90 protein-coding genes, 2 pseudogenes and 2 riboswitches (1 of these 94 cut by a window edge) are annotated in these 115,343 nt (G+C 72.5%); of the genes and pseudogenes, 47 read left to right on the top strand and 45 right to left on the bottom strand.

What is annotated here, in order from left to right; translation table 11 throughout:
* Nucleotides 1-920 carry the 5' portion of a lactonase family protein gene (locus tag MQV74_RS36750; RefSeq protein WP_242727754.1) on the bottom strand. The gene continues 148 nt to the left of window position 1, outside the view, so the window shows 920 of its 1,068 coding nt (coding positions 1-920); its start codon is at nt 918-920; its stop codon lies off the left edge, out of view.
* 279 nt (nt 921-1,199) lie between these two features.
* Between MQV74_RS36750 and MQV74_RS36745 the strand changes: the two genes are divergently transcribed.
* Complete coding sequence (locus MQV74_RS36745) at nt 1,200-1,838, top strand: HAD family acid phosphatase (protein ID WP_242727752.1); 639 nt, start codon at nt 1,200-1,202, stop codon at nt 1,836-1,838.
* A gap of 64 nt (nt 1,839-1,902) precedes the next feature.
* A complete protein-coding gene (locus MQV74_RS36740) occupies nt 1,903-3,201 on the top strand; it encodes a phytase (protein WP_374120820.1) in 1,299 nt (432 codons plus the stop codon).
* Nucleotides 3,202-3,250: 49 nt separating this feature from the next.
* Here the strand turns inward: MQV74_RS36740 and MQV74_RS36735 are convergent, their stop codons facing one another.
* Together MQV74_RS36735 and MQV74_RS36730 are read right to left on the bottom strand one after the other, a co-directional pair.
* Nucleotides 3,251-4,756: an FUSC family protein gene (locus tag MQV74_RS36735; protein ID WP_242727750.1), complete on the bottom strand. Its 1,506-nt coding sequence runs from the start codon at nt 4,754-4,756 to the stop codon at nt 3,251-3,253.
* 212 nt (nt 4,757-4,968) lie between these two features.
* On the bottom strand, nt 4,969-6,924 hold the full coding sequence (locus MQV74_RS36730) for an APC family permease (protein ID WP_242727746.1): 1,956 nt from the start codon (nt 6,922-6,924) through the stop codon (nt 4,969-4,971).
* Between the two features lie 178 nt (nt 6,925-7,102).
* On the opposite strand from MQV74_RS36730, the gene MQV74_RS36725 reads away from it, so the two are divergent.
* Both MQV74_RS36725 and MQV74_RS36720 read left to right on the top strand, forming a co-directional pair.
* A complete protein-coding gene (locus tag MQV74_RS36725; RefSeq protein ID WP_242727743.1) occupies nt 7,103-7,612 on the top strand; it encodes an Lrp/AsnC family transcriptional regulator in 510 nt (169 codons plus the stop codon).
* A 44-nt stretch (nt 7,613-7,656) separates the two neighbouring features.
* On the top strand, nt 7,657-8,340 hold the full coding sequence (locus MQV74_RS36720) for an HAD family hydrolase (RefSeq protein ID WP_242727741.1): 684 nt from the start codon (nt 7,657-7,659) through the stop codon (nt 8,338-8,340).
* Between the two features lie 59 nt (nt 8,341-8,399).
* Here the strand turns inward: MQV74_RS36720 and MQV74_RS36715 are convergent, their stop codons facing one another.
* The 8 genes from MQV74_RS36715 to tsaD form a co-directional block, all read right to left on the bottom strand.
* Nucleotides 8,400-9,206, bottom strand: coding sequence for an enoyl-CoA hydratase (locus tag MQV74_RS36715; RefSeq protein ID WP_242727738.1), 807 nt, complete (start codon nt 9,204-9,206; stop codon nt 8,400-8,402).
* Nucleotides 9,199-10,155, bottom strand: a complete 957-nt coding sequence (gene mmsB, locus MQV74_RS36710) for a 3-hydroxyisobutyrate dehydrogenase (protein ID WP_308402351.1) — start codon at nt 10,153-10,155, stop codon at nt 9,199-9,201. The genes MQV74_RS36715 and mmsB overlap by 8 nt, the downstream gene beginning before the upstream one ends.
* On the bottom strand, nt 10,152-11,219 hold the full coding sequence (locus MQV74_RS36705) for an enoyl-CoA hydratase/isomerase family protein (protein ID WP_242727736.1): 1,068 nt from the start codon (nt 11,217-11,219) through the stop codon (nt 10,152-10,154). The genes mmsB and MQV74_RS36705 overlap by 4 nt, the downstream gene beginning before the upstream one ends.
* On the bottom strand, nt 11,216-12,373 hold the full coding sequence (locus MQV74_RS36700) for an acyl-CoA dehydrogenase family protein (RefSeq protein ID WP_242727734.1): 1,158 nt from the start codon (nt 12,371-12,373) through the stop codon (nt 11,216-11,218). Before MQV74_RS36700 ends, MQV74_RS36705 begins: the two co-directional genes overlap by 4 nt.
* An 8-nt stretch (nt 12,374-12,381) precedes the next feature.
* Nucleotides 12,382-13,881 (bottom strand): CoA-acylating methylmalonate-semialdehyde dehydrogenase, encoded by a 1,500-nt coding sequence (locus MQV74_RS36695; RefSeq protein ID WP_242727732.1) that lies wholly within the window; start codon nt 13,879-13,881, stop codon nt 12,382-12,384.
* 172 nt (nt 13,882-14,053) lie between these two features.
* Nucleotides 14,054-14,233: riboswitch (cobalamin riboswitch) on the bottom strand.
* A 143-nt stretch (nt 14,234-14,376) separates the two neighbouring features.
* A complete protein-coding gene (gene alaS / locus MQV74_RS36690) occupies nt 14,377-17,037 on the bottom strand; it encodes an alanine--tRNA ligase (protein ID WP_242727730.1) in 2,661 nt (886 codons plus the stop codon).
* A 27-nt stretch (nt 17,038-17,064) separates the two neighbouring features.
* Entirely contained in the window at nt 17,065-17,637 is a 573-nt protein-coding gene (locus tag MQV74_RS36685) for a GNAT family N-acetyltransferase (protein ID WP_242727722.1), read from the bottom strand.
* A complete protein-coding gene (tsaD, locus tag MQV74_RS36680; RefSeq protein WP_242727721.1) occupies nt 17,637-18,701 on the bottom strand; it encodes a tRNA (adenosine(37)-N6)-threonylcarbamoyltransferase complex transferase subunit TsaD in 1,065 nt (354 codons plus the stop codon). Before tsaD ends, MQV74_RS36685 begins: the two co-directional genes overlap by 1 nt.
* 126 nt (nt 18,702-18,827) lie before the next feature.
* A riboswitch (cobalamin riboswitch) is annotated at nt 18,828-19,044 on the top strand.
* A 162-nt stretch (nt 19,045-19,206) separates the two neighbouring features.
* Between tsaD and metE the strand changes: the two genes are divergently transcribed.
* On the top strand, nt 19,207-21,531 hold the full coding sequence (gene metE, locus MQV74_RS36675) for a 5-methyltetrahydropteroyltriglutamate--homocysteine S-methyltransferase (protein ID WP_242727719.1): 2,325 nt from the start codon (nt 19,207-19,209) through the stop codon (nt 21,529-21,531).
* A gap of 46 nt (nt 21,532-21,577) precedes the next feature.
* Here metE and MQV74_RS36670 read toward each other — a convergent pair whose 3' ends face one another.
* The 3 genes from MQV74_RS36670 to MQV74_RS36660 form a co-directional block, all read right to left on the bottom strand.
* Nucleotides 21,578-22,147: a TetR/AcrR family transcriptional regulator gene (locus tag MQV74_RS36670; protein WP_242727717.1), complete on the bottom strand. Its 570-nt coding sequence runs from the start codon at nt 22,145-22,147 to the stop codon at nt 21,578-21,580.
* Nucleotides 22,148-22,209: 62 nt separating this feature from the next.
* Complete coding sequence (locus tag MQV74_RS36665) at nt 22,210-23,613, bottom strand: amidase (RefSeq protein WP_242727715.1); 1,404 nt, start codon at nt 23,611-23,613, stop codon at nt 22,210-22,212.
* Nucleotides 23,600-23,800: a hypothetical protein gene (locus tag MQV74_RS36660; RefSeq protein ID WP_242727713.1), complete on the bottom strand. Its 201-nt coding sequence runs from the start codon at nt 23,798-23,800 to the stop codon at nt 23,600-23,602. The genes MQV74_RS36665 and MQV74_RS36660 overlap by 14 nt, the downstream gene beginning before the upstream one ends.
* A gap of 179 nt (nt 23,801-23,979) precedes the next feature.
* Between MQV74_RS36660 and MQV74_RS36655 the strand changes: the two genes are divergently transcribed.
* The 4 genes from MQV74_RS36655 (at nt 23,980) to MQV74_RS36640 (ending at nt 30,057) form a co-directional block, all read left to right on the top strand.
* Nucleotides 23,980-24,858, top strand: coding sequence for an MBL fold metallo-hydrolase (locus MQV74_RS36655; protein ID WP_242727711.1), 879 nt, complete (start codon nt 23,980-23,982; stop codon nt 24,856-24,858).
* Between the two features lie 111 nt (nt 24,859-24,969).
* Nucleotides 24,970-26,031: a chitinase gene (locus MQV74_RS36650; RefSeq protein ID WP_242727709.1), complete on the top strand. Its 1,062-nt coding sequence runs from the start codon at nt 24,970-24,972 to the stop codon at nt 26,029-26,031.
* Nucleotides 26,032-26,214: 183 nt separating this feature from the next.
* Nucleotides 26,215-28,737, top strand: a complete 2,523-nt coding sequence (locus MQV74_RS36645) for a polysaccharide lyase family 8 super-sandwich domain-containing protein (RefSeq protein WP_242727707.1) — start codon at nt 26,215-26,217, stop codon at nt 28,735-28,737.
* 87 nt (nt 28,738-28,824) lie between these two features.
* Complete coding sequence (locus MQV74_RS36640) at nt 28,825-30,057, top strand: MFS transporter (protein ID WP_242727705.1); 1,233 nt, start codon at nt 28,825-28,827, stop codon at nt 30,055-30,057.
* A gap of 78 nt (nt 30,058-30,135) precedes the next feature.
* Here the strand turns inward: MQV74_RS36640 and MQV74_RS36635 are convergent, their stop codons facing one another.
* From MQV74_RS36635 to MQV74_RS36620, 4 genes are read right to left on the bottom strand one after another with little or no spacing between them, the layout of a single operon-like run.
* Nucleotides 30,136-31,278 (bottom strand): XdhC family protein, encoded by a 1,143-nt coding sequence (locus MQV74_RS36635; RefSeq protein ID WP_242727703.1) that lies wholly within the window; start codon nt 31,276-31,278, stop codon nt 30,136-30,138.
* Nucleotides 31,271-33,475, bottom strand: coding sequence for a xanthine dehydrogenase family protein molybdopterin-binding subunit (locus MQV74_RS36630; protein WP_242727701.1), 2,205 nt, complete (start codon nt 33,473-33,475; stop codon nt 31,271-31,273). The genes MQV74_RS36635 and MQV74_RS36630 overlap by 8 nt, the downstream gene beginning before the upstream one ends.
* A complete protein-coding gene (locus tag MQV74_RS36625) occupies nt 33,472-34,464 on the bottom strand; it encodes an FAD binding domain-containing protein (protein WP_242727699.1) in 993 nt (330 codons plus the stop codon). Before MQV74_RS36625 ends, MQV74_RS36630 begins: the two co-directional genes overlap by 4 nt.
* Nucleotides 34,461-35,060: a 2Fe-2S iron-sulfur cluster-binding protein gene (locus tag MQV74_RS36620; RefSeq protein WP_242727697.1), complete on the bottom strand. Its 600-nt coding sequence runs from the start codon at nt 35,058-35,060 to the stop codon at nt 34,461-34,463. Before MQV74_RS36620 ends, MQV74_RS36625 begins: the two co-directional genes overlap by 4 nt.
* Before the next feature lie 318 nt (nt 35,061-35,378).
* On the opposite strand from MQV74_RS36620, the gene MQV74_RS36615 reads away from it, so the two are divergent.
* Complete coding sequence (locus MQV74_RS36615; RefSeq protein WP_308402349.1) at nt 35,379-35,954, top strand: TetR/AcrR family transcriptional regulator; 576 nt, start codon at nt 35,379-35,381, stop codon at nt 35,952-35,954.
* Between the two features lie 19 nt (nt 35,955-35,973).
* On the opposite strand, the gene MQV74_RS36610 is transcribed toward MQV74_RS36615, so the two are convergent.
* Nucleotides 35,974-36,396, bottom strand: coding sequence for a secondary thiamine-phosphate synthase enzyme YjbQ (locus MQV74_RS36610; RefSeq protein WP_242727695.1), 423 nt, complete (start codon nt 36,394-36,396; stop codon nt 35,974-35,976).
* A 133-nt stretch (nt 36,397-36,529) separates the two neighbouring features.
* On the opposite strand from MQV74_RS36610, the gene MQV74_RS41490 reads away from it, so the two are divergent.
* The 6 genes from MQV74_RS41490 (at nt 36,530) to MQV74_RS36585 (ending at nt 42,000) form a co-directional block, all read left to right on the top strand.
* Complete coding sequence (locus tag MQV74_RS41490) at nt 36,530-36,613, top strand: putative leader peptide (RefSeq protein ID WP_346347462.1); 84 nt, start codon at nt 36,530-36,532, stop codon at nt 36,611-36,613.
* A 197-nt stretch (nt 36,614-36,810) separates the two neighbouring features.
* Nucleotides 36,811-37,704: an ABC transporter permease gene (locus MQV74_RS36605; RefSeq protein WP_242727693.1), complete on the top strand. Its 894-nt coding sequence runs from the start codon at nt 36,811-36,813 to the stop codon at nt 37,702-37,704.
* Nucleotides 37,677-38,429: an ABC transporter ATP-binding protein gene (locus MQV74_RS36600; protein WP_242727691.1), complete on the top strand. Its 753-nt coding sequence runs from the start codon at nt 37,677-37,679 to the stop codon at nt 38,427-38,429. Before MQV74_RS36605 ends, MQV74_RS36600 begins: the two co-directional genes overlap by 28 nt.
* An 89-nt stretch (nt 38,430-38,518) precedes the next feature.
* Entirely contained in the window at nt 38,519-39,556 is a 1,038-nt protein-coding gene (locus MQV74_RS36595; protein ID WP_242727689.1) for an ABC transporter substrate-binding protein, read from the top strand.
* A gap of 2 nt (nt 39,557-39,558) precedes the next feature.
* Nucleotides 39,559-40,767: an LLM class flavin-dependent oxidoreductase gene (locus MQV74_RS36590; RefSeq protein ID WP_242727687.1), complete on the top strand. Its 1,209-nt coding sequence runs from the start codon at nt 39,559-39,561 to the stop codon at nt 40,765-40,767.
* 129 nt (nt 40,768-40,896) lie between these two features.
* Nucleotides 40,897-42,000 carry an NAD(P)-binding domain-containing protein gene (locus MQV74_RS36585; RefSeq protein WP_242727678.1) on the top strand — a complete coding sequence of 368 codons (1,104 nt, stop codon included), beginning with the start codon at nt 40,897-40,899 and terminating at the stop codon, nt 41,998-42,000.
* 39 nt (nt 42,001-42,039) lie between these two features.
* Here MQV74_RS36585 and MQV74_RS36580 read toward each other — a convergent pair whose 3' ends face one another.
* Nucleotides 42,040-42,438: an STAS domain-containing protein gene (locus MQV74_RS36580; RefSeq protein ID WP_242727676.1), complete on the bottom strand. Its 399-nt coding sequence runs from the start codon at nt 42,436-42,438 to the stop codon at nt 42,040-42,042.
* Between the two features lie 335 nt (nt 42,439-42,773).
* Nucleotides 42,774-44,303, bottom strand: a complete 1,530-nt coding sequence (locus MQV74_RS36575) for an MFS transporter (RefSeq protein WP_374120748.1) — start codon at nt 44,301-44,303, stop codon at nt 42,774-42,776.
* Nucleotides 44,304-44,599: 296 nt separating this feature from the next.
* Here MQV74_RS36575 and MQV74_RS36570 point away from each other — a divergent pair, with 296 nt between their 5' ends.
* Entirely contained in the window at nt 44,600-45,790 is a 1,191-nt protein-coding gene (locus MQV74_RS36570; RefSeq protein WP_242727674.1) for an FAD-dependent monooxygenase, read from the top strand.
* On the opposite strand, the gene MQV74_RS36565 is transcribed toward MQV74_RS36570, so the two are convergent.
* From MQV74_RS36565 to MQV74_RS36545, 5 genes are all read right to left on the bottom strand, one after another.
* Nucleotides 45,780-46,733 carry a serine hydrolase gene (locus MQV74_RS36565; RefSeq protein ID WP_242727672.1) on the bottom strand — a complete coding sequence of 318 codons (954 nt, stop codon included), beginning with the start codon at nt 46,731-46,733 and terminating at the stop codon, nt 45,780-45,782. The two genes, MQV74_RS36570 and MQV74_RS36565, sit on opposite strands and share 11 nt — an antisense overlap.
* A gap of 155 nt (nt 46,734-46,888) precedes the next feature.
* A complete protein-coding gene (locus MQV74_RS36560) occupies nt 46,889-48,133 on the bottom strand; it encodes a S8 family peptidase (RefSeq protein WP_242727670.1) in 1,245 nt (414 codons plus the stop codon).
* Nucleotides 48,134-48,213: 80 nt separating this feature from the next.
* Nucleotides 48,214-50,874, bottom strand: a complete 2,661-nt coding sequence (locus MQV74_RS36555) for a M4 family metallopeptidase (RefSeq protein ID WP_242727668.1) — start codon at nt 50,872-50,874, stop codon at nt 48,214-48,216.
* Between the two features lie 362 nt (nt 50,875-51,236).
* Entirely contained in the window at nt 51,237-52,067 is an 831-nt protein-coding gene (gene mltG, locus MQV74_RS36550; protein ID WP_242727659.1) for an endolytic transglycosylase MltG, read from the bottom strand.
* A gap of 43 nt (nt 52,068-52,110) precedes the next feature.
* Nucleotides 52,111-53,910, bottom strand: coding sequence for an ABC transporter ATP-binding protein (locus MQV74_RS36545; protein ID WP_242727657.1), 1,800 nt, complete (start codon nt 53,908-53,910; stop codon nt 52,111-52,113).
* A gap of 470 nt (nt 53,911-54,380) precedes the next feature.
* Here MQV74_RS36545 and MQV74_RS36540 point away from each other — a divergent pair, with 470 nt between their 5' ends.
* The 3 genes from MQV74_RS36540 (at nt 54,381) to MQV74_RS36530 (ending at nt 59,455) form a co-directional block, all read left to right on the top strand.
* Nucleotides 54,381-54,824 (top strand): MarR family winged helix-turn-helix transcriptional regulator, encoded by a 444-nt coding sequence (locus MQV74_RS36540; protein WP_242727649.1) that lies wholly within the window; start codon nt 54,381-54,383, stop codon nt 54,822-54,824.
* A gap of 71 nt (nt 54,825-54,895) precedes the next feature.
* Nucleotides 54,896-57,838: an FAD-binding and (Fe-S)-binding domain-containing protein gene (locus MQV74_RS36535; protein WP_242727640.1), complete on the top strand. Its 2,943-nt coding sequence runs from the start codon at nt 54,896-54,898 to the stop codon at nt 57,836-57,838.
* Between the two features lie 171 nt (nt 57,839-58,009).
* The gene (locus MQV74_RS36530; RefSeq protein ID WP_242727638.1) at nt 58,010-59,455 is read left to right on the top strand and encodes a Gfo/Idh/MocA family protein; all 1,446 of its coding nucleotides are present in this window, start codon (nt 58,010-58,012) and stop codon (nt 59,453-59,455) included.
* Nucleotides 59,456-59,492: 37 nt separating this feature from the next.
* Here the strand turns inward: MQV74_RS36530 and MQV74_RS36525 are convergent, their stop codons facing one another.
* Nucleotides 59,493-60,227: a L,D-transpeptidase family protein gene (locus MQV74_RS36525; RefSeq protein WP_242727636.1), complete on the bottom strand. Its 735-nt coding sequence runs from the start codon at nt 60,225-60,227 to the stop codon at nt 59,493-59,495.
* A 318-nt stretch (nt 60,228-60,545) separates the two neighbouring features.
* On the opposite strand from MQV74_RS36525, the gene MQV74_RS36520 reads away from it, so the two are divergent.
* The 3 genes from MQV74_RS36520 (at nt 60,546) to MQV74_RS36510 (ending at nt 66,833) form a co-directional block, all read left to right on the top strand.
* Nucleotides 60,546-62,483: an ABC transporter transmembrane domain-containing protein gene (locus MQV74_RS36520; RefSeq protein ID WP_242727634.1), complete on the top strand. Its 1,938-nt coding sequence runs from the start codon at nt 60,546-60,548 to the stop codon at nt 62,481-62,483.
* Nucleotides 62,480-64,261, top strand: a complete 1,782-nt coding sequence (locus tag MQV74_RS36515) for an ABC transporter ATP-binding protein (RefSeq protein WP_242727632.1) — start codon at nt 62,480-62,482, stop codon at nt 64,259-64,261. The genes MQV74_RS36520 and MQV74_RS36515 overlap by 4 nt, the downstream gene beginning before the upstream one ends.
* Nucleotides 64,262-65,345: 1,084 nt before the next feature.
* Entirely contained in the window at nt 65,346-66,833 is a 1,488-nt protein-coding gene (locus MQV74_RS36510) for an MFS transporter (RefSeq protein ID WP_242727630.1), read from the top strand.
* A 376-nt stretch (nt 66,834-67,209) separates the two neighbouring features.
* Here the strand turns inward: MQV74_RS36510 and MQV74_RS36505 are convergent, their stop codons facing one another.
* Nucleotides 67,210-68,004 carry a metal-dependent hydrolase gene (locus tag MQV74_RS36505; RefSeq protein WP_172381561.1) on the bottom strand — a complete coding sequence of 265 codons (795 nt, stop codon included), beginning with the start codon at nt 68,002-68,004 and terminating at the stop codon, nt 67,210-67,212.
* 61 nt (nt 68,005-68,065) lie between these two features.
* Here MQV74_RS36505 and MQV74_RS36500 point away from each other — a divergent pair, with 61 nt between their 5' ends.
* The 3 genes from MQV74_RS36500 to MQV74_RS36490 all read left to right on the top strand — a co-directional run bounded on the left by MQV74_RS36500 (nt 68,066) and on the right by MQV74_RS36490 (nt 72,246).
* Entirely contained in the window at nt 68,066-70,639 is a 2,574-nt protein-coding gene (locus tag MQV74_RS36500; protein WP_242727628.1) for a DEAD/DEAH box helicase, read from the top strand.
* A 37-nt stretch (nt 70,640-70,676) separates the two neighbouring features.
* Nucleotides 70,677-71,576 carry an acyl-CoA thioesterase gene (locus MQV74_RS36495; RefSeq protein WP_242727627.1) on the top strand — a complete coding sequence of 300 codons (900 nt, stop codon included), beginning with the start codon at nt 70,677-70,679 and terminating at the stop codon, nt 71,574-71,576.
* 103 nt (nt 71,577-71,679) lie between these two features.
* A complete protein-coding gene (locus MQV74_RS36490; RefSeq protein ID WP_242727625.1) occupies nt 71,680-72,246 on the top strand; it encodes a tetratricopeptide repeat protein in 567 nt (188 codons plus the stop codon).
* Between the two features lie 67 nt (nt 72,247-72,313).
* On the opposite strand, the gene MQV74_RS36485 is transcribed toward MQV74_RS36490, so the two are convergent.
* Nucleotides 72,314-73,417, bottom strand: a complete 1,104-nt coding sequence (locus MQV74_RS36485) for a DUF6397 family protein (protein ID WP_242727616.1) — start codon at nt 73,415-73,417, stop codon at nt 72,314-72,316.
* Nucleotides 73,418-73,549: 132 nt separating this feature from the next.
* Nucleotides 73,550-73,963 (bottom strand): roadblock/LC7 domain-containing protein, encoded by a 414-nt coding sequence (locus tag MQV74_RS36480; protein ID WP_242727614.1) that lies wholly within the window; start codon nt 73,961-73,963, stop codon nt 73,550-73,552.
* Nucleotides 73,964-74,056: 93 nt separating this feature from the next.
* Between MQV74_RS36480 and MQV74_RS36475 the strand changes: the two genes are divergently transcribed.
* A complete protein-coding gene (locus MQV74_RS36475) occupies nt 74,057-74,485 on the top strand; it encodes a PPOX class F420-dependent oxidoreductase (RefSeq protein ID WP_242727612.1) in 429 nt (142 codons plus the stop codon).
* Nucleotides 74,486-74,584: 99 nt separating this feature from the next.
* Here MQV74_RS36475 and MQV74_RS36470 read toward each other — a convergent pair whose 3' ends face one another.
* The 5 genes from MQV74_RS36470 to MQV74_RS36450 all read right to left on the bottom strand — a co-directional run bounded on the left by MQV74_RS36470 (nt 74,585) and on the right by MQV74_RS36450 (nt 79,384).
* Entirely contained in the window at nt 74,585-75,199 is a 615-nt protein-coding gene (locus MQV74_RS36470; protein WP_242727610.1) for a GTP-binding protein, read from the bottom strand.
* Nucleotides 75,180-75,593, bottom strand: a complete 414-nt coding sequence (locus MQV74_RS36465) for a DUF742 domain-containing protein (RefSeq protein ID WP_242727608.1) — start codon at nt 75,591-75,593, stop codon at nt 75,180-75,182. Before MQV74_RS36465 ends, MQV74_RS36470 begins: the two co-directional genes overlap by 20 nt.
* An 18-nt stretch (nt 75,594-75,611) precedes the next feature.
* The gene (locus tag MQV74_RS36460; protein WP_242727606.1) at nt 75,612-76,046 is read right to left on the bottom strand and encodes a roadblock/LC7 domain-containing protein; all 435 of its coding nucleotides are present in this window, start codon (nt 76,044-76,046) and stop codon (nt 75,612-75,614) included.
* Complete coding sequence (locus MQV74_RS36455; protein WP_242727604.1) at nt 76,043-78,547, bottom strand: sensor histidine kinase; 2,505 nt, start codon at nt 78,545-78,547, stop codon at nt 76,043-76,045. Before MQV74_RS36455 ends, MQV74_RS36460 begins: the two co-directional genes overlap by 4 nt.
* A 63-nt stretch (nt 78,548-78,610) precedes the next feature.
* Nucleotides 78,611-79,384 carry an MHYT domain-containing protein gene (locus tag MQV74_RS36450; RefSeq protein WP_242727601.1) on the bottom strand — a complete coding sequence of 258 codons (774 nt, stop codon included), beginning with the start codon at nt 79,382-79,384 and terminating at the stop codon, nt 78,611-78,613.
* 585 nt (nt 79,385-79,969) lie between these two features.
* Between MQV74_RS36450 and MQV74_RS36445 the strand changes: the two genes are divergently transcribed.
* The 5 genes and pseudogenes from MQV74_RS36445 (at nt 79,970) to MQV74_RS36425 (ending at nt 82,742) form a co-directional block, all read left to right on the top strand.
* A complete protein-coding gene (locus tag MQV74_RS36445) occupies nt 79,970-80,764 on the top strand; it encodes an SDR family oxidoreductase (protein WP_242727599.1) in 795 nt (264 codons plus the stop codon).
* A gap of 208 nt (nt 80,765-80,972) precedes the next feature.
* Entirely contained in the window at nt 80,973-81,242 is a 270-nt protein-coding gene (locus tag MQV74_RS36440) for a transposase (protein WP_242727597.1), read from the top strand.
* A 54-nt stretch (nt 81,243-81,296) separates the two neighbouring features.
* A complete protein-coding gene (locus tag MQV74_RS36435) occupies nt 81,297-81,665 on the top strand; it encodes a transposase (RefSeq protein ID WP_308402348.1) in 369 nt (122 codons plus the stop codon).
* Nucleotides 81,548-81,866, top strand: a pseudogene (locus MQV74_RS36430) (pyridoxal-phosphate dependent enzyme); the annotation flags it as partial. The gene MQV74_RS36435 and the pseudogene MQV74_RS36430, both read left to right, overlap by 118 nt.
* A gap of 276 nt (nt 81,867-82,142) precedes the next feature.
* Complete coding sequence (locus MQV74_RS36425; protein WP_242727595.1) at nt 82,143-82,742, top strand: class I SAM-dependent methyltransferase; 600 nt, start codon at nt 82,143-82,145, stop codon at nt 82,740-82,742.
* Nucleotides 82,743-82,783: 41 nt separating this feature from the next.
* Here MQV74_RS36425 and MQV74_RS36420 read toward each other — a convergent pair whose 3' ends face one another.
* Entirely contained in the window at nt 82,784-83,539 is a 756-nt protein-coding gene (locus MQV74_RS36420) for an alpha/beta fold hydrolase (RefSeq protein WP_242729332.1), read from the bottom strand.
* 160 nt (nt 83,540-83,699) lie between these two features.
* On the opposite strand from MQV74_RS36420, the gene MQV74_RS36415 reads away from it, so the two are divergent.
* The gene (locus tag MQV74_RS36415) at nt 83,700-84,221 is read left to right on the top strand and encodes a PadR family transcriptional regulator (RefSeq protein ID WP_242727593.1); all 522 of its coding nucleotides are present in this window, start codon (nt 83,700-83,702) and stop codon (nt 84,219-84,221) included.
* On the opposite strand, the gene MQV74_RS36410 is transcribed toward MQV74_RS36415, so the two are convergent.
* Nucleotides 84,210-85,115, bottom strand: coding sequence for an oxygenase MpaB family protein (locus tag MQV74_RS36410; RefSeq protein WP_242727592.1), 906 nt, complete (start codon nt 85,113-85,115; stop codon nt 84,210-84,212). The two genes, MQV74_RS36415 and MQV74_RS36410, sit on opposite strands and share 12 nt — an antisense overlap.
* Before the next feature lie 97 nt (nt 85,116-85,212).
* Here MQV74_RS36410 and MQV74_RS36405 point away from each other — a divergent pair, with 97 nt between their 5' ends.
* Entirely contained in the window at nt 85,213-85,488 is a 276-nt protein-coding gene (locus tag MQV74_RS36405; protein WP_242727591.1) for a hypothetical protein, read from the top strand.
* A 479-nt stretch (nt 85,489-85,967) separates the two neighbouring features.
* The gene (locus MQV74_RS36400; protein WP_242727589.1) at nt 85,968-86,822 is read left to right on the top strand and encodes a hypothetical protein; all 855 of its coding nucleotides are present in this window, start codon (nt 85,968-85,970) and stop codon (nt 86,820-86,822) included.
* Between the two features lie 43 nt (nt 86,823-86,865).
* On the opposite strand, the gene MQV74_RS36395 is transcribed toward MQV74_RS36400, so the two are convergent.
* Nucleotides 86,866-87,048 (bottom strand): hypothetical protein, encoded by a 183-nt coding sequence (locus MQV74_RS36395; RefSeq protein ID WP_242727587.1) that lies wholly within the window; start codon nt 87,046-87,048, stop codon nt 86,866-86,868.
* A 155-nt stretch (nt 87,049-87,203) separates the two neighbouring features.
* Nucleotides 87,204-88,259 (bottom strand): fatty acid desaturase family protein, encoded by a 1,056-nt coding sequence (locus tag MQV74_RS36390; protein ID WP_242727585.1) that lies wholly within the window; start codon nt 88,257-88,259, stop codon nt 87,204-87,206.
* Between the two features lie 250 nt (nt 88,260-88,509).
* Here MQV74_RS36390 and MQV74_RS36385 point away from each other — a divergent pair, with 250 nt between their 5' ends.
* The 3 genes from MQV74_RS36385 (at nt 88,510) to MQV74_RS36375 (ending at nt 94,586) form a co-directional block, all read left to right on the top strand.
* On the top strand, nt 88,510-91,374 hold the full coding sequence (locus MQV74_RS36385) for a DEAD/DEAH box helicase (RefSeq protein ID WP_242727583.1): 2,865 nt from the start codon (nt 88,510-88,512) through the stop codon (nt 91,372-91,374).
* Entirely contained in the window at nt 91,371-92,738 is a 1,368-nt protein-coding gene (locus MQV74_RS36380) for an SWIM zinc finger family protein (protein WP_374120746.1), read from the top strand. The genes MQV74_RS36385 and MQV74_RS36380 overlap by 4 nt, the downstream gene beginning before the upstream one ends.
* Nucleotides 92,739-93,227: 489 nt before the next feature.
* Entirely contained in the window at nt 93,228-94,586 is a 1,359-nt protein-coding gene (locus MQV74_RS36375; RefSeq protein ID WP_242727581.1) for an esterase-like activity of phytase family protein, read from the top strand.
* A gap of 28 nt (nt 94,587-94,614) precedes the next feature.
* Here the strand turns inward: MQV74_RS36375 and MQV74_RS36370 are convergent, their stop codons facing one another.
* Both MQV74_RS36370 and xylA read right to left on the bottom strand, forming a co-directional pair.
* Entirely contained in the window at nt 94,615-94,917 is a 303-nt protein-coding gene (locus MQV74_RS36370) for a hypothetical protein (RefSeq protein WP_242727579.1), read from the bottom strand.
* Nucleotides 94,918-95,243: 326 nt separating this feature from the next.
* Nucleotides 95,244-96,410: a xylose isomerase gene (gene xylA, locus MQV74_RS36365; RefSeq protein WP_242727577.1), complete on the bottom strand. Its 1,167-nt coding sequence runs from the start codon at nt 96,408-96,410 to the stop codon at nt 95,244-95,246.
* A gap of 256 nt (nt 96,411-96,666) precedes the next feature.
* Here xylA and xylB point away from each other — a divergent pair, with 256 nt between their 5' ends.
* The 6 genes from xylB to MQV74_RS36335 all read left to right on the top strand — a co-directional run bounded on the left by xylB (nt 96,667) and on the right by MQV74_RS36335 (nt 105,949).
* The gene (gene xylB / locus MQV74_RS36360) at nt 96,667-98,118 is read left to right on the top strand and encodes a xylulokinase (RefSeq protein ID WP_242727575.1); all 1,452 of its coding nucleotides are present in this window, start codon (nt 96,667-96,669) and stop codon (nt 98,116-98,118) included.
* Complete coding sequence (locus MQV74_RS36355; RefSeq protein ID WP_242727573.1) at nt 98,115-99,314, top strand: ROK family transcriptional regulator; 1,200 nt, start codon at nt 98,115-98,117, stop codon at nt 99,312-99,314. Before xylB ends, MQV74_RS36355 begins: the two co-directional genes overlap by 4 nt.
* A 1,059-nt stretch (nt 99,315-100,373) precedes the next feature.
* Nucleotides 100,374-101,048 carry an N-acetylmuramoyl-L-alanine amidase gene (locus tag MQV74_RS36350; protein ID WP_374120745.1) on the top strand — a complete coding sequence of 225 codons (675 nt, stop codon included), beginning with the start codon at nt 100,374-100,376 and terminating at the stop codon, nt 101,046-101,048.
* Nucleotides 101,049-101,175: 127 nt separating this feature from the next.
* Nucleotides 101,176-102,465 (top strand): GAF domain-containing protein, encoded by a 1,290-nt coding sequence (locus MQV74_RS36345; RefSeq protein ID WP_242727571.1) that lies wholly within the window; start codon nt 101,176-101,178, stop codon nt 102,463-102,465.
* Between the two features lie 138 nt (nt 102,466-102,603).
* Nucleotides 102,604-104,127 (top strand): acetaldehyde dehydrogenase ExaC, encoded by a 1,524-nt coding sequence (gene exaC / locus MQV74_RS36340; RefSeq protein ID WP_242727569.1) that lies wholly within the window; start codon nt 102,604-102,606, stop codon nt 104,125-104,127.
* A gap of 412 nt (nt 104,128-104,539) precedes the next feature.
* The gene (locus MQV74_RS36335; RefSeq protein WP_242727567.1) at nt 104,540-105,949 is read left to right on the top strand and encodes an acyltransferase; all 1,410 of its coding nucleotides are present in this window, start codon (nt 104,540-104,542) and stop codon (nt 105,947-105,949) included.
* 140 nt (nt 105,950-106,089) lie between these two features.
* Here MQV74_RS36335 and MQV74_RS41480 read toward each other — a convergent pair.
* Nucleotides 106,090-106,311 (bottom strand): annotated as a pseudogene (locus MQV74_RS41480) (transposase); the annotation flags it as partial.
* Nucleotides 106,312-108,559: 2,248 nt separating this feature from the next.
* Here MQV74_RS41480 and MQV74_RS36325 point away from each other — a divergent pair.
* A complete protein-coding gene (locus MQV74_RS36325; protein WP_242727565.1) occupies nt 108,560-109,243 on the top strand; it encodes a helix-turn-helix transcriptional regulator in 684 nt (227 codons plus the stop codon).
* 64 nt (nt 109,244-109,307) lie between these two features.
* Here MQV74_RS36325 and MQV74_RS36320 read toward each other — a convergent pair whose 3' ends face one another.
* Nucleotides 109,308-109,619, bottom strand: coding sequence for a hypothetical protein (locus MQV74_RS36320; RefSeq protein ID WP_242727563.1), 312 nt, complete (start codon nt 109,617-109,619; stop codon nt 109,308-109,310).
* Nucleotides 109,620-110,208: 589 nt separating this feature from the next.
* On the bottom strand, nt 110,209-110,982 hold the full coding sequence (locus tag MQV74_RS36315; RefSeq protein ID WP_242727561.1) for a thioesterase II family protein: 774 nt from the start codon (nt 110,980-110,982) through the stop codon (nt 110,209-110,211).
* Between the two features lie 248 nt (nt 110,983-111,230).
* On the opposite strand from MQV74_RS36315, the gene MQV74_RS36310 reads away from it, so the two are divergent.
* Together MQV74_RS36310 and MQV74_RS36305 are read left to right on the top strand one after the other, a co-directional pair.
* Nucleotides 111,231-111,689 carry a metallophosphoesterase family protein gene (locus tag MQV74_RS36310; RefSeq protein WP_242727559.1) on the top strand — a complete coding sequence of 153 codons (459 nt, stop codon included), beginning with the start codon at nt 111,231-111,233 and terminating at the stop codon, nt 111,687-111,689.
* Nucleotides 111,686-112,411, top strand: coding sequence for a 4'-phosphopantetheinyl transferase family protein (locus tag MQV74_RS36305; RefSeq protein WP_242727557.1), 726 nt, complete (start codon nt 111,686-111,688; stop codon nt 112,409-112,411). The genes MQV74_RS36310 and MQV74_RS36305 overlap by 4 nt, the downstream gene beginning before the upstream one ends.
* 666 nt (nt 112,412-113,077) lie before the next feature.
* On the opposite strand, the gene MQV74_RS36300 is transcribed toward MQV74_RS36305, so the two are convergent.
* Nucleotides 113,078-114,706 (bottom strand): flavin monoamine oxidase family protein, encoded by a 1,629-nt coding sequence (locus MQV74_RS36300; protein ID WP_242727555.1) that lies wholly within the window; start codon nt 114,704-114,706, stop codon nt 113,078-113,080.
* Nucleotides 114,707-115,343: the final 637 nt, after the last annotated feature.

Below are 115,343 nucleotides of genomic sequence, written 5' to 3'. Positions count from 1 at the left end.
AGGTCGCGGGGCCAGTGGCCGTCGCACGGGACGGTGGCGGTGAGCCGCGCGGTGTCACCCTGCGGGTCGAGGGCGAAGACGGACAGGACGTCCTCGCCGCGCGTGGCCGTCCACAGGAAGCGGCCGTCGGGGGCGACGACGAGCGCGGAGGGGTAGGCGTCGCCGTCCGGCGCCCCGGCGAGGACCGGCGTCTCGCTCAGCGGCTTCAGGCTGCCGTCGGCGGCGTCCCAGGCGCAGACGGTGAGGGTCGGCGCGAGTTCGTTGAGGACGTACGCGCGGTCGCCGCGCGGGTGGAAGGCCAGGTGGCGCGGTCCCGAGCCGGGCCGGAGCGCGACCTCCCGGTGCAGGGTGAGCCGCCCGTCGCCGCCGAGAGCGCACACGCGCACGGAGTCGGTGCCGAGGTCGACGCTCACCACCCAGCGGCCGCTCGGGTCGGCGAGGACCTGGTGGGCGTGCGGGGCCTGCTGGCGCTGCGGGTGGGGCCCCGAGCCCTCGTGGCGCAGGACGGCCGCCGGGGCGGGGGCGAGGCTTCCGTCGGCGTGGACGGGGACGGCGGTGAGGCTGCCGGAGCCGTAGTTGGCGGCGATGAGGTGGCCGTCGTGCAGCGTGAGGTGCGTGGGTGCGTCGCCCTGCACGGGGACGGGCCTGGCGAGCAGTTCGGGACGGTCCCCGGATCCTGCCGGGCCACCGCCGCCGGAGACGCGGAAGGCGGCGAGGGCGCCGTCGGAGGTCTCGCTCACCGCGTACAGGGTGTCCGCGCCGGGCGCGAGCGCGAGGTAGGAGGGGTCGGGCACCGCGTCCGTGGCCGCGAGCACGGTCAGTGCCCCGCTGTCGGGGTCGACCGCCGCGCTGACGACACCGGGCCCGCCCGCCGCCGTGAAGGACCCGACGTACGCCCGCCGTACCTGCCTGTCGCCCACTGCTCGCCCCTCTCCGCGCCGGTGTCGCACCTGGTGCCCACCGGGACGCGTTCCCCAAGCCGTCACGCGCCGAGTGGCACGCGTGGGGCCGACGGTAGCAGCTGGTCTGGACCACTAGGGGGCGGACCGCACCCCGGCCGCCAGGAATCCTCTACCAGTCGGTAACCAGAAGTCCGCCTGCCCTCCATCCCTCACCGTGACCATGACATCCGCGGCGCACGGCGCCGCGCACCACGGACATGTCGAGTACCAGAGAACAACAGCAGAGGGGAAACCGGAATGGGACGACGCGGTGTGCGTCAGCGGATCGGTACGGCAGCGGTGGTCGTGGCGGTGGGCCTGGGGGCGACGGCGACGACCGCCGCCTCGGCGCACGCGGCGCCGAGCGCTCCCGTCGGCGCGGTGGCGGCCCGGACGGCCGACGTCGACTACGCGACCTGGCAGCGGGACGTGCGTGCCGTCGTGGACCGGGCCCTGCCCTATGTGAAGCAGCGCACCGCGGGCGCCGCCGGGCAGAAGCTCGCGGTCGTCTTCGACATCGACAACACCACCCTGGAGACGGACTTCCACCCCTGGTGGCAGCTGCCCACCCCGGCCGTGAAGCCCTCCCTCGCACTCGCCGAGTACGCCGCGTCGCGCGGTGTCTCCGTGTTCTTCGTGACCGCGCGGCCCGGCATCATCAAGAGCGTCACCCAGGCCAACCTGACGACGCGGGGCTACCCCGTCAACGGCCTCTACGTGCGCGCGCTGCCCGACCTCTTCGACGAGGTCAGCGCCTACAAGACGCGCAGCCGCGCCGACATCGAGGCCAAGGGCTACACGATCATCGCGAACGTCGGCAACCGCGAGTCAGACCTCGTGGGCGGCCACGCGGAGCGGACGTTCAAGCTCCCCGACTACGACGGGAAGCTGTCCTGACGCCCGCACCGCGCCACGCCCCGCCGCCCCCGAGCCGAAGGAACCCGAGGAACCCCTCGTGGACATCTCCAGCAGAACCCGCGCCGCGTCCGCCGGTCTGGCCCTGACCCTCGCCGCCCTCACCGCGCTGACCGCGGCGCCCGCGGCGGGAGCCCGCGCCGCGCTGCCCGGGATCACCCCGCGCGCCGAGACCCCCGCCCTGTACGACGACGAGGCGGGCGGCAACGCCGACGCCGACGACCCGGCCATCTGGCGCAACCCGGCCGACCCGGCGCGCAGCCTCGTGATCGCCACCGCCAAGGAGGGCGGCCTGCGGGTCTACGACCTGGGGGCCCGCGAGGTGCAGTCGGTCCCCGCACCCGCCGCGCCGGGCCCCGGCGACGCGCCCGGCCGCTTCAACAACGTCGACCTGGTGCACGGGCTCGGCCTCCCGTCGGGCCGCGCCGATGTCGCGGTGACCAGTGACCGGGGCAGCGACCGGCTGCGGATCTACCGCGTCGACCGCGACCGCCCCGGCGGCCCGCTCACCGACGTCACCGACCCGGCCGCGCCCCGCGTGTTCTCCGCGTCCCAGGCCGAGGCGAACGAGCAGCGCACCGCCTATGGCCTCGCGACCTGGACCGACCGCGCCACGGGCCGCTCGTACGCCGTGGTCAGCCGACGCGAGCGCGCCGCGCTCGCGCTGCTCGAACTGACCCCGGCGCCGGGCGGCAGGGTGGGCTACCGCAAGGTCCGCACCCTCGCCCTGCCCGCCTCCTTCCGGCTGCCGGACGGCTCGTCCTGGTCCCCGTGCGCCGAGCCGGGCGAGGGGCCGCAGGTCGAGGGCATGGTGGTCGACCCCGCGAACGGCACCCTCTTCGCGGGCCAGGAGGACGTCGGCATCTGGCGGCTGCGCGCCGATCTGACCGGCACGCCCCGGCTCCAGGAGAAGGTGCGCGAGTACGGCGTCCCGGGCACGTACGACGAGCAGACCGAGGAGTGCGTGGCGGGGGCCGACCCCGGCTACGGCGGCAAGCGCCTCGCGGCGGACGTCGAAGGCCTCACGCTGCTCACCGAGCGGGACGGCGACGGTCATCTGCTGGCCTCCAGCCAGGGCGACGACACCTTCGCCGCCTTCGACCGCGAGGCGTCCGACGGCCACGCGTACGAGGGCGGCTTCCGGGTGACGGCGGGGCCCGGCGGCCTCGACGGCTCCGAGGAGTGCGACGGGGCGGCCGTGCTCAACGCGCCGCTGGGCCGCACGTACCCCCGCGGCCTGCTGGTCGTCCAGGACGGCCACGCCACCCCCGAGGACGGCGGGCGCGACGCCACGGGGTTCAAGTTCGTCGACCTCGGTGACGTCCTGGACGCGCTCGACTCCTGACCCCGCGGAGGGGCGCGGAGCCCCTGCGGAGGGCGCGGGACGTGCGGGCTCAGCCGCCGCTCAGCCGCGCCCGTCCCGGGGCCTGCAGCGGCTCGGCGAGCTGCGCCAGGGCCTGCTCCAGGCCGTGTACGTGGGCGAGCGCGCCTTCGACGACCCCGGTGTGGGCCGGGGCCGCGTCGGGCCCGCGCCCCGTCGCGGCTCCGGGCGCGGTCAGCGCCTCTACGGCGGCCTCCACGCGCCAGCACGCGGCGGTGAGGCGGTCGTCGTGCGAGGCCTCCGCGTCGGCGGCGATGGCCGCCAGGCCGCGGACCTCGCGCGCGCAGTCGTCCAGCAGGGCCAGGACCCGGCGCGCCCGCTCCTTGCGGGCGAGCAGCGGGTTGAGCGGGTGCAGCAGCGGCGCGAGCGAGAGCCGCACCCGGCCGAGGAGCGCCTCCAGCTCGGCGACGTGCGGGGCCGGGTCGGCGTCCGCCGTGCCGCGCAGCCGGGCCGCGGCCTCGGCGGCGCAGGCGTGGACGCAGCGCAGCGCCCGCTGGATCCATCCGTCGGTGACGGCGTGGGTGGTGACGGGCAGCACCAGCAGGACCGCGAGCGCGGCGCCGAGGGCACCGACGGCGGTCTCGCCGACCCTGAGGGCGAGCAGCGCCGGGTCCAGCACGCCGAGGAGGCCGTAGAGCATGCTCGCCATCACGGTGACCGCGAGCATCATCCACGTGTACGAGACGGCTGCGGTGTAGAAGATCCCGAAGACGCAGACCGCGACGATCACGGCGGCGGCGACCGGCTCCGTGTGCAGCGGCACGGCCAGGACGAAGCCGAGCGCGATCCCGATCGCGGTGCCCAGGAACCGGCGGAAGCCGCGCACCAGCGTCTCACCGCGCGAGGTGGTGTTCACGAACACCCACCAAGTGGCGCCGACCGCCCAGTACCAGCGCTCCTGGGACAGCATCTGCCCCAGGGCGAGCGCGAAGGCCGCGCCCGCGGTGGCCTGGACCGCCTGCCGGGTCGTGGTCCGGGCGAGCCCGGTGGCCGCCAGGGGCGCGGGCACCGTCGCGGGCGGGAGGCCGCGTTCGTAGCACCACACGCCGAACCGGACGGCGGCGGCCGCGCACACGGACAGCAGGATGGCCGCGAAGAGCTCGGGGAGCTGGCCGGTGCGCGCGTGCAGGAACTGCGCCGCGAAGAACATCATGAACGCGAACACGCCGAGCGAGTGCCCGCGGGGCCCCCACCGACGCGCGTACACGCCGAGGCCCGTGACGGCGAGGAACGCCGCGTCCCGCACCAGCGGGTAGTCGTGCAGCGTGGCCGCGAGAGCGAGCACGGGAAGGCCGACGACGGGCAGCAGCGCCGTGGTCCCGGCCTGGCCGCGCACCGTCGGGTCCAGGACCGTGAAGAGCGCGAGCAGCGCGGCGAGACCGCCGATGATGGCCGCGACGAGTGAGTGCCCGACCAGGCCGCACAGGGCCACGGCCGCTCCGATGCCGAGCACGGCCCGGCTCGCGCTGCGCAGGCGCAGCAGCCCCGGGTCGGGCGCGACGAACGCTCTCTTCAGCACCAGCGTGTGTGCTCCTTCCCGCACCTGCCCGGATCCGCGCAGATACGCCCGCATGAAAAAGGCGCCGCGGAATCCGCAGCGCCATCGACAGGTACATCACATCATCAACAGGCCCGTTGGCTCAACCTGACCGTGTTCCACTGGACCATTGGCATACTTTGATGTCCTCATATTCTGCCGCGAAGGGGCCATCGGGCCACCATGTCCGCAGGTCAGCGGCGCTTGCCCCGCACCGGGACGGCGTACGGCAGCACCGTGACGGCCACCGACGGCAGGCCCTCCAGGGCGTGGGCGAGGTGTTCGCCGCCGCCGCGGTGCAGCAGCCTGCCGAGGGTGGTGCGGTAGGCCCGGTGCGGGATGAGCAGGGTCAGCGCCGTGTCGCCGTCCGCCGTCGTCGCGGCCGCGTGGTCGATCAGGGCCCGCTCCAGACGCCGGTCCTGGCAGTCCACGACCTCCAGCGGCACGTCCGTCGCCCCGCTCTGCGTCCAGCGGGCCGCGAGCCGTCGCGCGCGCGGCCCGTCGACGGCGACGTGCACGGCCCGCACCTCGTCCGGGCGGATCTCGTGGGCGTACCGCAGGGCCTGGAAGACGGCCGGGTCGAAGGCGTCGACCAGGATCTGCACCACGTGGCGCCGCCAGCGCGGCCGGTCGCTCTCCTCGGCGGGCGGCAGCGCCTCCAGGGCCTCGGCCTCGGCCCGGTACTCACGGTTGATGCGGATGAGCACCCACACGCCGAGCGGGAAGACCACGACGACCAGCCAGGCGCCCTCGGTGAACTTGGTGACGGCGAAGACGAGCACGACGGCCGCCGACACCACGGCGGCGCTCGCGTTGACGGCGATCTTCCAGAGGCGGCCGCGTTCGCGTCGCCGCAGGTGGTAGGCCGTCAGTCCGGCGCCCGCCATGGTGAAGGCGGTGAACACCCCGATCGCGTAGAGCGCGACCAGCTTGTCCACGTTGGCGTTGGTCACGAGCAGCAGGGCCAGGGAGACCGTCGCCAGGCTGATGATGCCGTTGGAGAAGACCAGCCGGTGGCCGCGCCGGGTGAGCTGCCGGGGCAGGAAGCGGTCCTCGGCCACGAAGCTCGCCAGGTAGGGGAAGCCGGTGAAGGGCGTGTTCGCCCCGGTGTAGAGGATCAGGGCGGTGGCCAGCTGGACGAAGACCAGTCCCGCCGTCCCCGCCCAGCCGCCGCCGAAGACGAGATGGGCCTCCTGCGCGATCACCGTGGGGGTGCCGTCGGTGTAGGGCAGTGCGTGGGTGAGGTGGGCGAGCCAGGAGATCCCGAGCACGAGGACGCCGAGCGCACAGCTCATCGCGATCAGGGTGCGGCGGGCGTTGACGCCCTGGGGCTCGCGGAACACGGAGATGCCGTTGGAGATCGCTTCGAGTCCGGTGAGCGAGGAGCCTCCGTTGGCGAACGCGCGCAACACCATGAACAGCGAGGCCCCGTACAGCCAGCCGTCGCCCGCCTCGCCCAGCGGCACCGCGCCCGCCGCGCGCACATCGGCGTGCGGCAGTTCCCCGAGCGCCCAGCGGACCATCCCGACCAGGAGCATCAGGCCGACCGCCGCCATGAACAGGTACGCGGGCACGGCGAAGACCCGTCCGGCCTCCTTGAGCCCGCGCAGATTGCCGTAGGCGAGCAGCAGGATCACGCCGACGCTGAACGGCACCTGGAGGTGGTCGAGACCGGTCCAGCCGTTGCCGACCAGGTGCGCCAGCGAGATGAGCGCGTTGGTGCCCGCCGACACCTGGACGGCGACCGTGACGACGTAGTCGACGAGCAGCGCGACGGCCGCGATCTGCGCGACGTCGGGCCCGAAGTTCTCCCGGGCCACGACGTACGAGCCGCCCGCCCGCGTGTAGATCATGACGACGTCGCAGTAGCACAGCGTCAGGAGCACGAGGATCAGCAGGATCGCCCCGGTCACCGGCATCAGCAGGGTGAAGGCGGCCACGCCGACGACGGGAACGAGGACGCGCAGTATCTCCTCGCTGCCGTACGCCGACGAGCTCACGCAGTCCGAGGCGAGCACGCCGAGCGCGGTGCGGTTGTCGAGCTTCTCCTTGCGGATGCGCGCGGTGACCAGAGGCGGGCCCAGCAGCATCCGCTTCAGGCGGTACGGGACGGGTTCCGGGACGCCCGCGGGGCGGTCGGTCGTGGCCATGGCTCCATGACACCGGTGCCCGGCGCGGAAGCCGAGGGGCCACCCCGGCCAAGAGCCGATCGGCGTACCGGTCCGCGTGCGGCAGCCCGGGGCACCCTGGTGCGCGATGGCGCGGCATGACTGGGCCATTGGTACAGTCGGCCGCGATCAATCCGCGTACCGAGGAGGCCAGGGGCCCATGGCGGTCGACGAGCTGGACACCCGCATCCTGCGGCTGCTCCTGGAGCAGCCGCGGACGAGCGTGCGGGAGTACGCGCGCGTGCTCGGCATCGCGCGCGGCACGCTCCAGGCACGCCTCGACCGCATGGAGCGCGACGGCGTGATCACGGGCACGGGTCCCTTCCTGTCCCCCGCCGCCCTGGGCCACCCGGTCCTCGCCTTCGTACACATCGAGGTCACGCAGGGGCACCTGGACGAGGTCGGGGACGCCCTGGCCGCCGTGCCGGAGATCATCGAGGCCTTCTCCATCACCGGCGGCGGCGATCTGCTGACCCGCGTCGCCGCCCGCGACAACGGGCACTTGGAGGACGTCATCCAGCGTCTGATCCAGCTGCCGGGCGTGGTGCGCACCCGTACGGAGATGGCGCTGCGCGAACGCGTGCCGCACCGGCTCCTGCCGCTGGTCGAGTCGGTCGGCCGGGCCACGGCCAAGGAGACGAGGGAGAGCCGCGAGCCCCGGGAAAGGTGACGGCGGCCACTTCGGCTTGATCACGTTCTTGGCATGCTGAGGGCATGAGCGCCCTGAACGACATCTCGGTCATCTTCGATCTCGACGGCACCCTCGTGGACAGCGAGCCCAACTACTTCGAGGCGGGACGGCAACTGCTTGCCGAGCACGGGGTCACGGGCTTCTCCTGGCAGGACCACGAGCGGTACGTGGGCATCTCCACGCAGGAGACCCTGGCCGGCTGGAAGGAGACCTACGGCCTGAGCACCCCGCTCCCCGAGCTGCTCGCGGACAAGAACCGGCGTTATCTGGAGCTGGCCCGCACGTCCACGCGCGTGTACCCGCAGATGGCGGCGTTCGTGGAGCTGCTGCACGAGGCGGGGGTGCCGATGGCGGTGGCCTCCGGTTCCTCGCGCGCCGCGATCGGGGCGATCCTGGAGGGCACGGGTCTCGACGCGTGGCTGAAGACGTACGTATCGGCGGACGAGGTCGCGCACGGCAAGCCCGCGCCGGACGTCTTCCTGGCCGCCGCGGAGCTGCTCGGCACCGAGCCCGCGCGCTGCGTGGTCCTGGAGGACGCGGTGCCGGGTGCCCTGGCCGCCCGGGCCGCGGGCATGCGGTGTGTCGCGATCCCCTACGTGCCCGCGCAGGCGGACGATCCGGCGTTCGCCGCGGCGGAGTTCCTGGTGCGGGGCGGGCAGGCGGAGTTCTCGGCCCGCACCGTGGTGGACTGGCTCGGCGGGCGCTAGCACCCGTCCCTTTCCCCGCAGCCAGGAGGGAAGGGGACGGGCGGCGCGGGGGGCCGTGCCTAGTGGTGGCGGAACTCCGGCGGGCGCTTCTCCACGAAGGCGCCCATCCCCTCCTTCTGGTCGTGGGTCGCGAACACGGCGTGGAACAGCCTGCGTTCGAAGCGGACGCCTTCCGTGAGGGTGGTCTCGAAGGCGCGGTTCACCGCCTCCTTGGCCATCATCGCGACGGGGAGCGACATGCCCGCCACGGTCTCGGCGACCGCCAGGGCCTCGGCGAGCAGGTCCTCCGCGGGGACGACCCGGGAGACGAGTCCGGCGCGCTCGGCCTCGGCGGCGTCCATGGTGCGGCCGGTCAGACACAGCTCCATGGCCTTGGCCTTGCCGACGGCGCGGGTGAGGCGCTGGGAGCCGCCGATGCCGGGGATGACCCCGAGCTTGATCTCGGGCTGTCCGAACACCGCGGTGTCGGAGGCGAGCAGGACGTCGCAGAGCATGGCGAGTTCACAGCCGCCGCCGAGGGCGTAGCCGGACACGGCCGCGACCGTGGGCGTGCGCAGCTGGGCGAGCCGGTCCCACGCGGTGAACCAGTCGCTGAGGTACATGTCGAGGTAGCCGCGCGGCCGCATCTCCTTGATGTCGGCGCCCGCGGCGAACGCCTTCGCGGACCCGGTCAGGACGATGCAGCCGACGTCCGGGGACCGGTCGAGCTCCTCGGCCGCCGCGACGACCTCCCGCATGAGCTGGAGGTTGAGCGCGTTGAGCGCCTTGGGCCGGTTGAGCCTGAGCAGGGCCGTGCGCGGGGCGGCCGCCCGGTCGACGAGGATGGTCTCGTAGGCCCCGGTGGGGGTCTCGGCGAGGTCACTCATGCGTCTGTCCTTCCTGATTCCTGAGGGCCTCGACGATTCCGGAGTTCCTGAGGGCCTCGACGATCCCGGAGAAGTCCTGCTCGGCTCCGGGCCCTTGGGCGAAGTCCCGGTACATCTCCGCGGCGCGCAGGCCGAGTTCGGCGCGCACCCCGCCCGCGCTGATCGCGGCGGCGGCGAGGCCCAGGTCCTTGGCCATCAGGGGAGCGGCGAAGCCGGGGCGGTAGTCCCGGTTGGCGGGCGAGCCGGGGACCGGGCCCGGCACGGGGCAGTTGGTGGTGAGCGCCCAGCACTGGCCGGACGCCGTGGACGCCACGTCGTACAGGGCCTGGTGGGACAGGCCGAGGCTCTCGCCGAGGACGAAGGCCTCGCTCACGGCGATCATCGAGATGCCGAGGATCATGTTGTTGCAGATCTTCGCGGCCTGCCCGGCGCCCGCGGCCCCGCAGTGCACGGCCTTCTTGCCCATCGCGGCGAGGAGCGGCTCGGCGCGGGCCACGTCCGCGGCGGCGCCGCCGGCCATGAAGGTGAGCGTGCCCGCCTCCGCGCCCACGACGCCGCCGGAGACCGGGGCGTCGACGGCGGCGTGCCCCGCGGCGGCGGCCGCCGCGTGCGCGGCGCGGGCGTCGGCGACGTCGATCGTGGAGCAGTCCACGAACAGCGTGCCGGGCCGGGCCGCGCCGAGCAGGCCCTCGTCCTCGTAGAGGGCGAGGACGTGCCGGCCCGCGGGGAGCATGGTGAGGACGACGTCCGCCTCGGCCGCGGCGGCCACCGCCGAAGGGGCGGCCTCGACCCCCGCGGCCACGGCGGCGGCGAGCGCCTGAGGCACCAGGTCGTGGCCCACGACGCGGTGTCCGGCACGGACGAGGCGGGCGGCCATCGGACCGCCCATGTGACCGAGGCCCACGAAGGCGACGACGCCGCCCGCCCGGCCCTGTGCTGCGGGGTTCACCACGGCTCCTCCTGTGCGGGTGCGCCGCCGCCGAGCACGAGGTCGCGCGCGCCGAGCGGCAGGAAGTAGCGGTCCACGTCGGCGCCGGTGACCTCGGCGAGCGTGGCCGGGGACCAGCGCGGGGCGCGGTCCTTGTCGATGACCTGGGCGCGGATGCCCTCGACGAGGTCGGCGGAGCCGAGGGCCGCGCACGACACGCGGTACTCCTGCTCAAGGACCCGTTCGAGGGGGCCGAGCCCGCGGGCGCCGCGCAGCGCCCTGAGGGTGACCTTGAGGGCGGTGGGCGATTTGCCGAGGAGGGTCTCGGCGGCCTCCTTCGCGGCCGGTGAGCCGTGGGCCTGGAGCCGGTCGACGATCTCCTCGACCGTGGCGGCCGGGTAGCAGGCGTCGATCCACTCCCGGTGTCCGGCGAGCGTTCCGGGCGGTGCCTCGGTGACGTACCGGGCGAGGACGTCGCGCACCGGATCCGTCGCGAGGTCCGCGAGGAGCCGCGGCAGGTCGGCGGAGGGGACGAAGTGGTCGGCGAGGCCGCACAGGAGGGCGTCCCGCGCGCCCACGGGCTCGCCGGTGAGGGCCAGATGGGTGCCGAGTTCGCCGGGCGCGAGGCCGAGCAGATAGGTGCCGCCGACGTCGGGCACGAAGCCGATGCCGGTCTCGGGCATGGCGATGCGGGAGCGCTCGGTCACGACGCGGACGCTGCCGTGGGCGGACACGCCGACGCCGCCGCCCATCACGATGCCGTCCATGACGGCGACGTAGGGCTTGGGGTAGCGGGCGATGCGGGCGTTGAGGCGGTACTCGTCGCGCCAGAAGTCCGCGGACGCCCCGGCGCCGGTGCGCGCGTCCTCGTGGATCTGCCGGATGTCGCCGCCCGCGCACAGGCCGCGTTCGCCCGCGCCGGTGAGGACGACGGTCTCGACGGCCGGGTCCGCCGCCCAGGCGGTCAGCGCCTCGTCGACGGCGCGGACCACGGCGTGGGTCAGGGCGTTCAGGGCGCGCGGCCGGTTGAGGGTGAGGTGGCCGGCGCGCCCCTCGGTGCGGATCAGGACGGGCTCTTCGGTCATCGCAGCGCCCCCGTGAGGCCGCGGGCCACGATCAGACGCATGATCTCGTTGGTTCCTTCCAGGATGCGGTGCACGCGCAGGTCGCGGACCAGCTTCTCGATGCCGTACTCCGTCAGATAGCCGTAGCCGCCGTGGAGTTGGAGGGCGCGGTCGGCGACGGAGTGGCCGGTGTCGGTGGCGAACCGCTTGGCCATGGCGCACAGCTGCGGCGCCTGCGGGTCGCCCTGGTCGAGGGCCTGCGCGGCCTGCCGGACCAGGGCGCGGGCCGCCGCCAGCTCCGTCGCCATGTCGGCGAGCTCGAAGCGCAGCGCCTGGGCGTCGAGCAGCGGGGCGCCGAACGCCTCCCGGTCCGCGAGGTGGACGAGGCTGCGGTCGAGGGCGCTGCGGGCGCCGCCGAGGGAGCAGGCGGCGATGCCGAGGCGGCCGCCGTTCAGGGCGTTCATGGCGATGCGGAAGCCGTTGCCCTCGCCGCCGAGCAGCCGGTCGGCGGGGACGCGCACACCGTCGAGGACGACCTGCCGGGTGGGCTGCGCGTTCCAGCCCATCTTCTTCTCGTTCGCGCCGAAGGACAGGCCGGGGTCGTCGCGTTCGACGACGAACGCGGACACGCCGTCGGGTCCGCCGCCTCCGGTGCGGGCCATCACCACGTACACGTGCGCGGCACCCGCGCCGGAGATGAACTGCTTGACGCCGGTGAGGACGTACGCGTCGCCGTCGCGCTCGGCGCGGGTGCTCAGCGCGGCGGCGTCCGAACCGGCCCCCGGCTCGGTGAGGCAGTAGCTGCCGAGCCGGTCCATGGAGGTCAGCGGCCCCAGCCAGCGGGCGCGCTGGGCGCGGTCGCCGTAGTGGTCGAGCATCCAGGCGACCATGTTGTGGATGGACAGATAGCCCGCGACGGAGGGGCAGCCGGAGGCCAGGGCCTCGAAGACGAGGACGCCGTCGGACCGGGTCAGGCCGGAGCCGCCCGCGGCCTCGTCGACGTAGACGCCGCCGAGCCCGAGGTCCGCGGCCTTGCGCAGCACGTCGACCGGGAAGTGCTTGTCCTGGTCCCAGGCGAGGGCGTGCGGGGCGAGGTGTTCCTCGGCGAAGTCGAGGGTGGTCTCGACGAGGGCGAGCTGGTCCGCGCCGAGCAGGGTGGTGGTCGTGGCGGTCATCGGGGCGCTCACGCCATCGTCGGGATCGTGAAGCTCGCGCCTTCCTTCGCCCCGGAGGGCCAGCGCGAGGTGACGGTCTTGGTGCGGGTGTAGAAGCGGATGGCGTCGGGGCCGTGCTGGTTGAGGTCGCCGAACCCGGAGCGCTTCCAGCCGCCGAAGGTGTGGTAGGCGACGGGGACCGGGATGGGGACGTTGACGCCGACCATGCCGGTGTCCACGCGCCGGGTGAAGTCGCGGGCGGTGTCGCCGTCGCGGGTGAAGAGGGCGACACCGTTGCCGTAGGGGTGTTCGGTGGGCAGCCGCAGTGCCTCTTCGTAGTCGGCGGCCCGTACGACGGACAGGACCGGGCCGAAGATCTCCTCCTGGTAGATCCGCATGTCCGGGGTGACGCGGTCGAAGAGCGAGGCGCCCGCGAAGAAGCCGCGCTCGTGCCCTGCCAGGGTGAAGGCACGCCCGTCGACGACGAGTTCGGCGCCCTCCTCGACGCCGAGGTCGACGTAGGAGCGGACGCGGTCGACGGCGTCGGGGCCGACCAGCGGCCCGAAGTCGGCCTCGGGGTCGTCGGAGCGGCCGATGCGCAGCGAACCGACGCGCTCCTTGAGGCGGGCCACCAGGGCGTCGGCGGTGGCCTCGCCGACCGGGACGGCCACGGAGATCGCCATGCAGCGCTCGCCCGCGGAGCCGTAGCCCGCGCCGATCAGCGCGTCGACGGCCTGGTCGAGGTCGGCGTCCGGCATCACGATCATGTGGTTCTTGGCGCCGCCGAAGCACTGGGCGCGCTTGCCGTGGGCGGCCGCGGTGGCGTACACGTGCGCGGCGACGGGCGTGGACCCGACGAAGCCCAGCGCCTTGACGCGCGGGTCCGCAAGGAGCGTGTCGACGGACTCCTTGCCGCCGTTGACGACGTTCAGGACGCCCGGCGGCAGGCCCGCTTCGAGGAACAGCTCGGCCAGGCGCAGCGGGACGGACGGGGCGCGCTCGGACGGCTTGAGGACGAAGGCGTTGCCGCAGGCGAGCGCGGGCGCGGCCTTCCACAGCGGGATCATCGCGGGGAAGTTGAAGGGCGTGATCCCGGCGACGACGCCGAGGGGGCGGCGCAGCGAGTGCACGTCGATGCCGGTTCCGGCGTTGTCGGTGAACTCGCCCTTGAGCAGGTGCGGGACGCCCGCGGCGAACTCCACGACCTCCAGGCCGCGCTGGAGGTCGCCGTGCGCGTCGGCGACGGTCTTGCCGTGCTCGGACGACAGCAGGCGGGCGAGGGCGTCGCGTTCGTCCTCGACGAGCTGGAGGAACCGCAGCAGGACGCGGGCGCGGCGCTGCGGGTTCCACTCGCCCCAGGCGGGCTGCGCCTCGGCGGCGTTCGCGATCGCCGCCTCGGTGTCCGCGCGGTGTGCGAGCGGTACGCGTGCCTGGACGTCACCGGTGTTGGGGTCGTACACGTCGGCGTGCGTTCCCGAGGTTCCCGGGGTGTGCTCGCCGCCGATGAAATGGGTCAGTTCACGGACCATGGGGGCCTGCTCTCTCGTCAGGTGTGGTCCGGGGATGGCAGGGCTGGGCCGCGTACCGTCGCAGGGCACGCCGAACAGCCGTCAGGCAGCGGGGATCACCGCTCGCAGGTCCGGATCTCCGGGGTCGTGGGTGCGCACCGGGGCCATGCGTGTCTGCTCCATCCTCGTGGACAACACGGAACACCCCGCGGCCGGTATCCTGACTCCCGGATCAGCGCGCGCTCCCCGCCTTCCCGACGGGCTTCCCCGTCAGTGACGTTCGGGCCTTCGTGGGAACGCGCTCCCCGGTCACAGTGGCGGGACCGTGCCGGATTCACACCGGCTTCCCTGCACCGCGGGCCTTGGTCACGACCATATACTTGGACGTCCTACTAAGTCCACGGAGACCGACCCCTACGACACCCCTGGTGCCCCCCGGAGGGGCCCGGGGAACAGCGCGACCAGCCACGCGGGGCCGTGGGCGAACGACGGCCGTCGTGGCTGGTCGCGCGGCGCTCAGGCGCCTAGTTCCTCGCGTACGACGCCGGAGAGCCCGGCCACGGCCGCCGCGAGCGCGTCCCGGTCCGCCCCGCCGCCCTGCGCGACCTCGTCCGAGCCACCGCCGCGACCGCCGAGCAGCCGCTTGACCAGGGCGGACGCCGAGAGGCCCGCGTCTTGCGCCGCCTGATTCACGGCCACGGCGAGGACCGGCTTGTCGCCGGACAGGGTCACGGCGGCCACGCCCGGCCGCTCGGGGCGCAGCCGTCCGCGCACTTCGAGGGCCAGGGCCCGCGCGGCGCCCGCGTGGCCCTCCGCCGTCGCGGTGGCCACGTACGCGCCGCCCACCTCGACGGCCCGCCCGGCGAGTTCGGCGGCGCGGGCGGCACGGGCCGCCTGCCGCAGGCGCTCGTTCTCCCGGTCGGCGGCCTTGAGCCGGTCGAGCAACGCGGCGACGCGGTCGGGGAGTTCGGCGCGCGGTGCCTGCAGCCGCTCGGCGATGCCGGCGACGAGGTCGCGCTCGCGCGCGAGGTAGCCGAAGCCCTCGATGCCGACCGCGGCCTCCAGGCGCCGCATGCCCGCGCCCACCGACGACTCGGCGGTCAGCGCGATGACGCCGATCTGCGCGGCGTGCTCGACGTGGGTGCCGCCGCACAGCTCGCGCGACCAGGCGCCGCCGATCTCGACCACCCGCACCCGCTCGCCGTACGTCTCGTCGAACAGCGCGAGCGCGCCGAGCTCCTTGGCCTCGGGCAGCGTCATCCAGCGCACGCCGACGGGCAGGTCGCGGCGGAGCGCGCGGTTGGCGGCCTCCTCGACCTCGCTGCGAACGGTGGCGGAGAGGGCGCCGCGCCAGGGGAAGTCGAGGCGCAGCTGGCCCGGGCGGTTGTAGGAGCCGGACTGCAGGGCGGTCGGGCCGAGGATCTCGCGCAGGGCGGCGTGCAGCACGTGGGTGCCCGAGTGGGCCTGGCGCGCGCCGAGGCGCCACTCGGGGTCGACGGCGGCGTGCACGGCGTCGCCGACGGCCACCTCCCCCGCGGTGACGCGGAGCTGATGGACCACCAGGCCGGGCAGCGGCCGCTGCACGTCGAGCACCTCGGCCTCCAGCGAGGCCCCGGTGAGCCGTCCGGCGTCGCTGTCCTGGCCACCGGACTCGGCGTAGAACGGGGTGCGGTCCAGGACGGCGGTGACGATCTCGCCGTCCCGGGCGACCGGGACCGGGCCCGCGGGGCCCAGCAGCGCGAGGACGCGGGAGTCCGTCGCCAGGGTCTCCCAGGCGCGCCAGTCGGTGGGCCCGTGCGCGTCGAGGACGGTACGCAGGGCCGAGGTGTCGGGGGCGGAGCCGGACTTGCGGGCGCGGGCGTCGGCGCGGGCCCGCTCGCGCTGCTCGCGCATGAGCGCGGCGAAGCCGTCGCGGTCGACCTCGACGCCCTGCTCCGCGGCCATCTCCAGGGTGAGGTCGATGGGGAAGCCGTAGGTGTCGTGCAGCAGGAAGGCCTGGGCGCCGGGCAGTTGGCGCCCGCCGTCGGCCTTGACCCGGGTGACCGCGGTGTCCAGGACGGTGGTGCCCTGCTTGAGGGTGGCGCGGAAGGCGTCCTCCTCGCCCTGGGCCTGGTCGGCGATGCGCGCGAAGGAGTCGGCGACCTCGGGGTGGCTCGGCGCCATCCGGTCGCGGGCGACGGCAAGGAGGTCCGCGAGGGCCGGGTCGCCGTACCCGAGCTGGCGCAGGGAGCGCACGGCGCGGCGCAGGATGCGGCGCAGCACGTAGCCCCGGCCCTCGTTGCCGGGCGCGGTGCCGTCGGCGAGCAGCATCAGGGCGGTGCGGACGTGGTCGGCGACGACGCGCAGCCGTACGTCGTCGGTGGCGTCGGCGCCGTAGCGGACCCCGGCGAGCTCGGCGGCACGGTCGAGGACGGGCCGGGTCTCGTCGATCTCGTAGAGGTTGTCCACGCCCTGGAGCAGGGTGGCCATGCGCTCCAGGCCCATGCCGGTGTCGATGTTGCGGCGCGGGAGTTCGCCGAGCAGGGGGTAGCCGGTCTTGCCGGTGCCCTCGCCGCGCTCGTACTGCATGAAGACGAGGTTCCAGAACTCCATGTACCGGTCCTCGTCGACGGCGGGGCCGCCCGCGCGGCCGAGCGCCGGGCCCCGGTCGTAGTACAGCTCCGAGCAGGGCCCGCACGGTCCCGGCACGCCCATGGACCAGAAGTTGTCCTCGTCGCCGCGGGCCACGATCCGCTCGTCGGGCAGGTCCGCGACGCGCCGCCACAGCGCCCGCGACTCGGCGTCGGAGTGGTGCACGGTCACCCAGATCCGCGCCGGGTCGAGTCCGTAGCCGCCGTCGGCGACGGAGCGGGTGCTCAGCTCCCAGGCGAAGCCGATGGCCTCCTCCTTGAAGTAGTCGCCGAAGGAGAAGTTGCCGTTCATCTGGAAGAACGAGCCGTGCCGGGTGGTCTTGCCCACCTCCTCGATGTCGAGGGTGCGCACGCACTTCTGCACGCTGGTGGCGCGCGGCCACGGCGGCGCGGCCTCGCCGGTCAGATACGGCTTGAACGGCACCATGCCCGCGTTGACGAACAGGAGCGTCGGGTCGGGCGTGGGCAGCGGGGCGCTGGGCACCACGGTGTGGCCGCGCTCGGCGAAGAAGTCGAGGAAGCGGGTGCGGATGTCGGCGGTGCGCAAGGCGTGCTCCGGGCGGGGGCTCAGGGGTTACAGGGGCGGTGCGGCGGCGGTGCGCGCCGGGTGGTCGGGGCCGAGGAAGACGGCGACGCCGTGGCCGTCGGGGGCGGGGTGGGTGACCTGCCGCCAGCCGAGCCGCTCGTAGAAGCGGACGGTGGCGTCGGCCCGCACGGACGTGAGCAGCCAGCAGCGGGCGTCGGGCGCGTCGCGCGTGACCGCGGCGAGGAGCGTACGGCCGAGTCCGCGCCCGTGCGCGCCGGGCACGACGGCGAGTTCGTCGACCTCCAGGCCGCCGCACAGCCAGGCGGCGGTGCGCTCGGCGCCGAGCGCGGCGGTGACGCGCGGGTAGGAGCGGGTGCCGGGCAGCGGGGTGCTCGACGTCCAGGCCGTGGCGAAGCCGAGCACCCGCTCGCCGTCGAGGGCGACAGCGCCCGCGAAGCCGGGCCGGGCGGTGTCGGCCGCGAGGCGGGTCAGGTAGACGTCGGCCTCGGCGGGCTCCGTGTGCCAGGGCGGCTCGGCGAACGCGGCGGCGTAGACCGCGCGGATGCCCTCGCGGTGGGCGAGCAGGCCGGGGCCCGTGAGGCGGTGCACGACGGCGGCCATCAGGCGGCCCTCGCGACGCGGGCGGTGGGGTGCAGCGCGGCGTGCTCCAGTGGCGCCGAGGGGTCGATGGACACGTCGAGGGGCGCGGGCTCGGCGCCCGCGCGCACCAGGAGGTCGCCCACGGCGGCGATCATCGCGCCGTTGTCGGTGCACAGGCCCAGCGGCGGGACGCGCAGGGTGATCCCCGCGGCCCGGCAGCGCTCCTCGGCGAGGGCCCGCACCCGGGAGTTGGCGGCGACGCCGCCGACGACCACGAGGGTGCCCACGCCGTGCGCGGTACAGGCGGCGACCGCCTTGCGGGTCAGGACGTCGGCGACGGCCTCCTGGAGCGCGGCGGCCCCGTCGGCGACCGGCAGTTCGCCGCCCCGGTGGCTCTCGGCCCAGCGGGCCGCGGCGGTCTTCAGACCGGAGAACGAGAAGGCGTACGGGTCGTCGCGCGGCCCGGTCAGCGGGCGCGGGAAGGCGACGGCGTCCGGCGAGCCCTCGCGGGCCGCGCGGTCGACGGCCGGACCGCCCGGGTAGGGCAGGCCGAAGACCCGGGCCACCTTGTCGAAGCACTCCCCCGCCGCGTCGTCCAGGGTGTCGCCGAGGTGGGTGATGGGGTCCCGGGCCAGGTCGCGCACGAGCAGCAGCGAGGTGTGGCCGCCGGAGACGATGAGGACCACGCACGGGTCGGGCAGCGGCCCGTGTTCCAGGGTGTCGGCGGCGACGTGCCCGGCCAGGTGGTGCACGCCGTACAGCGGGACGCCGAGCGCGTACGCGAGGCCCTTCGCCCCGGCGAGGCCGACCTGGAGGGCGCCGGAGAGCCCGGGACCGGTCGTCACGGCCACGGCGCCGATGTCGCCGAGCCGCAGCCCCGCCCGGTCGAGGGCGCGGCGGACCACCGGGTTCAGCGCGTGCACGTGGGCGCGGGCGGCGATCTCGGGGACGACGCCGCCGAAGCGGGCGTGCTCGTCCATGCTGGACGCGACGGCGTGCCCGAGCAGCCGCCCGCCCTGCACGAGACCTGCCCCGGTCTCGTCGCACGAAGACTCGATCCCCAGAACGATCCGAGGAGGTGCCATGCGTGTACTCCCGCTTCTTCCACGTGCCGACCGGCCCGGCTACTGCACCTCCATAGTAATTGCAATCAATGTGCAATAAGCCGCGCCCGCTGCCTTCCCCCCTCCCCTGGACAGGGGTTCATCACATACGCTTGCGGCGCGACTGGTTCGTCCTGCCCGCCAGGCAGTGGCGTCGTAAGAGGGAACCCGGTGGGAATCCGGGACTGCCCCGCAGCGGTGAGTGGGAACGACCGCCGTCATACGCACTGGGTCCGGCACGGACCCGGGAAGCGACGGCCAGTAGGTGACCTCCTCGGAGGTCTCGCCCGCGAGTCCGAAGACCTGCCCGTTGCCCGTGCGCGCCCCGGCGTGCGCGGCTCACCGGTGACCTCGTGGGCGGGTCGGCGTACACATCGGGCACAGGCGCGCGGCCATCGACGGCCGCGGCCGGTCGGCCGGTCTGTTCCTCCTTCGCGCTCCCGATCGTCCCGGGACCCACACGACATTGCTCGCGAAGGAGAGTTCTGTGACAGACAAGTCCGCAGCCGCGGCGGCACGGGCCACCGTGTACGGCTACCCCCGTCAGGGCGCAGACCGGGAGTTGAAGAAGGCCGTCGAGGGCTACTGGAAGGGCCGCGTCGGCGCCGAGGGCCTGCGGGAGACGGCGGCCCTGCTGCGCCGCACGAACTGGGAGCAGCTCGCGGACGCCGGTGTCCACGAGGTCCCGACCGGCGACTTCTCGTACTACGACCACGTCCTGGACACCAGCGTGATGGTCGGGGCGATCCCGGCCCGGCACCGCGCCGCCGTCGCGGCGGACCCGCTGGACGGCTACTTCGCGATGGCCCGGGGCACCGCGGAGGTGGCGCCCCTGGAAATGACCAAGTGGTTCGACACCAACTACCACTACCTGGTGCCGGAGCTGGGCCCGGACACGGTCTTCGCGGCGGACGCGACGAAGCAGGTCGCCGAGGTGAGGGAGGCGCTCGCGCTCGGCCTAGCCGCACGCCCCGTGCTCGTCGGCCCGGTCACCTATCTGCTGCTCGCCAAGCCCGCGCCGGACGTCGACCCGGGCTTCGAACCGCTGACCCTCCTGGACCGGCTGCTTCCGGTGTACGCGGAGGTCCTCGCCGACCTGCGGGCGGCGGGCGCCGCCTGGGTGCAGCTGGACGAGCCCGCGCTCGTGCAGGACCGCACGCCCGCCGACCTGAACGCGGCGGCCCGCGCCTACCGCGACCTGGGCGCGCTCGACGACCGCCCGAAGCTGCTCGTCGCCTCCTACTTCGACCGGCTCGGCGAGGCGCTCCCGGTGCTCGCCAAGGCGCCCGTCGACGGACTGGCCGTGGACTTCACGGGGCCCGCCGCCGCCAACCTCGGCGACCTCGCGCGGGCGGGCGGCCTGCCCGGCAAGCGCCTGGTCGCGGGTGTCGTCGACGGGCGCAACATCTGGATCAACAACCTGGAGAAGTCCCTCAGCACCCTCGGCACCCTGCTCGGGCTGGCCGACCGCGTGGACGTCGCCGCCTCCTGCTCCCTGCTGCACGTGCCGCTGGACGCCGCCGTCGAGCGCGACATCGACCCGCAGGTCGCCCGCTGGCTCGCCTTCGCCCGGCAGAAGACGACCGAGCTGGTCACCCTGGCCCGAGGGCTGTCCCAGGGCCCGGACACCATCGCCGCCGAACTCGCCGCGAACCGCGCCGACCTGGCCTCGCGCGCGGGCTCCGCGCTCACCCACGACCCGGCGGTGCGTGCCCGCGCCGCCGCCGCGACCCCCGCCGACGCCCGGCGCGCGCAGCCTTACCCCGAGCGGGCCGCCGCGCAGCGCGCGAGCCTGGGCCTGCCGCTGCTCCCGACGACCACCATCGGCTCGTTCCCGCAGACCACCGAGTTGCGGGCGGCCCGCGCCGACCTGCGCGCGGGCCGGATCGACGCGGCCACGTACGAGGAGCGCATCGAGTCCGAGATCCAGGCGGTGCTCTCCTTCCAGGAGAAGGCGGGCATCGACGTCCTGGTGCACGGCGAGCCCGAGCGCAACGACATGGTCCAGTACTTCGCCGAGCAGCTCACCGGCTATCTGGCGACCCGGCACGGCTGGGTCCAGTCGTACGGCACGCGCTATGTGCGGCCGCCGGTGCTCGCCGGTGACATCTCGCGCCCGGAGCCGATGACGGTGCGCTGGACCTCGTACGCGAACGCGCTCACCGACCGGCCGGTCAAGGGCATGCTGACCGGCCCGGTGACGATGCTCGCGTGGTCGTTCGTCCGCGACGACCAGCCGCTCGGCGACACCGCGCGCCAGGTGGCGCTCGCCCTGCGCGACGAGGTGAACGACCTGGAGGCGGCGGGCACGTCGGTGATCCAGGTCGACGAGCCCGCGCTGCGCGAGACGCTGCCGCTGCGCGCCGCGGACCGGGCCGCGTACCTGGAGTGGGCGACGGAGTCCTTCCGGCTCACCACGAGCGGCGTACGGCCCGAGACGCAGATCCACACCCACATGTGCTACGCGGAGTTCGGCGACGTCCTCCGGGCCATCGACGACCTCGACGCGGACGTCATCAGTCTGGAGGCGGCCCGCTCGCACATGCAGGTCGCGGACGAGCTGGCCGCCGCGGGCTATCCGCGCGAGGTGGGTCCCGGCGTGTACGACATCCACTCGCCGCGGGTGCCGGGCACCGACGAGGCGGCCGCCCTGCTGCGCAAGGGACTTGAGGCCATCCCGGCCGGGCGGCTCTGGGTCAATCCGGACTGCGGCCTGAAGACGCGCGGCTGGCCGGAGACCCGGGCGTCCCTGGAGAACCTGGTCGCCGCCGCGCGGCAGGTCCGAGCGGAGCTGACGGCGCGGGAGTCCTGACGCGGGCCGCCCGGTGGCCGGTGCGCCCCGGCCACCGGGCGGGCGCTCAGCGGGCGCTCGACGTGAGGACCGCGTCCACGAGGCCGCGCGCGAACTCCGGTGCCAGGCCGTCCGGCCGGAACAGGATCCGGAAGAGCAGCGGCGCGACCACGTGGTCCATGACGGCCTCGCGCTCCGGCAGCCCCCGCTCGCCCCGCTCGGCGGCACGGGCCAGGAGCAGGTCGACGTGCTCGGCGGAGTAGTCCGAGCAGCGGCTCGCGTTGCCGCTCTCGGGGTCGCCGAGGAGCGCGTCGCGCAGATAGGCACGGCCCGGCGCCGACGACATCTCCTCCAGGAAGTGCTCGGCCCACGCCGTCAGGTCGGCGCGGAAGCCGCCGTGGTCCGCGGGGTCCGCCTCGGGCCGCAGCCGCTCGACCGCGACGTCCGACAGGAGCTCCTGGAGGTCGCCCCAGCGGCGGTAGACCGTGGACGGCGTGACCCCGGCCCGCGCCGCGACCAGCGGGACGGTCAGGGCCGCGCGGCCCTGCTCCGCCTCCAGCTCGCGCACGGCGGCGTGCACGGACGCCTGCACCCGGGCGCTGCGCCCGCCGGGTCGGGCCATGGGCCTGGGACTCATGCCGTTCACCTTAACGCGAATTCCTAGCTTCTACGGGCGGGGGCCCGGCCCCGGCGGGGCGCTCAGGCCATCGCGGCGACCGGGTCGGGACCGCCCACGACCGGCGCGGTGACCGGCGTCGGGGCGAGTGCCCCCGCGCCCGGCCGCGTCCGTTCGTACGCCTGCCCCGCGCGCAGCAGCGTCCGCTCCCCGCGCGGGCGCCCGATGAGCTGCATGCCGAGGGGAAGGCCCGCGCCGCCCCGGCCGACGGGCACGGTCAGGGCGGGCAGTCCGGTGATGTTGGCGGGCGCGGACAGGCGTACGTAGGCGTCCGGCACGGTCTCCGTCGTGCCGTCCGGCCACTCCACGGTGTCCTGCCCGGTGCGAGCGGCGGTCAGCGGCACGGCGGGCGCGGCGACGACGTCGACCTCCTCCAGGAGCCGCGCCCACTCCTGCCGCATCAGGGTGCGGGCGCGCTGGGCCCGCAGGTAGTCACCCGCGTGGAACAGCTCGCCCGCCTCAAGAAGGACGCGGACGTCGTCCCCGTACAGCTCGGGCGCCGTGCGCAGCGTCCGCTCGTGGTTCGCGCTGGCCTCGGGGACCATCAGGCCCCACTGGATCGCCTGGACGTAGCGGGTCATCGGGATCTTCACGTCCACGAGGTCGGCACCGAGCTCGCGCAGGCGCTCGACGGCGGCCCGTACGGCGGCTTCGACGTCGGGGGCGACGCGGTCGAAGTAGTAGTTCGCGGGGACGCCGACCCGAAGGCCCGTCAGATCCCCCTCTTCGTACGGGAGATGGGCGTCTCCGGTCAGGGCGGGCAGCACGAGTGCGGCGTCCTGGACCGTGCGCGCGAGGGGGCCGACGTGATCGAGGGACCAGGACAGGGAGGTCACTCCGCGCGTGGGCACCAGGCCGTAGGTGGGCTTCAGGCCGACGACGCCGTTGAGCGCGGCGGGGACCCGGATGGAGCCGCCGGTGTCGGTGCCGATCGAGAAGAGCGCGGCTCCGGCCGCCACGGCGACGGCCGAGCCGCCGCTCGACCCGCCCGCGACCCGGTCGGCGCCCCAGGCGTTGCGGGTCTGCGGCGTCGTCAGGCCGTAGGCGAACTCGTGCGTGTGGGCCTTGCCGAGCAGGACGGCGCCCGCCGCCGCGAGCCGGGCGGCGACGGCGCTGTCGGCATCCGCCACATGGCCGTCGCGCACGCGCGAACTGGCGCTCGTGGGCTGCCCCTTGACGTCGATGAGGTCCTTCAGGGCGAACGGGACGCCGTGCAGGGGGCCGCGCGCACGCCCGGCGGTCAGGTCGCGCTCCGCCTGCTCGGCGGCGCGGCGGGCGGCTTCGGCCCGCACCTCCACGTAGGCGTTGAGGCGCGGCTCCACCTCCGCGACGCGGTCCAGGACCGACGCGGTGAGTTCGACCGGGGACAGCTCGCGCGCGGTGATCGCGGCGGCCGCGGCGGTGAGGGTCAGCTCATACGGCCGCATCGCGCACCTCCGCCCCGGCGGGCGCGGGCGCCACGCCGGTGAGGTCGAGCTCGCGCAGGGTCGCGACGACGGCGTGGATGTGCGCGGCGGTGGCGGCCACGGCGTCGAGTCGCTCATCGGCCAACGGGAGCCCCGCGCGGCGGGCCCAGCGGGCCGCGTCGTGGCGGTCGAGGTCGGCAGGGGGCATGGGGGTGCGTCCTTCCCACAGGGGTCCGGGCGGAATCCGGCGCCATCAGACGGAACAACAAAAGCTAAGCGTTTGCCTTAGGCCACCCTAGGGGCTAGCCTCCACTAACGCAAAGGCATTGCTTTTAGCCACCGGGGGTCACGCACGCCTCCGGCACCCCTTCGAGACACGGAGCGCTCATGACCCACCACCCCGCCCCCACGTGGACCGTCGGGAGCGTCGCCGTGCACCGCGTCGACGAGATCGACTTCCCGCCCGAGACGGGCGCCTGGCTGCTGCCCGACGCCACCCCGGACACGGTCGTCCGAACGCCGTGGCTCACCCCGGACTTCGCCTGCGCCGACGGCGTGCTGCGCGCGTCCAGCCACAGCTTCGCGTTCACCGTCGACGGCCGGCGGATCCTCGTCGACACGGGCATCGGCAACGGCAAGCAGCGCGCGCTGCCCGCCTGGAACGACCTGAACACCGACTACCTCGACCGGCTCACCGCCGCGGGCTTCCCGCCCGAGTCCGTGGACCTGGTGATCCTCACCCATCTGCACGCCGACCACGTCGGCTGGAACACCCGCCTGGACGGCGGGAGTTGGGTGCCGACCTTCCCCAACGCCCGCTATCTCACCACCCGCACGGAGTGGGACCACTGGGCGACGGCGGAGATGGAGGAGTCCCGGCGCCAGATGTTCCGGGACTCCGTGCACCCGGTCCACGAGGCGGGCCTGCTCGACTTCGCAGACGTCACGGAGGGCCCCGTCACGCTCGCGCCGGGCCTGCGCCTCCTCCCGGCCCCCGGCCACACCCCCGGCCAGGTCGCCGTGGAGCTGGGCGACGGCGGCGCCACCGCGCTGATCACCGGGGACGCCGTCCACCACCCCGTCCAGCTGGCGCACCCGGAGATCAACAGCTGCGTGGACATCGACCCCGGCCTGGCCCGCAGGACCCGCCGCGCCCTGCTCGGCACGGCCGCGGACACCGGCGCGCTCCTGCTCGGCACCCACTTCGCCCCGCCGACGGGGGGCCGCGTCGTACCGGAGGGCGAGGGCTGGCGGCTCGGCGCCTGACACGTCGACAGTTTCAGATTGGACCAGACCTATTGACGACAGGTCTATACCTACTTACCGTCGGCCGCATCACATCCCATCCGTAGCAAGGCCTCCCCGAGGGAGCACGCCATGATCGGTCGGACGGTACGTCTGTTGGGAGCGGCCCTGGCGCTGGCCTTCGCGGCACAGCTGCCCGCCGCGGCGGCGCCGGACGCGCCGGCGGCACCGCGGGACGAGACCTGCCCGGTCAAGTCCAAACCCGCGGGCAAGGTCCTCCAGGGCTACTGGGAGAACTGGGACGGCGCGTCGAACGGGGTCCACCCGCCGTTCGGCTGGACCCCCATCACCGACTCCCGCATGGGCGCCCACGGCTACAACGTGATCAACGCCGCCTTCCCCGTGATCCGCTCCGACGGCACGGTCCTGTGGGAGGACGGCATGGACGCCACCGTGAAGGTGGCGACCCCGTCGGAGATGTGCCAGGCCAAGGCCGACGGCGCCACGATCCTCATGTCGATCGGCGGCGCGGCGGCCGGGATCGACCTGAGTTCGAGCGCGGTGGCCGACCGCTTCGTCCAGACGATCGTGCCGATCCTCAAGAAGTACAACTTCGACGGGATCGACATCGACATCGAGACCGGCCTCGTCGGCAGCGGCAACATCAACCAGCTCTCACCGTCCCAGTCCAACCTCATCCGCATCATCGACGGCGTGCTCTCCCAGATGCCGCCCAACTTCGGCCTGACGATGGCCCCGGAAACGGCGTACGTCACCGGCGGCAGCGTGGTGTACGGCTCGATCTGGGGCGCGTACCTGCCGATCGTGAAGAAGTACGCGGACAACGGCCGCCTGTGGTGGCTGAACATGCAGTACTACAACGGCAGCATGTACGGCTGCGCCGGCGACTCCTACTCCGCGGGCACCGTCCAGGGCTTCACCAAGCAGACCGACTGCCTCAACAAGGGACTGAACATCCAGGGCACCACCATCAAGGTCCCCTACGACAAGCAGGTGCCGGGCCTTCCCGCGCAGCCCGGCGCGGGCGGCGGCCACATGTCGCCGAGCCTGGTCGCACAGGCCTGGAACAACTACAACGGCGCCCTCAAGGGCCTGATGACCTGGTCGATCAACTGGGACGGCTCGCGGAACTGGACGTTCGGCGACAACGTCAAGCGCCTCCAGGGGCGTTGAGCCACCACCTCGGGCAGCCCTTTGCCGACGTCCCCCGCCCGGCGGCCACCACCGCCGGGCGGGGGACGTCGTCGTACCGAGGACGGGCCGGATCGCTCCGCGCCGGGCCCGTCCCCTTGCCCGGCCCCCTCCCCTCTGCTTGACTCCGCCGCCGACAGGCCACCCCCACTCGCGGAGGACCCCATGGACCTCACCCGCAGACGTCTGCTCTCCGCGCTCGCCGCCGCCGGGCTGCTGAGCGTCGTCCCCTTGCGCCAGGCGAGCGCGGCCGACCGGGACCGCCTCGTCGCCAACGTGGTCGCCGTGTTCGCCGGGACCACGGAGTCCAACGCCAGGCCCGAGACCCGCGCCAAGCTCGCCACCGTCGAGCGCACCGCGCGGGCGAACCTGAAGGCGCTCGACGACGCGGGACCGGACGAGCTGTTCGACGGCCTCGTGCTCGGCAGCGACGAGGCCAACCTCAACACCGCCTTCCGCAAGCTGTACGAGATCGCGCTCGCCACCCGCACCCCCGGGCTCCCCGCCCCCGACCTGTACGGGAACACCGCCGTGCAGCGCCGCGTCGTCGACGGCCTCGGACGGCTGCACGAGCGCTACTACGGCGACCAGACCAAGGGCTACCACGGCAACTGGTTCCACTGGGAGATCGGCATCTCCCAGCACATCAGCAAGACACTGGTGCTGCTTGCCGACGTGGTCCGCGCGCACCGCCCCGAGCTGATCCGCACGTACGTCGCCTCCATGGACGCGTATCTGCGCAACGGCGTCGGCGGGGACGTGAACCTGGACTCCCGGTTCCACACCGGGGCCAACCTCGCGGACATCACCACCAACCGCGTCCTCCAGGGCGTGCTGCTCGCCGACGACGCGCGGGTGCGCAAGGCACTCACCGACCAGCTGACGGTGTTCGCCACCATCGACCCCTACGACCTCAAGCACGGCGTGACGGACGGGTACTACGCCGACGGATCGTTCCTCCAGCACTCCTCCGTCGCCTACACGGGCTCGTACGGGAAGGGGCTCCTCACCCGGGTGGTGCAGACCCTGAAGTTCCTCGACGGGACGGGGTTCGCACACGGCGAGGAGCTGGTGCCGGTCGTGCTGCGGTGGGTGCGGGACGGGTTCGCCCCGGTGATCTTCGAGGGCTGGATGATGGAGATCGTCAAGGGCCGGGCGGTGTCCCGCACCGACACCGGATACGCCGACGTGGGGGTGGTCGTCGAGGCCGTCGTGGACCTGGCGTCGCTCGCGCGCGGCGACGACGCGCGCGCCCTGCGGAGCTATGTGAAGCACGTGCGGCAGACGTCCCGTGTAGCCCCCGACCCGGGCCGGTTCGTCTCGCCCGTCAGCATCGTGCGGTACGCCGACATCCTCGGCGACGCGTCCGTCCCGGCCGCCGACCTCAACCCCGCCGCGCGATGCGTCGCGTTCAACGCCATGGACAGGACCGTGCACCGCAGACCCGGCTACGCGTTCGCGCTCGCCCGCAGCTCGGACCGGATCAGCAAGTACGAGTACATGAACGGGGAGAACCTCCTGCCGTGGTTCCAGGGCGACGGCAGCCACTATCTGTATCTGTCGGGGCAGGACCAGACCGGCGCGTTCGGGGTCGACTACTTCACCGCCGTCCCGCCCTACGCACTCGCCGGAGTCACGGCCCCGGTGGAGACGCGCCGCTCCGTGCCCGAGCTCTACGGCAAGCCCTACTACGACAACCCCTCCCACCCGCTGCGCTTCACGTCGTCCTCCGAGTCGCAGAACACGTACGTCTACTTCCCGCGCGGCACCCACCGGTTCTCGGGCGGTGCCGTCCTCGGTGCGTACGGTGCCGCCGGAATGGTGCAGTCGAGCGATGTCGCCGACCGCGACCGCGCACTGCTGCCGGACGACTTCGTGACGTACCGCAACGCCTCCGCCACCAAGTCGTGGTTCCTGTTCGACGACGAGGTCGTCGTGCTCGCGGCGGGCGTCGCGGACACCGCCGGGCGGGCGGTGACCACGACCCTCGACACCCGGATCTCGGCGCCGGGCGCCCGCGTGACCCTCACCGGGGAGCTGCGCGACGGGCGGCCCTGGAGCGGCACCGGCGCCGGTCGCCTCGCCTGGCTGCGCTGGGCCGACGCCTCGCGGGGCGGCGCGGTCGGCTACGCCTTCCTGGACACGCCCCCGGTGCGCGTCGCCCTGGACGACGTGACGCGCAGCCTCCGCGTCGTCAGGACGGCGAACCCGGACACCCCCGTGACCCGCGGGGTGTTCGCCGTGCGGGTCGAGCAGGAGGCCGGAGCCGCCCCCGCGCGACTGGCCTACGCGCTGCTGCCGCACGCGAGCGAGGCGCGGCTGCGGTCGTACGCGGCGGTCGAGGTGCTCGCCAACTCCCCGCACCTCCAGGCGGTCACGCACACCGGCCTCGGTCTGACGGCCCTCAACTCCTTCACGGACGGCCGCCACGACGCGGGGCGCCTGTGGGTGGACGGGCCCGCCTCGGTCCTCGTGCGGCGCGGGCACGGCACCAAGTCCGTCGAGGTCGCCGTGTCCGACCCGACCATGGGCAGGGACGCCGTCGGCCTCCTGCTGCGCGGCCGTCCGCTGCGCGTCGTCGACGCCGACGACGGGGTGCGCGTACGGGCCGTCCCCGGCGGCACCAGGATCGACGTCACCACGCGCCACGCGTACGGCCGCAGCCTCACCGTCGCCCTGCGCCCTTGAGAAATCCCCGGCGCGGCCGCACCGTCGTGTACACCCGCAAATTTTCTGTGCACACCAGCGACGGTGCGCCCGTGACGTGGAGGACGCATGGCGACGGACACGACGGACAAGGCGACGAACCAGCGCGGCGTGGCCGTCGTCGCCGCCCTGATGCTGGGCGCCTTCGCCTTCAACACCACCGAGAACTTACCGATCGGCATCCTCAAACTGATGGCGGACGACCTGGACCGGTCACTGTCCGCCGTCGGACTCCTGGTGTCCGGCTACGGCCTGACCGTGGCCCTCGTCTCGGTGCCGATCGCCCGGGCGACCCGGTCGGTGCCGCGCCGCCTGGTGCTGTGCGCCCTGCTCGCCGCGCTGCTCCTGGCGAGCGTCGTGGCCGCGCTGCTCCCCTCGTACGGGGTCCTGCTGGTCAGCCGGCTGGTGACGGCGGTGGCCCAGGCGCTGTTCTGGGCGGTGATGGGGCCGGTCGCGGTGGGGCTCTTCCCGCCGCGCGTGCGGGGCCGTGTCATCGGGGCGCTGTCGGTGGGCGGTTCGGCCGCGCTGGTCCTGGGCGTGCCCGGCGGCACCTGGCTGGGGCAGCACGCCGGTTGGCAAGTGCCGTTCCTGGTGGTGGGCGCGCTCGCGGTCCCCTCGTTCGTCGTCATCGCCGCCGCCCTGCCCGCCTCGCGCCCGGAGGAGAGCCATGCCGCCCGGGGAGCGCGGCCCGACAAGCGGCGCTTCGCGGTCGTCCTGGGCGTCACGGCCCTCACGGTCACCGGTGTGTTCGCCGGGTACACGTACATCTCCGAGTTCCTCGTCGACGAGAGCGGGTTCTCGGAGTCCGCCGTCAGCACGCTGCTGCTCGTCCTCGGCGTCACCGGCATCGTCGGCGTCACGGTGTACGGGCGGCTCCTCGACCGGTTCCCGCGCGCGACGCTCGCGGTGCCGGTGGCCACCCAGGCGGTGGCGCTGCTCGGCCTGTACGCGGCGGGCGGCTCGCGGGTGGTCGCCACCGCGATGATGGTGTTCCTCGGTGCCTCGCTCGGCCCGATCTTCATGGCCACGCAGAACCGGGTCATGGACGTCGCCCCGGGCCGCACCGAGACGGCCATCGCGGCGAACAGCGCCGCTTTCAACGCCGGAGTGGCCGCGGGCGCCCTCGCGGGCGGCCTGCTGCTGCCCCTCGTCGGCGTCCGGGGCACGTTCCTCGTCGGCGGCCTGATGACGCTGGCCGCGCTCGCGCTGCTCCTGGAGGAGCACCTCCCGGGCCGCGGGGCGCGGCGGTCCGCCGCGCCGAAGGAGCCGTCGGCCCGCGAGGACGTGGACGCGCGGCCCTGATGCGCCGGGGCCCGGAAGCGGGGTACGCCGCCCGGGCCCCGCGCCGTGGTCAGGCTCCCGCCGGTACCCGTCAGGTGCTCAGGCTCCCGCCGGGACCCGGCGCTCCCGTCCGTCCCGGTGGATCGGCACCCGGGTGCCGGTGAGCGACACGCCCGTGCCGCCGCGCCGGGTCGCCACGATCTCGGCGGCGATGGACAGCGCCGTCTCCTCGGGGGTGCGCGCGCCGAGGTCGAGGCCGATCGGCGAGTGGAGCAGCGCCAGTTCGCCCTCCGTGAGGCCCGCCGCGCGCAGCCTGCGCAGGCGGTCGTCGTGGGTGCGGCGCGAGCCCATCGCGCCGACGAACGCGACCGGGAGGCGCAGGGCCACCTCCAGCACGGGCACGTCGAACTTGGCCTCGTGCGTGAGCACGCACACCACCGTGCGGGCGTCCGTGCCGGTCCTTCGCAGATAGCGGTGCGGCCAGTCCACGACCACCTCGTCGGCCTCGGGGAAGCGCGCGGGAGTGGCGAAGACGGGCCGGGCGTCGCACACGGTCACGTGGTAGCCGAGCAGTTTGCCGGTGCGCACGAGGGCCGCGGCGAAGTCCACCGCGCCGAACACGATCATGCGCGGCGGCGGCACGCTCGCCTCGACGAGCAGCGTCACCCCGCCCGGGCAGCGCGAGCCGTCCTCGGACACCTCGACGGTGCCGGTGCGCCCGGCGTCGAGCAGGGCGCGGGCCTCCGCCGCGGCCGTGCGGTCCAGGGCCGCGGCGCCGCCGAAGCCGCCCGCGGACGTGCCGTCGGGTCGGACGAGCAGGGCCCGCCCGAGCAGTTCCGCCGGGCCACGGGCCACCCGGACCAGAGCCGTCGGCTCGCCGTCGCCGACCCGGGCGAGCGCCTGCCCCACCACCGCGCGGTCCGGGGAGTCCGCGCCGTAGGGCGTGACCAGGATCCGGAGGGTGCCGCCGCAGGTGAGGCCGACGGCGAAGGCGTCCTCGTCGCTGTAGCCGAACTCCTCCACCATCGCCGTGCCCTCCTGGAGCGCGCGCCGGCACAGGTCGTACACCGCGCCCTCGACGCAGCCGCCGGAGACCGAACCGACGGCCGTGCCCTCGCTGTCGACGGCGAGCGCGGCGCCGGGGCCGCGCGGGGCGCTGCCGCCGACGGCCACCACGGTGGCGACGGCGAAGGAGCGGCCCGCGTCGGTCAGGCGCCGCAGTTCGTCGGCGATGTCAAGCATGACCGGCCCCGTCTGCGGCCCCGGCCCTGGCGCCGTCCGCGGCGGGCGCCGGGGCGCCGGGTGCCGCCGCGGCTGCGGTGCCCGTGAGGAGCACCCGGTCCGGCCGGATCGGCAGGTCCCGGTGGCGCACCCCGGTCGCGTGCCACACGGCGTTGGCGACGGCCGCCGCCACGCCCACGACCCCGATCTCGCCGATGCCCTTGATGCCGACGGGGTCGTCCTCGTCCACGTCCTCGACCCAGTCGGCCTCGATGGCGGGTACGTCGGCGTGCGCGGCGTAGTGGTAGCCCGCGAGGTCGGCGCCCACGTGGGTGCCGGACACCGCGTCCCTGGCCGCCTCCTCGTGCAGCGCCATCGACAGGCCCCACGTCATCCCGCCGACCAGCTGACTGCGCGCGGTCAGCGGGTTGACGATCCGGCCCGCGGCGAACATGCCGAGCATCCTGCGGACCCGTACCTCACCGGTGGTGACGTCCACGGCGACCTCGGCGAACTGCGCGCCGTAGGAGTGGCGTTCCTTCTTGGCGAGGGCCGCGAGCACGTCGCTGGTGTCGGACCGTGCCGTGATGCCCTCCGGTGGTACGGCGCCGCCGAGGGTCAGGCGCTCCCGCAGCTCCCGGGCGGCCAGGGACACGGCCCAGCCCCAGGAGCGCGTGCCCATGGAGCCGCCCGCGAGCCACGCGCGGCCGAAGTCGCTGTCCGCGATGCGCACCCGCACCCGGTCCGGCGCCGCCTCCAGGGCGTCCGCGGCGATCTGGGTCAGCGCGGTGCGGGCTCCGGTGCCCACGTCGGACGCGGTGATCCGCACAGTGAAGGTGCCGTCGGCCTCCGCCGTCACGGCCGCCGTGGACGGGGACGCCCCGACGAAGAACGTGGCCGCGGCCGTGCCGGTGCCGATCAGCCAGCGCCCGTCGCGGCGCGTGCCCGGACGCGGGTCGCGTTCCGCCCAGCCGAAGCGCCGGGCCCCCTCGCGGAAGCAGGCGACGAGGTTGCGGCTGCCGAAGGGGAGGCCGGAGACGGGTCCGACGGCGGGTTCGTTGCGCGCGCGCAGCGCGATCGGGTCGACGCCGCACTTGTCGGCCAGCTCGTCCAGGGCGCTCTCCAGGGCGAACGAGCCGGGCGCCTCACCGGGTGCGCGCATGAACGTCGGCGTGGGGACGTCCAGGGGCACCACGCGGTTGACGGAGTGGTGCGCGTCGGCCGCGTACAGGTTGCGCCCGAACGAGGCGCTGGCCTCGACGAACTCGAAGAGCGTCGACGTCACGCTGTGCCCTTCGTGGCCGAGCGCCCGCAGCCGCCCGTCGGGGTCGGCGCCGAGCCGCACGCGCTGGGTCGTCGCGCTGCGGTAGCCGACCACCGAGAACATCTGCCGCCGGGTCAGGACGACGCGGACGGGCCGGTCGAGGACGGTCGCCGCCATCGCGGCGGCCACCTGGTGCGGCCGCAGGCCCTTACAGCCGAAGGCGCCGCCGACGTGCTCGGAGCGGACCCGCACGGAGTCCGGGTCGAGTGAGAACAGCCGGGCCAGCTCGTCGGCGATCCAGTGGCTGCCCTGGTTGGAGTCGACGACTTCGAGCCTGCCGCCCTCCCAGCGGGCGGCCGCCGCGTGCGGCTCCATCGGATTGTGGTGTTCCTCCGGGGTGGTGTACCGCTCGTCCACCACGACGGCGGAGGCGGCGAGTTCGGCCTCGATGTCGCCCTTGGCGGCCTCGTTGGGCGCGCCGAGCACGCTCTGCGGCGCGTAGGCGTCCGCGTGGCCCGCGTGGAAGCCGACGTCGTGCGGCTCCTCGGCGTAGCGCACCCGGAGCGTCTGGGCGGCCTCGCGCGCCTGCTCGGAGGTCTCGGCGACGACGAGGGCGACCGGCCAGCCCGCGTAGGGCACGCGGTCGTGCTGGAAGAGCCCGACGACCGGGTCGGGCGGCCCGAGGGTGCCCACGTACCCGGCGTCGACGCGCGGGGCGTTGCCGTGGTGCAGCACCGCGAGCACGCCGGGCAGCCCGAGGACCGGCTCGGCGTCCACGCCGAGGACGCGTCCCTTGGCGACGGTCGACAGGACGAGCCAGCCGTGGGCGAGTTCGTCGAAGGGCACCTCACCGGCGTAGCGGGCGGCTCCGGTGACCTTGTCGTGGCCCTCGATCCGGGTGTGTCCGGTGCCGACGGCACCCGTCCCGGCCGTCGTGCGGGTGGCGGTGGTCATCGGCCCGCCTCCTCGGCCAGTTCGGTCAGGACGGCGACGACGAGGTTGCGCATCAAGGTCACCTTGTATCCGTTGTGGGGCAGGGGCGCGGCGGCCGCGAGCTCGGCGTCCGCGGCGGCGGCGAAGGCTTCGGCGCTCGCCGGGCGGCCGGTCAGCGCCCGCTCGGCGGCGTGCGCCCGCCAGGGCCGCGACGCGACCGCGCCGAAGGCGAGGCGCACCTCGTGGACCAGGCCGTCCCGCACGTCGAGGGCGGCGGCGAGCGAGCCGATCGCGAAGGCGTACGAGGCGCGTTCGCGCACCTTGCGGTAGCGGGAGCGCGCGGCGACCGGGGCGGGCGGCAGGGTGACGCCCGTGATCAGGGCGCCGGGCGGCAGGGCGGTCTCCTCGTGCGGCGTGTGGGCCACCGGCAGGTAGAAGTCCGTGAGCGGCACCTCGCCCGGCCCGTCCAGGGTTTCGTACGAGACCACGGCGTCGAAGGCGGCGAGCGCGACGCCCATGTCGGAGGGGTGCACCGCGACGCAGTGCTCGGTGGCGCCGAGGATGGCGTGGTTGCGGTGCTCGCCCGCGACGGCGGAGCAGCCGCTGCCGGGCGTCCGCTTGTTGCACGGCTGCGCCAGGTCGGTGAAGTAGGCGCAGCGGGTGCGCTGCAGGAGGTTGCCGCCGACCGTGGCCATGTTCCGCAGCTGGCCGGACGCTCCGGCTAGGACGGCCTGGCTCAACGCCGGGTACTGGCGGCGCACTTGGGGGTGGGCGGCGAGGTCGCTGTTGCTCACGGTGGCACCGATCCGCAGGCCGCCGTCGGCAGTCGGCTCGATCCCGCCCAGGGGCAGCCCGGTGACGTCCACGAGGCGCTCGGGGCGCTCCACGCCCGCCTTCATGAGGTCGACGAGGTTGGTGCCGCCCGCGAGGAAGCGCGTACCGCCGTCGGCGCCGTGCAGCGCCACGGCGCCGGGAACGTCGGGGGCGCGCAGATAGCCGAACTCCCTCATGCCACGGCCTCCTTGCCCGCCTCGGCGGTCCCCTCGGCCGTGCCGCCCGGGGCCGCCCGGGCCGCGCGCTCGACGGCCCGCACGATGGACACATAGGCGCCGCACCGGCACAGGTTGCCGCTCATCCGCTCCCGGATCTCCTCGGCGGTCAGCGGTGGCACGGCCGCGTCGGGCCGTACGTCGGCGGTCACGGCGCTCGGCCAGCCCGCCGCGTGTTCGTCGAGCACGGCCAGGGCCGAACAGATCTGCCCCGGCGTGCAGTACCCGCACTGGAAGCCGTCGAGATCGAGGAACGCCTGCTGCACCGGGTGCAGCCTGCCGCCTTGGGCAACGCCTTCGATGGTGGTGATCTCGCGCCCTTCGGCGGCCACCGCCAGCTGCAGACAGGAGACGGCGCGGCGGCCCTCGACCAGCACGGTGCAGGCGCCGCACTGGCCCTGGTCGCAGCCCTTCTTGGTGCCGGTCAGATCCAGGCGCTCGCGCAGCACGTCGAGCAGCGTCGCACGGTGGTCGACGGGCAGCGTGTGCTTCTCGCCGTTGACGGTGAGCGTAATGACGCTGCCCGTCGCGGCGGGTTCCGAGGAGGGTGGAGCCATGGTCAAGCCTTCTTTCGCGGACGCGGTGACAGCGCGCGCTCGCGGCCGGGACGTGCCCGGGCCGACGGGACGTGCTTGAACTGGTGGGGCCTGCGGAAAAGGTGGTGCGGGGGTGCCGGGCCGGTCCTCGGCCCGATCGAGCGGGAGGGCGGACACGGGCGGCGGACGACAGGAGGGCACACATTCAGCCACTCTGCCGCTATCGTGAGCACAAGCGGACAGCTGTCCGTTGCCTTCGAACCTAACGGACAGCTGTCCGCTTATCAAGGGCTGTCGGCTCGACACGGCCGGACGGCCGCGATCCCGGAAGGACGAGGGGTGCACGAGAGGAAGAACGCGCCACTGCGCTCGGACGCGCAGCGCAACCGCGCACGCATCCTGGAGGTGGCGCTCACGGAGCTGACGCGGGCGGCGGACACCCCGCTCAGCGCGATCGCGAAGAAGGCGGGCGTCGGCCAGGGCACCTTCTACCGCAACTTCCCGAGCCGCGAGGCGCTCGTCCTGGAGGTGTACCGCTACGAGGTCGAGCAAGTCGCCGACACCGCCGCCCAGTTGCTTGAGACCCGGCCCCCCGACCAGGCCCTGCGGGAGTGGATGACCCGCCTCGCCCGGTACTCCATGACCAAGGCGGGCCTGGCCCAGGCGATGGGCAAGGCCACCGCGTACGGCAGCTTCGCCGCGCTCGGCCACGGCCCGCTGACCTCCGCCATCGCCCTGCTCCTCGACGCCAACGACGCGGCGGGCACCATCCGCCCGGGCCTGACCCCCGACGACTTCCTGCTCGCCATCGCGGGCCTTTGGCACATCGATCCGGACAGCGACTGGCAGGCGCGCGCGGACCAGCTCCTCGACATCGTCATGGACGGCCTGCGCGCGGGGGCGCCGGGCCGCTGACCGGGCGGTCCCCCTCCGTTTACCCCAGGAAGCTCAGCCGCACCTGGCGGTCGGGGTTGTCCTTGTTCGTGTCGACCAGGCACACGGACTGCCAGGTGCCGAGCTCCAGACTGCCGCCGATCACCGGGAGCGTGGCGTGCGGGGCCACCAGGGCGGGCAGGACGTGGTCGCGGCCGTGACCGGGGCTGCCGTGCCGGTGCTGCCAGCGGTCGTCGGCGGGCAGCAGGGTGTGCAGCGCGGTGAGCAGGTCCCTGTCGCTGCCCGCGCCGGTCTCCAGAATCGCGATGCCGGCTGTTGCGTGCGGGACGAAGACGTTCAGGAGGCCGTCGCGACCGCGGGCCGCCTCGCGCAGGAAGCCCGCGCACTCGTGGGTGAGGTCGACGACCGTCTCCTCCGAGCCGGTCGCGACGTGCAGGATGCGGGTGGTGAAGGCGTCGGACATGCCTCCCATCCTGCACCAGCTCCCGGCCCCGGCTCAGCTGGACACCCCCCGGACCTTCCGCCAGGCGATACGGCACGTCCGGTCCGCGAGACGCCATTGACCGTGCCCGGCCGAGATCGCTACGTTCGGTCGCATGGTCCGTTCAGCTCTGCTCACTTCGCGCGGTCACATCGACCTGCTGCGGGTGGCCTCCTCCGCGTGTCGCCGCGGCTGCTGACGCCTTCTCACTTCGCTTCTCCGCGCACGCTCCGTCCGCCGTCGCCGGGTTCCCCCGACCGCGTGACCGCGCGTCGCGTCCCCGCCGCGCCCTGACGCGCCCCGCCCTCGCTCCCGCCGCCGCCCCGGACCGCGCCGGGCCGAGTGGCCGAGGCGCGCCGCGTCACCGCGCCCCGCCTCTCCCCCGCCTGGAGCGCCATGAGCATCAGTCACGCCCCGCCGCCCCCGACACCCGACATCTCCGGAACGTCTCCGCGCGAGAGCAGCACTTCGGGCGCCGGGGCCGCGCCCGACCTCGTCGCCCTCGTTCCGGCCTCCGCCCGCCGCGCCCGTGTCCCCCGCTGGCTGCGCCGCACCACCGGCCCCGTGCTGCTGCTCGCCCTGTGGCAACTGCTCAGTACGACAGGCACGTTGAGCCCCGACACCCTCGCCCCGCCGGGCACCATCGCCCGGGTCGCGGGCGGCCTCGTCGAGGACGGGTCGCTGCCCTCGGCCATGGGGGTCTCCCTCCAGCGCGTCGCGATCGGCCTGCTGCTCGGCACGGTGGTCGGGACCGGGCTCGCGCTGCTCTCCGGGCTCTTCCGGGTCGGCGAGGACCTCGTGGACGCGAGCGTGCAGATGCTGCGTACCGTGCCGTTCGTCGGCCTGATCCCGCTGTTCATCATCTGGTTCGGCATCGGCGAGACCCCGAAGATCGCCATCATCACGCTCGGGGTGTCCTTCCCGCTGTACCTGAACGTGTACGCGGGCATCCGGGGTGTCGACGCCCAGCTCATCGAGGCCGGCGAGTCGTTGGGGCTGTCCCGGTGGGGGCTCGTGCGGCACGTGATCCTGCCGGGCGCGCTGCCGGGCGCCATGACCGGTCTGCGCTACTCCCTCGGCATCGCCTGGCTCGCGCTGGTCTTCGCCGAGCAGATCAACGCCGACGCGGGCATCGGCTTCCTCATGGTCCAGGCCCGGGACTTCCTGCGGACCGACGTGATCGTCGTCTGCCTGATCGTCTACGCCTTCCTCGGCCTCCTCGCCGACTTCGTGGTCCGCACACTCGAAAGGCTGCTGCTGCAGTGGCGACCGACGTTCACCGGCCGGTGACCCCCGGCCCCGCGCCCTCGGCCGTGCGCGTCGAGGGCCTCACCCGCACCTTCGACGGCCGCCCCGTCATCGACGGACTGCGCCTGGACGTGCGGCCCGGCGAGTTCGTGGCGCTGCTCGGCCGCAGCGGCTGCGGCAAGTCCACGCTCCTGCGCGTCCTCGCCGGGCTCGACCGGGACATCGAGGGCACCGTCCTCGTGCCGCGCCGCAAGGCCGTGGCGTTCCAGGCGCCGCGCCTCATGCCCTGGAAGCGGGTGTGGCGCAACGTGCTGCTCGGCCTGCCCGGCAGGCCCGACCGGGCCGTCGCCGAGCGCGCCCTGGCCGAGGTCGGGCTCGGCCACCGCGCGCACGCCTGGCCCAAGACGCTGTCCGGCGGCGAGGCCCAGCGCGCCTCGCTGGCCCGCGCACTGGTGCGCGAGCCCGACCTGCTGCTCCTCGACGAGCCGTTCGGCGCCCTGGACGCCCTGACCCGGGTCACGGCCCAGCGTCTGGTCGGCGAGCTGTGGCAGCGCCGGGGCTGCGCCGTGCTGCTCGTCACCCACGACGTGGAGGAGGCGGTGCTGCTCGCCGACCGGGTCCTCGTCATGGACGAGGGCGTCATCGCGCACGAGCAGACCATCGATCTGGACCGGCCGCGTGACATCGCCGATCCCCGGTTCGCCGCGCTGCGCGCCTCCCTCCTGGAGCGTCTCGGCGTCGAGGCCCGTGCCACGGCCGCCGCCTGACCGCCCCTCACCCCGTCCGCCGCACCGTCCCCTCCCCCGCGCCGCCCCGGCGCACCCCCGTGACGTACTCGTAGAACGGACCCCCGCCCATGCGACGCCTCGCCCCCGTCCTGCTCCTGCCCCTGGCGCTGGCCCTCGCCGCCTGCTCCGGGCCGTCGTCCGCCAGCTCGTCGACCGGTGGCCTCGGCGGGAGCAACACCGACGGCAAGGGGTCGCTGACCCTCAACGTCGGGGACCAGAGAGGCGGTTCGGAGGCCGTCCTGCGCGCCGCCGGAGAGCTCGACGACCTCACGTACAAGATCAAGTGGTCGACGTTCACCTCGGGGCCGCCGCTCCTGGAAGCCGTGAACGCCAAGGCCGTGGACCTCGGCGCGGTCGGCAACACGCCGCCGGTGTTCGCGGCGGGCGCGGGCTCGAAGATCACCGTGGTGGCCGCGAGCCACGGCACGGCGCGCGGCGAGGCCGTCGTCGTGCCGAAGGACTCCGGCCTGAAGCGCACGGCCGATCTGAAGGGCAGGTCCGTGGCGGTGGCCCAGGGGTCGTCCGCGCACTACCAGCTGATCGCCTCCCTGAAGAAGGCCGGGCTCTCCCTGAAGGACGTCCGAGTCAAGTACCTCCAGCCCGCCGACGCGCTCGCCGCCTTCACCGGCGGCAAGGTGGACGCCTGGGCGGTGTGGGACCCCTACACCTCACAGGTCCTGCGCGGCGGCAAGGGCCGGATCCTCACCGACGGCGACGGGCTCGTCAACGGCCTCAGCTTCCAGGTGGCCGCGCCCGGCGCGCTCCAGGACGAGAAGAAGGCCGCCGCCGTCGCCGACTACCTCAAGCGCCTGCGCAAGGCGCAGGACTGGGTCTTCGAGCACCCCGAGGCGTGGGCGAAGGTCTGGGCGAAGGACACGGGCCTGCCCTACGAGGTCGCCCTGGACTCGGTCAAGCGCTCGCAGGGCACGCGCATCCCGGTCGCCGTCGACCGGAACGTCGTCGCGTCCGAGCAGGCCATCGCCGACACCTTCGCCGAGCTGAAGCTCATCCCGCGCCGCGTCGACTTCCGCGACTTCACCGACACCCGGTTCAACGGCTCGCTGCCGCCCTCGACCACCGAGCCCCGCACGTACAAGGAGTCCTGACCATGACCGTCCACCTCCACTGGTTCCTGCCGACCGGCGGCGACGGCCGCACCCTCGTCGACCGGCACGCCTACACCGACGGCGGCATCACCCGCTCCCGCGTCACCCCGGTGAGCGGCGTGCGCGCCCCCGACATCGCGTATCTGGCGCAGATCGCCAAGGCCGCCGAGCAGCTCGGCTTCGAAGCCGTGCTCACGCCGACCGGCACCTGGTGCGAGGACGCCTGGCTGACCACGGTCGCGCTCGCCCAGCACACCGAGCGCCTGAAGTTCCTGGTGGCGTTCCGGCCGGGGGTCCTCTCCCCCGTGCTCGCCGCGCAGATGGCGGCGACGTACCAGCGCATCACCCGCGGACGGCTGCTCCTGAACGTGGTGACCGGTGGCGACTCGACCGAACAGCGGCGCTTCGGCGACCACTTGGACCACGACCGCCGCTACGCCCGCACCGACGAGTTCCTCTCGGTGGTGCGCGGGGTGTGGAGCGGCAAGCCGTACGACTTCGACGGTACGCACTACCAGGTCGAGGGCGGGCTCACCGCGCTGCCGCCGGACCCGCTGCCGGAGATCTTCTTCGGCGGCTCGTCGGCCGCGGCGGGGCCGGTCGCGGCGCGCCACACCGATGTCTATCTGACCTGGGGCGAGCCGCCCGAGCAGGTGAAGAAGAAGATCGACTGGATCCGTGGCCTGGCGGAGGCGGAGGGGCGCACGGTCCGCTTCGGCATCCGCCTGCACACCATCTCCCGCGACTCGTCCAAGGAGGCGTGGGCCACCGCGCACCGCCTCCTGGAGGACCTCGACGCGGACACCGTCGCCGCCGCCCAGGAAGCCCTCGGCCGCAGCGAGTCCGTGGGCCAGCAGCGCATGCTCGCGCTGCACGGGGGCTCCCGCGACGGCCTGGTGGTCTCGCCCAACCTGTGGGCCGGTGTCGGTCTGGTGCGCGGCGGCGCGGGCACCGCGCTCGTGGGCAGCCACGCGGAGGTCGCCGACCGCGTCGAGGAGTACCACGCGCTCGGCATCGAGCACTTCGTCCTCTCCGGCTATCCGCACCTGGAGGAGGCGTACTGGTTCGGCGAGGGCGTCATCCCCGAGCTTGCGGCCCGTGGGCTGCTCGCGCGGATCCCCGCCTCGCCCCTGACCGGCGTCCCGGCGGCGAACGGCCGTCCGGCGTCGGCTCCGGGCGGGGCCCCGCTCCTGGTGGCCGGGGGCCGCTGACGTCGCCGCCGGGGCGCAGGCCCGCGTAGCGCAGCAGGTCGCGGGCGCCGCACGGCCGGACCCAGGACTGGGACACCCCCGCTCGGGCGGCGCGGGAAGATCCCCGCCCCGCCCAGAGTTAGTAGAAGCGTGAACGACATCGGGGTGCGAGACGCGGACGTGACGGACGTCGACGTGGTGGTCGTGGGCGCGGGGCAGGCGGGTCTGTCCAGCGCCTACCACCTGCGGCACAGGGGGTTCGAGCCGGAGCGGGACTTCGTGGTGCTCGACCACGCGCCCCGCCCGGGCGGCGCCTGGCAGTTCCGGTGGCCGTCACTGACCTACGGCAAGGTGCACGGCATGCACGCGCTGCCGGGCATGGAGCTGACCGGCGCGGACCCCGCGCGCCCGTCGTCCGAGGTCATCGGCGCGTACTTCACCGCGTACGAGGACCGCTTCGACCTGCGGGTACGGCGCCCCGTCGACGTGCGCCGCGTCAGCGAGGGCGAGGGCGGGCGGCTCCTCGTCGAGACCTCGGCCGGGGCCTGGTCGACGCGTGCGCTCATCAACGCCACCGGCACCTGGGACAAGCCCTTCTGGCCGCGCTACCCGGGGCAGGAGACCTTCCTCGGGCGGCAGGTGCACACCGCGGTCTACCCGGGCCCCGAGGCGTTCCGCGGGCAGCGCGTCGTCGTCGTGGGCGGGGGCGCGTCCGGCACCCAGCACCTGATGGAGATCGCCCCGTACGCCGCCCGGACCTGGTGGGTGACGCGGCGGCCGCCCGTCTTCTCCGAGGGCCCCTTCGACGAGGGGCGCGGGCGCGCGGCGGTCGCCATGGTCGAGGAGCGGGTCCGCCAGGGCCTGCCGCCGCTGAGTGTGGTGTCGGTGACCGGGCTCGCCGTCACGGACGCGGTGCGCGAGGCGCGCGCGAACGGGGTGCTCGACCGGCTTCCGATGTTCGACCGGATCACGCCGACGGGCGTGGAGTGGGACGACGGGCGCAGCGTCGAGGCCGACGTGATCCTGTGGGCGACGGGCTTCCGCGCGGCCGTCGACCACCTGGCACCGCTCCGGCTGCGGGAGCCCGGCGGCGGCATCCGCATGGAGGGCACGCGGGCGGCGGCCGACCCACGCGTGCACCTCGTCGGGTACGGCCCGTCGGCCAGCACCATCGGCGCGAACCGCGCGGGGCGCGCGGCGGTGCGGGACATCGTGCGGCTGCTGGAACAGGAGCCCGTACCGGCGCTGACCTGACGTCAGCTCCGCGTGGCGCGGCGCCCGTCGGGGTCGCGCTCAGGCATGCGAGGGGGCCGGCGGCCGGTGCCCGCGCGTGTCGCCCGGCGGGACGGCGAGCGCCTCGCTCAGCGAGCGGGCGACGTCGAACGATTCGGCCACGCCCGCCAGGCGCAGCACCTTGCGATGGAAGGGGTCTTCCAGAACGACGGTGAGCCGCAGCTCCCTGCGCCGCGTCACGGCCCGCGCCTGGCAGAGCAGCGACAGGCCGCCGCAGTCCAGGAACGTCACCCCGCTCAGGTCAAGGACCACGTCGTGGCAGCAGGTGAGGGTCAGCTCGGCGAGACGGCCGGTGAGCCGCTCGGTGGCGTAGATGTCCAGCTCTCCCCAGAGCGCGATGACCAGCCGCTCCCGCCGCACGTGGGAGCGGAGACCGAAGGGAAGGCTGTCGTCGTGCATCGTTCCCCCTCGTGGCGCCCTTGAGCGCGGATCCGGGGCGTGGCGGCCCTCGGCCTCCGGATCACGGAACGGAATGAACCGGCCTGGAGCGAGGACCAGCCACATCGATTGCGGTCTGTGCGGTGAGCTGATGCCACCGAGGGCACGGGCGACGCGGTGGTGCCTATGGCATACCCGACAGGCGCAGGATAATGCAACTCCCCTGCATTAAACCTGGGTTGGTCCATACGGTCGAGCCCCGGCGCGGACGTCCGCGCCGGGGCTCGACGGAAGCACGGGGTCCGCCCAGGGGCGGGCGCGCGTCACCAGGTCAGGGCCCGTCGGGTGCCCACGGGTCAGTGCCCGCCGCTCGCCCGGAAGCCGCGCGGCACCAGCCGAACGACGAGCAGGGCGACCGCCGCCACAATGCCTACGCTGACGTACGCCGTGGTCGTCAGGGCGGTCTCGAACGCCGCGCGGGCCGCGTCCATCAGGCGGGGGCCCGCCGTGCCGCCCAGCGTCTGGGCCGACTCGACGGCGCCGCCGATGGACTCCCGGGCGGCGGCGGGGCGGCCGTCCATCTGCCCGGCGTAGACGGTGGCGTGCAGCGAGCCGAGGAGCGCGACGCCGAGCCCGATGCCCAGTTCGTACGCGGTCTCCGAGACGGCACCGGCCTGACCGGCGCGTTCGGCGGGGACGGCGGACACCAGGACGGCGGCGGACGCCGTGACGGCGAGTCCGTCGCCGAGCCCGAGCGCGACGAACACGACGGCCACCACTGCGTACGGCGTGGGTTCCGGGGACAGGGCGAGCACCAGGAACCCGACGACGAGGCCGCCGAGGCCGAGCGCGAGCACGGTCCGCACGCCGCAGCGCTCCATGAGCCACGGCGTGACCAGCGAGCCCGCGAGCATCGCACCGGCCGCGGGCAGCGTCCGCAGCCCCGCGCCGAACGGCGAGTACCCGTGGACGTACTGGAGCCAGAGCGACATCAGGAACAGGGCGGCGCCGATCGCGAGCATGGCCAGGAAGATGGCGAGCGCCGCGGCCGTGAACGCGCGCCGCGTGAACAGGCGGACGTCCAGGAGCGGGTCGGCGAGAGTCAGTTGGCGCCGGGTGAACGCGGCGAGGAGGACCACGCCGAGGGCCAGGATGGCCAGGTCGCCGACCGCCAGGCCGCCCTTGGCGACGTGCTTGATGCCCCAGGCGAGTGCGATCACGCCGACGACGGAGAGCGCGGCGCCGGGCCAGTCGAGCGGGCCGTTGCCCGCGCTGCGGAACTCGGGGAGGAGTTTGACGCCCGCGAGCACGGTCACCACGACGACGGGCACGTTCACCCAGAACGCCGCCGACCAGCCGTGCGTCTCCACGAGCAGCCCGCCGACGAGCGGGCCGACGGCGGCTCCCGCACCCGCGACGGCGGCCCAGATGCCGATGGCCAGGGTCCGTTCGCGCGGGTCGGTGAAGACGCCGCGGATCAGCGACAGCGTCGACGGCATGACCATGGCGCCGCCGATGCCGAGCAGCACCCGCCCGGCGATGAGCTGCGCGGGGGTGGCGGCGGTCGCGGCGACGACGGAGGCGAGTCCGAACAGCACGAGGCCGACCAGGAAGAGGCGTTTGCGGCCGAGGCGGTCGCCGACCGCGCCGGAGGTGACGAGCAGTCCGCCGAGGACCAGGCCGTAGATGTCGATGATCCACAGCTGTTGCACAGCGGTCGGCCGCATGTCGTCGATCAGTGACGGCAGCGCCACGTTGAGGATGGTGGCGTCCATGGCCACCAGGAGCAGGCTGGAGCACAGCACAGCGAGGGCGGCCCAACGTCCCGGAGCGGGCGTCGGGCGGCTGTCCGCGGCGGGGCCTGAGGAGTTCAGGTCACGAGCCACGGGATATCTCATCCCTTCGGGGCCCCGGGGCGCGCACGAGGCGGTCGGGGCACATGTCGTACGAGCGCCCGGTGTGGCGCTCGTAGCGAGTATGCCCCATTCATCCGAAAGTGGCAGATGTGGGGCGGATGAGAGGTCCGACCCGGATGTCATGAGCGGCGGATGCCATAAGCAGAAGTGCTCGCTCGCAGCAGATCCAGCTGTTGGACTTCCGCACCGGCGCCGCCGACCGTGGAAACACACGACATCAGCCGCACACAGCGTCAGCGGCACCTCACCGCACAGGAGTCGAGCCCATGAACAGTCATGTCCTCATCGCGGGCGCGGGCATCGGCGGCCTCACCGCCGCCCTGACCCTGCACGCCGCCGGGATCGACGCCACCGTCGTCGACGGCGTCCGCGAGATACGGCCGCTCGGCGTCGGCATCAACATCCAGCCGCAGGCCGTGGGCGTCCTCACCGAACTCGGCCTGGGGGACGCCCTCGCCGCCCTCGGGATCCCGACCGCCGAGCACCGGTACGCCGATCGGCGGGGCGAGTCGGTCTTCACGGACTCCCGAGGGCTCGCCCGGGGGTACCGCTGGCCGCAGTACTCCATCCACCGCGGCGAGCTGCAGATGCTCCTGCTCGACGCCGTGCGCGACCGGCTCGGCGCGGGCGCCGTACGAACCGGCGTCCGAGTAGAACGTTCTATCCAGAGCGAAGAGGAAGTCCGCGTCCGGGTCACCGACCGGGCCACGGGCGGCGCCTCGGTCCTGAGCGCCGGGCTGCTGGTCGGCGCGGACGGTCTGCACTCGACGGTGCGGGCCGCGCTCCACCCCGAGCAGGGCCCGCTGCTGTGGTCGGGGGTGTCGATGTGGCGGGGCACCCTGGAGACCGAGCGCTTCGGCACGGGCCGTTCCGCGGTCATCGCCTCGGACGACCCGCGCCCCGACGGGAGTCAGGGCCCGCAGTTCCTGGCGTATCCGATCTCCCGCCCCGCCGACGACCGCGGCAGGTCCCTGCTCAACTGGGTGGCCCTGGTGACCGTGGCCGAGCCGGGGCCGCTGGACCCGGCGGCGGCCGACTGGAACGCCCCGGCGCGCGCCGAGGACGTCCTGCCCCACTTCGAGGGCTGGCGGATCGGCGGCCGTACCGTCCACGACCTGGTCACCGGGAGCGAGGTGATCCTGCGCTACCCCATGGTGGACCGCGACCCGCTGCCGCACTGGGGCGAGGGCCGGGTGACGCTGCTCGGGGACGCCGCGCACCCCATGTACCCCGTGGGCGCGAACGGCGCGACGCAGGCCATCATCGACGCCGGTGCCCTCGCCGACCGCCTGGCCGCCGACGAGGACCCGCGCGCGGCCCTCGCCTCGTACGAGGCGGAGCGCCGTACCGCCACGGCCCGGATCGTGGAGGCCAGTCGGCGTATGCACGCGTCCCCGCACTCCGGCGGGAGTGCCATCGACGCCATCACGACGGCCTATCGCGCGGCTACGGGCTGACCTTCCCCTCGCGCGCGTCGAGCGCCCGGGCCGCCGCCGGTGCCACGTGGCGCAGCGCCTTCTGCACCTGCTCGACGCCCGCGGTCTGCGAGAGCTGGTCCTGGGAGAGCGCGACCACGTCCAGGAGACGGCCCTCGACCCGGACGCGGCCGATGCTGTTGATGATCCACAGACCGGTGCGGCTGCGCGGCAGCCAGCCGTCCTTGGCGGGGTAGGTGGTGCCGGGGTCGGCGATGGTGTGCACGCCGCCCTCGATCTGCTCCTTGTCAAGGGTGCTCATCAGGTGCAGCTGGTACGCCCGCGACGCCCGGGACAGGGGTGAGCCGGAGGCGTGCAGGACGTCCAGGAAGCGCAGCTGGTCGCCGACCGTCGTGGTGGTCAGGCCCCACAGGCCGTCCACGCCGGGTGCGGTCTCCGTCATGCCGAGCCGCCGGTAGACCGCCGCCATGCCGGAGTCGGCGCCGACCAGGGGCCACAGCGCGGTGGCGGGCTCGTTCTCGCTCTGCCGGATCATCGGGGTGACCAGGGCGGTCTCGCGCTCGGTCAGGGGGCGCCGCTCGTCCTGGGACTTCAGCAGGAGCGCGGCCAGGATGTGCGACTTGACGACGCTCGCGGTGTGGAAGCGGAAGCCGGTGTCCCCGACGGTGGCGACGGCGCCGGTGGCCACGTCCCGGATGCCGATGGCGACCTGCCCCTCGGGCCGGGGCAGCGCGGCGGCGTACGCGGAGGCGACGGCGTCCCGCAGGACGGCCCGCGCGGAGGGGCGCACGGGCTCGGCGGACACCGGGGCGTCGGCCGTGTCGGCGGACGCCGCCGTGCGGGGGCCGAGGGCGCCCCAGGCCGCCCAGGCGAGGACGGCCGCGGCTCCGGCGGCCCCGGCGGACACGCACAGCCTCCGACGGCGGTGACGGCGCTGGCCGGGGGCGTGCTGGGGTGCGGGCATGGCGTCGGGGCTCCTGGTTCGGGGGTCGGGCGGGGCGCGCGGGAACGGCCTCGCTGACCCCCGCACCGGGCACCGGGGCCCGCACACAAAGGGAGCACTTTAACCGGACAGATCAGACATGGGCAAAACTCACATCTTCTGCCCGTGTTTATCCCTTAGTGGCTGGTCGGGAGGTAGAGCGTGTAGAGCAGCTTGTTCGGCACCACGGGCGGGGTGCCCTGGAGCACGCCCGTGGTCGCGTTGTCGACCAGGCCGCGCTTCACCTGCGCCGGGGTGTCCGCGGGGCGGAAGGCGAGGTGCAGGGCCGCCGCTCCCGCCACGTGGGCGGTCGCCATGGACGTCCCGCTGATGGTGTTGGTCGCGGTGTCGCTGTCCTTCCAGGCCGACGGGATCTGCACGCCGGGTGCGAACAGGGACACGCACGGGCCGTGGTTGGACGAGGAGGCACGGCGGTCCGCGCGGTCGCTCGCGCCGACGGTGATCACCTCGGGCAGCCGCGCGGGCGAGGTGGAGCAGGCCCCCGTGGACGAGCCCGCGCTGCCCGCCGCCACCGCGTACGTGACGCCGGAGCGGACGGAGGCGCGCACGGCGTTGTCGAGGACGTCGCTGGCCTGGCCGCCCAGGCTCATGTTGGCCACGGCGGGCCTCGCCTTCCGGGCCGTCACCCAGTCGACGCCCGCGACGACGCCCGCCGTGGTGGCCGAGCCCTGGCAGTTCAGGACCCGTACGGCCACCACCTTCGCCTGCTTGGCGACGCCGTAGGTCCGTCCGGCGGCGATGCCGCCGACGTGGGTGCCGTGGCCGTTGCAGTCGTTGCCGTTCTGGCCGTCGCCCACGGTGTCGACGCCGACCGAGGCCCGCCCGCCGAACTCCTGGTGCGTGGTGCGCAGGCCGGTGTCGATGACGTACACGCTGACGTCGGGAGCGGTGGTGCGGTAGGTGTACGTGCCGGACAGGGGCAGGGTGCGCTGGTCGATCCGGTCCAGGCCCCACGGGGCGTCCGGCTGCGTCTCGTCGAGGGCCCCGGCGTCGAGGCGCACCCGGGTGTCCTGGCGGACGTACGCGACGCGCGGGTCAGTGGCCACGCGCGCGGCCCGTGCCCGGCTCATCGTCGCGGAGAAGCCGTGCAGCGCGGCCCGGTACACGTGCCCGAGCCGCGCCCCGCCGGACCGCCCGAGGAGGTCGCGCGCCACGCCGGGCACGGCGCTCGCCCGGGTGTGCTTCAGGACCACGATCCAGCCGTCCGGCACGGCCGTCTCCCCGGCCCCGGCGAGGCGCAGCGCGCCCGGGTCCTTCGACGCACTGGCCCCGGTGGCGGGCGCGGCGCCGAGCTGGAGGCCCGCGGCGAGCGTCGCGGCGGACAGGACGGCCGCCGCACGGCGGCGCGTTGTTCTCCTCATGACCGTGCACCTGAACCTTTCGTGGGGGGGACAGAACAGGAAGTGGTCTGGGGGGCGGGCGAGTCACCGGGCCGTCTTGCTCAGGAGCACGTACCGGTCGGCCGTGCGCGCGTCACGACCTGGCTGATGCCGGTGGTCGCGTCGATCCACACCACCTGGCCGCCGGGCCCCGCGGCGGCGGACAACTGCTCGCCGCGGTTGCAGGAGACGCGGCCCTTGCGCGTGGCCGGGGCCTTCGGGTCGCCGCTCGCCGTGAACTGCCAGAGCTTGGCCAGCGTCTCGTTGCGCCACGTCGTGTCGGGCAGCCGGGCGCCGACCGTCACCGCTTCGTCGGAGGCCGTCAGGTCGTACGCGTTCAGCGCGCCGGGGGCGGACTCGGGGCTGAGGTCGACGATGTTCGAGCCGTCGATGTCCGCGCGGCGCAGGGAGGTCGTCCCCTCGCCCCGGACGGCGTCGCGCAGCCAGAACACGTGCGTGCCGGTGACGGCCGTCGGGCCGAGGCTCGTGCTGCCCGGGACCTGCTCGACCACCTTGTTCTCGCCGGTGGCGACGTCGATGAGCCGAGTGGTGTACGCGTACTCGGCGCGCACCCGGCGCCGCTCCTGGTAGGCGATCCTGCCGTTGCTCACCGAGGGGAAGGAGGCGCGGTGGTAGGTGCCGCCGCCGAGGCTGACCTTGTTCGCCGGGTCCTTCAGGCTCAGATAGGTCACGCCCTGCCGGCCGCCGTGGTTGTAGTGGGAGAAGGTCACGACGTCGCCGTCGACGTCCACGGCATCGGCGACGCCCCTGCTGTTGTGCCAGAGCTTCTTGACGGGGCCGCCCGCGAGCGGCCGGGCCAGGATGTCCACGCCGGTGGGGCCGTGCGCCTGCCACACCACCGTCTTGCCGTCGGTGGCCGGATTGACGTGGTAGCGGCCGTCGTTGGGGCTCATCAGCCTGGGCTGGCCGCTGCCGTCGGCGCGTCCGGCCCACACCGAGTACGCCTCGGAGCCCGTCTCGTCGGACCGGGACGCGGTCCACCAGCCGCCGCCGGAGCCGAGGCGGGTGTCGTTGGTGTTGACCCGGTCGAGCAGCGTGTCGGAGTCCACGCCGAGGGCCAGCTCCCAGCCGGGCACGATGCCGTGGGCGTTGAAGGCGCGCTGCAGGGCCTTCAACTGCCCCGCGTCGGCGTTCAGGTCCTTGGCCGCGGCGAGCACCGCGGCCCGGCCCTCGGTGAAGCCGTCGAGCGGGGTCAGGTACTGGGTGAGCGCCCGGTACACGATCTTGTCGGCGAGGGTGTCGCCGAGGTCCTCGCGGGCGTCCCAGAGCGCGCCCGCGAAGAGGGTGGAGTTGAGGTGCACACCGCCGTTGTCGGTGCCGAAGCCGACGCCGAGGAAGTGCTTGGCGGTGTTCCGGCCGTCGCCCAGATCGCGGAAGGCGCACGCGCGCGGGGACTTCGTGCGGCACAGCCGCTCGCCGACCAGGCCCGAGTCCGGGTCGGCGGTGGCGACGCCGTACGCCTCGTTCTCGATGGCGTTGCCGAAGTAGTCGGCGATCGCCTCGTTCAGGGCGCCGGACTGGCCCGCGTACACGAGGGCGGAGGTGTGCTCCACGACGCCGTGGGTCATCTCGTGGCCGACGACGTCCAGGCCCGCGGCCAGCGGCCGGTACTCGGCGTCGCCGTTGCCGTACACCATCTTCTCGCCGTCCCAGAAGGCGTTGACGTACGGGTGTCCGCCGTTCGTCACGCCCACCAGGGAGTTGACGGTCATGCCGTGTCCGTCGAGGCTGAGGCGGCCGTGCTTGTTCTTGAAGTAGTCGAAGACCCGCGCGCCGCCCCAGTGGGCGTCCACCGCGCCCGCCTCGGTCGCCTCGCTGCCGAAGGCCGGGGCGGGCGAGCCGAACTCCTGGATCCCGGGCGGCCACTGGCCGATGACCTCGCCGACGGACGTGTCCCGCGCGTCCCAGGTGGACAGGGTGCGGCCCCAGCCCTCGTCGTCCGGGATGCGGGTGGTGTCGCGCAGCACGTACTGCTGGCGCCCGGTGTCGCGTTCCACGTCCAGGGCTACGGACCTGCCGTCCAGCGTGACGCCGGAGCCCTTCTCCCGCGGCTCCGCCGGTGCCTCCCGTCGCGGCGCGGGAGCCCTGCGCGGCCCGCTCGGAACCGCGCCGCCGAACGTCTTGATACCGCTGTACTGGAGGACGGGGTACCCGGCGCGCGCGTCGACGTAGACCTCGCGCAGCACGGGTTCGCCGGTCGCGGGATCGGTACCGCGCACGGTGACGTGGTGGGTGAGGACGCCCTGCCCCTTGGGCAGCACGACGAGGCCGCGGGCGGTGCCCTTGAGGGGTATCTCGCCGTCGTCGGCTTCCTCGGCCCCGGCCGTGCGGGTGAAGTTCCTCGTGGTGAGGTCCGTGAGCACGCCGTCGACGGCACGCTCGACGGCGACCTCCGCGCCGACCTCGGGGGTGGTGCCCGCCCTGAGCCCGGTGAAGTACTTGCCGGAGGTTCCGGTGACGACGCGTGCGCCGCCCTCGTTCTCCATGCGGACGACGTACTGGCCGCCCAGGACGGGCACGCCCCGGTGCTTCTGCTGGAGCCGCACGGTCTCCTGGCCGCCCGCCGCCGTGGTGGTCCGCGCGGACTTCAGGTCGCGGCCGGGGTCGGCGATCCGGTAGCGGCTCTCCTTCCGTTCCAGGTATGCGCGGGCGGCGTCCGCCGCGCTGTCCGCCCGGGGCGCCTTCTCCCTGATGCCGTCCACCAGGGCGGGCGTCCTCGTCCGCTGCCCCGGGATCACCTCACCGGGGCTCGGTGGCGGCGTCCCCCCGGGCGCCGCCGCCGCGGGACCCGCCGAAACGACGAGTGCGGCGGCGCTGATCAGCGCCGCCGCACCGGATGAACCACCCCGCCGTGCTCTGGATCTCCTGGCTCTCGTCGCGCGGGCACTGTGCTGGCGCATCCCTTCCCCTCCCCCTCGTCGACCGGACCGGCGGCGTGGGCGCCGCCGGGAGAGCCATGGAAGCGACGATGCGACGAGCCATCAATGGGGCAGGGGAACGCGAGGACGACTTCCGGCCTACCTGAACGTGAACTCACTTCCCCCCAAGGGTTGGTGACGGGTCGTCATTGATTCCTGTTGAACTCCGCCACGTTGCGCTGCTGCTCCTCGTAGTTCGCGGTGAACCGCGTGTCCCCCGGCTTCACGGTCACGAAGTACAGCCAGTCCCCCGGCGTCGGATTCGTCGCGGCGCGCATCGCGGCCTCTCCGGGGTTGCCGATCGGGGTGGGCGGCAGGCCCATGCGGGCGTACGTGTTGTAGGGGCTGTTGAGCTTGGTGTCGCGCGCGGTGGTCTTGAGGGTGGAGCGGTTGAGGGCGTAGTTGATCGTGGAGTCCATCTGGAGCGGCATGCCCCGGTCGAGGCGGTTGTAGATGACGCGGGCGACCTTGCCCATCTCCTCCTTGGAGCCCGCCTCGGCCTCGATCATGCTCGCGATGGTGACGGTCTGGTAGACGTTCACCGCGTTCCGGTCGGCGCCCGCGGTGATGTGACCGCCGCTGAACCTCTTGTTCGCGGTGTCCACCATGTACGACAGGACGGACGCCGGGGTCGACCGGGAGCCGATGGGGTACGTGGCCGGGAAGAGATAGCCCTCGGGGTTGCCGCCCGCGTCGCCGGGCAGCTTGAGGCCCGCGCTGTCGACGGCCTTCTTCGTGGTGCCCTTGGAGACGTGCAGGGCCGTGTCGACGGCCTCGTACACCTGTCCGGCGCGCCAGCCCTCGGGGATCGTCAGCGTCCGGGGCCGGGCCTCTTCGTGGTCGTCCGGGAGCAGCAGCGGAACCGCCACGGCGGCGACCGCCGCGACAGCTCCGATGGCGATCAGGGCGATCCGGCCCCGGCGCGTCAGCCGGACCGCTCCGCGTTTCGTGCCCCGTGGCGGGGTGGTGGTGTGCATGCGGGCACGGTAACCCGCCTTTTGTCATATTTCCGGCATATCTCTACGTCGCCGGCTCCAGCCGGGCGTCCCTGCGGACGAGGGCGGCGTAACGCCCGTCCTGGGCGAGCAGCTCCGCGTGGGTGCCGCGCTCGACGGCGCGCCCGGCGTCGAGCACCACGATCTGGTCGGCGCCGCGCACGGTGGACAGGCGGTGGGCGATGGTGAGCGTCGTCCTGCTGGCCGACAGGGCGTCGATGGCCTGCTGCACGGCGTGTTCCGTGCGGGTGTCGAGGGCGCTGGTGGCCTCGTCCAGGATCAGCACGGGCGGGTCGCGCAGGATCGTGCGGGCGATGGCCAGGCGCTGCTTCTCTCCGCCGGAGAAGCGGTGGCCGCGCTCGCCGACGACCGTGTCGTACCCGTCGGGCAGGGCCGCGATGTGGTCGTGGATCTGGGCGGCCCGCGCCGCCTCGTGCAGTTCCTCCTCGGTGGCGTCCGGCTTGGCGAAGCGCAGGTTGTCCGCGACCGAGGCGTGGAAGAGGTACGTCTCCTGGGAGACGACGCCGATCGCGCGGGCGAGGGTGTCGAAGTCCAGGTCGCGCACGTCCACGCCGTCGAGCGTGACGCGGCCGCCCGTCACGTCGTACAGGCGCGGCACCAGATAGCTGAGCGTGGACTTGCCGGAGCCCGTCGGGCCGACGACGGCGAGGCTGCCGCCCGCCGGCACGGTGATGTCGATGCCTTCGAGGACGGGCGCGCCCTGGGGGTCGTAGCGGAACTCCACGCCCTCGAAGCGGACCTCGCCCTTGACGCGGTCAAGGCGCACGGGCCGGTCGCGCTCGGTGATGTCGATGGGCAGGTCGAGGTACTCGAAGATGCGCTGGAAGAGCGCGAGCGAGGTCTGGATCTGCACCCCGGTCGACAACAGGCTGACCGTCGGCCGGAACAGGCCCTGCTGGAGCGAGACGAAGGCGACGAGCGTGCCGATGGAGACGGTGGGCCCGCCCATCTGGAAGGCGAGCCCCGCACTCCAGTAGAGGACGGCGGGCATCGCGGCCATGACGATGGTGATCACGGCCATGCGCCAGCGCCCGGCCATGTTGGAGCGGACCTCCAGGCTCACCAGCTCGGCGGACTCGTCGGCGAAGGAGCGCGTGAGCGAGTCGGCGCGGCCCATGGTGCGGCCGAGCAGGATGCCGCTGACCGAGAGGGATTCGGTGACCGTGGCGGCCATGGCGGCCATCTGCTTCTGCCGCTCGGTGGCGATCTTCTTGCGTTCCCGGCCGACGCGGCGGCTGATCCACGCGAACAGCGGGAGCAGCAGCAGGGAGACGAGGGTCAGACGCCAGTCGAGGGCGAGCATGGCGACGACCGTCGCGATGACGCTCGTCAGATTGGAGACGAGGGAGGTCGCCGTGGAGGTGACGGTCGCCTGCATGCCGCCGATGTCGTTGGCGATGCGGGACTGGACCTCACCGGTGCGGGTGCGGGTGAAGAAGGCGAGGGACATGCGCTGGAGGCGGCCGTACACGGCGGTGCGCAGGTCGTGCATGACCTGCTGGCCGACGGTCGTGGAGATCAGCGTCTGCAGGACGCCGAAGACGCTGGTGACGACCGCGCTCAGGATCATGCCGAGGGCGAGCAGGCTGAGCAGGCCGGTGCGGCCCTGCGGGATCGCGGTGTCGAGGATCTCCTTCAGGAGGAAGGGGGTCACCACCGACACCAGGGAGGCGGCGCACACCAGCAGGCCCACGAGGGCGAGGCGGGCGCGGTACGGGCGGAAGAGGCGCAGGATGCGGCGCAGCTGACGGGGCTCTTCCGGCTCACCGGACGCCGGGGTCCGGGAGGGTTCTTCGTGAGGCATGGGCTCCTACGGGACGTAGTGGGACGTCGGCGGCGGTGCGCCGACGGGGACAGGTCGCGCCCACGGGGCCGCGGGCGCGGACGTGCCCGTGCCGCTGGTGTCCCGTACGGACGGGGCGGCACGGACGGGCCGCGTCCGCGAGAACGCGGCGGCGCGGACGCCGATTCCGCGTCGCCGATTCCGTGGACACCGGCGACGCGGGCACCGGTGCCGTACACCGGCGGCGCGGACACCGCTGGCGCGGACACCTGCCGTACCCGTACCGGTTGGCCGTTCGGGTACCGGCCGTACGAGCACCGGTGCACGGACGCCAGTGATGCGGACGCCGGACGCGTCGGCGGGAGCGCCGGGCGCGGATCACGCTTCGGCGGGAGCGCCGGACGCGGATGGCGCGCCGACGAGGGCGACCTTGGGAGCATAGCTCACTGTTACCTATACTCACAATGCACCAGGTCCTGTACTGTTTCGGCATGAGCACATCGGACAGCGACGGACTCCTCGCCGAGCAGCTGCTGCGGCTGACCCGTCGGCTGCACCGCATCCAGAAGCACCATCTGGAGCCCATCGGCATCACGCCCGCGCAGTCCCGGCTGCTGCGCACCCTCGCGCACTACGAGACGCCGCCGCGCATGGCCGATCTCGCCCAGCGCCTCGAAGTCGTGCCGCGCGCCGTCACCAGCCTGGTCGACGCCCTGGAGGCGAGCGGCCGCGTGCGCCGCGCCCCCGACCCGACCAACCGCCGGGTCATCCGCATCGAGCTCACCGACGGCGGGCACGAGGCCCTGCGGGAGCTGCACGGCGCGCGCCGGGCCGCCGCCGAGGACATCCTGGCTCCACTGGACACCGCCCAGCGCACCCAGCTGGGCGGGCTGCTCGACGCGCTGTTCGAGGTGCCGGAGAGCCGCCACTGCTGACCACCGGGACGGCGTGCCGCCGCTGAGAGGCCGTGGCGGTGGGCGGCCGCCGACGACGCCGAGGAGAGGCCATGCCCCTGCTGGAGCCCGATCCCGAAGCGCTGCGCCCCGCCCCCGACGGCCGTAGGCCGTCGCCCGACCGGGTCCCGCGCGAGCGGGCGGGCGGCACCCCCGAGCCGCTGCGCGGCGATCTGGTCGCGCTCCTGGGTGCCGACAAGGTCCTCACGCACGTCTCCGACCTCGTCCGGTACGCGTCGGACGCGAGCCCCTACCGCTTCGTGCCGCGCGTCGTGGTCGTCGCCGAGGACATCGACGACGTGTCGACCGTCCTGTCGTACGCCCACGGCAAGGGCCGCGAGGTCGTCTTCCGCGCGGCGGGCACCTCGCTCAACGGACAGGCACAGGGCGAGGACATCCTCGTCGACGTGCGCAGGCACTGGTCCGGCGTCGAGGTGCTCGACGGCGGGGAGCGGGCGCGGATCGGCCCCGGCACGACGGTGGTGCGCGCGAACGCCACGCTCGCGCGCCACGGACGCGTACTCGGCCCGGACCCGGCGAGCGCGATCGCCTGCACCATCGGCGGCGTGGTCGCGAACAACGCCTCCGGCATGACGGCGGGCACCACCCGCAACTCGTACCGCACGGTGGCGTCCCTGACCTTCGTGCTGCCGTCCGGCACGGTCGTCGACACGGCCGATCCGGACGCCGACACGCTGCTCGCGCACGCCGAACCGGCCCTGTGCGCGGGCCTGCTCGACATCAAGCGCGAGATCGAGGCGGACCCCGCACTCACGGCCCGCATCCGGGCCAAGTACGAGATCAAGAACACCAACGGCTACCGCCTGGACGCGTTCCTCGACGGGGCGACGCCCGTCCAGATCCTGCGCGGCCTCATGGTCGGCTCCGAAGGCACCTTCGGGTTCATCTCCGAGGTCGTCTTCGACGCGCTGCCCCTCGACCGGTGCGTGTCGAGCGCGCTGCTGTTCTTCCCCACGCTGCCCGCCGCTGCCGCCGCCGCGCCGCTGTTCAACGACGCCGGGGCCCGTGCCGTGGAGCTGATGGACGGCAACACCCTGCGCGCGTCCGTGCGCGTGCCCGGCGTCCCGGCCGACTGGGCCGGTCTGGCCAAGGACACGGCGGCGCTCCTGGTGGAGTTCCGCGCGCCGGACGAGGCGCGGCAGGAGGCGTACGAGGCGACGGCCGCCGAGGTGACGGCGGGGCTCGAACTCGTCGCCCCGGTCGCGTCCGTGACGAACGCCTTCACGCGGGACCCGGGGGTGATCGCCGGCTACTGGACGGCGCGCAAGGCGTTCGTGACGGCCGTCGGCGGCTCACGGCCCACCGGGACCACGCTGATCACCGAGGACTTCGCGGTGCCGCCCGGCCGGCTCGCGGAGGCCTGCGAGGCGCTGCTCGCCCTCCAGACGCGGCACGGCTTCGACGCGGCCGTCGCCGGGCACGCCGCGCACGGCAATCTGCATTTCCTGCTCGCCTTCGACGCCGCCGAGCCCGCGGACGTGGAGCGGTACGCCGCGTTCATGGACGACTTCTGCCGCCTCACCGTGGAGCGCTTCGACGGCTCCCTGAAGGCCGAGCACGCCACGGGCCGCAACATCGCGCCGTTCCTGGAGCTCGAATGGGGCCCGAAGGCCACGGAGTTGATGTGGCGCACCAAGCAGGTCATCGACCCGGACGGCGTGCTCGCGCCGCGGGTCGTCCTGGACCGCGACCCCAAGGCGCATCTGCGGGGCCTGAAGACGATCCCCAAGGTGGAGGCGATCGCCGACCCGTGCATCGAGTGCGGCTTCTGCGAACCGACCTGCCCGAGCGAGGACCTGACGACCACGCCGCGCCAGCGCATCGTGCTGCGCCGGGAGATGATGCGCCAGGCCCCGGGCTCCGGCGTCGAGGACGGCCTCGTCGCGGCGTACGGCTACGACGCGGTCGACACCTGCGCGGGCGACTCGACGTGCAAGCTGGCCTGCCCCGTCGGCATCGACACCGGCGCCCTGATGAAGTCCTTCCGGCACGCCCGGCACTCGCCCCGCGAGGAGCGCGTCGCGGCACTCACCGCACGCCGGTTCAAGGAGGTCGAGGCCTCCGCCCGGCTGGCGCTCGGCGCCGCCGCGGCGCTCCGCGCGGTGGCCGGGGAGCGGACCGGCGACCGGCTCCTGACCGCCGTGACCCGCGCCGCCCGCAAGGCCGTGCGCCCGGACCTGGTGCCCGAGTGGCTGCCCCAGCTTCCGGGCGCCGCCGCCCGGCGCCTCCCGCGCACCGCGCGCGTGGGCGCCGCCGCCGTGTACTACCCGGCGTGTGTGAACCGCATCTTCGCCGGTCCTGGTGGAGTGCCCCTGGCGCGGGCCGTCGTGGCCGTGTCGGCGCGCGCGGGCAGGCCCGTGTGGATTCCGGACGACGTGGCCGGGACGTGCTGCGCGACGATCTGGCACTCCAAGGGGTACGAGGCGGGGAACCGCGTGATGGCCAACCGCGTCGTCGAGGCCGCCTGGGGCTGGACGGCGGGCGGCGCGCTGCCGCTCGTCGTGGACGCCTCGTCCTGCGCGCTCGGCATCGCGCACGAGGTGGTGCCGTATCTGACGGCCGACAACCGCGCTCTGCACGAGGAGCTGACCGTCGTCGACTCCGTCGTCTGGGCCGCCGAGGAGTTGCTTCCCCGCCTGACGGTCCGCCGGACCGTGGGCTCCGCCGTGCTCCACCCCACCTGCTCCATGCGCCACTTGGGCGACGAGCCGCAGCTGCGGGCCGTCGCCGAGGCCTGCGCGGACGAGGTGGTCGTACCGGACGACGCGGGCTGCTGCGCCTTCGCCGGGGACCGGGGGATGCTGCACCCCGAACTGGGCGAGGCCGCGACCCGCGCGGAGGCCGCGGAGGTCGCGGCCCGGCCCTACGACGCGTACCTCTCGGCCAACCGCATGTGCGAGGTGGGCATGGAACAGGCCACGGGCCGGGAGTACCGCTCGGTGCTGCTCGCCCTGGAGCGGGCCACGCGCCCCTGACCACCGCCCTCCCGATGCGGGAGGGCGAACCTCCCGCGGGAGGGGAGGGCCTCCCGCACCGGGCAAGAGAAAAGTCCAAGCCCTCGGCCACCGCGGTCTCTTGCGTCCCGTGCGCACCGCCATCAGGGTGGGCCCCGCCCAGTGACATGGCACTGTGACGACGGAGGTCCGATGCACGACGAGAACGCGACACCGGTCCCTGACGAATCCACCGACGGTCACTCCCGGCGCGCGGTCCTGCGCACGGCCGGACTCGCCGGGGCCGGGCTCGGCCTCGGCACGTTCGCGGGCGGCACCGCCCAGGCCGACACCCCCGACGCGGCCGGGACGGCCGAAGGCCCGACCGGCGCCGCGCCCGCCCGCAAGGGCAAGACCATGATCGGCGTGCCCTTCGAGGCGCGCTCCACCGTCCGCGTCGGCATGATCGGCCTCGGCAACCGCGGCGGCGGCATGATCGACCTGTTCCTCGCGCAGCCGGGCGTGCGGGTCGTCGCGCTGTGCGACCCGGTCAAGGACAAGACCGCGGCGGCCGCGAAGAAGGTCGTCGCCGCGGGCCAGCCCGCCCCCGCGACGTACACCAACGGGGACAACGACTTCGAGAAGCTCTGCGCGCGCGGCGACATCGACTTCGTGTACGTGGCGACGCCCTGGGACTGGCACTTCGAGATGGCCAAGTCGGCCATGCTGAACGGCAAGCACGTCGGCGTGGAGTGTCCGCTCGCGCTCCGCCTCGACCACCTGTGGGAACTCGTCGACCTGTCGGAACGCACCCGCAGACACTGCATGCAGCTGGAGAACTGCTGTTACGGCAAGAACGAGATGCGCGTGCTGCGCATGGCGCACGCGGGCAAGTTCGGCGATCTGCTGCACGGCGCGGGCGCCTACAACCACGACCTGCGCCAGCTGATGTTCGACCCCACGTACTACGCGACCCCGTGGCGCCGCCTGTGGCACACGAGGCTGCGCGGCGACCTGTACCCCAACCACGGCTTCGGCCCCGTCGCCAACTACATGGACGTCAACCGCGGCGACCGCGCCACACACATCTCCAGCTTCGGCACGCCCGCCCTCGGCCTCGCCGAGTACCGCAAGGCGCACATGCCGCCGGGCGACCCGAGCTGGAAGGAGACGTACATCGAGAGCGACCGGACCATCAGCCTGGTGCAGACGGCCAAGGGCCGGGTCATCCGCCTGGAGCACGACGTCTCGACCCCGCACCCCTACAGCCGCGTCAACAGCCTCGGCGGCACCAAGGGCCTCTTCGAGGACTACCCCGCCCGCATCTACATCGAGCCGGACCACACCGACGACCGGTGGGGCGACTTCTCCACGTACGCGGCGGAGTTCGACCACTGGCTGTGGAAGGAACACTCCAATCCGCCGGGCGGGCACGGCGGCATGGACTACCTCCTGGTGTTCCGCCTGATGCAATGCATGCGGCTCGGGCTCGTCCCCGACTTCGACGTGTACGACGGGGCGACGTGGACCGCGCCGGTGCCGCTGAGCCACGCCTCCATCAAGGCGAAGGGCGCGCCGCAGGAGATCCCCGACTTCACCCGGGGCCTGTGGCGGAAGGCGCGGCCGGGCATGGACTCGGAGAAGCCGAAGGAGACCTGAGCGGGGTCCCTACGTAGGGATGCCCCAGGGGCGGCTCTCAGGACTTGAGGGCCGCCCTGTCCCCCATCACCACCACCGGCCGCAGCTTCGGATCGAGCGTGCGCAGCAGGTACTCCATGCCGGACTTCGACAGGCTCACACAGCCCGAGGTGCCGCTGCCGTGGTCCATGTGCAGCCAGATGCTGCCGCCCTTGGTCTGGCCCTGCGGGCGCGTCGGGTCGTTCGGCGGGGTGCCCTTGACGCGGTTGTAGTCGATCGCGACGACGTAGTCGAAGTCGTGCCAGTGCGTCTTCGGCCAGTAGTGCGGGGCCTGGAGGGCCGCGGTCCGCGTGTACGGGAGCCGCGCCCCGGGGTCGGCGAGGACGCCGCCCGCGTCGCTGAGCGTGAACACGCCGACCGGGCTGCGCTTGTCGCCCTCGCGGTGGTCCGGGGTCCAGCCCTTCTTGCCGTTGTGGGCCGGCCAGCTGCGCGTCTTCTTCCAGACGGCCCCCGCCTTCGTGTAGAGGACGACGGTGGCCTTCGCCGAGTCCTTGCCCTCTCCGTAGACGGCGACGACCTGGCGCGCGCTCTTGGGGATGCGGGACTGGAGCCGGTCGCCGACGTCGGGGATGCGCCTGAGGTCGGCGTCGGTCCGCGCCGCGCCGCGGTCGCCGCCCTGCGCGGAGTGCGCCGCTTCGCCTCCGTCGTCGCCACCCGAGCCGCCGCAGGAGGTCAGGACGACTGAGCAGGCGGCGGCCGCGGCCGCCGTTCGCACCACACCGGCTATACGCATGCGCTCCATGCTCGCACCGGCTTCCCCCGCCCCTCGCCGACGCCCCCGTCCCACCGGCAGGAATGGCCGACTCTTTGCCGGACGCCGGAAAATCGTTTGCTTCGGGCCACCGTGCGACGCGAACCTTGCACGGTTTGTTACCGCGTTCGTCACGCCGTTCGATTCCGCGTCCCTCACGTCGTTCGTCGCCACGTCCGTCACGTCGTTCGTCGCCGTGCCTCACGTCGTTCGTCGCCGTGTTGCTCGCGTCGTTCGTCGGCGTGTCCCTCGCGTCGTCGTCCGGCACCACCACGCGCATCGCACCGAAGCTGGGATCCCATGCACATTCGTGATCTTCCGTACGCCGACCCGGGCGAACCCGACACCCGCTCCGGCCCCCGCTTCCTGCTGTGGCTCGGCCGGAACCAGCTGGGCGGCCAGCTCAAGTCGCTGGGCTGGGGGCTGCTGCACTTCCTCGGCATCGCCGCGCTGCCCTACATGGTGGGCCTCGCCGTGCAGGCGGTGATCGACGGCTCGGGCGGGCGGCTCGCCCTCGCCGGCGGCGTCATCCTGCTCGCGGGGCTCGCCGTCGCGGGCGGCGACACGATGCTCCACCGCACGGCCGTCACCAACTGGATCACCGCTGCGGCCCGGGTGCAGCAATTGCTCGCCCGCAAGACCGCGCGCCTCGGCGCCGCCCTCACCCGGCGGGTGGCCGCCGGTGAGGTCGTCGCGGTGTCCACCGGTGACGTGGAGAAGATCGGCTGGTTCGTGGAGGCCCTGTCGCGCTTCGCCGCGGCGGCCGTGACCGTCCTCGTCGTCTGTGTGGGTCTGGTCGTCTACGAGCCCGCGCTCGGCGTCGTCGTCGCCGTCGGCATCCCGGTGCTCGCGCTCGCCGTGCTGCCGCTGCTGCCCCGGGCGACCCGCCGCGCCGACCTCCAGCGCGAGAAGGCCGGGCGGGCCACCGAGCTGGCGTCGGACACCGTCGCGGGCCTCAGAGTGCTGCGCGGCATCGGCGGCGAGGAGCTGTTCCTCGACCGCTACCGGCACGCCTCGCAGGAGGTGCGGACCGCCGCCGTGCGCAGCGCGCGCATGTGGGCCGTGATCTCCGCCGTCCAGGTCCTGCTTCCCGGCCTCCTGCTGATCGGGCTCGTCTGGCACGGCGTGCACCTGGCCCGCGAGGGCCGCGTCACGGTCGGCGAGCTCGTCACCGTCTACAGCGCGGTGATGCTGCTCAACTACCCCCTGCGGCACTTCGAGGAGATCGCCATGGCGTACTCCTTCTCGCGCCCCTCGGCGAAGCGGGCGGCCCGTGTGCTGTCGCTGGAGCGCACGACCGGGGCCGGGGGTTCGGAAGCCGGGGCCGGGGGTGGGGAGGCCGGGACTGTGGAAGAGGGCCCGTCCGCGGCGTCCGTTGGAGAGCCGGTGGCGCCCACCGGAGACCTCTACGACCCCGCCACGGGCCTGCTCGCCCCGGCCGGGCGGTTCACCGCTGTCGTGTGCGGCGACCCGGACGCGGCCGGTCGGCTCGCCGAACGGCTCGGCGGGCACCCGGCGTTCGACACGGACCTGCCGTCGGTGCGCCTCGGGGGCGTCCCCCTGGACGGGCTGCCGCTCGACACCGCCCGCACCGCGGTCCTCGTGCAGGACAAGGACCCGGTGCTGCTCTCCGGCACGCTGGGGTCGCTGCTCGACGTACCGGCGTCCGGGGCGGTGGATCCGCAGCGGGCGCTCGCCGCCGCGCAGTGCTCCGACGTCCTCGACGCGCTGGTGCAGGGCTCCACGGCCGACGACCCGATGGCCGCGCACCTCACCGAGCGCGGCCGATCCCTGTCCGGCGGCCAACGCCAGCGCCTGGCGCTCGCGCGGTCGCTGGTCACCGACCCCGAGGCGCTGGTCCTCGACGAGCCGACCTCCGCTGTCGACTCCCACACCGAGGCCCGGATCGCGGACGGCCTGCGCGAACTGCGCGCCGGCCGTACGACGGTGGTCCTCACCTCGTCACCGCTGCTCCTCGACCGCGCCGACCGCGTCGTGTTCCTGCGCGACGGCGAGGTGGCCGCCGTGGGCGTGCACCGCGAACTCGTGGTCACGCAGCCGGGGTACCGCGCGGTCGTCACCCGGGAGACCCCGGATGAGACGGCCGAGGACGCGGGCCCCAGCACCGGCTCCGGCCCTGGCCCTGGCCAGGGGCAGGGGCAGGGGCAGGGGCAGGGGCAGGGCTCCGCTCCGCGCAGAGCCCGCGTACACACCATCGACATCGAGGAGACGGCATGATCGGCCTGGCGCCGCCGGAGTACGACCCGGCGGCCCCGACCACGGCGGAGACGCTGCCCGTCGGCGCCCCCGCGACCGTACGGACCTATGTGCGCGAGCTGCTGCGACGGCACCGCAGGGCCTTCGTCCTGCTGGTCGTGGTGAACACGCTCGCCGTGACCGCCTCGATGGTGGGGCCGTATCTGCTCGGCGGTCTCGTCGAGGACGTGTCGGACGGTGCGCGCGAGGTCCATCTGGAGCGCGTCGTGGGCCTGTTCGCGCTCGCGCTCGTCGTACAGGCCGCCTTCGTGCACCAGGTGCGGCTGCGTGGCGCGATGCTCGGCGAGCGCATGCTCGCGGACCTGCGGGAGGACTTCCTCGTCCGGTCGGTCGGCCTTCCGCCGGGCGTCCTGGAGCGGGCGGGCACCGGTGACCTGCTGTCCCGCATCACCACGGACATCGACCGGCTCGCCAACGCGATGCGCGAGGCCGTTCCGCAGCTGGCCATCGGCGTGGTCTGGCTGGTGCTGCTCGTCGGCGGGCTCGCCGTGGTCGCGCCGCCGCTGGCGCCCGCGCTGCTCGTCGCCGTGCCGCTGCTCGTCGTCGGCTGCCGCTGGTACTTCAAGCGGGCGCCGTCCGCGTACCGTTCGGAGGCCGCGGGGTACGCCGCCGTGGCCGCCGCGCTCGCCGAGACCGTCGACGCGGGCCGCACCGTGGAGGCACACCGCCTCGGCGCGCGCCGCGTCGAGCAGTCGGAGCGCCGCATCAAGGAGTGGACCGCCTGGGAGCGCTACACGCTCTATCTGCGGTCGGTCCTCTTCCCCGTCGTCAGCGCTACGCACGTCACCGTCCTCTTCTCGGTCCTGATGATCGGCGGCTGGTTCGTCCTGCAGGGCTGGATCGGCGTGGGCCAGCTGACGACCGGCACGCTGATCGCACAGATGCTCGTCGATCCGATCGGCATCGTCCTGCGCTGGTACGACGAGCTCCAGGTGGCGCAGGTGTCGCTGGCCCGGCTCGTGGGCGTGCGTGACATCGAGCCGGACGCCGGTGACGCGGGCGTGGTGCCCGACGGACGCGACGTCCTCGCCGACGACGTGTACTTCGGCTACCGCAAGGGCGTCGACGTGCTCCGCGAGGTGTCCCTCGCCGTCGAGCCCGGCTCCCGGGTGGCGCTGGTCGGGCCGTCCGGCGCGGGCAAGTCCACGCTCGGCAGGCTGCTCGCCGGAATCTACGGACCGCGTACGGGCCAGGTGACGCTCGGCGGCGCCGAGCTGGCACGGATGCCCGCGGAGGGCGTCCGCGCGCACGTGGCGCTCGTCAACCAGGAGCACCACGTGTTCGTGGGCTCCCTGCGCGACAATCTGCGCCTCGCCAGGGCCGGGGCCGAGGACACCGAGCTGTGGGCCGCCCTCGGCGCCGTCGACGCGCACACCTGGGCGCGGGACCTCGACGAGGGCCTGGACACGGAGGTCGGCTCGGGCGGTCTGAGCCTGACGCCCGCGCAGGCGCAGCAGATCGCCCTGGCCCGGCTCGTCCTCGCCGACCCGCACACGCTGGTGCTCGACGAGGCGACCTCGCTCCTGGACCCGCGCGCGGCCCGGCATCTGGAACGCTCGCTCTCACGGGTCCTGGAGGGCCGCACGGTGGTCGCCATCGCGCACCGCCTGCACACCGCGCACGACGCCGACGTCATCGCCGTGGTGGAGAGCGGCCGCATCAGCGAACTCGGCAGCCACGACGAGCTGGTGCGCGCCCAGGGAGCGTACGCGGCGCTGTGGAAGTCCTGGCACGGGTGACGGGACCGTGACGGCAGAGGTCCGCCCGCTCCTCCCGGGGGAGGTAGAGGAGCGGGCGGACCGGTCTGAGGCCGTCGGGCCCACGTCCACGGACCGCCGTACGAGGCCGTGGGCCGACGGCCTCGACGAGTTCGTGCGCGTTCAGTTCGCGTGCGTTCAGTTCCTGCGTGTTCAACGACGTCACATCCGCCCGAGCCGGTGGTGAGAAGTACGGGAATTGCAGGTGCCGAGGATCGGCCCGGGGGCCGGTCACGCATTCATCGCACTCGTGCGCCATAGCACTGCCACACCACCTGGAACATTCCGCAAGGTTGTTATCGGAACCCTTCAACAGACGTGTGGGAAACACCCGACAACCGCCCTTCTTATGCGGCAAGAAAGTACTAACAGGAGGTCGAACAGCAGCCAACACCCCGGGGCTGATTCAGGCCGCCGGTTCGAGAAAGCGGACCTTTCCGGCTTGTCACGGCAACGTCCCAGGCCCGACCGGGTCCAGGCGCCACGAAACGGCAGTCCCCCACGGTCGGCGAATGCCCCGTCGCGACACTCCACAGCGGGGCACCACAGGGCATGGACGGCCCCCTGGGCATGTGCCCGCGATCTCACCTTTGATGGCCGAATCATGGCCCGCACCGCACGGCGAACGTCGATTTGCGCCGATTCCGCGGGCGTGTGACCGCACGGGCGAAGGGGTTGGCAAGTGAATCCGTGTCAGTTACGGTGATGCTGCTTCAGTCGTTCGTCGAGCGACTCCCGAGGGCGGCGCCCCTGTATTCGGTGTCCATGCCCCTTTCACCGACCCTCAGGTTCTCCAGGTCTCAGTTTTTCTGGATTCGCCTTTTCCGTCGGCCCTTCAGATCTCCGGGTCCCCGTTCTCCGTTCACCGGTTCTCCCGTTCACCGGTTCCCTGATCTCCAGGTCCCGGATCTCCAGCAGTGACGCCCCGCCCCCGAGGGCGCCTTCCGACTGCACCAGCTCCCCTCCCCCAACCAGCACGTCCACCGCCGTGCGCCCTTACGGCGGTGTCCACGGTGAGCAGCGCCCTCAAGCCGCCCGCTCACCCCGTCACGGAGGAGACAGGAGCATGCGGAAACACACCCGCACGGAGGTCAGGGCAGCGCCGCCGGGTGGCGGGAGCGCGACAGCGTCGGTCAGCGAGCGCAGAGGCGCCCTCCTCGCCCTGTCCCTGGGCGTCTTCTGCATCCAGCTCGACGCGTTCGGCCTCAGCCTCGCCCTGGCGCGGATCGGCCGCGACCTGGACGCGGGCGGGTCCGGACCGCAGTGGGTGATCAGCTCGTATCTGCTGTCCACCGGCACCCTGATGCTCGGCGCCGGACGCCTCGGCGACCTCTTCGGACGTCGGCGGCTCCTCGTCACCGGGCTCGTCCTCTTCGGCGCGGCATCCCTGGTGTGCGCGCTCGCCGCTACGCTGCCCCTCCTCATCGGCGCCCGGGTGGCCCAGGGCGCGGGCGCGGCAATGATCATGCCGGTGGGCCTGTCACTCCTGACCAACGTCTACCCCGGCGACCTGCGCGGCCGCGCCACCGGCTGGGCCCTCGGCATCGGCGGCATCGCCACCGCCTGCGGACCGTTCATCGGCGGCGCCCTCACCGACGCGGTGTCCTGGCGGGCCGTCTTCTGGCTCAACGTCCCGCTCGCCGCCCTCGGCGCGGTCTGCGCGTCGCGCACCGCCGAGAGCTACGACGTCGGCGCGTCCCGCACCGTCGACTGGCGAGGCCTGCTCACCGCGACGGCCGCGCTCGCGACGCTCGGCATCCTCATCGACCGCGGCCCGACCCTGCCCCGCCCAGCACTCCTCGGCGGGGCCCTGGCCGTGACAGGCCTGCTGGTCCTGTTCGTACGGTACGAACGCGCCACCCCTCGCCCACTGGTACAGCTCACGCTCTTCCGCAACGGCCCGTACGTAGCGCTCACGCTCACCGGGGCCGCCGCCAACACCGCGACCGTGATGTTCCTGCTCGTCGTCCCCCTCACGCTCCAAGGGCAGTGGGCACTCCCCGTCGCCTCCGCGGGCCTGGCCTTCCTCGCCCCGGCCCTCGCCATGGCGGTCGCGGGCCCCCTCGCCGGACGCGTACCGACGCGCGCCGCCGTGCCGCTCATGCTGGGCTGCCTGGGCGCGGGGGCGTTCGGCCTCGGCTCGCTGCCCTCGGCCTCCTCGCTGACGGCGTACCTCGCCATCGCCACCGGGTGCGGCGCGGCCCTCGGCATCGCCAACGCGCTGACCCTCATCGCCACGCAGGCCGTCATCACCCCCGAGCGGGCCGGCGAGGCCTCCGGCGTCACCAAAACCGCCCTCACCCTCGCGGCGGGCCTCGGCGTGGGCCTCACCGGAGCCGTCACCGGAGCCATCACCGGCGAGGTCGGCGGGGTGGGCCCCGGGGCGACCCACGACGCGGTGCTGCGGGGCACTGGGGTGGGGTGTGGTGGGGTGTGTCTGCTTCTTGGGGTGTGGTGGGGGCTTGAGGTGTGGAGGGCCGGAGCGGGTGGCGGGGCTGGGCCTGGGGCTCGATCGGGCGCTGGGGCCGGGCCTGGCGCTGGGGGCTCGACCTGAGGCCGGGCCTGGGCCTGGGCCTGGGCCTGGCTGAGTCTGCGGCGCGGGTCGGGTCTGAGGCTGGGCCTGGATCTGGACCCTGGGCCCGGCCCGGCGCTCGGCCTGAAGCTGGCGCTCGGCCTGAGCCTGGCGCTCGACCTGAGCCTGGCGCTCGACCTGAGCCTGGCGCTCGGCCTGAGCCTCAGGCCGGATCTGGGCCGTGACCTCACGGTCGGGCCCTGCCCCGGTGCGCCGGGCGGCCCGGCCAGGGCGGCGGCAACGGCGTGGCCCCACAGGCCCTCGCCCTCCTCGCGCCCTCGCCCCAGGCAGGCACCGCCGAGGACATCGGGCCGGGCCCGGGCACCATCCGCCGGGGCGTCGCGTCGCCGCCCCGGCCTCAGATGAAGTTCAGCGCGACCGCGCCACCCGCTCCCCCGAGCAGCATGAACACCGGCATCAGCACCTTCAGCTCGATCCAGCTCCCCGCGCGGAACCGCAGCGCTCGCGGCGGACCGATCGGGTACCAGCGCTTCCGGCCGATCGGGATGGGCCACAGGATCGGACAGCCGGACACCGTCAGCGCGTCCCCGATGTCGTGCACCAGCGCGCCGAGCACGATCGGAAGGCCCAGCCACAGATACTCCTGGCCGTCTCCGGTGAACAACCAATCCGCACCATTGCCCGGTTTGTCCAGAACTCCGGCCAGGATCCAGGCGCTGGTCGCGGCGAGCAGCCACACCAGTACATCGCTGCTCGAACCGCGCGCCGCCCGCCACAACAGCCCTTCGATGGCGAGCACCATGTGCACGAAGAGCAGGGCGAGCACCGCCCACCGGCCGCCGGTCACCGCGAGCACGGACGAGCCCGCTCCGATCAGGACGGCCCACACCCAGGTGTGGGTGAGCGTGCGGTGCCCGCCGGAGCGGCGCGGGTCGCCCTGCTTGCGCGTGGCGCGGTACACGGAGTAGGAAAGCTTGTCGACGATCTCGCACAGGCCGCGGGACACCGGGCCGAAGGCGCGCGAGATGGTCGCCGACTTGTGGTCGAGGTCCGGGGCGAGCGCAGCCCCGGCACAGATCAGGGCACCGACCAGGAGGACCGGCCAGGGCATCGAGTGCCCGGCGGCCGTGGCGGCCGCGCCGACCCCCAGCCAGGCCGCCGCCCCTGACAGTGAGTGTGCCGGTCCCATCATCGGTGCTGCCCGCCCCATTTCTGTTGTCGCGATGCCCCGTTGGCGACCCAGCGTAGCGTTCATGATCTTGGAGCCGTCGTCCGGTTCCCTGATCCGGGCAGCGGGAAGGCAAGATGGGGGTGTGACCCTTATCGATCAGCTGCCGCAGGACGCCGACCCCGATGCCCTCTACGAAGCCTTTGAAGGCTGGGCCCAGGAGCGCGGCATCACCCTCTATCCCCACCAGGAGGAGGCTCTGATCGAGGTCGTGTCCGGCGCGAACGTGATCGTGTCGACACCCACCGGCTCCGGCAAGAGCATGATCGCAGCCGGGGCCCACTTCGCGGCGCTCGCCCGTGACGAGGTCACCTTCTACACCGCCCCGATCAAGGCTCTGGTGTCCGAGAAGTTCTTCGAGCTGTGCAAGCTCTTCGGCACGGAGAACGTCGGCATGCTCACCGGCGACGCCTCCGTGAACGCCGACGCCCCCGTCATCTGCTGCACCGCCGAGGTCCTCGCCTCCATCGCGCTGCGTGACGGCAAGGACGCCGATATCGGCCAGGTCGTCATGGACGAGTTCCACTTCTACGCCGAGGCCGACCGGGGCTGGGCCTGGCAGATTCCGCTCCTCGAGCTGCCGCAGGCACAGTTCATCCTGATGTCCGCGACGCTCGGTGACGTCTCGATGTTCGAGAAGGACCTCACCCGTCGCACCGGGCGCCCCACGTCGGTCGTCCGCTCCGCGACGCGCCCGGTGCCGCTCTCGTACGAGTACCGCCTCACGCCCATCACCGAGACGCTCACCGAGCTCCTCGACACCAAGCAGGCCCCGGTCTACATCGTGCACTTCACGCAGGCCCAGGCCGTGGAGCGGGCGCAGTCGCTGATGAGCATCAACATGTGCACGCGCGCCGAGAAGGACCAGATCGCCGAGCTGATCGGCAACTTCCGCTTCACCACGAAGTTCGGCCGCAACCTCTCGCGCTACGTGCGCCACGGCATCGGCGTCCACCACGCCGGGATGCTGCCCAAGTACCGGCGCCTCGTCGAGAAGCTCGCCCAGGCGGGCCTCCTGAAGGTCATCTGCGGCACCGACACCCTCGGCGTCGGGGTGAACGTGCCCATTCGCACCGTGCTGTTCACCGCGCTCACCAAGTACGACGGCAATCGCGTGCGCACCCTGCGCGCCCGCGAGTTCCACCAGATCGCGGGCCGCGCCGGGCGCGCGGGCTTCGACACGGCGGGCTTCGTGGTGGCGCAGGCGCCCGAGCACGTCATCGAGAACGAGAAGGCGCTCGCGAAGGCGGGCGACGACGCGAAGAAGCGCCGCAAGGTGGTGCGCAAGAAGGCGCCCGAGGGCTTCGTGGGCTGGACGGAGGGCACCTTCGAGAAGCTCATCGCCGCCGAGCCTGAGCCGCTCACCTCCCGCTTCCGCGTCACCCACACCATGCTCCTCGCGGTGATCGCCCGGCCGGGCAACGCCTTCGAGGCGATGCGCCACCTCCTGGAGGACAACCACGAGCCGCGCAAGCAGCAGCTGCGCCACATCCGCCGCGCCATCGCCATCTACCGCTCGCTGCTCGACGGCGGTGTCGTGGAGAAGCTCGACGAGCCGGACGCCACCGGCCGCATCGTGCGCCTGACCGTGGACCTCCAGCAGGACTTCGCACTCAACCAGCCGCTGTCCACCTTCGCCCTGGCCGCCTTCGAACTCCTCGACCCCGAGTCGCCCTCGTACGCCCTCGACATGGTCTCCGTCGTGGAGTCCACGCTCGACGACCCGCGCCAGATCCTCGCCGCCCAGCAGAACAAGGCGCGCGGTGAGGCCGTGGCGCTGATGAAGGCCGACGGCGTCGAGTACGAGGAGCGCATGGAGCGGCTGCAGGACATCACCTACCCGAAGCCGCTGGAGGAGCTCCTCTTCCACGCCTACAACACCTACCGCACCAGCCACCCGTGGGTCGGCGACCACCCCCTGTCCCCGAAGTCCGTGATCCGGGACATGTACGAGCGGGCGCTGTCCTTCACCGAGTTCACCTCCTTCTACGAGCTCGCCCGCACCGAGGGCATCGTGCTGCGCTACCTGGCGAACGCGTACAAGGCCCTGGAGCACACCATCCCGGACGACCTGAAGTCCGAGGACCTCGAGGATCTGATCGCCTGGCTCGGCGAGATGGTCCGTCAGGTGGACTCCAGCCTCCTGGACGAGTGGGAGCAGCTGGCGAACCCGGAGGTCATGACGGCCGAGGAGGCGCAGGAGAAGGCCGACGAGGTCAAGCCGGTGACGGCCAACGCCCGCGCCTTCCGCGTGCTCGTGCGCAACGCGCTCTTCCGCCGTGTCGAGCTCGCCGCCCTCGACCAGGTGGACGAGCTGGGCGAGATGGACGCCGAGTCCGGCTGGGGCGCGGACGCGTGGGGCGAGGCCATGGACAAGTACTGGGACGAGTACGAGGACCTGGGCACCGGGCCGGACGCGCGCGGCCCCAAGCTGTTGCGCATCGAGGAGGATCCCGAGCACGGTCTGTGGCGCGTCCGCCAGACGTTCGCCGACCCGAACGGCGACCATGACTGGGGCATCGGCGCGGAGGTCGATCTCGCGGCCTCCGACGCGGAGGGCCGCGCCGTCGTCCGAGTCACGGACGTCGGCCAGCTCTGAGCTCCCCACGTTCCCGGACAGGAGTCGAGGACTTCCCATGAACAACCCCGCGGACCGACTGGTCGACCTGCTGGACCTCGAACAGATCGAGGTGAACATCTTCCGCGGCCGCAGTCCCCAGGAGTCCTTGCAGCGCGTCTTCGGCGGGCAGGTCGCCGGGCAGGCGCTCGTCGCAGCCGGGCGCACCACGGAGGGCGACAGACCCGTGCACTCGCTGCACGCGTACTTCCTGCGCCCGGGCCGCCCGGGCGTGCCCATCGTGTACCAGGTCGAGCGGGTCCGTGACGGGCGCTCCTTCACCACGCGCCGCGTCACGGCCGTCCAGCAGGGCCGCACCATCTTCAATCTGACCGCCTCCTTCCACAAGCCCGAACCGGGCTCCTTCGAACACCAGCTGCCGCCGCGCATCGACGCCCCCGACCCGGAGTCGCTGCCGACGGTCGCCGAAGAGATCAAGGAACATCTGGGCGCGCTCCCCGAGCAGCTGGAGCGCATGGCCCGGCGCCAGCCCTTCGACATCCGCTATGTGGACCGGCTGCGCTGGACCGCGGAGGAGGTCCAGGACGCCGAGCCGCGCAGCGCGGTGTGGATGCGTGCCGTCGGTCCACTGGGCGACGACCCGCTCGTACACACCTGCGCGCTCACCTACGCGAGCGACATGACGCTCCTGGACGCCGTCCGCATCCCGGTGGAGCCGCTGTGGGGTCCGCGCGGCTTCGACATGGCCTCGCTGGACCACGCCATGTGGTTCCACCGTCCGTTCCGGGCCGACGAGTGGTTCCTGTACGACCAGGAGTCGCCGATCGCGACGGGGGGCCGCGGTCTGGCGCGCGGGCGGATCTACGATCGTGAGGGACGGCTGCTCGTGTCGGTCGTCCAGGAGGGTCTGTTCCGCCCGCACTCGCCCCGCCATCTGGGCGATCAGTCGGACGGCTGAGTCCCACGGCGGGGTCTGCCGCCGAGGGGTGACGGGGTCGGTTCGGGTGACGGGACACGGGCGCCTCCTGACGCAGGGACGGCTACGGGGACGGGAGCACGGGATGAACGACACCGACGGCACGGCGTGGACCGACAGCGCGGGCACTCGGGAGAGCGACGCGGACGCCCGGGCGGGCAGCGGCCGGGACGAGATACTCGCCCAGGCCGTGCGGCTACGGGAGAGCGGCCGCCGTGAGGAGGCCCGCGCCCTCCTGCTCCCCCTGAGCGAAAGTCACCCCGATGACGCCGAGGTCGCGTACCAAACGGCCTGGGTGCACGACACGCTCGGCCTGGAAGCCGAGGCCCTGCCGCACTATCTGCGCGCGATCCAGCGCCCGGGCCTCTCCGACGAGGACCGCCGCGGGGCGCTCCTCGGTCTCGGCAGTACCTACCGCGTCCTCGGCAAGTACCCGGAGGCCGTCACCGCTCTTCGGGACGCGGTGGCGGAGTACCCCGACGACGGAGCGCTGCGGACCTTCCTCGCCATGGCGCTGTACAACACGGGCCAGCACCATGACGCCATGGAGCTCCTGCTGAACCTGGTCGCCACCACGAGCCGGGATCCGGAGATCGCGGGTTACCGTCCGGCCATCGAGCACTACGCCAAGGACCTCGACGCGACCCTCTAGCTCGACAGGGTGCTGCTCCTGTGCCGCGAGGTGTCTCGAGCCCTCCGTCGTGCCTTCCGTCGTGCCGTCAGTCCTCCGGCCGCCCGCGCCTGCGGCGCAGCCACCTCAGCAGCCCGCGCGGCTCTCCCCTCCGGCCCGTGTCCCTCTCCCGGGGCGCGGCCGCCGGAGCGGTGACCGCCGAGGAGACGGCCTCCGGAGGCCGGCCGGCTCCGCAGTCGTCGCCCGTGACAGGGGCCTGCGAATGCTCCGGTGCGCTGTGCGGGCGCGCCGTGGCTCTGATGGGCGGACGGCCCGGCCGTGGCGCGGGTCGGTGCCGCCGCGCTTCCGCCAGGCCGAGGCTCAGATTGGCCCGCAGCCAGCTGATCTCGTCCGGGTCGTCGGCTGTGGTGATGCGCTCCACGATGTGGGTCGTCGGGGACTCGGGGCCTGCTTGGGTGAGCGGCTGAGGCCTGAGGCGATGCAGATACGCCCGCTCGTACGGATCCCTGACGAGCTGCGCGAGGCCCATCGGATCCAGGAAGGAAGCCGTCACGGCGACGCGCTCCCACGGGTCCTCCGCCTGCCGCAGGAGAAAACCCATCTGCCGACGGCGCCAGTTGCGGGCCCTCAGGTCCGCGCCGCTCGCCAGCTGAGCCCGCATCGTGTCCGGCGCCCGGCCGGTGAGCAGCGGTGCATTGGCCTCGCACGCCGCGAACTCGCGCAGCTCCTCCGCCAGATAGAGCCAGACGACAGCTCGGTAGCGGTTCAAGTAGAACTTCACCGGCGTCAGCACCCCCGTGCGGGCGAGCCGGGTGAAGCGAGCCTGGGTGATGTCCAGCAGGGCCGCGCCCTCGGCGGTACCCACGGTTTTGACACCGTCGCGCAGGGACTCCGGGAAGCCGGGTGTCTCGCGGACGCGGTCGATCTCCTCGCGGCTGACCCGGCGGCGCATCCCCGCCGGATCGGGGACGGTACGGACCCGGCCCAGCATCACGGCGAGCTCGAACTCTCCCCGCTTGAGGCCCAGTTCCCGCGCGGCACTGCTGCGTGCCAGCGGCCCGGGTCGGCCGGCACGGGCCGTCGACGGCGCGGCCACTTCCGTCGGTGGCACGGCCCCTTCGGTCGGCGGCGCGGCTGCTTTCCTGGGCGTGGCGGACGCGAAGTGCGAAATGGTCTGCGTGTCGCCGGTCATGGCGGTTCTCCCCCGTGCTTGGTCACTGCTTCTGGGAAAAACCGTAGCCCGCGAGGCCCACTTCCCGCTCGGCCTGTGGATAACTCTGCCCCCGCCCGCGTTCACGCAGGTCAGGGGCGGGTCAGTAAGAGGTCAGAGATCTACGACCGGTGTCCGCTCCGGGTGCCTCGCGTCTACGCCCAGGTGCTCCCCGACACGGTTCACCAGCAGTGTCATCTCGTACGCGACCTGGCCTATGTCGGCCTGCGCCGCGCTGAGGACGCACAGACAGCTACCCTCGCCCGCCGCGGTCACGAACAGGACGGCGTCGTCGAACTCGATCATCGTTTGGCGTACGTTGCCCGCGTGGAAGTGGCGTCCGGAGCCCTTCGCCAGACTGTGCAGGCCGGACGACACCGCCGCCAAGTGCTCGGCGTCCTCGCGCGGCAGGTCCGAGCTCGCCCCCGTCACCAGACCGTCGCTGGACAGCACCAGCGCGTGCCGTACGTGTTCCACACGCCTCGTCAGGTCGTCGAGCAGCCAGCCCAGGCCCGTGTTCTGCGCCATGGTCCCTTCTCCCCGTGTGTCCCTCCCCCTGGCTGGAGGATCTGACCTGCCAGCCTTCACCACGTCCGGCGTCCCGGCAAGCATGATGGGGACATGGCACAGAAGATGACTGACGAGCAGTGGCGGGCCTTCGTCTCGCAGGGCACCCGCACCGGCAAACTGTCCACCGTCCGTGCGGACGGCAGCCCGCACGTGGCGCCGATCTGGTTCCTCCTCGACGGCGACGACCTGGTGTTCAACACGGGAAAGGACACTGTCAAGGGGCGCAATATCGCACGCGACGGGCGTGTGGCACTGTGTGTCGACGACGACGCGCCTCCGTTCGCCTTCGTGGTTCTGCAGGGCCGAGCGGAACTGTCCGAGGACCTGGAGCAGGTTCGGCACTGGGCGGCCCGCATCGGCGGGCGCTACATGGGCGAGGACCGGGCCGAGGAGTTCGGCGCGCGCAACGGCGTGCCCGGCGAGCTCCTCGTACGGGTGAGGATCGACAAGGTGCTCGCGTACGCGGCCGTGTCCGACTGACAGCGCGTGCGGCCCCGCCCTCACCGGGGCGGGGCGGCGCCCCACGCGGGCGACGCCTCACCACACCGGTGTCCACCCCGCCGCGGCGGGGTGGACCCGTCAGCCGACCGAGTCGAGCAGCCGGGCGGTATGCCTGCGCCCGGCGTACTCGACAAGCCGGATCAGCACCTCCTTTCCCGAGTTCCGGTCCCGGGCGTCGCACAGCACCACAGGGGTTCCGCGGTCGAGGTCCAGGGCCCGTGACACCTCGTGCGCGCCGTACGTCCGTGCGTTCGCGAAGCAGTTGACCGCCACGACGAACGGGATGTCGCGGTGCTCGAAGTAGTCCACGGCGGGGAAGCAGTCCTCAAGCCGCCGTGTGTCCGCGAGGACCACGGCGCCGAGGGCTCCCTGTGACAGCTCGTCCCACAGGAACCAGAAGCGGTCCTGTCCCGGGGTGCCGAAGAGGTACAGCGAGAGCCCGGATCTGATGGTGATGCGGCCGAAGTCCATCGCGACCGTGGTGGTGACCTTGCGGTCCACGCCGTCGGTGTCGTCGACCGACTGGCCCACCTCGCTGAGCAGTTCCTCCGTACGCAGGGGCCGGATCTCGCTGACGGCGCCGACCAGCGTGGTCTTGCCCACGCCGAAGCCTCCGGCGACCAGGATCTTCAACGCCAGGGCCGTGTCGTCACCTGTCTCGTCGGTCGTGGCGTCAGAGCGCTCGGAGCCCATCGATCACCTCTCGCAGGATCGTCTCATCAGGTAGCTGGGCGGGAGGAACGGGCCGTCGCACCTGAACGCGGCCCTCCTCCAGGAGGTCGCCGAGCAGCACCCTGACCACGCCCACGGGCAGGTCGGCGCCCGCGGCGAGTTCGGCGACGGACTGGGTTTCGGGGCGGCACAGGTCGAGCAGCACCCGGTGTTCGGGGCCGAGCGCCACGTCGTCGTCCGGCCGAACGGCTCCCTCGGCGAGGCTGACCAGGGCGATCAGGTCGAACCGCACACCATTGGAGGCCGGTCTGGTGCGCCCGCCTGTCATCGCGTACGGGCGGACCAGGGGTCCCGCTTCGCTGTCGTACCACTGGCTGCCGTGCTCCCGCGCGGCGCTCTGGCTGTTGTCGCTCATCGCTTGCCGCCGCCCAGGTCATCCGGTGCTCGGTGGCGGCTCGGAGAAGCGCGTGGGGGTCGTCAGATGCGCCCCGACGCGCTTGACCATGCGTGCCATCTCGTACGCGACGAGGCCGATGTCAGCGGTGACCGTGCTGAGGACGGCGAGGCAGGAGCCGTCGCCCGCCGCGGCCACGAACAGGAAGGCGTCGTCCATCTCGACCATCGTCTGGCGCACGCCGCCCGCTCCGAAGTGCCGCCCCGCGCCCTTGGCGAGGCTGTGGAACCCCGAGGCGACGGCGGCCAGATGTTCGCCGTCCTCCCGCGTGAGGGCCGTCGAGGCGCCGACCGCGAGCCCGTCGTTGGACAGCACCACCGCGTGCCGTACGTCGCCGACGCGGGCCACCAGATCGTCGAGGAGCCAGTCGAGTTCGCCGGACCGGTGCGCCGTGAGGCCGGTTTCCTGGATCATGCGGGGTCTCCTTCGCTGCTGTCGCTGCCGGGTGGGCGTCCGCCGCCCCGGGCCCAGCCGTCCCGGTAGGCGGCCAGTTGGCTCCGTGCGCGCTCCGGGCTGCGTTCACCGACGGAGTCGGGGCTCTCGGCCGCGGGCGGGCGCTGCCGCAGCTGCGGGGCGAGGCTCGCCTGACGTACGCGGCGCGGCAGTTCGTCCGAAGGAGACGCGGCGGACGCGAGGTCAGGCGCGTCCCTGGGAGACGCCGTCTCCGCAGGCCTGCACTGGCGCAGTGCCGTGACACCGGGAGGTGACGGCGCGGGCACGGGACGTCCGGCGGAGGGTCCCAGTACCCGGTGATCGCCCTGCCCGGCACCGGCCGCACTGAGCACAGCGGACGCCTCAGGCACGGAGGCTGACGCGAACCCCTCCTGTCGCTCTCCCTGTTCGCGTTGCGCGGTGCGGATGGAGTCGTCGTTCTGGAGCAGCGCGGTGGGCAGCAGGACGACGGCGGTGGTGCCGCCGTACGGGGAGGTGAGCAGTCGCACCCGGATGCCGTGCCGGGCGGCGAGTCTGCTCACTACGAAGAGGCCCAGTTGGTCGCTGTCGAACAGGTCGAGCGCCTCGGACTCCTCGACTCTCTGGTTGGCTTCGGCGAGTGCGTCGGGGTTCATGCCGAGGCCCCTGTCCTCGATCTCCAGGGCGTAGCCGTTGCCCACGGGCTCACCGGTAATCCGTACTTTGGTGTGCGGGGGCGAGAACTGGGTGGCGTTCTCGACCAGTTCGGCCATCAGGTGGGTGAGGTCGGCGACGGCACCGCCTATCACGGAGGCGTCGGGCAGGGGTCGTACCTCTACGCGCGCGTAGTCCTCGATTTCGGAGACCGCGGCGCGTACGACGTTCGTCAGGGGCACTGGAGTGCGCCAGGCACGGCCGGGCGCGGCCCCGGAGAGGATGATCAGGCTCTCGGCGTGGCGGCGCATGCGGGTCGTGAGGTGGTCGAGCCGGAAGAGGTCACCGAGTTCGTTCGGGTCGTCGGCCCTTCGCTCCATCGTGTCCAGGAGGCTGAGCTGCCGGTGGACGAGCACTTGGCTGCGCCGGGCGAGGTTCACGAAGACCCCGGAGATGCCGCTCGCCAGCTCCGCGCGTTCCACGGCGGCCCGCAACGCGGCGCGGTGCACCGTGGCGAGCGCCTCCGCGACCTGTCCCGCCTCGTCCTCGGCGGGCGGCTCCTCGGGGGCTTCCAGCGCGATGTCGACCTCCTCGCCCGCGCGCAGTTTCCGCATGGCGTCGGGGAGTTGGCGGCGGGCGATCTCCAGGGCGCGGTTGCGCAGTCCGACGAGCTCGACGACCAGGCCGCGGCCGATGCGTACGGAGATCACGAGGGAGGCCACGACGGCGACGAGCCCGCAGAGCACGGCGGCGCCCGCGACGGTGAACACGCCGCGCGTCAGCGGGTCGGCGCGGTCCGCGGCATCCCGTGCCGCGCGCTCCGTGAGGGTGCGCTGGGAGTCCCGTACGGTCGCGTAGGCAGTGTCCCAGGTGAGGGCGGGAGCCGCTTCCAGGGCCTTCTTGCCGGGCCGGGCGGCGAGCACCTTGTCCTCGACTGCCTTCACGTCGGCGTACGCGCGTTGCTGTGCGAGGCGCTGCCATGCCCGGCGTTCGGGTCCGCGCAGGTCCGCAGCGGCCGCCTCGGTGAGGGTCTGCCGGGTGTCCACGGCCCCGGTGAACCGGCGCAGCCGCTCCCCGTCGAGGGTGCCTGCGAGACGGGCACCCGCCAGCAACACGTTCTCGCGCGCCAGCATTTCGCCCGCCTGGGAGAATTCGAGCAGCACGCGCGCGTGGGAGCCCGGTTCGGCGCCCTGGAGTCCGGACAGCGCACCGCCGACTCCGAAGGCGGCCGTGATGGTCTTCGTGTACTGCCCGTAGGCGTCGTCCCACCCGGTGCGGCGGTCGAGGACGGAGGTGCGCACGGTACGCAGCCGCTCGGCGTCGGTGGTGAACTGTTCGAGCCGGTTCCCCACAGCGGCGGGCAGCCCGGCGCCGTCGGCGACGGTGTGGTCCTCGCCCAGGCGCAGCTTCGCCACGGCCCGGTCGGTCTGGTCCGCCTGTCTGCGGAGGGCGGCGGCGCGGTCGGCGGTGGGTCGCGTCGCGTGGCGCACGGCCGCGGCCCGTTCGGCCTGGAGGGCGGTGACGGCGGCGGCGACCGGTGCCCGCACGGCGGCGTCGGCGCGTTGGGTCTGCCGCAGCGACGCGACGTCCTGGGCGGTACTGACGGTCGCGTACGCCCACAGGGCCAGGAGGGAGACGACGGGCACCATCAGCAGGCACACGACCTTGGCGCGCACGGTACGGGGGCGGAACCACCGGCGGCCCACGCGCGGGAGCCCCGGTCCGGTGGGCGGCGCCCCTGCGGGCGGGTGTTCGTCAGCGGGCGGGCCCGCGTGTGCTCGGCGGCCGCGGGCCGTGGGGGCGGCCTGGACCGGTGAGCCGGGGTCGGGGGTGTTCCGGGGTATGCGCATGGCCTCCTCGCTCGGAAGGATCGGGTCGCGTACCGCCCGCTCGCGGCCGGGTCGGGCGCGCCGCTACGGAGGGGTGCGCCCGACGGGGCGTTGAGCCGACGCGGAGGCCGCACGCTCGCCCGCGCTCGGGGACAGGGCGACGAAGGCCGAGGTCAGGAACAGATAGGAGCCCAGGCCCACGGCGAGGGGGAAGATGAACTGCATCGTCGTGGCCCCGGGCAGTGCCGCCCCGGAAGGGGCGACACGTACGCTCACGGCGAGCATGCCGGTGTAGTGCATGCTGCTCACCGCGCCGCCCATGACGAGCGAGGCGACAGCCACCGCGAGCGTCGACTTGATGTTCAGCGCCGCCCAGAGCGCGGCGGTCGCCGCGACAACAGCGATCACCACGGAGAGGGCGACGACGGCCGGGTCGTAGCCGACGTCGCCGTGCAGGCGCAGCGCGGCCATGCCCAGGTAGTGCATGCTCGCGACGCCGAGCCCCGTGGTGAGGCCCCCGAGGGCGAGCGAGCGCCCTCGGTCACTGCCGTAGCCGACGGCGAAGACCCCGGCGCCGACGACGGCCATGGCGACGAGCAGGCTCAGGAGTGTCAGCGGCACGTCGTAGCGGATCTGCGTACCGCTCACTCCGAATCCGAGCATCGCGACGAAGTGCATCGTCCAGATGCCGGTGCCGATCGCCGAGGCCGCGGTGAGGAGCCAGTTGCGCCGCGAGCGTCCCGTGGCGCCCAGGGCACGCACGGTGCACTGCAGGCCGAGCGCGGCACCGACGCACGCCATCACGTACGACAGCACGGGCGTCAGCCAGCCGAAGGTGGCGTGGTCCAGGTGTCCCATGGCCCAGGGACGCTAGACCCGCGGGGGGCGCGCGGCGGAGGCGCATTTCGAAAGCGACTGCTATCTGGCGCGGAGATGTCCCTGAACGATCGCGCCACGCTCGAACGTGCGCGCCCCGGTTCCCCCTTGAGGAGGCACCGAGCCGGTACCCAAGCGTCAGACGTGGACCGGAAGGACGCGGACCGGCAGGCGCCGTCCACGGCCCTCGCGGAGCGGTTCGAGCGCTAGGGCGTGGTCCTCGACCGCACCTACATCGACCTCACCGGCCTCAGCCTCGCGGCGGCCTTCGGCACCGGCGGCCGCGCGGCCGGGGACGCGTACTGCGCGGCCCGCGGCATCGAGGCGCGGTGGGCCGACGACGGCGGCCTGCGCACGCGCCAGCGGTCCGCGGCCCCGAGCCGTCCTTGTCGAACTTGGGCGGCCGTCCCCCTCGCGAGCCGCGCTTGAGACGGTTACGGAGGCGGTCCGCCGGGACCGGGATCCGCTTGCTTGGAGTGCACTCCAAGGTCATAGCGTTGAGACAGCTGAACCGAACACCCAACGCGTCGACGCGTCATCCCGCACGGCCAACTGGAAAGGCGGCAAGTGGTAGACAACCAATTCGCGACGCATGCAGAACTTTTCGATCTGCGTGGAAAGCGCGCGCTCGTCACCGGTGGCACCCGAGGCATCGGAATGATGATCGCGCGTGGCCTTCTCCAGGCGGGCGTCCACGTGGTCATCAGCTCACGCAACGCAGAAGCGTGCGCTCAGGCGCAGGAACAGCTGTCCACATTTGGTGAGGTGCGGGCCATCCCCGCTGACCTGTCCCGCCACGACGAGTGTCGGCGACTGTCCGACCTCGTCACCGCCGACTCGGAGCGTCTCGACATCCTCGTCAACAACGCAGGCGCCATGTGGGACGAGCCTCTGGCCACGTTCCCGGACGCGGCCTGGGACACGGTTGTCGACCTCAACCTGAAGTCGCCGTTCTGGCTGGTCCAGGCGCTGCTGCCCGCACTTCGCAGGGCGGGCACCGCCGACGATCCCTCGCGGATCATCAACATCGGCAGCATCGCCGCCATCCACATCCCCCAGCGGCCCAACTACTCGTACTCCAGCAGCAAGGCCGCACTGCATCAACTCACCAGAGTGCTCGCCAAGGAACTAGGACCGCAGCACGTCACCGTGAACGCCGTGGCGCCGGGACCGTTCCCGTCGACGATGATGGCTGCAACCCTCGATGAGTTCGGCGAGGCGATCGCGGCCTCGGCCCCACTGCGCCGGATCGGCCGCGACGACGACATGGCGGGTGTCGCCGTGTTCCTCGCCAGCCGGGCAGGCGCATACCTGACAGGCGCCGTGATCCCCGTAGACGGCGGCATCGCCACAACCGCGTAAGGCGTCTAGGGTGCCTGTTTGCGAAAGTTGATCTTGATCGTTGACGATCATGTCCCGTTGGACGTGGGGACCTGGCGAGCGCCCAGTGGGCCCGACTTGAGCCGCTGTTGCCGCGGGGCATCAAGTCGGGCCGTCCGCCGGTATGGACGCGGCAGCAGCCGAGAGACGGCGTACCCGGCGGCCCCGGACGGGTTCTCCCTGGCGTGACGTGCCGGAACGCCACGGGCCGTGGGACCGGGTCTATGACCTGTTCCAGCGCTGGCAGCGCGATGACATCTGGGCCCGGATCGCCATCCAGCTGCGGGCCGAAGCGGATGCCAAGGGCCTGATCACCTGGGACGTGAACATCGACTCCACGGCCTGCCGGGCCCACCAGCACGCAGCTGCGGCAGCGAAAGGGGGTCTCCAGAAGGAACCGCCCGGCGGGAGCACCGTCGAGTGGGCCGACCACGGGCCGGACGCTCTCGAGGCAGCCTGACCAGCAAGATCCACCTCGCCATCGAACATCGAACACGGTCAGAAGCCGCTATCAGTGGTGATCACCGCCGGACAGCGGGGTGATTCGCCTCAGTTCGAGTCGGTCCTGGAAGCAATCTGGGTGCCTCGGCTCGGAGTCGGCAGGCCGCGCAAACGGCCGGACCGGGTCCGGGCCGACAAGGCGTACGACTCCCGCAGCCACTGCGCCTACCTGCGCAGACGCGGGATCGAGGCCACGGTCCCGGTCCCGACGGACCGCGTCCGCAAACGCCTCGAGCGCGAATCACGAGGGGGACGGCCGCCCACGGCTCCATCAAGCTCAAGGCTGCTCTGGAGATGGTGCGGGCGGCCGAGCGGGGTGGTGCCCTCACCCCTGGATCCGTGGTTGTCGAGTCGTCCTCGGGCAAGCTCGGCATCGCGCTGAGCATGATCGCGGCACACCGGGTCCGGCTTCGTCTGCGTCACGGACTCCCGGCGCGACCGGGCCAGCCGCCATCCGATGGAGTCGCTCGGCGCCGAGGTGCGCGTGATCACTCAGACGGACGGGGCCCGTGGCCTACTGGGCGCGCGAATCGACATGGTGCACCGCGTATGCGAGGAGGACGCGCGGTACGTCTGGCTCAACGCGGTACGTCTGGCTCAAGAGGAGAAGACCAGTCAGGGGAGCCGCCGCGCGAAGACGGCACCCGCGATGAGCGCGGGGTCATCGGTGAGGGTGACCATCAGGAGCGGGTCCGTGGCCAGGGTGTCGCCGTCGCCCGTGCTGAAGTTCCGGAGGTCAACCAGAGTTTGGCGTAGTGACGCTTCTGCGGCGTCATGAGGCACAGGCCTCTGCAAACATGATCATTTAGGAACAAAGCATGCCCTATGTCGCTGCCGAGGCATGCGGGATCATGAGCCCATGAGCGACGACCACACACGTGTCCAGGAGTTCTTCGCAGCGCGTGCCGCCGACTGGGACAGCCGCTTCCCCGACGACGGCCCCGCCTACCGCGCCGCCGTGGCCGAACTGGGCCTGGCTCCGGGCGCCCGGGTCCTGGACGCCGGATGCGGCACGGGCCGCGCCCTGCCCGCGCTGAGGGACGCGGTGGGGCCCTCGGGGATGGTCCTGGGGGCCGATCTCACTCCGGCGATGCTGGAGGCCGCCGTGCGGGCGGGCAGGCAGTCCTGCGGCCGGCTCCTGCTCGCTGACGTGGCGCGGCTGCCCGTGCGGGGGCAGGCGCTGGACGCCGTGTTCGGCGCGGGCCTCATCGCGCATCTGCCCGATCCGGCCGAGAACCTGCGGGAGCTGGCACGCGTGGTGCGTCCCGGAGGGGTGCTCGCGCTGTTCCACCCCGTCGGGCGCGCGGCTCTGGCGGCTCGCCAGGGCCGCCAGATCACCCCGGACGACCTGCGGGCCGAGGGCAACCTCCGTCCGCTGCTTGCCGGCTCGGGCTGGCGGATGACGTCGTACGTCGACGAGGACACGCGCTTCCTCGCCCTGGCCCTGCGTCAGGACTGACACCCCCGCGCGGATGCGCGAGGGCTCACGAGGGGCGTCGTTCAGGTGCGTCCCGTGAGCACCGCGGCGAAGGCGGCCGGGTTGTCCAGCATGACGTTGTGCCCAGCGTCCGGCACGGTGACGACCCGGACGCCGGAGGCCTCCAAGTCGTCGCCGCCCGGCACGTCACCGCTCAGCGCGCCCTGTACGTAGACGCGCTCTACGGAGAGGGCCATCAGCATCGCGCGCATGGTGGGACTCGTCCCGCGCACGAGCCCCGTGGCGCTGCGGTGCAGGGCGCGCGGATCGGCGAGGCGCATGGTCGCGGCCCAGCCCGGACCGACCCTCTCCAGTACGCGCGCGTGGCCCTCGGTGACGAAAGCGTCCTCTTCGTAGTCCGCGATTCCGCTGCTTCCTGCAGTCTTCGGCGGGTACGGGTCCAGGTTGGCCTCCGTGAGGACGAGGCGTGTTACCAGGTCGGCCCTGCGGTGGGCCAGCACGATGGCCACGGAGCCGCCCATGCTGTGCGCGACGATCTCCGCGTCGCGTACGTCCGCCTCATCCAGGGCCGCCGCAAGGGCGTCCGCATGGTCTTCCAGGGTGTAGCCGAAGCTGCCGGGGCGGTCGCTCAGTCCATGACCGGGCAGATCCACGAACAGCGATCTGCGTCCCGCCAGTTCGGGCCGGGCGGCGAGGTGCGCGTGATAGGGCGCCGACGCGGCCCCGAGACCGTGCACGTACACGCGCGCGGGGCCCTCGCCCTCGCACTCCGTCCAGCGGATCAGACTGCCTTCCGCATCGAACCGTGCGCCTCGCATCGTCATGCTCCGCTCCCCCTGAGTGGCTCGTTCCGCCGCCCGCCGTGTCCCGCGTCCGCGTCTCGCGTTCCGGGCCTTCGTCCGGCGTTCCGTGACACAATACATCGGGCTCGATGTACTACGACACCGATGTACTCCGCAGGTGCGGCAGAATGCGGGCATGCTGGAGCTCGCCATCCTTGGATTCCTGTACGAACGCCCGCTGCACGGCTACGAGCTGCGCAAGCGCATCACCGCCCTGACCGGGCACGTCCGCCCCGTCGCGGAGAGCACGCTGTACCCGGCCATCAAACGGCTCGAGAAGGCGGGGCTGCTGGCCCGCGAGACCCAGCCCGGCGCCGTGGCCGCGCCGCGCCACGTCCTGAGCCTCACCGCGGACGGCAGGAGCGAGCTGCGCCGCCGTCTGACCGAGCCCGCGCGGACGGACATCACCGACGAGAACCGCTGGTTCACGGTGCTCGCCTTCCTGCGGCACCTGGAGGACCCGGACGCCCAGGCCGCGGTGTTGCGGCGGCGCCTCGCCTTCCTCCAGGAGCCCGCCAGCTTCTTCTACGACGGCGACCGGCCGCTGCGCGCGGAGGAACTGGACGACCCGTTCCGGCAGGGCATCCTCACCATCGCGCGGGCCACGAGCCGCGCCGAGCTCACCTGGCTGCGCAAGACCCTCGCGTCACTCGGCTGAACCCGCCGCGGACACCTCGGTGTGCCGCACCGGACAGCCGCGCACCCCGGGCACCGGCCAGGTGCCGAGCTCGCCGGGCCGATAGCCGTCCCGATAGCCCTTCACTTCCCAGTTCTGCCGTCCGTAGTGCGGGGTCGTACGCGGCGGCAGCAAGCGCACCGCACGGCCGCGCAGCCGCACCGCGCGCCGGGTCACGGCGCGCGTCAGAACAGAGGGTCGTTCGTAGCCGAAGGCCCGCAGCAACGGCTCGTCGAGCAGTGCCAGGGTCGCCGTCCGCAGGACGGGCGCCAACGGGCGCGGGTACCAGGAGACCATCAGCTCCAAGGTCGCATCGGAGACACCGCGCGCCCCTTCGTCCCATCCGAAGTGCGCCTCTTCGTAGGCATCGAGGCACTGGGCGAACTCTTCGTAGGAACCGGGGATCTCCTTGATACCCATGTGCTGGCCCAGCGTGCGGTAGTACATCGCCGACGCGGTTGTCTCGTGCCGTGACAACCGGCGCCATCCGTAGGCGTCGATCCACCGTTTGGGCATCACGACGAACGTGCACAGCACGTAGCGCATGTCGTCGTTGCTGATGTCGTAGCTGCGGTGCATCTGATTGATGCGGCGGATCGCCGCGCGCCCCTCGTCGCCGTCGAAGCCGTGCTCGACGACCGCGTCGAGGAGCAGCGCCGTGTCGTCGTACCGCTTCTGCGTACGGGTGGTGAACTCCGCCGTCTCGGCCAGGAGGGCGCCGATGCTCGGCACCGCGTAGGTGCGGTACAGCGCCAGCTCCAGCGCGCGCGTGTGGTCCCAGGGGAACTCGTAGGTCGCGGACAGGCGGTAGATCTCCAGGAAGTCCTTCTCCGGGTCGAGGCGCCGGATCTGCTGGAGCCGTTCGTAGCGCTTCACCGCACGGTTCCCCTTCTTCCGCCGAGCCTTCAACTTTACTGTGGAGTACGGAGGATGAGCACCCAGCCGCGGGCCCATACGGGGGAAGGTGACCTGAATGTTCGGCAGGATCCGCAAGCTCTGGAGGGTGGACACGACGCCGGAGGACGACAAGCGCGCCCACAACCTCTTCGAAGCCGCCGCCGTCTACGTGGCGGCCTGCGCCGAGGACGACCAGGAGCAGATCGACGAGGCCGCGGGCTGGGTCTCGCCCGAAGCGCTGTCCTTCGGAGTGAACGAATTGGCGTGCCGGGCGATCATCGCCCTCGCCCGGGAACGCGACGAGTCGCCGGGCGCCGTGGCGCGTACGCTCCTCGGCCTGCCCGCCGCGTGACGTCGGCGTGGGAGGGATCGGGGCAGCCGAGCGCCATCCCGAGCGGAACGCCCGTCTCGGCGGCGTGGGCGAGCCGTTCACGAACCTCGCGCGGCGTGCGGGGCCGGTAGCCCGGACCCCCTCCACAGCAGTCCTGACGGAAGCGCACGCCCGCCCTCAGGAGCGCTGACAGGGCACGCCAGGCGGCGATGTCCCGACGCTTGGGCACGGCGAGCGCCGAGCCCGCGTCGATCAGCGGGTCGCCGCACCGCGGGCAGACGTCGTGACGCACGCGCGCGTGGTCGGTCGGCTTCTTGAACGACACGCGGCACGCGAGACACACGAAGTGCGAACTGGCACGGGACATGACACGCAGCGTAGAGGCGCCCCTCCTCGGCGCACGAGCGGATTTTCCTGGTCACCGCCCCTCGACGACGCCTGGGGCCAGTGGTTATGGTGCGCCGTCGGAGAAACGAGTGGGCACTGATGGGGAGGCCTGCATGGCCGGAACGGACGATGCCGTCGCCGCCGATGACGACGCGCTCTACGTGCTCACGGCGGTCCTGCTGACGCCCGCGAAGTTCCCCAGCGTGCTCGGGGACGACTACCCGGAGGCGTGTACGGCTCTCGGTCTGCCGCCGGTGGCCGCCGGATACGGTTTGGTGCTCGGCCAGGACGGCGTCGGCGCACGGTGGACGGTCGTGACCGACGACGTCTCGCTCGTCGCCGTCGCGATCGCCGCCTGGGACTGCGGCATGGAGTACGACCTGTCGCCAAGCGAGCGCACCGTGGTCGAGGCGCTGCCGGGCTGGCCGCTCGCGGTGGCCGTGGCCGCGCCGGGCGTGCCGGCGCCGCACGACCCGGAGCCCGAGCCCGACCGGCCCCACCGCGCTCCCTTGTCACCACCGGGGGCGGATGCGTGGGGGCCCGCGCAGCGACGCCTCGGCGCCGACGAGATCGCCCTGCAGTGGGCGGCCTGGCGGGAGCAGATCGACGATGCCGACTTCGCGGCGTACAGCGAGGCCGGGGCCGAGCAGCCCCAGGACGGCTCTCAGTCGGCCTTCTCCGAGGCCGCGCACGCCGAGCCGCTGACGGGCGTACGCCGCGTCCTCGCTGAAGTACGCGCCTATGTGGAGACGCCGCCGCCCCTGGGCCGGGTCCGGTCGTCGTTCGCCTCTGGGGAGGCCCGCACCTTGCGAGCCGACGGTCCCGGCTGGTCCATGGTCGCCCGGACCGACGACATCGCGTTCGTCCTGCTCGACGAGGAGCCTGGCGAGGTGCTTCCGGTGGGGCGCGGTCCGGAGCTCCCCGGGCTGCTCGCGGCGCTCGACAGGATGGCGGTACGCCCCTCCTAGGAGAGGCGGCTCCCGAGGGCGGCGACTGTCCGACCGCCTCCGCTCAGCGGCCCAGCTCCTTGCGGCTGACGCGGCGCAGCTTGCGCCGCTGTGAGGGGTCCAGTGTCAGATAGGCCGCCGCCGGAACGCCGATCACGATCAGGAAGGCGGCCCACCAGGGCAGCCAGATCAGCAGGAAGAGCCCTACAGCCACGCCTCCCGCGGCGATCTTCGCTTTCTTCGACATGTCCGTCGCCTCCTTCGCGGCTGTTGCCGCTCTCTGCCCTGAGAAACGGGATCGGCCCCGCGCCGAGTTCCAGGACGCGACCCTGACCGATCCCTGAGGTGCAACCCCGAGAGAACCCCGAGTCACCCCCGGGGGGCTCCTCGGCGTCCTCGGAGTCACTCGGCCCTGAGAGGCTCTCCCACCTCGTACATGTGGCGGAGTACCTGCCGGTAGGAATCGATCAGGCCGGTCTCTGCGTAAGGCATACCCACAGCATGGCAGTGCGCGCGGACCAGCGGCTGGGCAAGCCGCAGATGCGGGCGCGGCATGCTCGGGAAGAGGTGGTGCTCGATCTGGTAGTTGAGGCCGCCGAGGAGCCAGTCGGTGACCTCGCCGCCGCGGATGTTCCGAGAGGTGAGCACCTGCCGCTGGAGGTGCCCCCAGCGCTCGCCGTCCGGGTCGGGCATATCCATGCCCTTGTGGTTGGGCGCGAAGGCCATGCCCAGGTGCAGGCCGAACAGGGCCTGATGGAGGGCGGCGAACGCGAGAGCATGCCCCAGAGGCATCGCGGCCAGGAGCAGGGCCCCATAGCCCACGAGGTGAGCCACCAGGAGGGCACCTTCCACCACGCGGCCGCGCGGGCTCTGGCGGCGCAGGTCCCGGAAGCCGTACACCTTCATGGCGATGCCCTGGAGCAGGGTGAGCGGGAAGAACAGCCAGGCCTGATGGCGGGTGAGCCAGCGCCGGAAGCCCACGCGGACCCTGGCCTGCTTGCTGGTGAACACCAGGACGTCGGCGGCGACGTCAGGGTCCTTCTCGATGTGGTTGGGGTTGGCGTGGTGGCGGTTGTGCTTGTCGTTCCACCAGCTCACGCTCATGCCCAGCAGGAGGTTGCCGTGGAAAAGCCCGATGAGCCGGGCGGCCGTACGGTTGCCGGTGATCTGGGAGTGCCCAGCGTCATGGCCGATGAACGCGGTGCGGACGCACAGCACGGACAGGACGGGGGCCAGCAGCAGGACCCACCAGGTGTGCCCCAGGGCGAACACGCCCGTCGCCACCGCCGTCAGTGCCGCCGCGTTGACGATCATGGTGCGGGCGTACCAGCCGGTGCGCCGTTCCAGGAGCCCCTGGGATTTGACGGTGCGCAGCAGCGGAGCGAAGTCGCTTCCCGCGGGCGACTGCCGGGGCGCACGCGCGGGGCGGTCAGCGACGGCTGTGCTTGCCTGGGGCATGGGTCGGTTCTCCGGCTTCCACGAGGACGGGCTGACCTGAGAAAACGTACGAATCAGTGACAGTTGGCAACCATGGCGCCACCACCCGTATCGGCACGGGTGCCAGCAGGGGGCCGCAGGGGTGCTGGGTACACCCTTGCCGCGGCGAGTGATCGGGATCACGGCCGAACAAGGCCCGGATGGCCGGAAACGTGTTGTACTCTCGGCCGCTCCGGTCTCATTAGTCAAATTTGAGGAATGCGCCATCGCTGTGCACAGGCTCCCCGCTGTCACTCCCTCCGAGATCTCAGAACTCTCCCAGTGCTCCGTCTTGTTCCTGCCCGGTGACCCCGGGCGGACCGGACACGTCGCCTTCTGGCACCTGGACGGCGACGCTCCGGCCACCCCGGCCGCAGGCACTGTCCAGGACCTGACCGTCGCGTGGCCGGACGACGACGGTGTCCGTCTGCACGTCGTCCCGGCGGTGCTGCTCCCGGTACGGGTCGCGCTGCCCGTCCTCACCCGGGTGCGGGCCGCCTCGGGGGCTCATGCCACCGCCGTCTTCTGGGGCACGGCCGCCGTGCTCGCGCTGCAACTGGCCGCCCGGGGATTGCTGCTGCCCGGCCTGACCGACAACGACCACGACGCCTGGCGCGCGGGCCCGCTCGGCACCGGGGATCTGGAGCGGCTGCGTGAGCTCGCCGCCGCGATGCCGCCCGCGGCGCACACGGTCCCGCTCGACGGTGCCGTGCCGCCGCGGCTGCCCGCGCCGGAGCGGCTGCTGCGCCAGTTCCTGGACGCGGTCGCCGACACGCTGCCCCGCTCCCCCGCCGCCGTACCGGCCGCGGGCCACCGGGCCTTCGCCGCGCCCGAGCCCCAGCACGTGCCGGAGCAGCGCCCCTGGGCCACGGACGTCGCGGCCGGGCACGACGCGGGCGTGCGGATCTCGCTGCGGGTGGAGGTCCCCGGTCTCCTTGCCGAGGCTTCCCGGGAGACCCGGCTGCCGTTCCGGGCCGTGGTGCAGATCCACAGTGTCAGCGACCCCTCGCTCGTCGCCGACGCCGCAGAGGTGTGGTCCGGCGCCGCAGCCGAGGTTTTCGGTCCGCGTGCGCGCATGGACGCGCTCCTGGCCCTGCGGCGGGCCACGCGCGCGTGGGCACCGCTCGGCCCGCTGCTCCAGGCGACGGTCCCCGACGCCATCGAGCTGGCCGACGAAGAGGTCACCGCTCTGCTCGGCGAGGGCGCGCGCGTGCTCGCTGCGGCAGGCGTCGACGTGCATTGGCCGAGGGAACTCGCGCGCAGCCTCACCGCCCGCGCCGTGATCGGCCCGTCCGACGGTGAGGCCCCGCAGGGCCCCGACAAGCTGACGTCGGACACGCCGTCCTATCTCTCCGCGGACGCGCTGCTCGCTTTCAACTGGCGCTTCGCCCTGGGTGAACAGGAGTTGAGCCGCGAGGAACTCGACCGGCTCGCGGAATCCAACCGGCCCGTGGTCCGGCTGCGCGACCAGTGGGTGCTCATCGACCCCGAGGAGGCGCGCCGGGCCCTCGCACAGCAGGACCGCAAGGTCACGCCCATCGACGCGCTGAGCGCCGCGCTGACGGGCACCACGGACGTGAACGGCCGTCGCGTCGACGTGCAGCCGACCGGATGGCTCGCGACGCTGCGCGAGCGCCTCGCGGATCCGGAGGGCATGGAGCCCGTCGGACAGCCCGCCGCGCTCGCCGCCAACCTGCGCGACTACCAGCTGCGCGGCCTCAACTGGCTGGCCCGGATGACCTCTTTGGGGCTCGGCGGCTGCCTCGCCGACGACATGGGCCTCGGCAAGACCATCACCCTGATCTCGCTGCATCTCCACCGTCAGAGCGACGAGACCACGACGGGCCCCACCCTGGTCGTGTGCCCGACGTCTTTGATGGGCAACTGGCAGCGGGAGATCCAGAAGTTCGCGCCCGGCGCGGCGGTGCGCCGTTTCCACGGTGCTCAGCGCGGTCTGGAGGACCTCGCCGAGGGCGAGTTCGTCCTGACCACCTACGGGACGATGCGGCTCGACGCGGAGCGGCTCAACGCGGTCGACTGGGGCCTGGTGGTCGCCGACGAGGCCCAGCACGTCAAGAACCCCTACTCCGCGACGGCCAAGCAGCTGCGCGCGATCGGAGCACGCGCGCGTGTGGCGCTCACCGGCACGCCGGTCGAGAACAACCTCTCCGAGTTGTGGGCGATCCTCGACTGGACCACCCCGGGGCTGCTCGGCAAGCTCAGCACCTTCCGCACCCGCTACGCCCAGGCCGTCGAGGGCGGCACGGACCCGGCCGCGGCGGAGCGGCTCGCCAAGCTGGTGAGCCCGTTCCTGCTGCGCCGCCGCAAGTCCGACCCGGGCATCGCCCCGGAACTGCCGCCCAAGACGGAGACCGACCGCGCGGTGTCGCTCAGCACCGAACAGACCGGCCTCTACGAAGCGGTGGTGCGCGAGGCGCTCGCAGAGATCTCCGGTGCGGACGGCTTCGCCCGCCGCGGCCTGATCGTCAAGCTGTTCACCGGCCTGAAGCAGATCTGCAACCACCCCGCGCAGTACCTCAAGGAGGACGCGCCGCGCCTCACCGGCCGCTCGGGGAAGCTGGAGCTCCTGGACGAGCTGCTCGACACGATCCTGGCGGAGGACGCGAGCGTGCTCGTGTTCACCCAGTACGTGCAGATGGCCCGGCTCATCGAACAGCACCTGGCGGCGCGCGGCGTCCCCACCCAGTTCCTGCACGGCGGCACGCCCATCGCCGAACGCGAAGCGATGGTGCAACGCTTCCAGGACGGCGAAGTGCCTGTCTTCTTGCTGTCGTTGAAGGCGGCAGGAACCGGCCTGAACCTCACGCGGGCCGAGCACGTCGTGCACTACGACCGCTGGTGGAACCCGGCCGTCGAGGCGCAGGCCACCGACCGCGCCTACCGCATCGGGCAGACGCAGCCCGTCCAGGTGCACCGTCTGATCGCGGAGGGCACCATCGAGGACCGCATCGCCGAGATGCTGCTGCGCAAGCGCGAGTTGGCCGACGCCGTCCTGGGCTCCGGCGAGGCGGCCCTGACCGAGCTGACCGACGCCGAGCTGACCGACCTGGTGGAGCTGCGAGGGGGCGCGCGATGAGCGACGCGTACGACGAGGCGTCCTCAAGGGCGCACGGGGGCGGCATGAGCGACAACGACGGGAGTGACCATTTGACGCAGTACGACAGCGGGTCGGCGGCGGGCGACGGCGAGCGGACCTTCGCCGCCCTGCCGCCCGCGCACGGGCGGGGCTTCGCCCAGACGTGGTGGGGACTGGCCTGGCTCCAGGCTCTGGAGGACACGGCTCTGGACACCGCGCAGCTCAAGACGGGCCGCAGGCTGGCGCGCGCGGGAGCCGTGGGCGCGGTCTCCGTACGCCCCGGCCGCATCACGGCGGTCGTCCAGGACAAGGACGGCACACCGCGCCGCTCGGACGTCCTCCTGCAGCGGCTGAGCCCGGAGGATTGGGACCGCTTCCTGGACATGGCCGTCGAGCGGGCCGGGCACATCGCCGCCCTGCTCGACCGGGACATGCCGCCCCATCTGGTGGAGGACGCGGCGGCAGCGGGCGTCGACCTCCTGCCGGGCATCGGCGACCTGGAGCCCGAGTGCGACTGTGAGGCGTGGGACCACTGCGGCCACACGGCCGCGCTCTGCTACCAAGTGGCGCGGCTGCTCGACCAGGACCCGTTCGTCCTGCTCCTGATGCGGGGCCGCGGCGAGCGTGAGCTCCTCGACGAGCTACAGGTCCGCAGCGTCGCGCACATGGACCTCGAAGAGCCTGCCCGGGCGGAGTCCGCCGACACCGTCCAGGAGGGCGTGGACGCCGCCCAGGCGTACGCGGACGGGCTGATCCTGCCTCCGCTTCCCGAACTGCCTCCGCTGCCCGCAGAGCCGGGTCTGCCGCCGTCCCTCGACACTGAGACGGAGCCGGCGCCCGGTGTCGACGTACCGGCGCTCGCCTTCCTCGCGGCCCGCGCGGCGGCCGAGGCGCACCGGTTGCTGGCCGAGGCCCTCTCTCCCGGGCACGAAGCGATGCCCGTCGAGACCGAGTTGGCGCTCACCGAGGACGCCGTGCGGCTCGCGACGGCCGCGCCCGCGGCGATCGGCGCCCGGCTCGCCGACGGCTCCGGCAGGGACGGGAACGGGCTCGCGCGTGCCGTACGGGCCTGGGAGTACGGCGGGCGGGCCGCGCTCGCCGTGCTGGAGGAGGAGTGGGCTCCGGAGGGCGAGGCCCTGGCACGCGCGCGTGCCGCGCTTGACGCGGCGTGGGACGAGGACGAGCAGCCGACGCTGCGGGCCGCGCGCAACCACTGGACGGTCGTCGGCGCCGACGCCCAGCTCCGCCACGGGCACGACGGCCGCTGGTGGCCGTACCGCAAGGAGCGCGGTCGGTGGATGCCCGCGGGGCCGGCGGCCCACGACCCGGCGACCGCCCTGGCCGTGGTGACGGGCGGCGAGTGACCTCTCCGGCCCGAGGTGCCGGTTCAGCTGGCTGAAACGTGTACGGCGACACCGGCGTATCCACGGGGTGCGCCGTGTGCGCCGGGAACACCGGGACGCGCACTCGCCCCGGTCAGGGATTGAGCAAGGTCACGACGTCAAGGACCGTGGAGACGCCGGTGCAGCCGAGCGGATCCAGACGAAAGGGGATGACGAGGTAGGTGTCCCGCCGCTGTTGATCGGCTGGTGATGTCCGACGGCGCCTCCTGCCCCTCGCGGGAGGCGCCGTCGGCGCGTCACGGACGCCCGGCCCCGGGCAGCACACCGGGACCGGGCACGCCGCCGGACTTCGGAACGCGGACCTCGGGATGCGGGTCTCGGCACGCGATCTGCACGAACAGCACGTGATTCATCCACAGGCCTCCTAGTGGTTCACTCTCACGACACCTGGCGTTCGTGAGGGCGGCTGAAGGTGGCGCCAGTACCGATCTCGTGCCCCAGGAGGCTCCGATGTCCGCGCCCGTCGCCGGTCAGCGCCGTGTCCGTCGATCCACCGCTGTCGGCGTGCCGCTCGCCCTGCTCACCGCTCTCGCGGTCAGCGGCACCGCCATCGGCGCCCCCGCCGACTCCGGGCACCAGGGAGGTGCCGCACGCGTCACCTCCCAGGCCACGCTGGGCGACATCCCTCTGGGCGAATTCAGCAACCGTCTGCTGCCCGGCACAGTACGCAACGACCGTGGTGTCGATCTCGGGGGCATAGGCAGCGACATCTACCCGGCAGGTCGCAAGGGCGAGTTCTGGACGGTCACCGACCGGGGTCCGAACGGGCAGATCAAGGTCGACGGCAAGAAGCGCCGGACCTTCCCCGTCCCCGGCTTCGACCCGGCGATCGTGAAGATCCGAGTGTCCGGGCGCTCGGTGAAGGTCATCGACGCCCTGCCGATCACCACGCGCTCCGGGAAGCCTGTCACGGGGCTGCCCAACCAGGAGGGGCGCGACGAGGCCCCGTACTCCTACGACGCCTCCAAGCCGCTCACCTACGACCCGAACGGCCTGGACACCGAGGGCATCGTCCGCGCTGCGGACGGTAGCTTCTGGCTGGTCGACGAGTACGGACCGTCGCTGGTGCACGTCTCCGCGCGCGGGAAGGTCATCAAGCGCTACGTCCCCCAGGGGCTGAAGCTGCGCGGCGCGGACTATCCGGTGGCCGAGGCGCTGCCGGGAGTGCTGCTGCACCGGAAGGTCAACCGCGGCTTCGAAGGACTCGCGCTACTGCCCGGCGGCGACCTGGTGATGGCCGTGCAGAGCCCGCTGTCGCTGCCGGACCAGGAAGCGGGAGAAGGCTCGCGCACGGTCCGGCTCCTTCGCTTCTCCCCGGGCAAGCAGGCGATCACGGCCGAGTACGCGTACCGCTTCGACCCGGTGGGTGTCGTGGACCCCGGGGAGGACGACACGTCCGAGCTGAAGATCTCCTCCCTCGTGGCCGTCGGTCGCGATCGCCTGCTCGTGGAGGAGCGCACCGACAAGGCGGCCCGGTTGCAGCTCGTGCGCCTGGACCGGCGCGCGAACATCCTCGGCAAGAAGTGGGACAACGCCGCGACGCGCCCCTCCCTGGAGCAGCTCGACGACCCCCGGGCCGCAGGCGTACCGGTGCTGCGCAAGCGCCTGGTCGTGAACCTCGGTGCTCTCAAGGGGGTGCCCGGCAAGATCGAAGGGGTGGCCCTGGTCGACCGCCGCACGCTGGCCCTCATCAATGACAACGACTTCGGGATGACGGACGGCCCCGAGGCGTTCGACAAGAACGGCCGCCTCGTCGACAGCGGCGTGGAGACCTCCGTGACGTACGTGCGGCTCCCCCGCGCCCTGTAGCCGCCCTGGTCTCAGGACTGCGGGGCCTTCACGGTGCTTCGTTGCCCGCGGGTGTCTGCAGGAGCGACTCGAGGTCGCTCGGCAGCCCTGTGGGCAGCGTCGGGAAGTCACTGGGCAGCTCCGTGGGCAGCCCTGTGGGGAGCTGACTGGGGAAGTCGCTCGGCAGGCGCGTGGGGATCTGTGTCGGGATGCTCAGGGAGGGTGTGGGGCGGGTCTCGCTGCCCTTGGTGCTCTCCGAAGGCCGTTTGTCGTCAGGGGAGTCGTCACTCGCGGTGGCGACGAGGACCCCGACGACGATCACCCCGACCGCCACGAGGGCGGCGAGCAGCATGAACAGGCCGTTGCGCCGCCCGGGCGGTCTCCCCTCGGGCGGCGGCTGCCACCCGCCGCCTCCGGGAGGTGGCCCGTACCCACCGGGCGGCGAACCGAAGCCGTCGCCCGGAGGCCCGAAACCGCCACTCCCTGGAGGTGGGCCGAAGCCACCGCCTCCAGGGGGGACATCACCGGGCGGACGAGGAGGAGGCGGTACCGGCGGCATGGTCATACCGTAAAGAGACACCTCGAACCGGTCATGACGCGACCCCCGCGCGGGAGTTGATACACACACGGGCTACGGAACAGACGGTTCCGGCACCCCACGCCCATGCGAGCCGGCCGTCAGCCCCGCGTTCCCAGCAGGTGGTCCATGGCCAGCTGGTCGAGCCGCTCGAAGGCCATCCCGCGTGCGGCCGCCGCTGCCACGTCGAACTCCTCATAGGCGCCGCGGTCGGCGAGCAGTGCCGCCAGGCCGTCGTCGGCCGTGGGCTTCGCCAGTTCGTGCAGACGCGCGTCCCGCAGTGCCTGGTGCACGTCCGGGTCGGCGCGGAACGCCGTCGCGCGCTCGCGCAGGATCAGGTAGTTGCGCATGCAGCCCGCGGCGGACTCCCACACGCCCGCGTCGTCCTCGGTGCGCGGCGGCTTGAAGTCGAAGTGGCGCGGCCCGTCGTAATCGCTCCTCTCCAGGAGGTCGACCAGCCAGAAGGCGCTGCGCAGGTCTCCCGCGCCGAACCGCAGGTCCTGGTCGTACTTGATGCCGCTCTGGCCGTTGAGGTCGATGTGGAAGAGCTTGCCCGCCCACAGGGCCTGCGCGATGCCGTGCGGGAAGTTCAGGCCCGCCATCTGCTCGTGGCCCACTTCGGGGTTGACGCCGTAGAGATCGGGCCTCTCCAAGCGTTCGATGAACGCGAGGGCGTGTCCCACGGTGGGCAGGAGGATGTCACCGCGCGGCTCGTTCGGCTTGGGCTCGATCGCGAACCGCAGGTCGTACCCCTGCTCCGCCACATAGGCGCCGAGCAGGTCGAAAGCCTCCTTCAGCCGGTCGAGTGCGATGCGCACGTCCTTGGCCGCGCCGGACTCGGCACCTTCCCTGCCGCCCCAGGCGACGTAGGTGCGCGCGCCGAGCTCGACGGTGAGGTCGATGTTCCGGATCGTCTTGCGCAGCGCGTATCTGCGGACGTCCCGGTCGTTGGCCGTGAACGCGCCGTCCTTGAAGACGGGGTGTGTGAACAGATTGGTGGTCGCCATCGGGACGACGAGTCCAGTGGCGTCCAGGGCCGCGCGGAAACGCTTCACATGGGTGGCGCGATCCGCCTCTGAGGCACCGAACGGGATGAGGTCGTCGTCGTGGAACGTCACTCCGTAGGCACCGATTTCCGCCAGGCGGCGTACCGCGTCGGCCGGGTCGAGCGGCGCCCTGGTGGCTTCGCCGAAGGGGTCCCGGCCCTGCCAGCCGACGGTCCACAGGCCGAAGCTGAACTTGTCCTCCGGGGTGGGCTGGTAGCTCATGTGCGGCTCCTCGACGGCTCCGGGACTATTTCGTCATGGCGATTGACAAATTAGTATCCTCACGCGCCGCTGAGAAGGCCGAGGCCCGCATCGGGTATTTCTGAGCGGGTGCGCCCGGGGCGGGTATCTCTGCGCGCGTACGCCCCGGGGCAGAAGACACCTCCCAGGGGTGGGCACGTCCCGGCGGGACGGACCGTGTGCTGGGCGAGAGCCCGGCACTCCCGAGAAGCGCAGAGCAGCGGAAACGGAGGAACCGATGTCGTCAGCGCCAGCAGCCGAGGGTCCCCTTGTCGTCGGTGTGGACAGTTCCACGCAGTCCACCAAGGTCCTGGTCGTCGACGCGGCCACGGGGCAGGTCGTCGCCAGCGGTCAGGCACCGCACACGGTCACCTCGGGCTCGCGGCGGGAGAGCGATCCGGAGCAGTGGTTCAGCGCCCTGGGTGACGCGCTGCGTCAGTGCGGCACCTACGCACGCGAGGCCGCCGCCGTGTCGGTCGCCGGACAGCAGCACGGCCTCGTCACACTCGACGAGCGCGCCAGGCCCGTGCGCCCCGCGCTGCTCTGGAACGACGTGCGGTCCGCGCCGCAGGCCCGGCGGCTCGTCGAGGAACTGGGCGGCGCCAAGGCGTGGGCCGACCGCGTCGGCAGCGTGCCCGGGCCGTCGTTCACCGTCACCAAGTGGGCCTGGCTCGCCGAGCACGAGCCGGCGTCGGCTCGCGCGACCGCCGCCGTGCGGCTCCCCCACGACTACCTCACGCAGCGCCTCACCGGCTCCGGCACCACGGACCGGGGCGACGTCTCCGGCACCGGCTGGTGGGCGTCCGCCACCGAGTCCTACGACGAGGACATCCTCGGCATCGTGGGCCTCGACCCCGCGACGCTGCCCCGCGTAGCGCTCCCCGGAGAGGTCGTCGGCACCGTACGCAGCGGTGATGAACTGCCCTTCTCCCAAGGCACACTGGTCGCGCCCGGCACCGGTGACAACGCGGCGGCCGCCCTGGGACTCGGCCTGCGCCCCGGCATCCCTGTGCTCAGTCTCGGCACGTCCGGCACGGTGTACGCGGCCTCAGAGCACCGCAGTACGGATCCGACGGGCACGGTCGCCGGGTTCGCCGACGCGCGCGGCGCCTGGCTGCCGCTCGCCTGCACGCTCAACTGCACCTTGGCCGTCGACCGCGTGGCCACGCTCCTGGGCCTGGGACGCGACGCTGTGGAGTCCGGCGGGTCCGTCACCCTGCTTCCGTACCTCGACGGCGAGCGCACCCCGGACCTGCCGCACGCCTCGGGCCTGCTGCAGGGGCTGCGCCACGACACGACACCGGGCCAGATCCTGCAGGCGGCCTACGACGGGGCGGTCCACGCGCTCCTGGGCGCTCTGGACGCCGTCCTCGACGCCGACGCGGACCGCTCGCAGCCGCTGCTCCTCATCGGCGGCGGAGCACGCGGCACCGCGTGGCAACAGACCGTTCGGCGCCTGTCCGGCCGCCCCGTCCAGATTCCCGACGCCCGTGAACTCGTCGCGCTCGGCGCCGCCGCGCAGGCCGCCGGCCTGCTGACGGGCGAGGACCCGGCGGCCGTCGCACGCCGCTGGAACACCGCACGCGGGCAGGTGTTCGACGCCGTGGACCGGGACGAAGCCGCGCTCTCCAGGATCGCGGACGTACTCCGCGACGCGGCTCCCCTGCTGGACGGGGACGCCCCAGCATGAGCGCACCACCCCACACGACTCCCGCCGGAGCGCCCGGTGCTCGGCTGCCCGACACTCAGCAGGGCATGCGTCGCCGCAACCTCGCGCGCGTGATGCACACGCTCGCCGCGCACGGGCCGTTGTCGCGTGCTTCCGTGGCCTCCCGGATCGGCCTGACGCGGGCAGCCGTGTCCACGCTGGTGGACGAACTGGTCCGCTCGGAGCTCTTGGAGGAGTTGGGCCCTGAGCGGCCCGGCAGGGTGGGCCGCCCCGGTTCCGCACTGGCAGTCAGCGCACGAGGGCCCGTCGGCATCGGAGCGGAGGTAGGCGTCGACCATCTCTCCGTGTGCGTGGTCGACCTGCGCGGTGACGTACGCGCGCGTACGCAGCGACAGGTCGGCAACCGAGGGCGCGCGCCCGAGCCCGTGCTCGCGGACCTCGCCTCCCTGATCCGCGAGGTCACGCAGAACGCCGAGCGGGAAGGGCTGCGTCCGGCAGGTCTGGCCGTCGCGGTGCCCGGCCTGGTCGCCCGTGACAGCCACACCGTTGTACGTGCCCCCAACCTCGACTGGCACCACGCCGACATCGGCACGCTCCTGGCGTCGGAGTTGCCCCTGATCGTCGACAACGAAGCCAACTTCGGTGCCCTGGCGGAGCTGTGGCTCGGCGACGGCGCGCCGGACGACTTTCTGCACGTCTCCGCGGAGATCGGCATCGGCGCGGCGCTCGTGGTCGAGGGAATGCTGCTGCGCGGCAGCCGGGGCTTCGCGGGCGAGCTGGGGCACGTGCCCGTCCGCCCTGACGGGCCGACGTGTGCCTGCGGCGGACGCGGGTGTCTGGAGCGGTACGCGGGTGAGGAAGCGGTGCTGCGCGCCGCGGGGCTGCCGCCGGGGCCGGACCGGGTCAGCTTCCTCGTCGAACGCGCCGCCGCTGGCGACGAAGGGGTTCTCGGGGCGCTGCGCGGAGCCGGGACCGCGCTGGGGATCGCGCTCACCGGCGCCGTCAACCTCCTCGACCCCCGGACGATCGTGCTCGGCGGCGCCCTGTCCCGTCTCGCCCCGTGGCTGCTGCCCTGTCTGGAAGCCGAGTTGGGGCAGCGCACCGCAGGCCCTGGTTGTGCCGTCGCCGTCTCTCGCCTCGGCTCGGAGGGGCCGCTGCTGGGGGCGGCGCACGCTGTGGTGCGGGCGGTACTCGACGATCCGGCGGGGGTGGCGTAGCCCCATCGGATCCGGCCGGGCGAGGTCCGGCCGACACCCGGCCCTCCAAGCGTCCGCTGCCGGGCCGTTTCAGTACGCCCCGGTATGGAATGTCCCCGCGTAGCGCATCCCTGCCCTCCCCGGCATGCTCCGTCCAGACGTGGGGCGGACCTCTGTCTCCCTGTCCCCCACACGAGTGGTCAGGTTTTCCACAGCCACCGTGCCGTACACAGATGCGCTGCGGGCACTTCCACCTCAATCGCCCATGCCCGTACGGTGATTCACGTGAGCCGGGCGCTCCGCGGACGGCGGGGCGAGGCCACGGTGATCGGGGGATTTGTATGCCAGGAATTCGCATGCCGAGGTTGCGCACGTCGAGAATTCACACCTCGCGGTTGCACGCATCGGGAGTTCACACGTCAGGGGAAATCAAGCCGGGGGCGGCGCGTCAGCTCCGCCAAGGCCTGGCTGGAAGTGTCACCCTCGTGCCCGCGACGGCGCGTGCGGGCCCGCCGCACGAACCGGATTCACCGCATGAACCGGACCTACCGAATGAACCGGGCCCGTCGCACGCCATAGACCGACCGCACGCGCGACCTACAGCCACACGGCCCAGAGCGGAGCACCACCCAATGAACACCTCGCCCCTGCTCGACATCCGCCCCGGGCCGGACGGCGACACCTGGACGGCCAGCGGTGCACCGCGCCTCGCCGTGACAACTCCCGGCACCGCGTCCGGTCCGTACATCCCAGTCGCTCCGCACGCCCCCTTGACTCCAGGCACCAAACCCGCCCCGCCCACCGAGCGCGGCCTCCCCCAACAACCCGCACAAGATTTCGACTTCAGCAATCTGGACGTGCCTCGGCTCGCCACTCACACTGTGCAAACGACCGTGGCGAACGATCCCCACACGAACCACACGTGCGTGGCGAGGCTCCGCAAGGAGCGGCCGCGCCGTCGCGGCCATGCCGCGCGCCACGAGATATGAAGCTCTGCCTGCAAGATCCGGCCTTCCACGCTCCCTGAGACGCGCACACCGCGCAGTCGAGCCACTCCCCCCACCGAGAGGCAGAACAGCCATGGATCAAGCAAGTGAACGAGCTGCGCACCAGACGCCGGACGCGCCGGGCGACAGCGCTCGACCACCGGCGCCGCGCCCGGCAAGACTCCTGCCCAGCAGGCGTCGCATCCTCCAGGGCGCGGCTCTCGCCGCCGTCCCTTCGGCACTGCTGACGTCCCCCCACGCCGTGGCGAAGACACGACGCGCGGCCGCCTACCCGCCCGTCGAGTGGGCACCGGCCAGCTCCTCGAACTACACCGCCTCCAACCGCCCCAGCAGCTACCCCATCGCCTACGTCGTCGTACACGTCACCCAGGAGACGTACGCCGACACGCTGGCCATCTTCAAGAACCCGGCGAAGAAGGTGTCCGCGCACTACGTGGTCCGCTCGACGGACGGACACATCGCGCAGTGCGTCAGCGAGCGGAACGTCGCCTGGCACGCGGGCAACTGGACCTACAACACGCGCAGCATCGGCATCGAGCACGAAGGATGGGTGGATCAACCGGAGTACTTCACCGACGCGATGTACGAGCAGTCCGCCCTCCTCACAGCGGCGATCTGCGACAAGTACGCCATCCCCAAGGACCGTCAGCACATCATCGGCCACGTCGAGGTGCCCGGCACCGATCACACGGATCCCGGACGCTACTGGGACTGGTCGCGTTACATCCGCATGGTCAACTCCGTCTGACGGTCGCTGACGACCGCGAAAGACCGGCCGCCGGGGGCGCGCGGGCGCTTGTCGGCTTCTGTTCCCGGGGTGACGATGGCAGCACCGCGCCGCTGTCATCGCCGTCATCACCGTCCGGGAGGCCGACTTGACCGATCCATGGGTGGCCCTCGAGCCCGGCGCCGACCCCGCCGAGCGGGTTCGCACGATACGTCGGGCCCATGAGCGGTTCACCGCGGCGGGTACCGTCGCCCGCCCGGTGCGCTCCGCGGTGGCCGACTCGTGGCGTCGTTCCGCACGGGCCCGGGTCAGCCCCGCGGGCACCGGGGCGTCGGTGGAGCTGACGGCCGGGGACCTGGGCGCCTATCGGGCGGAGCATCCGCTGTCACGGGTGATGCCGCTGTTCCGGGAGTTGATGGGCGGCTTCGCCAAGGACGGCGAGCATCTGCTCGCGGTGTGCGACGCGCACGGCAGGCTGTTGTGGGTCGAGGGGCACACCACGACCCGGGCGCAGGCAGGACGGATGAACTTCGTGCCGGGCGCGCGTTGGGCGGAGTCGGCGATGGGGACCAACGCACCGGGGACGGCTGTGGCCGTCGACCGGCCGGTGCAGGTGTTCGCCACGGAGCACTTCGTCCGGGAGGTCCAGTCGTGGACGTGTGCGGCCGCACCGGTGCACGACCCGCGCACCGGGCGGCTGCTCGGGGCTGTCGACGTGACCGGCGGGGACGGCCTCGCGCATCCGCACAGCCTGGCGTTCGTCCAGGCCGTGGCGCGGGCCGCGGAGTCCCAACTGGCGCTGCTTGCACCCGAGGTGGACCCCGCGGACACCCTGGAGCTGACGGCGCTCGGCCGGGAAGAGGCCTTGGTGCTCGTGGGCGGACGCAAGCGGCGCCTGAGCCGACGACACAGCGAGATCATGGTGGTGCTGGCCCGGCACCCCGAGGGCCTCACCGGCGACGAACTGCTGTGCGCGCTGTACGAGGACGAGGCGGTGACGCCGGTGACGTTGCGGGCGGAGCTGACGCGGCTGCGGCAGGTGCTTGGGCCTGAGGTGCTGCGGTCGCGGCCGTACCGCCTCGCGGTGCCGGTCACGTCGGATGTGGACGTGGTGGAGCGGCGACTGGGATGCGGAGCGGTGACGGCGGCGTTCTCCGTCTATGCGGGGCCGCTGTTGCCGGGAGCCCAGGCGCCCGCGGTGGTGCGGCTGCGGCGGCGGCTCGCCGACCAGATGCGGGCGGCGCTGATCGTCCGCGGCGACCCTGACCTCCTGTCGGACTGGGCGCACACGCCGTGGGGTGAGGACGACGTGGAGGTGTGGCGGGCGCTGGCCGCGGTGCGCCCGACACCGCCGGTGGCGGCCCGCGTGCGGTTGCTCGACCAGGAGCTCGCGGCGGAGGGCTTCGACCCCACGCTGCGATCCACGCAGCGACCGTAGGTCCGCGGCACGGCGTACGGCCCACCACCGGAGCCCCGGCCACTACGGGCGGCACGCAACGTACTTGCAACCTCGCCCTCCGTACGCTCCCGCCGAGAGCTGCCCAACGGCGGGCAGCGTGTCCGGGGAGGCAGTCACATGGCCCGTTACGCGGCGCCCGGTACCGAGGGCGCGGTCGTGTCCTATCAGGCCAGGTACGACCACTTCATCGGGGGCGAGTACGTGCCGCCGGCGCGGGGGCAGTACTTCGAGAACCCGAGCCCGGTCAACGGGCAGCCGTTCACGGAGATCGCCCGGGGTACGGCCGAGGACGTGGAGCGGGCGCTCGACGCGGCGCACGCCGCCGCGCCCGCGTGGGGGCGTACGTCCCCCGGTGAGCGCGCGGCCGTCCTGCGGCAGATCGCGGACCGTATGGAGGCCAACCTCGAGCAGTTGGCGGTGGCGGAGAGCTGGGAGAACGGCAAGCCGGTGCGGGAGACGCTGGCGGCGGACATTCCGCTCGCCATCGACCACTTCCGGTACTTCGCGGGGGTGATCCGCGCGCAGGAGGGGACGCTCAGCGAGGTCGACGACGACACGGTGGCGTACCACTTCCACGAGCCGCTCGGTGTGGTGGCGCAGATCATTCCGTGGAACTTCCCGATCCTGATGGCGACGTGGAAGCTGGCGCCCGCGCTCGCGGCCGGCAACGCCGTGGTGCTCAAGCCCGCCGAGCAGACGCCGGCATCGATCCACGTGTGGCTGAGCCTGGTGAGCGACCTGCTGCCGCCGGGTGTGGTGAACGTGGTCAACGGCTTCGGCGTCGAGGCGGGCAAGCCGCTGGCGTCCAGCCCGCGGGTGGCGAAGGTCGCGTTCACCGGCGAGACCACGACGGGGCGGTTGATCATGCAGTACGCCTCGGAGAACATCAAGCCGGTCACGCTGGAGCTCGGCGGCAAGAGCCCGAACATCTTCTTCGACGACGTCTGGGCGGCCGACGACGACTTCCGCGACAAGGCCCTCGAAGGCTTCACGATGTTCGCGCTCAACCAGGGCGAGGTCTGCACCTGTCCCTCGCGGGCGCTCGTCCAGCGCGGGAACTACAGCGAGTTCTTGGAGGCGGCCGTCGCCCGCACCGAGCTGATCAAGCCGGGCCACCCGCTGGACACGGACACGATGATCGGCGCCCAGGCCTCCAACGACCAGCTGGAGAAGATCCTCTCCTATCTGGACATCGGCCAGCAGGAGGGCGCGAAGGTCCTCACCGGCGGCCAGCGCATCGAGTACGACGGCGAGTTGGCGGGCGGCTGGTACGTACAGCCGACGATCTTCGAGGGCGACAACCGGATGCGGATCTTCCAGGAGGAGATCTTCGGTCCGGTCGTGTCGGTCGCGTCGTTCAACGACTTCGACGACGCCATCAAGATCGCCAACGACACTCTGTACGGCCTCGGCGCGGGCGTGTGGACGCGGGACATCAACACCGCGTACCGCGCCGGACGTTCGATCCAGGCGGGGCGCGTCTGGACGAACTGCTACCACGCCTACCCGGCGCACGCCGCCTTCGGCGGCTACAAGCAGTCCGGCATCGGCCGCGAGACGCACAAGATGATGCTGGAGCACTACCAGCAGACCAAAAATCTACTGGTGTCGTATTCGGCGAAGAAGCTGGGCTTCTTCTAGACGCGCAAAGGAGGCGCCTGACCTGGGCTTTCGCCCGTCAGGCGCCTCCCGACGACGAAATCATCAGCGAGTCCGTCTTGCTCGGTGATTTCCAGTTCCTCCTGCGGGAATCCCACTGCTGACCACTGCTTCCGGACCAGTCACGGACCAAACGCGCCCCGCACAGCCCTCCCTTGCCTCCCCTCGGCTGACGCGGTCCCACTCCTGCACGGACCGCTCGATGAGGCGGTTGGCCTGCTCCATGGGCGCGCCCCGCAATACGCCCACGGCCCCCGGGAAAGATCGACTTCGACGGAATGCGGGGAGTTTCCCTAAACCCGGTCCCACTCCATGAGGCCGCTCACGATCGGGGGTTTAGGGTCAACGCGTCGACGCGACAGCGTGTTCGGTCCGGACGAAAGAGCGTATGAGTATGACGGCATCCGCCACCAAGAGCGGCGCCAAGCGAACGTTAACCGTACGTGCCGGAGAGGCGAGCGGTGACCGCATACGGCTGAGCGTCTACGACATGCTCATCGGCACGGTCTACACGCCTCGTGTCTTTTTCTACCGGGAGACACTCGACGGCGAGGCGCTCCGCGCCTCCCTCGGCAGGACATTGCGCAACTTCCCGATCCTTGCGGGCCGCATGAAGAGGGATCCCGACGGCGGTCTCAGCGTGCTCTGCGACGACGCCGGTGTGCGCTTCGTCGAGGCACACGCATCCGTGCCCATGCCGGACTACGGGCCTCGCCACACGGCGAAAAAGGGGCTGGAGCGCCATCTCAGTCACGCCATGCCGTTCTGGGTGGTTGACCGCGATACGCCGCTTTTCACGGTGAAGCTCACCCATATGAAAGGCGGCGGCTCCATTCTGGGCCTCACGATGAACCACGCCGTGGCCGACGGGACCAGCTATATGAGCTTCCTGGAGAGCTGGGCGCGCGAGCACCGGGGCCTCGGGGGCCCCAAGCCCAGCCACGACCGTGGAGTCATCGACGCGCTCGCCGCGTCGGCCGCGGGTGACACCGGTACAGGCGGCGCCCATCTCACGGTCATGGAGCGAGGCCAGAAGGCCGCCTTCCTCGGCCGCATCCTGCGGGGCAGCCTCGGCAGCGTGACGACGGTGACCACCCGCTTCACGGCGGCTGAACTGGCCACCATCAAGGTGGCCGCGATGGCCGACCTCGCCGGCACGGAGCAGTGGGTGTCGACCAATGACGCGCTGACCGCCCATCTCTGGAAAGTCCTCGGCGCGTTACGGGACCGCCCCGACACGAGCGAGGAAAGGCTCGGCCTCATCGCCGACTTCCGTTCGTTCACCGGCGGAGCCGTACCGGATGACTACTGGGGCAACGCCGTCACCAATACCCGGCCCAGGATGACCTCGGCCGAACTGCGCTCCCGCCCCCTCGGCGAGGTCGCCGTGACGGTCCGTGCGGCTCATGCCGAGAACACGGAGGAGAGAATCCGCGAGGAAGTGGCATTTCTCCGTGCCGAACGCGATGCGGGGCGCTTCAAGCGCGTCATGACCACGATGGCTCTGGACGCGTTCGACAGCACGGTCGCGATCAACAACTGGTCGAAGCTGCCCTTCTACAGCATCGACTTCGGGCAAGGCACCCCCTTCTGGTACGACTTCACCTCCATGGTGGTTCCCTGGACCGTGCACATCGCGCCGACCCCGGCCGACCAGGACGGCGCCCGCGATGTGCATATGGCGCTCCCCCGTGCCCAGGTCCGTGCCCTTCAGGAGCCGTCCTGGGCCGGCCGGTTCCACCATTACGCGGATTCCGGCGAGACATTTCCGCTGACTTTCATGGATGCCAAAGCGAAGCAGTGAGCCGCTCCGCGATGACGGGGCGGATTCCACGCTGCCAGAGCAGGCGGCGGTACTTGTCGTGGTCGTAGCCGCAGTCGGCCAGGAGGGCGCCGGGCCGTCGGCGCAGCCTTCCGACGCGTCCCGCGACGGCCGGGATCTTGGCGTCTCCAGCAGGTCATGCCCGGGCCGAAGCCCAACTCCTGGGGCAGGTAATCCCCTTGGATGCCGGTGTGCAGGACGAAGAGGGCCCCGCACAAGGCTCACCGGTCCGGTATCCGCGGTCTGCCTTCGACCTGCTTCGGAGCAGGCTCAGACAGCAACGGCGCGATGAGCGACCACAGTTCGTCCGATGCGGTCCACGGCCGCGACTGACGCCTCCCCATCACCAGACCAGCGAGCCGACAAGCCAACCGTCGTATGATCAACCGCTTTTGTCGGAGCCAGTAAGACCGAGCCGGACGACGAGTCGGGCCGGGGGCTTGCCCTGGTGGCGGCGTTCGCGGACCGGTGGGGCACGGAGTCGGGCCGGAGCCGCGCAAGGCGGTGTGGGCGGAGCTCGGCTGACGGTCGGCCATGACGCCCCATGGCCACGTTCGTTCAACAGTTGTTGATTGGCCGTTGAACGGACCTCGTTACCATCCGGCACCATGAACATCCGTACCGGCCACGCCGGGCCCCCGCCCGGCAGGGCTTGGCGGGAGCCGTGGCGCCGGCCGTGCTCACGACGCTGCCGCAGGTCCTTGTGGTCGCCCAGGGACCGCCCGCCACGGAACCCGGGAGGAAACCTGGAGGATGGGCTGCTCCTTGCCTCTGCCCCCGACTTCGTGGGCCGTTCAGGAGGTGAACAGTACTCCGATCTTCGGCAAGAACGCGGACGAACCCGAAACGGTGGACTTCCAGGGCCGTGCGCCGCAAGGGACCAAGAGCCTCCTCTGAACTGGGAGGTGACCAAGTGCGAGACGCCGTTCGACGAGGCCGACGACGACCTGTTCTCCCCCAACATCGGCAGCGGCACCCGGACCTCGTCATCGTGGCCAAGGACACGTACGACGTCCCGCTCGACGACGGCAACGTCCACGTCATCGGCCGTGCCACGGACAGCGACGGGTACACAGCCCCCAAGCCCATGCTCGGCATCAGGCTGGGCGACGACACATGGTTCCAGAGCGTGCACGGAGCCAACAACACCAACAACCGGGGCGGCACCCTCAACCGCATAGAGGCAGCCAGAGAGGACGCGCAGCAACCCGGCGACCTCAACTGGGCGGCCCTCTTGGCCGCTTACCAGCCGCAAGGGCCGAAACAGCCGCTCACAACTGTCACGATTCCAACGCAGCAGCACACTAGATGTTCAGAAACGGAGTCCTTGAACATGGTTGACATCGCGAGGCAGGACAGGCAGGACTTAGGGCAGGCGGACGACGCACAGTCGTGGCCCGACGGCCGTACGCGCGGCACCATCCCGCCTGGCCGGGGTGGTGGACTCCAACATGGGCGTTGGCGTGCGGCAACGCCTCATCGGCATGGTGGCCAGCGACGGCATCGCGCTCTGGGAGACCGACGCGCTCAACCCTCCCAGCGCCGCGCTCCACTGTCCGCCACACACCTCGTGGCTGCTCTTCCCCGAGTCCGGCCGGGTGCGGCAACTGCGGCTGGTCCCACCGCTTCGTGGACGACAACTGACTCTTCAAAAATCTCCGGCGAGCGAACTTCTCGGGGTTCCGGCGCATCGCGTGTGTGATCTGTTCCCCGATGAGGGAAGACAGCCGTACCACGCCCCGAACCCCCTCCACGTTCGTCCTCATCCTCGGCGCCCGGCAGGGCGGCGGGCCGTGGCGGCCGGTGGCCAAGCGGCTGCGCGCTGCCGGACACTGGGTTACCCCCTGGGCTGCACACCCGCCGAGATCTGCGGCATCGGCACAGTCACCGCCATGGACCTTCTGGTCGAGGTCGAAGACCCATGTCGAGGTCGAAGACCCATGCCGGTTCCGCACCGACACGCAGTCCGCCCGCGGGTGCGGTGCCGCTCTACTGGCCGTCTCCTCCGGCAAGGCCACGCCCGGGCCCGCCGCCCCTCCGTGCTGCACACCGTCCACGTCCTCGAGGTCCGCTGCCACGAGTCAGCCCGATCCTTCATGACAGGAAGACATGCCCTTTTGGGCAACAACTCTGACCGGATACCTCTAGTATCGACGCATTCTGACCGCCTACCTTTCTGATTATGCAGATCAGCCACCACGGCGGCGCAGATGTCGACAACAGGGCGGCCCGGCCGTCGATACGGGAGTGGATCTGCCGAAGCGGCACCACGTGCCACTCGATCTGTCACTCCCCGACGGCCCGCTCCGGTCGGCGTCTGAAGCCGGGCCGGCGAGCAGCAAGCGCGCTCGCGGTGCCGGTCAACCCGATGACGCCCTCCGACGAGTACGCAGATTCAGTGCGTGGCCGCCCGCCCCGCAGGGGCATCGCAGTTTTTCCGCTGCGGGTCAGGTGAATCGTTGACTCGCGAAGCGAGCCAACCCTGATATCACCGCCAGCGGCACAGACATAGCACATCCGATCATTCGACTGGTTTGCAGCGCCGATTCCGCTGCAGATCTATTGTTCAGCCCACACTCGGGAGAGTTTTTCATGCTCCAGAAGACCGACCGACCGACCATGGCCGACGGCCTTCCCCTGCCCGCACAAAACACTGCTCACAGAAATCGTCGGACAAACGGGTCGCACCCTTTCACCTGCATGGCAAGTCTCGACGCCGAGCTCAACATCGAAGCAGCGAACTCCGACTTCTTCCGTCATGTCGCACGCCCCTCACGGGAGGTGTGCGGGCAGAGCATCTACGACGTGCTGCATCCGAGCGCCCGCAACGTCCTGACCAAGCATTTCAGCCATCTCTCGGACGGCCATGGCGGAAGATTCGTGGAGAAAGTGGTCGCAAAACGCGGCCATGACCAGGTCTTCTCGACCGAGATGACAGGCATAGCGATCCGGGGAGAGGGGGACGCCTTCTCCGGTGTCGTCGTCCTGATGACCCCCGACGACGACCTGTCCGAGGCGGCCCCGACAGCGAAGTCGACGCCTCTCCTCACGCCTCTCGACGCCCGCATCCTGGAAGGGGTCGCCACCGGCGCATCGACCATCCAGCTGGCCTCGCGTCTGTACCTGAGCCGCCAGGGCGTCGAATACCACGTGGGTCTGATGCTGCGCCGATTCAAGGCGCCCAACCGCGCCACGCTGGTCTCCCGCGCCTACGCGATGGGCGTCTTCACGGTCGGCAGCTGGCCGCCCCGCGTACTGCCCGACTTCGTGAAGTGACCCACGAAGAGCGGCCGCCCCGCTGTCGGCCCCGGCGGCCATCGCCGCTGAGCCGGGCGGCCGCTCAGCGGCGATGGCCGCCGATCCCCTCGTCGTCAGCGTCGTGCCAGGCCACGCTGTGGTCGAAACTCTCTTGTACGCGGACGACGTCGTGGGCGACGTTCGCCACGGTCATCTGCGTCAATGTGGCCACAGAGGCGGTCATCGAGGCCAACTGGTCCCGCGATTCGGGGTCCTCCATGTTCAACTCAAAACGGTCCAGATCATTCATCAGCCTGCGCACGTACGGAGAGTCGCCCTGGCCGTTCCGCAGCGCGTTCAGGCTGCCACGCAGCTCCATCAAGGATTTTCGGATTTCCACGAGTTCCGCGCTCATTATGCGTTCCTCCGTCTCTTCCTAACCGGCCGGTCCATCGCCACCTGTGCCGATCCAGGATCCCGGGCATGCAACTCTCGGCGCTTCGGGCTGGCCGAACCCATTAAGGAGGAAGTCCTGGACATGCGCAATACTTGTTTCAACCTCGGTGCGACATCTGGTCGTTTCCCAAAACGCGGGGCGTGCCGAGGGCTCGTGAAGTGCGTTGGGCCGGGCGGATTCTAGGGGTCGTCTCAGTGCATGCGCCCTTGATCTGCCACGCCAACCACCTGTCCTGACCTGCTCGGCCTGCACTGCCCCAGCCTCGCCCTTGAATCCGCACAGTCCCCGTCCTTCGTCTGTCACTGGAGAGCCCGCTCCGGCAGACGGCACTGGAGCTGGTCCCGACGACGGGCTGCACAGGCCATGGTCGACACCCTCGGCGTTTCCGGACGGGCGGTGGAGATACATCTGACGAGCTGTTACCGCACGATGTCGACCTCCGGCCGCCCCCGGGACTCGCCGCCGCGCTCAAGGGCGCGGGTTTGGTTCGACAGGGGGAGGCCGGAGGGCCGGACGGGGCCGTTCCAACTTCGGCTCCGGCTCCGGCTCAGACCCCGTCCGGGACGCTCCGCGCCGCGAAGTGCTCGTTGAGGACGCTCAGCACGTCAGCAGCGCGTTCGTTGAGGTAGAAGTGCCCGCCGGGGAAGATCCGCAAGTCGAAGTCGGCCGTGGTGTGCCGATGCCAGTCACGCGCCTCGTCGATCGTCGTCTTGGCGTCGCTGTCGCCGACCAGGGCGGTGACCGGGATGTCCACCGTGACGCCGGGCGGGCAGCGGTATGTCTCCACTGCCCGGTAGTCCCCGCGCAGCGCGGGCAGGATCATGCGTAGGAGTTCGTCGTCGCCGAGCACCCGGTCGTCGGTGCCGCTGAGGGCCTTGACCTCGGCGATGACCCCGTCGTCGTCGCGTAGGTGGACGTTCTCGTCGCGGTGGCGGGAGGGGGCCCGCCGACCGGAGACGAAGAGCCGTACGGGGGACGTGCGACCGTCCTGCTCGAACCTTCGAGCGACCTCGAACGCGAGGAGCGCGCCCATGCTGTGGCCGAAGAAGGTGAGCGGACGGTCGGCCTCGCCGCGCAGCGCCTCGTGCACGCGGTCCGCGAGGGTGCCGATGTCGTCGATCAGCGGTTCCCTGCGCCGGTCCTGGCGGCCCGGGTACTGCAGCGCGACGACGTCGACGTGCGGGGCGAGGGCGTTGGCGACGGGCACGTAGTAGCTGGCCGAGCCCCCCGCGTGCGGGAAGCAGATCAGGCGGGGGGCGGCGGGGGGCACCGGTTGGAACCGGCGGCACCACTGGCCGTCGTCATGGGGGCTCACACTCACGCTGCTTCCATTCCCTTTTCTCTCTTTGCTTCTGTGTATCGACTGTGGAGCATTGCCTGTTCAGGCAGACACCACACCACTATCGAGGACGCGTGAGTCCAGGGGGGTCACGCGTCGGGGAGTCTGGGCGAATCCCTTGTCCTTGGCCCGGCACGCCGGTCACGCGTTGAAGGAACGGGTGGGCCGATGGCATAAATCTGAGCGCCGGACGCGAATCGAGGCGCCGGACGCGCAGCGAGGAGTTCGGCATGCCCAGCACCACGAATCCGCGGATCTCCAACGGCGAAGCAGTACGCGGCCCCACGGGTAGACGGCTCTTCGCGGTCAGCGACCTGCACGTCGCCCACGAGCAGAACCGGGCGGCCGTCAAGGATCTGCACCCCTCCGACCCCTCCGACTGGCTGATCGTCGCGGGTGACATCGGGGCGTTGACCGCGGACGTCGAGTGGGCGCTGCGGCTGCTGGCCGAGCGGTTCGCCCAGGTGGTGTGGGTGCCGGGCAACCACGACTGGCACCGCCGTTACCGGGCAGCCACCGTGGTCTACGGCCATCCCCACGTCCCCCGCACCACCTGGCGCGACGGGGTGCCGCACCGCGAGGTGTCTCTGGGCTGCCCGCGCGCGTGGCAGGCCCGCGGCCGACCCGATCCGCTGCTGCGCGAGATCCTGTCCCGCCGGGGTGCCCTGTCCCAGCGAGGTGCCCGATGACACCGCTGATGCGCCGGCTGCTGCCGGACCTTGTCGAAGTGACCGAGGTGCGCGGCGAGTTGGTGGCTCCGCCACTGTTCCCGGAGGAGGCCGCTGCGGTGGCCCGGGCGGTGGCCAAGCGGCGACGGGAGTTCGCCACCGGACGCCGCTGCGCCCGCCTGTCGCTGGCCGCGCTCGGCCGCACGGCGGCCCCGCTGTTGCCGGGCCCCTCAGGTGCGCCCTGCTGGCCCGCCGGGGTGGTCGGCGCGATCTCCCACTGCGACGGCTACCGGGTGGCCGCGGTCGCCCACGATCGCGATCTGGCGGGGCTCGGCATCGACGCCGAACCGGCCGGCCCGTTGCCGGACGGTGTCCTCGACGCGGTGTCGCTGCCCGAGGAACGGGCCGACCTGGCCCGGCTGACGAGCGCGGCGCCCCACATCCCCTGGGACCGGTTGCTGTTCAGCGCCAAGGAGTCGGTCTACAAGGTGTGGTTCCCCCTCACCCTCAAACCGCTCGGCTTCGAGGACGCCCGGCTGCGCTTCAGCCGCGAGCCAGGAGCGGCGGGCCTGGAGCACGGCACGTTCTCGGTCCGGCTGCTGGTGCCCCTGCCGCCCGAGCTCATACGGGCGGCCGACGGCGGGGCCGTGGACCTGACGGGCCGGTGGCTGGTGGGCGAGGGCCTGGTGCTCACCGCGCTGACCCTCGCCGCGGTCGGCTCCGGCACCAAGCGCCCGGCCTGAGAACCGGCCGAGACACAGACGAGGCAGCTGATGCCGACGGCGAAGCCACCGAGACCGGCCCGGTACGGCCGCCGCGCGTGTACGGTCGGCACAAGCTGGCCCTGGACCGGTGCGCTCCTCGGGCGTCCCGCATCCGATCCTGCGGCTGAGCCGTGTCGACGCCCTCGGCGCCAGCGGCTGTACCACCTGCCGCCCACGCCCGTCCGCGCTGTCCTGGACGGGCGGGTGACGATCCACGAGGGCGCGAACCCACTCTGCACCATGCGCCGCAACCGCCCCGGCGTTCTGGGGCCCGAGAAGGCCGAGCAGCGGTCGGTACCGGGGCGGGGCCGACGAGTGTGACGTCGGCCGCCTCGGTGCCGCAGGGCGAGGGCGTCGTCGAGGGTGCGCAGCACGGGCACACCGCTCAGCCCGTCGCCGCCGGTCAGCCGCCGGGGCCGTACGCGTACCCGCGGCTGGGCCACACTCTGCACCTGGCCCAGCGCTGCGGTGCCACGGTCCTGGGCGCGACACCGGCGACGTACCGCAGCATCCTCGACATCGTCGCCCCGCCGCACAGGCCACTTCGGACCGGACACCACGGCAGCGCGACTGAGGGATCTGTCAGGAAGAAGCGGTCCGGTGTGCCGGGTGCACACGGGACCGCTTCTTCGTGGTGCCTTCGGGTCAGAACTCGTCGAGTTCCAGGGGCGCGAGCTCGGCGAACGCATCCCCCGGCCCGGGGTTGGCCGGGTGGGAGCCGCCGCCGAGATGACGTACGACACCCCACACGGCGTTGAGCGCCGTGGTGACCGCGCCCTCCGCGAAGCCGCCGGTCCAGGAGACGTCGTCGCCGGCCAGGAAGAATCCCCGCTGGTGCTCAGGCAGCTCATCCTGCATGAAGTGGGTGAACAGGCGGCGCTGGTAGCGGTAGTGGCCCGGCAGGTTGGCCTTGAAGGCCCCGGTGAACCAGGGTTCGTTCTCCCAGCTGACGGCCACCGGCGGCGCGATGATGTGCGACCGGATGTCCACGCCCGGATAGATTTCGCCGAGCGAGCGCAGGACGACCTCCAACCGCTCCTCGGCGGACAACGCGGCGACCCGCTGCGAGTCGTCGTTCCAGGTGTAGGACAGACACATCACACCGGGTCGGCCGGGCCCCTGGTCGAAGAGGTACACCGAACGCGGCAGCCGGTCAGTGAGCGTCATGCCCATCACGTCCCGCCCGGTCGCGGCGTCGACGTCCAGCCAGAACGGCCGGTCGGTGAGCGCGAACAGTTTGGAGGAACTCATGTAGTGGGTGCGCTCGATCGCCGACCGGACCGGCCCGGGCAGCAGCGCGTCGTCGCAGGCGACCCGGCTGTTCAGCAGCCGGTGCTGTCCGGTGAAGACCACCGCCCGGTAACCGCGCGTCCGGCCGTCGGCGTCGGTGACCTCGATACGTTCCCCCGCACGGCGCAGCGCGGTGACGGCGGGCCGGGGCCGGTCTTCGTGGAGCGTGGCGAGCGACGTACCGGCCGGCCAGTGCGCGAGGCCCTCGGGAGCGTGCCGCCACAGGCCCAGCGGTACCTGTTCGCAGCCTCCCTCGATGGCCTGCTGGTCGACGTCGGCCTCGGTGTAGACGACGCGGAGGATCTCCAGCATCGAGTTGGGGAAGTCGGTGTCCCAGCCGCCGGTGCCGAAGCCGACCTGCCCGAAGAGCTCACGGAGCCGGAAGGAGGCGAAGGCGGGCGTGGAACTGAGGAAGCCGTAGAAGGACTGGTCGTCCAGCAGCGGCACGAGGCGGTTCCACATCGCCTTGATCGTGGCCGTGTCCCGGGTGCGGATCGCCTCCTGCATGAGCCATACGTCGGCATGCTCGCGCAACGTCTTGTCCCAGGCGTCAGCGACCTCCCGGTAGACGGGCGGCAGATCGGCCTCGGTCCGGGCCCAGTGGCTGACGCCGCCGATGTCCAACACCGTCATGGGGGTGCAGGGGCTGAGCGGGTTGGCGAACGGCGTGGTGCGCAGGCCCAGCGTGCGGACGTAGTGGAACAGCGCGGCGGCCGAGAGCGGGAACCGCATGGCCCCCAGCTCGGCCACCTCGTCCGGAAACCCGTCGAAGCCGACGGAGCGCATCCGGCCGCCCAGGCGTCCCGCCTCGTGGAGAACCGGACGCAGTCCCATCCGCATCAGTTCGTACGCGGCGACCAGCCCGGCCACCCCGCCGCCGACGATCGCGACCTCGGTTCCCACGGCGTCGGCCGGGACGCCGCCCAGGCCCGCCGGGTGGCGCAGCCAGTCGTCGTAGGCGAAGGGAAAGTCGGGGCAGAGCATGGTGATTCGAGAGCTCGACGGGCCACTCCCGTGGAGGGCAGTGAGGAGCATGTGGACCTATCTCCCTGTGGTGGGTGGGCGATCCATAGCCCAGCACGCCATGCGGGGCACGGACCAGTGAGGACAGAGGACTCTAGGGAATTGCTGGTCACGGCCGCCCAGCACCGACCAGCCCGGACCACCGCCATGGCCCACCTGCCCGCCTTGCATTCGCACAGGTAAGTGGCACCCGGTGGGAATCACGTACACGAAGCGGTAGACCGAGGAGCGAAGGGGTCGGATCGTCCGTGGCGCAGCGCGCTGTGGAGCGTGGTCCCCGGGTCGGAATCGCCGTGCTCTGCGTGGCGTTGACCGCGAAGCAGCCCTGGGGCGGGTCCGGTTTCGGGGCCGCCGCGCTGATGTCCGGGAGGTCCCGGACGGTGTCCGGGGCCGGTGTCCGCGACGCGCGGATGCCGGCCGAGCCCGGCTCCGCGGCACCGGAGAGGAAGCGGTCGAGCACGTCCGGATACAGTCCGCGCTCGGACCCGTGAGTCCCGTACGGGCTGCCCGCGCGATGCCCGGTTCGTCCACCAGGTCGCCGGTGGACGTCCCCTCGTGGCCATGGCGCCGGAACAGCCGCATCGCGGCGTCCGGCGCG

The organism is Streptomyces sp. AN091965 (assembly GCF_022698285.1).
Lineage (GTDB): Bacteria > Actinomycetota > Actinomycetes > Streptomycetales > Streptomycetaceae > Streptomyces.
This window is presented reverse-complemented; position numbering and strand designations above follow the sequence as displayed.

Bases quoted from the DNA above. Each gene is read 5' to 3' on its own strand.
- exaC (WP_242727569.1), top strand. From the start codon at position 102,604: ATGGCCCGTTACGCGGCGCCCGGTACCGAGGGCGCGGTCGTGTCCTAT.
- MQV74_RS36490 (WP_242727625.1), top strand. From the start codon at position 71,680: ATGAACGACACCGACGGCACGGCGTGGACCGACAGCGCGGGCACTCGG.
- MQV74_RS36670 (WP_242727717.1), bottom strand. From the start codon at position 22,147: ATGAGTCCCAGGCCCATGGCCCGACCCGGCGGGCGCAGCGCCCGGGTG.
- MQV74_RS36565 (WP_242727672.1), bottom strand. From the start codon at position 46,733: ATGCCCGCACCCCAGCACGCCCCCGGCCAGCGCCGTCACCGCCGTCGG.
- MQV74_RS36610 (WP_242727695.1), bottom strand. From the start codon at position 36,396: ATGTCCGACGCCTTCACCACCCGCATCCTGCACGTCGCGACCGGCTCG.
- MQV74_RS36545 (WP_242727657.1), bottom strand. From the start codon at position 53,910: ATGCCTCACGAAGAACCCTCCCGGACCCCGGCGTCCGGTGAGCCGGAA.
- MQV74_RS36460 (WP_242727606.1), bottom strand. From the start codon at position 76,046: ATGATCCAGGAAACCGGCCTCACGGCGCACCGGTCCGGCGAACTCGAC.
- MQV74_RS36480 (WP_242727614.1), bottom strand. From the start codon at position 73,963: ATGGCGCAGAACACGGGCCTGGGCTGGCTGCTCGACGACCTGACGAGG.
- MQV74_RS36665 (WP_242727715.1), bottom strand. From the start codon at position 23,613: ATGCGGCCGTATGAGCTGACCCTCACCGCCGCGGCCGCCGCGATCACC.
- mltG (WP_242727659.1), bottom strand. From the start codon at position 52,067: ATGCACACCACCACCCCGCCACGGGGCACGAAACGCGGAGCGGTCCGG.
- MQV74_RS36320 (WP_242727563.1), bottom strand. From the start codon at position 109,619: ATGAGCGCGGAACTCGTGGAAATCCGAAAATCCTTGATGGAGCTGCGT.
- MQV74_RS36305 (WP_242727557.1), top strand. From the start codon at position 111,686: ATGACACCGCTGATGCGCCGGCTGCTGCCGGACCTTGTCGAAGTGACC.
- MQV74_RS36405 (WP_242727591.1), top strand. From the start codon at position 85,213: ATGTTCGGCAGGATCCGCAAGCTCTGGAGGGTGGACACGACGCCGGAG.
- MQV74_RS36535 (WP_242727640.1), top strand. From the start codon at position 54,896: ATGCCCCTGCTGGAGCCCGATCCCGAAGCGCTGCGCCCCGCCCCCGAC.
- MQV74_RS36695 (WP_242727732.1), bottom strand. From the start codon at position 13,881: ATGGTCCGTGAACTGACCCATTTCATCGGCGGCGAGCACACCCCGGGA.
- MQV74_RS36395 (WP_242727587.1), bottom strand. From the start codon at position 87,048: ATGTCGAAGAAAGCGAAGATCGCCGCGGGAGGCGTGGCTGTAGGGCTC.
- MQV74_RS36595 (WP_242727689.1), top strand. From the start codon at position 38,519: ATGCGACGCCTCGCCCCCGTCCTGCTCCTGCCCCTGGCGCTGGCCCTC.
- MQV74_RS36660 (WP_242727713.1), bottom strand. From the start codon at position 23,800: ATGCCCCCTGCCGACCTCGACCGCCACGACGCGGCCCGCTGGGCCCGC.
- MQV74_RS36500 (WP_242727628.1), top strand. From the start codon at position 68,066: ATGATCTTGGAGCCGTCGTCCGGTTCCCTGATCCGGGCAGCGGGAAGG.
- MQV74_RS36465 (WP_242727608.1), bottom strand. From the start codon at position 75,593: ATGAGCGACAACAGCCAGAGCGCCGCGCGGGAGCACGGCAGCCAGTGG.
- MQV74_RS36425 (WP_242727595.1), top strand. From the start codon at position 82,143: ATGAGCGACGACCACACACGTGTCCAGGAGTTCTTCGCAGCGCGTGCC.
- MQV74_RS36475 (WP_242727612.1), top strand. From the start codon at position 74,057: ATGGCACAGAAGATGACTGACGAGCAGTGGCGGGCCTTCGTCTCGCAG.
- MQV74_RS36640 (WP_242727705.1), top strand. From the start codon at position 28,825: ATGGCGACGGACACGACGGACAAGGCGACGAACCAGCGCGGCGTGGCC.
- MQV74_RS36570 (WP_242727674.1), top strand. From the start codon at position 44,600: ATGAACAGTCATGTCCTCATCGCGGGCGCGGGCATCGGCGGCCTCACC.
- xylB (WP_242727575.1), top strand. From the start codon at position 96,667: ATGTCGTCAGCGCCAGCAGCCGAGGGTCCCCTTGTCGTCGGTGTGGAC.
- MQV74_RS36335 (WP_242727567.1), top strand. From the start codon at position 104,540: ATGACGGCATCCGCCACCAAGAGCGGCGCCAAGCGAACGTTAACCGTA.
- MQV74_RS36590 (WP_242727687.1), top strand. From the start codon at position 39,559: ATGACCGTCCACCTCCACTGGTTCCTGCCGACCGGCGGCGACGGCCGC.
- MQV74_RS36730 (WP_242727746.1), bottom strand. From the start codon at position 6,924: ATGGCCACGACCGACCGCCCCGCGGGCGTCCCGGAACCCGTCCCGTAC.
- MQV74_RS36515 (WP_242727632.1), top strand. From the start codon at position 62,480: ATGATCGGCCTGGCGCCGCCGGAGTACGACCCGGCGGCCCCGACCACG.
- MQV74_RS36620 (WP_242727697.1), bottom strand. From the start codon at position 35,060: ATGGCTCCACCCTCCTCGGAACCCGCCGCGACGGGCAGCGTCATTACG.
- MQV74_RS36300 (WP_242727555.1), bottom strand. From the start codon at position 114,706: ATGCTCTGCCCCGACTTTCCCTTCGCCTACGACGACTGGCTGCGCCAC.
- MQV74_RS36560 (WP_242727670.1), bottom strand. From the start codon at position 48,133: ATGAGGAGAACAACGCGCCGCCGTGCGGCGGCCGTCCTGTCCGCCGCG.
- MQV74_RS36685 (WP_242727722.1), bottom strand. From the start codon at position 17,637: ATGGCCGCCGTCGTGCACCGCCTCACGGGCCCCGGCCTGCTCGCCCAC.
- MQV74_RS36645 (WP_242727707.1), top strand. From the start codon at position 26,215: ATGGACCTCACCCGCAGACGTCTGCTCTCCGCGCTCGCCGCCGCCGGG.
- MQV74_RS36705 (WP_242727736.1), bottom strand. From the start codon at position 11,219: ATGACCGAAGAGCCCGTCCTGATCCGCACCGAGGGGCGCGCCGGCCAC.
- MQV74_RS36485 (WP_242727616.1), bottom strand. From the start codon at position 73,417: ATGACCGGCGACACGCAGACCATTTCGCACTTCGCGTCCGCCACGCCC.
- MQV74_RS36650 (WP_242727709.1), top strand. From the start codon at position 24,970: ATGATCGGTCGGACGGTACGTCTGTTGGGAGCGGCCCTGGCGCTGGCC.
- MQV74_RS36655 (WP_242727711.1), top strand. From the start codon at position 23,980: ATGACCCACCACCCCGCCCCCACGTGGACCGTCGGGAGCGTCGCCGTG.
- MQV74_RS36520 (WP_242727634.1), top strand. From the start codon at position 60,546: ATGCACATTCGTGATCTTCCGTACGCCGACCCGGGCGAACCCGACACC.
- MQV74_RS36380 (WP_374120746.1), top strand. From the start codon at position 91,371: ATGAGCGACGCGTACGACGAGGCGTCCTCAAGGGCGCACGGGGGCGGC.
- MQV74_RS36510 (WP_242727630.1), top strand. From the start codon at position 65,346: ATGCGGAAACACACCCGCACGGAGGTCAGGGCAGCGCCGCCGGGTGGC.
- MQV74_RS36580 (WP_242727676.1), bottom strand. From the start codon at position 42,438: ATGCACGACGACAGCCTTCCCTTCGGTCTCCGCTCCCACGTGCGGCGG.
- MQV74_RS36355 (WP_242727573.1), top strand. From the start codon at position 98,115: ATGAGCGCACCACCCCACACGACTCCCGCCGGAGCGCCCGGTGCTCGG.
- MQV74_RS36630 (WP_242727701.1), bottom strand. From the start codon at position 33,475: ATGACCACCGCCACCCGCACGACGGCCGGGACGGGTGCCGTCGGCACC.
- MQV74_RS36470 (WP_242727610.1), bottom strand. From the start codon at position 75,199: ATGGGCTCCGAGCGCTCTGACGCCACGACCGACGAGACAGGTGACGAC.
- MQV74_RS36525 (WP_242727636.1), bottom strand. From the start codon at position 60,227: ATGCGTATAGCCGGTGTGGTGCGAACGGCGGCCGCGGCCGCCGCCTGC.
- MQV74_RS36400 (WP_242727589.1), top strand. From the start codon at position 85,968: ATGGCCGGAACGGACGATGCCGTCGCCGCCGATGACGACGCGCTCTAC.
- MQV74_RS36700 (WP_242727734.1), bottom strand. From the start codon at position 12,373: ATGACCGCCACGACCACCACCCTGCTCGGCGCGGACCAGCTCGCCCTC.
- MQV74_RS36495 (WP_242727627.1), top strand. From the start codon at position 70,677: ATGAACAACCCCGCGGACCGACTGGTCGACCTGCTGGACCTCGAACAG.
- MQV74_RS36350 (WP_374120745.1), top strand. From the start codon at position 100,374: ATGGATCAAGCAAGTGAACGAGCTGCGCACCAGACGCCGGACGCGCCG.
- MQV74_RS36725 (WP_242727743.1), top strand. From the start codon at position 7,103: ATGGCGGTCGACGAGCTGGACACCCGCATCCTGCGGCTGCTCCTGGAG.
- tsaD (WP_242727721.1), bottom strand. From the start codon at position 18,701: ATGGCACCTCCTCGGATCGTTCTGGGGATCGAGTCTTCGTGCGACGAG.
- MQV74_RS36455 (WP_242727604.1), bottom strand. From the start codon at position 78,547: ATGCGCATACCCCGGAACACCCCCGACCCCGGCTCACCGGTCCAGGCC.
- MQV74_RS36625 (WP_242727699.1), bottom strand. From the start codon at position 34,464: ATGAGGGAGTTCGGCTATCTGCGCGCCCCCGACGTTCCCGGCGCCGTG.
- MQV74_RS36390 (WP_242727585.1), bottom strand. From the start codon at position 88,259: ATGCCCCAGGCAAGCACAGCCGTCGCTGACCGCCCCGCGCGTGCGCCC.
- MQV74_RS36420 (WP_242729332.1), bottom strand. From the start codon at position 83,539: ATGCGAGGCGCACGGTTCGATGCGGAAGGCAGTCTGATCCGCTGGACG.
- MQV74_RS36450 (WP_242727601.1), bottom strand. From the start codon at position 79,384: ATGGGACACCTGGACCACGCCACCTTCGGCTGGCTGACGCCCGTGCTG.
- xylA (WP_242727577.1), bottom strand. From the start codon at position 96,410: ATGAGCTACCAGCCCACCCCGGAGGACAAGTTCAGCTTCGGCCTGTGG.
- MQV74_RS36325 (WP_242727565.1), top strand. From the start codon at position 108,560: ATGCTCCAGAAGACCGACCGACCGACCATGGCCGACGGCCTTCCCCTG.
- MQV74_RS41490 (WP_346347462.1), top strand. From the start codon at position 36,530: ATGGTCCGTTCAGCTCTGCTCACTTCGCGCGGTCACATCGACCTGCTG.
- MQV74_RS36505 (WP_172381561.1), bottom strand. From the start codon at position 68,004: ATGATGGGACCGGCACACTCACTGTCAGGGGCGGCGGCCTGGCTGGGG.
- MQV74_RS36720 (WP_242727741.1), top strand. From the start codon at position 7,657: ATGAGCGCCCTGAACGACATCTCGGTCATCTTCGATCTCGACGGCACC.
- MQV74_RS36715 (WP_242727738.1), bottom strand. From the start codon at position 9,206: ATGAGTGACCTCGCCGAGACCCCCACCGGGGCCTACGAGACCATCCTC.
- MQV74_RS36540 (WP_242727649.1), top strand. From the start codon at position 54,381: ATGAGCACATCGGACAGCGACGGACTCCTCGCCGAGCAGCTGCTGCGG.
- MQV74_RS36605 (WP_242727693.1), top strand. From the start codon at position 36,811: ATGAGCATCAGTCACGCCCCGCCGCCCCCGACACCCGACATCTCCGGA.
- MQV74_RS36415 (WP_242727593.1), top strand. From the start codon at position 83,700: ATGCTGGAGCTCGCCATCCTTGGATTCCTGTACGAACGCCCGCTGCAC.
- MQV74_RS36310 (WP_242727559.1), top strand. From the start codon at position 111,231: ATGCCCAGCACCACGAATCCGCGGATCTCCAACGGCGAAGCAGTACGC.
- MQV74_RS36370 (WP_242727579.1), bottom strand. From the start codon at position 94,917: ATGCTGCTCGCCGCCCTCGTGGCGGTCGGGGTGATCGTCGTCGGGGTC.
- MQV74_RS36530 (WP_242727638.1), top strand. From the start codon at position 58,010: ATGCACGACGAGAACGCGACACCGGTCCCTGACGAATCCACCGACGGT.
- MQV74_RS36745 (WP_242727752.1), top strand. From the start codon at position 1,200: ATGGGACGACGCGGTGTGCGTCAGCGGATCGGTACGGCAGCGGTGGTC.
- MQV74_RS36635 (WP_242727703.1), bottom strand. From the start codon at position 31,278: ATGCTTGACATCGCCGACGAACTGCGGCGCCTGACCGACGCGGGCCGC.
- MQV74_RS36375 (WP_242727581.1), top strand. From the start codon at position 93,228: ATGTCCGCGCCCGTCGCCGGTCAGCGCCGTGTCCGTCGATCCACCGCT.